The organism is Candidatus Binataceae bacterium (assembly GCA_035308025.1).
Lineage (GTDB): Bacteria > Desulfobacterota > Binatia > Binatales > Binataceae > JAJPHI01.
Map to the genome: position 1 here is coordinate 1 of DATGHL010000022.1, position 83,940 is coordinate 83,940.

General features: G+C 61.6%; 88 protein-coding genes and 4 pseudogenes. 47 read left to right on the forward strand and 45 right to left on the reverse strand.

What is annotated here, in order from left to right:
• Positions 1 to 626 (reverse strand): acyl-CoA dehydrogenase family protein (locus VKS22_06020; protein HLW70161.1); only part of this gene is annotated, 626 nt, incomplete at its 3' end.
• Positions 627 to 935: 309 nt separating this feature from the next.
• Between VKS22_06020 and VKS22_06025 the strand changes: the two genes are divergently transcribed.
• Both VKS22_06025 and VKS22_06030 read left to right on the forward strand, forming a co-directional pair.
• Positions 936 to 1,334 carry a thioesterase gene (locus VKS22_06025; GenBank protein HLW70162.1) on the forward strand — a complete coding sequence of 133 codons (399 nt, stop codon included), beginning with the start codon at positions 936 to 938 and terminating at the stop codon, positions 1,332 to 1,334.
• A 2-nt stretch (positions 1,335 to 1,336) separates the two neighbouring features.
• Positions 1,337 to 2,212, forward strand: a complete 876-nt coding sequence (locus VKS22_06030) for a MaoC family dehydratase (protein ID HLW70163.1) — start codon at positions 1,337 to 1,339, stop codon at positions 2,210 to 2,212.
• A 151-nt stretch (positions 2,213 to 2,363) separates the two neighbouring features.
• Here VKS22_06030 and VKS22_06035 read toward each other — a convergent pair whose 3' ends face one another.
• Positions 2,364 to 3,719: an aminopeptidase P N-terminal domain-containing protein gene (locus tag VKS22_06035; protein ID HLW70164.1), complete on the reverse strand. Its 1,356-nt coding sequence runs from the start codon at positions 3,717 to 3,719 to the stop codon at positions 2,364 to 2,366.
• Between the two features lie 120 nt (positions 3,720 to 3,839).
• Here VKS22_06035 and VKS22_06040 point away from each other — a divergent pair, with 120 nt between their 5' ends.
• A complete protein-coding gene (locus VKS22_06040; protein ID HLW70165.1) occupies positions 3,840 to 4,922 on the forward strand; it encodes a class I SAM-dependent methyltransferase in 1,083 nt (360 codons plus the stop codon).
• Between the two features lie 202 nt (positions 4,923 to 5,124).
• On the opposite strand, the gene VKS22_06045 is transcribed toward VKS22_06040, so the two are convergent.
• From VKS22_06045 to VKS22_06060, 4 genes are all read right to left on the reverse strand, one after another.
• On the reverse strand, positions 5,125 to 5,595 hold the full coding sequence (locus tag VKS22_06045; GenBank protein HLW70166.1) for a hypothetical protein: 471 nt from the start codon (positions 5,593 to 5,595) through the stop codon (positions 5,125 to 5,127).
• Between the two features lie 70 nt (positions 5,596 to 5,665).
• Complete coding sequence (locus tag VKS22_06050; protein ID HLW70167.1) at positions 5,666 to 6,364, reverse strand: cysteine hydrolase; 699 nt, start codon at positions 6,362 to 6,364, stop codon at positions 5,666 to 5,668.
• 60 nt (positions 6,365 to 6,424) lie between these two features.
• Positions 6,425 to 6,757 carry a cupin domain-containing protein gene (locus tag VKS22_06055; protein ID HLW70168.1) on the reverse strand — a complete coding sequence of 111 codons (333 nt, stop codon included), beginning with the start codon at positions 6,755 to 6,757 and terminating at the stop codon, positions 6,425 to 6,427.
• Between the two features lie 87 nt (positions 6,758 to 6,844).
• Positions 6,845 to 7,609, reverse strand: a complete 765-nt coding sequence (locus VKS22_06060) for an enoyl-CoA hydratase-related protein (protein HLW70169.1) — start codon at positions 7,607 to 7,609, stop codon at positions 6,845 to 6,847.
• A 310-nt stretch (positions 7,610 to 7,919) separates the two neighbouring features.
• Here VKS22_06060 and VKS22_06065 point away from each other — a divergent pair, with 310 nt between their 5' ends.
• The 3 genes from VKS22_06065 to VKS22_06075 all read left to right on the forward strand — a co-directional run bounded on the left by VKS22_06065 (position 7,920) and on the right by VKS22_06075 (position 11,555).
• Complete coding sequence (locus tag VKS22_06065) at positions 7,920 to 8,351, forward strand: cupin domain-containing protein (protein ID HLW70170.1); 432 nt, start codon at positions 7,920 to 7,922, stop codon at positions 8,349 to 8,351.
• Between the two features lie 145 nt (positions 8,352 to 8,496).
• Positions 8,497 to 9,510, forward strand: a complete 1,014-nt coding sequence (locus tag VKS22_06070) for a D-2-hydroxyacid dehydrogenase family protein (GenBank protein ID HLW70171.1) — start codon at positions 8,497 to 8,499, stop codon at positions 9,508 to 9,510.
• A gap of 218 nt (positions 9,511 to 9,728) precedes the next feature.
• Positions 9,729 to 11,555, forward strand: coding sequence for an NAD(P)/FAD-dependent oxidoreductase (locus VKS22_06075; GenBank protein HLW70172.1), 1,827 nt, complete (start codon positions 9,729 to 9,731; stop codon positions 11,553 to 11,555).
• A gap of 9 nt (positions 11,556 to 11,564) precedes the next feature.
• Here VKS22_06075 and VKS22_06080 read toward each other — a convergent pair whose 3' ends face one another.
• Together VKS22_06080 and VKS22_06085 are read right to left on the reverse strand one after the other, a co-directional pair.
• On the reverse strand, positions 11,565 to 12,221 hold the full coding sequence (locus VKS22_06080; GenBank protein ID HLW70173.1) for a MarC family protein: 657 nt from the start codon (positions 12,219 to 12,221) through the stop codon (positions 11,565 to 11,567).
• A 172-nt stretch (positions 12,222 to 12,393) separates the two neighbouring features.
• Positions 12,394 to 12,837, reverse strand: a complete 444-nt coding sequence (locus tag VKS22_06085; GenBank protein ID HLW70174.1) for a hypothetical protein — start codon at positions 12,835 to 12,837, stop codon at positions 12,394 to 12,396.
• Positions 12,838 to 13,649: 812 nt separating this feature from the next.
• On the opposite strand from VKS22_06085, the gene VKS22_06090 reads away from it, so the two are divergent.
• The 10 genes from VKS22_06090 to VKS22_06135 all read left to right on the forward strand — a co-directional run bounded on the left by VKS22_06090 (position 13,650) and on the right by VKS22_06135 (position 22,140).
• Positions 13,650 to 14,186: a DUF177 domain-containing protein gene (locus VKS22_06090; GenBank protein HLW70175.1), complete on the forward strand. Its 537-nt coding sequence runs from the start codon at positions 13,650 to 13,652 to the stop codon at positions 14,184 to 14,186.
• 44 nt (positions 14,187 to 14,230) lie between these two features.
• The gene (gene rpmF / locus VKS22_06095) at positions 14,231 to 14,410 is read left to right on the forward strand and encodes a 50S ribosomal protein L32 (protein ID HLW70176.1); all 180 of its coding nucleotides are present in this window, start codon (positions 14,231 to 14,233) and stop codon (positions 14,408 to 14,410) included.
• Positions 14,411 to 14,509: 99 nt separating this feature from the next.
• A complete protein-coding gene (gene plsX, locus VKS22_06100) occupies positions 14,510 to 15,790 on the forward strand; it encodes a phosphate acyltransferase PlsX (GenBank protein HLW70177.1) in 1,281 nt (426 codons plus the stop codon).
• A gap of 215 nt (positions 15,791 to 16,005) precedes the next feature.
• Positions 16,006 to 16,443, forward strand: coding sequence for a ferritin-like domain-containing protein (locus tag VKS22_06105; GenBank protein ID HLW70178.1), 438 nt, complete (start codon positions 16,006 to 16,008; stop codon positions 16,441 to 16,443).
• Between the two features lie 312 nt (positions 16,444 to 16,755).
• Entirely contained in the window at positions 16,756 to 17,700 is a 945-nt protein-coding gene (gene fabD / locus VKS22_06110; GenBank protein ID HLW70179.1) for an ACP S-malonyltransferase, read from the forward strand.
• A 10-nt stretch (positions 17,701 to 17,710) separates the two neighbouring features.
• Positions 17,711 to 19,207 (forward strand): amidohydrolase family protein, encoded by a 1,497-nt coding sequence (locus VKS22_06115; GenBank protein ID HLW70180.1) that lies wholly within the window; start codon positions 17,711 to 17,713, stop codon positions 19,205 to 19,207.
• 158 nt (positions 19,208 to 19,365) lie between these two features.
• A complete protein-coding gene (locus tag VKS22_06120; GenBank protein ID HLW70181.1) occupies positions 19,366 to 20,211 on the forward strand; it encodes a hypothetical protein in 846 nt (281 codons plus the stop codon).
• On the forward strand, positions 20,208 to 20,588 hold the full coding sequence (locus VKS22_06125) for a copper resistance protein CopC (GenBank protein ID HLW70182.1): 381 nt from the start codon (positions 20,208 to 20,210) through the stop codon (positions 20,586 to 20,588). The genes VKS22_06120 and VKS22_06125 overlap by 4 nt, the downstream gene beginning before the upstream one ends.
• Before the next feature lie 3 nt (positions 20,589 to 20,591).
• Entirely contained in the window at positions 20,592 to 21,452 is an 861-nt protein-coding gene (locus tag VKS22_06130; GenBank protein HLW70183.1) for a CopD family protein, read from the forward strand.
• Positions 21,453 to 21,507: 55 nt separating this feature from the next.
• Complete coding sequence (locus VKS22_06135) at positions 21,508 to 22,140, forward strand: SCO family protein (protein HLW70184.1); 633 nt, start codon at positions 21,508 to 21,510, stop codon at positions 22,138 to 22,140.
• 141 nt (positions 22,141 to 22,281) lie between these two features.
• Here VKS22_06135 and VKS22_06140 read toward each other — a convergent pair whose 3' ends face one another.
• From VKS22_06140 to frdA, 5 genes are all read right to left on the reverse strand, one after another.
• On the reverse strand, positions 22,282 to 23,334 hold the full coding sequence (locus VKS22_06140) for an LLM class flavin-dependent oxidoreductase (protein HLW70185.1): 1,053 nt from the start codon (positions 23,332 to 23,334) through the stop codon (positions 22,282 to 22,284).
• Between the two features lie 58 nt (positions 23,335 to 23,392).
• The gene (frdD, locus tag VKS22_06145; GenBank protein HLW70186.1) at positions 23,393 to 23,749 is read right to left on the reverse strand and encodes a fumarate reductase subunit FrdD; all 357 of its coding nucleotides are present in this window, start codon (positions 23,747 to 23,749) and stop codon (positions 23,393 to 23,395) included.
• Positions 23,750 to 24,160, reverse strand: coding sequence for a hypothetical protein (locus VKS22_06150; protein HLW70187.1), 411 nt, complete (start codon positions 24,158 to 24,160; stop codon positions 23,750 to 23,752).
• 5 nt (positions 24,161 to 24,165) lie between these two features.
• A complete protein-coding gene (gene sdhB, locus VKS22_06155) occupies positions 24,166 to 24,906 on the reverse strand; it encodes a succinate dehydrogenase iron-sulfur subunit (protein ID HLW70188.1) in 741 nt (246 codons plus the stop codon).
• A gap of 134 nt (positions 24,907 to 25,040) precedes the next feature.
• Complete coding sequence (gene frdA, locus VKS22_06160) at positions 25,041 to 26,792, reverse strand: fumarate reductase (quinol) flavoprotein subunit (protein ID HLW70189.1); 1,752 nt, start codon at positions 26,790 to 26,792, stop codon at positions 25,041 to 25,043.
• Between the two features lie 196 nt (positions 26,793 to 26,988).
• Here frdA and VKS22_06165 point away from each other — a divergent pair, with 196 nt between their 5' ends.
• From VKS22_06165 to VKS22_06175, 3 genes are all read left to right on the forward strand, one after another.
• Complete coding sequence (locus tag VKS22_06165) at positions 26,989 to 27,831, forward strand: cyclase family protein (GenBank protein HLW70190.1); 843 nt, start codon at positions 26,989 to 26,991, stop codon at positions 27,829 to 27,831.
• A gap of 505 nt (positions 27,832 to 28,336) precedes the next feature.
• On the forward strand, positions 28,337 to 29,209 hold the full coding sequence (locus tag VKS22_06170) for an IS1595 family transposase (protein HLW70191.1): 873 nt from the start codon (positions 28,337 to 28,339) through the stop codon (positions 29,207 to 29,209).
• A 274-nt stretch (positions 29,210 to 29,483) separates the two neighbouring features.
• Entirely contained in the window at positions 29,484 to 29,984 is a 501-nt protein-coding gene (locus VKS22_06175; protein HLW70192.1) for a hypothetical protein, read from the forward strand.
• A 315-nt stretch (positions 29,985 to 30,299) separates the two neighbouring features.
• On the opposite strand, the gene VKS22_06180 is transcribed toward VKS22_06175, so the two are convergent.
• The gene (locus VKS22_06180; protein ID HLW70193.1) at positions 30,300 to 30,830 is read right to left on the reverse strand and encodes a hypothetical protein; all 531 of its coding nucleotides are present in this window, start codon (positions 30,828 to 30,830) and stop codon (positions 30,300 to 30,302) included.
• A gap of 101 nt (positions 30,831 to 30,931) precedes the next feature.
• On the opposite strand from VKS22_06180, the gene VKS22_06185 reads away from it, so the two are divergent.
• Positions 30,932 to 31,249, forward strand: coding sequence for an FAD-binding protein (locus tag VKS22_06185; protein HLW70194.1), 318 nt, complete (start codon positions 30,932 to 30,934; stop codon positions 31,247 to 31,249).
• 156 nt (positions 31,250 to 31,405) lie between these two features.
• Here the strand turns inward: VKS22_06185 and VKS22_06190 are convergent, their stop codons facing one another.
• The 4 genes and pseudogenes from VKS22_06190 to VKS22_06205 all read right to left on the reverse strand — a co-directional run bounded on the left by VKS22_06190 (position 31,406) and on the right by VKS22_06205 (position 33,653).
• On the reverse strand, positions 31,406 to 32,494 hold the full coding sequence (locus VKS22_06190) for a HEAT repeat domain-containing protein (GenBank protein HLW70195.1): 1,089 nt from the start codon (positions 32,492 to 32,494) through the stop codon (positions 31,406 to 31,408).
• Positions 32,495 to 32,564: 70 nt separating this feature from the next.
• Positions 32,565 to 33,095 carry a protein-disulfide reductase DsbD domain-containing protein gene (locus tag VKS22_06195; protein ID HLW70196.1) on the reverse strand — a complete coding sequence of 177 codons (531 nt, stop codon included), beginning with the start codon at positions 33,093 to 33,095 and terminating at the stop codon, positions 32,565 to 32,567.
• A 3-nt stretch (positions 33,096 to 33,098) separates the two neighbouring features.
• Positions 33,099 to 33,353: pseudogene (locus VKS22_06200) on the reverse strand (redoxin domain-containing protein).
• 12 nt (positions 33,354 to 33,365) lie between these two features.
• On the reverse strand, positions 33,366 to 33,653 hold the full coding sequence (locus tag VKS22_06205) for a hypothetical protein (protein ID HLW70197.1): 288 nt from the start codon (positions 33,651 to 33,653) through the stop codon (positions 33,366 to 33,368).
• A 256-nt stretch (positions 33,654 to 33,909) separates the two neighbouring features.
• Here VKS22_06205 and VKS22_06210 point away from each other — a divergent pair, with 256 nt between their 5' ends.
• A complete protein-coding gene (locus VKS22_06210) occupies positions 33,910 to 34,275 on the forward strand; it encodes a hypothetical protein (GenBank protein ID HLW70198.1) in 366 nt (121 codons plus the stop codon).
• Positions 34,276 to 34,298: 23 nt separating this feature from the next.
• On the opposite strand, the gene VKS22_06215 is transcribed toward VKS22_06210, so the two are convergent.
• Entirely contained in the window at positions 34,299 to 34,757 is a 459-nt protein-coding gene (locus tag VKS22_06215) for a response regulator (GenBank protein HLW70199.1), read from the reverse strand.
• A gap of 394 nt (positions 34,758 to 35,151) precedes the next feature.
• Here VKS22_06215 and VKS22_06220 point away from each other — a divergent pair, with 394 nt between their 5' ends.
• On the forward strand, positions 35,152 to 35,613 hold the full coding sequence (locus tag VKS22_06220) for a hypothetical protein (protein ID HLW70200.1): 462 nt from the start codon (positions 35,152 to 35,154) through the stop codon (positions 35,611 to 35,613).
• A 15-nt stretch (positions 35,614 to 35,628) separates the two neighbouring features.
• Here VKS22_06220 and ilvA read toward each other — a convergent pair whose 3' ends face one another.
• The 6 genes from ilvA to VKS22_06250 all read right to left on the reverse strand — a co-directional run bounded on the left by ilvA (position 35,629) and on the right by VKS22_06250 (position 41,839).
• Positions 35,629 to 36,906: a threonine ammonia-lyase gene (gene ilvA / locus VKS22_06225; GenBank protein HLW70201.1), complete on the reverse strand. Its 1,278-nt coding sequence runs from the start codon at positions 36,904 to 36,906 to the stop codon at positions 35,629 to 35,631.
• A gap of 9 nt (positions 36,907 to 36,915) precedes the next feature.
• Positions 36,916 to 37,269, reverse strand: coding sequence for a hypothetical protein (locus VKS22_06230; protein ID HLW70202.1), 354 nt, complete (start codon positions 37,267 to 37,269; stop codon positions 36,916 to 36,918).
• On the reverse strand, positions 37,266 to 37,604 hold the full coding sequence (locus VKS22_06235) for a hypothetical protein (GenBank protein HLW70203.1): 339 nt from the start codon (positions 37,602 to 37,604) through the stop codon (positions 37,266 to 37,268). The genes VKS22_06230 and VKS22_06235 overlap by 4 nt, the downstream gene beginning before the upstream one ends.
• 194 nt (positions 37,605 to 37,798) lie before the next feature.
• A complete protein-coding gene (locus VKS22_06240) occupies positions 37,799 to 38,506 on the reverse strand; it encodes a Crp/Fnr family transcriptional regulator (GenBank protein ID HLW70204.1) in 708 nt (235 codons plus the stop codon).
• A 177-nt stretch (positions 38,507 to 38,683) separates the two neighbouring features.
• Positions 38,684 to 39,676: an endonuclease/exonuclease/phosphatase family protein gene (locus VKS22_06245; protein HLW70205.1), complete on the reverse strand. Its 993-nt coding sequence runs from the start codon at positions 39,674 to 39,676 to the stop codon at positions 38,684 to 38,686.
• Positions 39,677 to 39,742: 66 nt separating this feature from the next.
• Entirely contained in the window at positions 39,743 to 41,839 is a 2,097-nt protein-coding gene (locus VKS22_06250) for a thioredoxin domain-containing protein (GenBank protein ID HLW70206.1), read from the reverse strand.
• 190 nt (positions 41,840 to 42,029) lie between these two features.
• On the opposite strand from VKS22_06250, the gene VKS22_06255 reads away from it, so the two are divergent.
• Positions 42,030 to 43,754 carry a glycosyltransferase family 39 protein gene (locus tag VKS22_06255; protein ID HLW70207.1) on the forward strand — a complete coding sequence of 575 codons (1,725 nt, stop codon included), beginning with the start codon at positions 42,030 to 42,032 and terminating at the stop codon, positions 43,752 to 43,754.
• 32 nt (positions 43,755 to 43,786) lie between these two features.
• Here the strand turns inward: VKS22_06255 and VKS22_06260 are convergent, their stop codons facing one another.
• Genes VKS22_06260 through VKS22_06275 form a run of 4 tightly spaced genes read right to left on the reverse strand, consistent with a single transcriptional unit; the run spans position 43,787 to position 47,336 of the window.
• A complete protein-coding gene (locus tag VKS22_06260) occupies positions 43,787 to 45,019 on the reverse strand; it encodes an ABC transporter substrate-binding protein (GenBank protein HLW70208.1) in 1,233 nt (410 codons plus the stop codon).
• Between the two features lie 7 nt (positions 45,020 to 45,026).
• Positions 45,027 to 45,887 (reverse strand): MaoC/PaaZ C-terminal domain-containing protein, encoded by an 861-nt coding sequence (locus VKS22_06265; GenBank protein HLW70209.1) that lies wholly within the window; start codon positions 45,885 to 45,887, stop codon positions 45,027 to 45,029.
• 26 nt (positions 45,888 to 45,913) lie between these two features.
• Positions 45,914 to 47,095 (reverse strand): N-acetylglucosamine-6-phosphate deacetylase, encoded by a 1,182-nt coding sequence (gene nagA, locus VKS22_06270; protein ID HLW70210.1) that lies wholly within the window; start codon positions 47,093 to 47,095, stop codon positions 45,914 to 45,916.
• Positions 47,085 to 47,336 carry a hypothetical protein gene (locus tag VKS22_06275; GenBank protein HLW70211.1) on the reverse strand — a complete coding sequence of 84 codons (252 nt, stop codon included), beginning with the start codon at positions 47,334 to 47,336 and terminating at the stop codon, positions 47,085 to 47,087. The genes nagA and VKS22_06275 overlap by 11 nt, the downstream gene beginning before the upstream one ends.
• A 101-nt stretch (positions 47,337 to 47,437) precedes the next feature.
• On the opposite strand from VKS22_06275, the gene VKS22_06280 reads away from it, so the two are divergent.
• Positions 47,438 to 48,406 (forward strand): hypothetical protein, encoded by a 969-nt coding sequence (locus tag VKS22_06280; GenBank protein HLW70212.1) that lies wholly within the window; start codon positions 47,438 to 47,440, stop codon positions 48,404 to 48,406.
• Between the two features lie 8 nt (positions 48,407 to 48,414).
• Here the strand turns inward: VKS22_06280 and VKS22_06285 are convergent, their stop codons facing one another.
• Entirely contained in the window at positions 48,415 to 53,130 is a 4,716-nt protein-coding gene (locus tag VKS22_06285) for an NAD-glutamate dehydrogenase domain-containing protein (GenBank protein ID HLW70213.1), read from the reverse strand.
• Positions 53,131 to 53,219: 89 nt separating this feature from the next.
• On the opposite strand from VKS22_06285, the gene VKS22_06290 reads away from it, so the two are divergent.
• From VKS22_06290 to VKS22_06300, 3 genes are all read left to right on the forward strand, one after another.
• On the forward strand, positions 53,220 to 54,470 hold the full coding sequence (locus VKS22_06290; protein ID HLW70214.1) for a methyltransferase domain-containing protein: 1,251 nt from the start codon (positions 53,220 to 53,222) through the stop codon (positions 54,468 to 54,470).
• A gap of 70 nt (positions 54,471 to 54,540) precedes the next feature.
• On the forward strand, positions 54,541 to 54,792 hold the full coding sequence (locus VKS22_06295; protein ID HLW70215.1) for a hypothetical protein: 252 nt from the start codon (positions 54,541 to 54,543) through the stop codon (positions 54,790 to 54,792).
• Between the two features lie 319 nt (positions 54,793 to 55,111).
• The gene (locus tag VKS22_06300) at positions 55,112 to 55,549 is read left to right on the forward strand and encodes a hypothetical protein (GenBank protein HLW70216.1); all 438 of its coding nucleotides are present in this window, start codon (positions 55,112 to 55,114) and stop codon (positions 55,547 to 55,549) included.
• Positions 55,550 to 55,574: 25 nt separating this feature from the next.
• Here the strand turns inward: VKS22_06300 and VKS22_06305 are convergent, their stop codons facing one another.
• Positions 55,575 to 56,018, reverse strand: coding sequence for a Rieske 2Fe-2S domain-containing protein (locus VKS22_06305; GenBank protein HLW70217.1), 444 nt, complete (start codon positions 56,016 to 56,018; stop codon positions 55,575 to 55,577).
• 153 nt (positions 56,019 to 56,171) lie between these two features.
• On the opposite strand from VKS22_06305, the gene VKS22_06310 reads away from it, so the two are divergent.
• Positions 56,172 to 56,414: a hypothetical protein gene (locus tag VKS22_06310; GenBank protein ID HLW70218.1), complete on the forward strand. Its 243-nt coding sequence runs from the start codon at positions 56,172 to 56,174 to the stop codon at positions 56,412 to 56,414.
• Here the strand turns inward: VKS22_06310 and VKS22_06315 are convergent.
• From VKS22_06315 to VKS22_06325, 3 genes are read right to left on the reverse strand one after another with little or no spacing between them, the layout of a single operon-like run.
• Positions 56,402 to 56,674 (reverse strand): hypothetical protein, encoded by a 273-nt coding sequence (locus VKS22_06315; GenBank protein HLW70219.1) that lies wholly within the window; start codon positions 56,672 to 56,674, stop codon positions 56,402 to 56,404. The genes VKS22_06310 and VKS22_06315 overlap by 13 nt on opposite strands.
• A complete protein-coding gene (locus tag VKS22_06320) occupies positions 56,668 to 57,045 on the reverse strand; it encodes a hypothetical protein (protein ID HLW70220.1) in 378 nt (125 codons plus the stop codon). Before VKS22_06320 ends, VKS22_06315 begins: the two co-directional genes overlap by 7 nt.
• Positions 57,046 to 57,056: 11 nt before the next feature.
• A complete protein-coding gene (locus tag VKS22_06325; protein HLW70221.1) occupies positions 57,057 to 57,362 on the reverse strand; it encodes a DUF3467 domain-containing protein in 306 nt (101 codons plus the stop codon).
• A 192-nt stretch (positions 57,363 to 57,554) separates the two neighbouring features.
• Here VKS22_06325 and VKS22_06330 point away from each other — a divergent pair, with 192 nt between their 5' ends.
• Together VKS22_06330 and amrB are read left to right on the forward strand one after the other, a co-directional pair.
• Positions 57,555 to 58,412, forward strand: coding sequence for a DDE-type integrase/transposase/recombinase (locus VKS22_06330; protein HLW70222.1), 858 nt, complete (start codon positions 57,555 to 57,557; stop codon positions 58,410 to 58,412).
• A 109-nt stretch (positions 58,413 to 58,521) separates the two neighbouring features.
• Complete coding sequence (gene amrB, locus VKS22_06335; protein HLW70223.1) at positions 58,522 to 59,754, forward strand: AmmeMemoRadiSam system protein B; 1,233 nt, start codon at positions 58,522 to 58,524, stop codon at positions 59,752 to 59,754.
• 18 nt (positions 59,755 to 59,772) lie between these two features.
• On the opposite strand, the gene VKS22_06340 is transcribed toward amrB, so the two are convergent.
• Positions 59,773 to 60,489 (reverse strand): alpha/beta hydrolase, encoded by a 717-nt coding sequence (locus VKS22_06340; GenBank protein ID HLW70224.1) that lies wholly within the window; start codon positions 60,487 to 60,489, stop codon positions 59,773 to 59,775.
• A gap of 40 nt (positions 60,490 to 60,529) precedes the next feature.
• Complete coding sequence (locus VKS22_06345; GenBank protein HLW70225.1) at positions 60,530 to 61,768, reverse strand: CoA transferase; 1,239 nt, start codon at positions 61,766 to 61,768, stop codon at positions 60,530 to 60,532.
• 157 nt (positions 61,769 to 61,925) lie between these two features.
• On the opposite strand from VKS22_06345, the gene VKS22_06350 reads away from it, so the two are divergent.
• The 6 genes from VKS22_06350 (at position 61,926) to selD (ending at position 69,168) form a co-directional block, all read left to right on the forward strand.
• The gene (locus VKS22_06350; protein HLW70226.1) at positions 61,926 to 63,650 is read left to right on the forward strand and encodes an ABC transporter permease subunit; all 1,725 of its coding nucleotides are present in this window, start codon (positions 61,926 to 61,928) and stop codon (positions 63,648 to 63,650) included.
• Between the two features lie 39 nt (positions 63,651 to 63,689).
• Positions 63,690 to 64,448 (forward strand): ABC transporter ATP-binding protein, encoded by a 759-nt coding sequence (locus tag VKS22_06355; protein HLW70227.1) that lies wholly within the window; start codon positions 63,690 to 63,692, stop codon positions 64,446 to 64,448.
• Positions 64,448 to 64,939, forward strand: coding sequence for an AAA-associated domain-containing protein (locus VKS22_06360; GenBank protein HLW70228.1), 492 nt, complete (start codon positions 64,448 to 64,450; stop codon positions 64,937 to 64,939). Before VKS22_06355 ends, VKS22_06360 begins: the two co-directional genes overlap by 1 nt.
• A 31-nt stretch (positions 64,940 to 64,970) precedes the next feature.
• The gene (locus VKS22_06365; protein HLW70229.1) at positions 64,971 to 65,345 is read left to right on the forward strand and encodes a limonene-1,2-epoxide hydrolase family protein; all 375 of its coding nucleotides are present in this window, start codon (positions 64,971 to 64,973) and stop codon (positions 65,343 to 65,345) included.
• 741 nt (positions 65,346 to 66,086) lie between these two features.
• Entirely contained in the window at positions 66,087 to 68,015 is a 1,929-nt protein-coding gene (selB, locus tag VKS22_06370; GenBank protein HLW70230.1) for a selenocysteine-specific translation elongation factor, read from the forward strand.
• A 79-nt stretch (positions 68,016 to 68,094) separates the two neighbouring features.
• The gene (gene selD, locus VKS22_06375) at positions 68,095 to 69,168 is read left to right on the forward strand and encodes a selenide, water dikinase SelD (GenBank protein ID HLW70231.1); all 1,074 of its coding nucleotides are present in this window, start codon (positions 68,095 to 68,097) and stop codon (positions 69,166 to 69,168) included.
• Positions 69,169 to 69,190: 22 nt separating this feature from the next.
• On the opposite strand, the gene VKS22_06380 is transcribed toward selD, so the two are convergent.
• The 5 genes from VKS22_06380 to sppA form a co-directional block, all read right to left on the reverse strand.
• Positions 69,191 to 70,105, reverse strand: coding sequence for a Ku protein (locus VKS22_06380; protein ID HLW70232.1), 915 nt, complete (start codon positions 70,103 to 70,105; stop codon positions 69,191 to 69,193).
• A gap of 110 nt (positions 70,106 to 70,215) precedes the next feature.
• Positions 70,216 to 71,172 carry an alpha/beta hydrolase gene (locus VKS22_06385; protein HLW70233.1) on the reverse strand — a complete coding sequence of 319 codons (957 nt, stop codon included), beginning with the start codon at positions 71,170 to 71,172 and terminating at the stop codon, positions 70,216 to 70,218.
• 11 nt (positions 71,173 to 71,183) lie between these two features.
• A complete protein-coding gene (locus VKS22_06390) occupies positions 71,184 to 72,233 on the reverse strand; it encodes an NAD(P)-dependent alcohol dehydrogenase (GenBank protein HLW70234.1) in 1,050 nt (349 codons plus the stop codon).
• A gap of 42 nt (positions 72,234 to 72,275) precedes the next feature.
• Positions 72,276 to 72,692, reverse strand: a complete 417-nt coding sequence (locus VKS22_06395) for a DUF6306 domain-containing protein (GenBank protein ID HLW70235.1) — start codon at positions 72,690 to 72,692, stop codon at positions 72,276 to 72,278.
• A gap of 78 nt (positions 72,693 to 72,770) precedes the next feature.
• Positions 72,771 to 74,510 carry a signal peptide peptidase SppA gene (gene sppA, locus VKS22_06400; protein HLW70236.1) on the reverse strand — a complete coding sequence of 580 codons (1,740 nt, stop codon included), beginning with the start codon at positions 74,508 to 74,510 and terminating at the stop codon, positions 72,771 to 72,773.
• A gap of 286 nt (positions 74,511 to 74,796) precedes the next feature.
• Between sppA and VKS22_06405 the strand changes: the two genes are divergently transcribed.
• Positions 74,797 to 75,084 (forward strand): MFS transporter, encoded by a 288-nt coding sequence (locus VKS22_06405; GenBank protein HLW70237.1) that lies wholly within the window; start codon positions 74,797 to 74,799, stop codon positions 75,082 to 75,084.
• Positions 75,085 to 75,209: 125 nt separating this feature from the next.
• Positions 75,210 to 75,536, forward strand: coding sequence for a hypothetical protein (locus VKS22_06410; protein ID HLW70238.1), 327 nt, complete (start codon positions 75,210 to 75,212; stop codon positions 75,534 to 75,536).
• A 388-nt stretch (positions 75,537 to 75,924) separates the two neighbouring features.
• Here VKS22_06410 and VKS22_06415 read toward each other — a convergent pair whose 3' ends face one another.
• Positions 75,925 to 76,092 carry a hypothetical protein gene (locus VKS22_06415; protein HLW70239.1) on the reverse strand — a complete coding sequence of 56 codons (168 nt, stop codon included), beginning with the start codon at positions 76,090 to 76,092 and terminating at the stop codon, positions 75,925 to 75,927.
• A pseudogene (locus VKS22_06420) lies at positions 76,083 to 76,244 on the reverse strand (transposase). Before VKS22_06420 ends, VKS22_06415 begins: the two are co-directional and overlap by 10 nt.
• A 462-nt stretch (positions 76,245 to 76,706) precedes the next feature.
• On the opposite strand from VKS22_06420, the gene VKS22_06425 reads away from it, so the two are divergent.
• The 4 genes from VKS22_06425 to VKS22_06440 all read left to right on the forward strand — a co-directional run bounded on the left by VKS22_06425 (position 76,707) and on the right by VKS22_06440 (position 78,809).
• Complete coding sequence (locus tag VKS22_06425; protein ID HLW70240.1) at positions 76,707 to 76,985, forward strand: UPF0175 family protein; 279 nt, start codon at positions 76,707 to 76,709, stop codon at positions 76,983 to 76,985.
• Positions 76,982 to 77,461, forward strand: coding sequence for a DUF3368 domain-containing protein (locus VKS22_06430; GenBank protein ID HLW70241.1), 480 nt, complete (start codon positions 76,982 to 76,984; stop codon positions 77,459 to 77,461). Before VKS22_06425 ends, VKS22_06430 begins: the two co-directional genes overlap by 4 nt.
• Before the next feature lie 111 nt (positions 77,462 to 77,572).
• Positions 77,573 to 78,391 carry a Dam family site-specific DNA-(adenine-N6)-methyltransferase gene (locus tag VKS22_06435; GenBank protein ID HLW70242.1) on the forward strand — a complete coding sequence of 273 codons (819 nt, stop codon included), beginning with the start codon at positions 77,573 to 77,575 and terminating at the stop codon, positions 78,389 to 78,391.
• A gap of 4 nt (positions 78,392 to 78,395) precedes the next feature.
• Entirely contained in the window at positions 78,396 to 78,809 is a 414-nt protein-coding gene (locus tag VKS22_06440; GenBank protein HLW70243.1) for a PD-(D/E)XK nuclease superfamily protein, read from the forward strand.
• A gap of 508 nt (positions 78,810 to 79,317) precedes the next feature.
• Here the strand turns inward: VKS22_06440 and VKS22_06445 are convergent.
• Complete coding sequence (locus tag VKS22_06445; GenBank protein HLW70244.1) at positions 79,318 to 80,127, reverse strand: amidohydrolase family protein; 810 nt, start codon at positions 80,125 to 80,127, stop codon at positions 79,318 to 79,320.
• Here VKS22_06445 and VKS22_06450 point away from each other — a divergent pair.
• The 5 genes and pseudogenes from VKS22_06450 to VKS22_06470 all read left to right on the forward strand — a co-directional run bounded on the left by VKS22_06450 (position 80,048) and on the right by VKS22_06470 (position 83,399).
• Positions 80,048 to 80,887 carry an SDR family NAD(P)-dependent oxidoreductase gene (locus VKS22_06450; GenBank protein ID HLW70245.1) on the forward strand — a complete coding sequence of 280 codons (840 nt, stop codon included), beginning with the start codon at positions 80,048 to 80,050 and terminating at the stop codon, positions 80,885 to 80,887. The two genes, VKS22_06445 and VKS22_06450, sit on opposite strands and share 80 nt — an antisense overlap.
• Positions 80,884 to 81,051: a hypothetical protein gene (locus VKS22_06455; protein ID HLW70246.1), complete on the forward strand. Its 168-nt coding sequence runs from the start codon at positions 80,884 to 80,886 to the stop codon at positions 81,049 to 81,051. The genes VKS22_06450 and VKS22_06455 overlap by 4 nt, the downstream gene beginning before the upstream one ends.
• 265 nt (positions 81,052 to 81,316) lie before the next feature.
• Complete coding sequence (locus VKS22_06460; GenBank protein ID HLW70247.1) at positions 81,317 to 81,487, forward strand: hypothetical protein; 171 nt, start codon at positions 81,317 to 81,319, stop codon at positions 81,485 to 81,487.
• Between the two features lie 89 nt (positions 81,488 to 81,576).
• Positions 81,577 to 82,581, forward strand: a pseudogene (locus VKS22_06465) (IS110 family transposase).
• A 326-nt stretch (positions 82,582 to 82,907) separates the two neighbouring features.
• A pseudogene (locus VKS22_06470) lies at positions 82,908 to 83,399 on the forward strand (IS21 family transposase).
• A 173-nt stretch (positions 83,400 to 83,572) separates the two neighbouring features.
• Here VKS22_06470 and VKS22_06475 read toward each other — a convergent pair.
• Positions 83,573 to 83,940: nitroreductase family protein (locus VKS22_06475; GenBank protein HLW70248.1), on the reverse strand; the 368-nt coding region annotated here is incomplete at its 5' end.

Consider the following 83,940-nt stretch of genomic DNA (forward strand, 5'->3'; position numbering starts at 1 on the left):
GACGCCCGCATCCCCATCGTGTACCAATCGTCCTTGAAGGTGAGGCCCGGGGTCTCGCGGGGCGGGATAAAGAAAGTCAGGATCGTCGGACCCTCGGGCGCGTCCGCCCAGGTCGCCTCGGAGAAATAGTAGTCCAGCGCGATACTCTGGGTGCTGAAAATTTTCCGCCCATTGATCAGCCAGCCGCCGTTGACCCGATTCGCGGTGGTCCGCGGCCGCAGCACCAGCACCGAATTGTCCGGCTCCGAACCCGAGCCGCCGCAGATTAGCCGCTCCTTCGCGATCCGCCGGAGCTTCGCCTCAACGTTGGGCCGCTTGAATTTCCGCCACAGGTCGAGCAGCAGTCCGACCACGTTGAAGTGCATGTTGATCGCCAGCGCCGTCGGCCCGCAGCCCTGCGCCAGCCGCTCCTGCGCCTTGATCCGTTCAAGCATCGTCGCGCCCAGCCCGCCCAGCTCCTCCGGAATGATCAGCGTGGTGTAGCCGGTCTCGCGAATCCGCGCATAGTTCTCGAAGGGAAACGCCTCCTCGATGTCATATTTCGCCGAACGCGGCGCGAACTCGTCGGCCAGCATTCCCGCAAGGTCGAGAAATCGCTGCTCGCGCTCGGTATGGTGCTGATTCATCCGGCTACCCTCCGCCGCGGCCACCCGGGCCGCACTCCCGGAGCATAAGCGCAATCGCCCTGGTTTGACCAGATCTTGTCAAGGGTGAAACCTTGCACAACAACAGGGTCGGCCGCAGAAACTTGTGGAACTGTTTCACGTGAAACATTTTTCACCATCTCTTCGCCGCCAGGATGCTCCGATACTCCGCTGCCGCGGCTCTGGCGGTCGGTTAGCAAATTGTTCGCGTGAAACGTTCGGTGCATGATGTGCAAAAGCCGCGACAACGGAGCGGCGTACTGCCCGGGCGGTGAAAAAGAAGGTGAAAAAATGAGACCAGTACCAGCGGGGGCCAAAGGCACTTATGAATTTGTCGTCGGTGAGCAGGATCTCGCCGGGACCGTCGAGCCGACGCTGCCGCCGGTCCTGGCGACGGCCAAAATGAGCCTCGCGATGGAACTCGCGGCGATCAACGCGCTCAAGCCCTACCTCGAACCGGGCGAGATGTCGGTGGGCGTCACGGTCAGCGTCACGCATACCGCGGCGACGCCGGCCGGATGGAAAGTGCGGGCCGAGGCCGAAGTCACCGGCGGCGAGGGCCGCCGCGTCGAATACGTCGTGCGGGCCTTCGATGAGAAGGAAGAGATCGGCAACGGTACGCACACTCGCGCGGTGCTCGAACAGAGCAAGTTCGATCAGCGCTTCGACGCCAAGGTCAAAGGAAAGTAGCCATGACTGCTGAAATTTTTGCGCCCAACGAAGTCTACGTCGGCCGCGATTTCGGCGGCATTGAATGCGCGATCGACAACACAGTCATCGAAAACTTCATCGCCGCCACCGGCGACGACAATCCCGCGTATCGCGGCGATTCCCCGCTCGGCGGACCGCTGGCCCCGGCCCTGACGGTCCACTCGGCGGTCTTCCGCAATCGCGATTGGTACCTGCCGAACCTGTTCGGCAATCTCCACGCGCGGCAGGAGTGGCAGGGCTTTGCGCCGATTCGCCCCGGCGACCGCCTGCACACGCGCTCGGTGATAGTCGATCGCTATATCAAGCGCGACCGCGAGTACGTGGTCAACGAATGCCTCCTGCTCGACGAGCAGGGAAAGGTGATCCAGCGCAGTCGCACCCATCAGAGCTTTCTGCTGAATCAGGGCGGCGGCTTCGCCGTCGATCGCGAGCGCGAGAAATCCACAGCGCGCAGCTTCAATGTCGGCGAGCGTGGCGGCGAGCTGATCGAAACCCCCATGCGCACGATCTCGCAAGCGATGTGCATGGCCTTCTCCGGGCCGAGCCTCAACTATCACACCGACGCCGACGAGGCGCGCAAGCTCGGCTTTCCGGCGATCGTGGTGCAGGGCATGTGGTCGGTCTGCCTGATCGCCGAAATGATGACCCGGCGCTTCGGCCTCGGCTTCATGATCGGCGGGCGCTTCGACCTGCGGCTCGTCAATGTGCTGTGGGCGGAGGAAAGCTCGCGAGCGCGCGGACGAATTCTCGAGCGGCGGCCGGAAGGCTCGCGCACTCGCGCCGAAGTCGAGGTCTGGTCAGAGAAGAGCGACGGCACAAAGACGATCGTCGGGAGCGCAAGCGCACTAGAACTTTAGTCCCGCAAACCGGTACCGGCTTCGCTAGCGCGAAGCTGTCCGAGATCCTTGATTGGCCGCGCCTCGCAAACTCGGCCGCCCCCTGCGACTTCGTTCGCGTTACTCACTGCGCTCAGGATGACATCGTCGGTATCGCGAGCGCAATCGAACTCTAAGGGCGCGTCAGCGCTTCAATCGCGGCGATCGATTTCGGGATCGCGGCGGTCATCACTTCGTGGCCGTCCGGCGTCACCAGCACGTCGTCCTCGATCCGGATGCCGATGCCGCGGAACTCCTCCGGCGCACTATCGTCGTCGGGCGCGATATAGATGCCCGGTTCCGCGGTGAGAATCATGCCGGGTTCGAGCGTGCGGGATTCGCCGCCGACGCGATAGAGCCCGACGTCGTGAACGTCCATCCCCAGCCAGTGGCTCGTTCGATGCATGTAATAGCGGCGGAACGAATCCTTCTCGAGCGCCTCCCCGGGCGATTCCGTCAGCAGCCCGATATTGCACATACCCTCGACCAGCACGCCGACCGCCGCCTGATGCGCATCGTCGAACTTCACGCCGGGCTTGATTGCCGCGATCGCCTTTAGCTGCGCCGCGAGAACAATTTCGTAAAGGTCGCGCTGAAGCGGGGTGAAGGCGGCGCCTATCGGAAAGGTGCGCGTAACGTCGGAGGCGTAAAAGTCGTACTCGCAGCCGGCGTCGATCAGCAGCAGCTCGCCGGTGCGCATCGCGCGATCGTTATTGATGTAATGCAGCGTCGCCGCGTTAGGGCCCGAGGCGACGATCGAGGGATAGCTCGGGCCCGCGGCGCCGCGCTTGCGAAAGCTGTAGTTGACCAGCGCCTCGATCTCCCATTCCATCATGCCGCCGCGCGCCTCGTGCATCGCCGCTTCGTGCGCGGTATGGGAGATCGCGATCGCCCGGCGCATCGTGGCGAGCTCCTCGGGACGCTTGAACAGGCGCATCTCGTGGAGGATTTCGCGCGGGTCGAGGATCGCGTGCGGGCCCGTGCCGGTGCGCGGACGCATCGCGGCAGAGGCCTTGATCATCTCGAGCACATGGCTGTCGGCGGCGGGATTGAGCCCGAGCGGGAAGTAGATGCGTTCGGCGCGGTCGAGGAACCCCGGCAGCACCCGATTGAGGTCATCGATTACGTAGGCCTTGTCCGCGCCGTAATCGGCGACCGCGCCTTCGACTCCGGCGCGGCGTCCGGTCCAGGTTTCGCGCGTTTTGTCGCGAGGCCGGAGGAAGAGGATGAATTCGTCGGGCTGACCGGGCGCGAAGAGCGCGACCGCGTCGGGCTCGCTGAAGCCGGTCAGGTAGTAAAAATCGTTGTCCTGGCGATAGATGAACTCGACGTCGCCGGAGCGGATTGCAACCGGTGCGCTCGGCAGAATCGCGACTGCGCCGCCGAGCGCATTGAGGAAGCGCTTGCGGCGCCCCGCAAAAATCTCGCGGCCCGCGCTGGAGTTCAACTGCCCGTCGTTTTCGCCAATTTCCAAAGTACTGATTGACACTAGTCAATTATGGAGCGATTTCGCCCGCGGGTCGAGGCGATCGCGCGGATTACCAACTCGATTGACAGGTGATGCAAAGACAAGATAGGGCCTGTCTTAAACTGACCGGAGGTTGCGACTATGGCGACGGCATCTGCGCCTTTTGACCTCGAGAAAGCGAAAAAGACTGCGGAGCAGGTCTTCGGCTTGCTCGGCGGCGCGCTGGTCTCGGCGATGATTTATCTCGGCGACCGGATGGGGCTGTACTCAGCGCTCAACGGCGCGGGGCCGGTTACGAGCGTCGAGCTGGCGAAGAAAACCGGACTGCACGAGCGTTGGATTCGTGAATGGCTGGAGGGGCAGGCCGCCGCCGGGCTGATCGATTACAAGGGCGAGGGCCGCTTTGCGTTGAGTGCGGAAACCGCGATGGTGTTGGCAGACGAATCCAGCCCATTCTTTCTGGGCGGCGGTTTCGGCAGTCTGCCGCAGCAGATGGCGGTGCTCGAGCGGCTGCCGGAGGCGTTCAAGAGCGGCGTCGGCTTGAGTTACGACGCGCTCGGCGCGGAGGTGAACCGCGGCGTCGAACGGCTGCTGGCGCCGTGGTTCCGCACGCAACTGGTGCCGGTCGCAATCCCACGACTCGACGGCGTCGCGGCCAAACTAGCGACCGGAGCTAAGGTTGCCGATGTCGGCTGCGGCGCCGGCGTCGCGCTGATCGAGATGGCCAAGGCCTACCCGCGCTCGAAGTTTCACGGCTACGATATCGCGAAGATCCCGCTCGCCCGTGCCACCGCGAATGCCAAGCAGGCGGGAATCGCGAACGTGACCTTTCATGACGCCGGCGTCGATCCCCTGCCCTCGGATGCGAGCTGTGATTTCATCACGACCTTCGATTGCCTGCACGACATGACGCGACCCGACCTCGTGATTCGCGCGATCCGCTCGGCGATCAAGCCCGACGGCACCTGGCTTATCGCGGACGTCCATGGCCAGCCGACCTTCGAGCAAAATCTGTCGGACAACCCGCTCGCCGCTCTGATGTATGGCTTCTCGGTGCTCTGCTGCATGTCGTCGGCGCTGTCGGAACCGGGCGGTCTGGGTTTGGGGACGCTCGGATTTCCCGAGCCGGTAGCGCGCAAGATGACCGCGGAGGCGGGCTTCACGCGTTTCGTCGTGAAGGATTTCGAGAACCCGATCAATGCATATTACGAGGTGCGTCCTTAGTCTCGCGAGAGCGGATCGGGCGGGCCCAGAAGACCGGTACCGGCTTCGCTCCGCGAAGCTGCGTCCTTGTTTGTCCGCGCCTCGCAGACTCGGCCGCCCCCTCCGACTTCGCTCGCGTTGCTCACTTCGCTCAGGATGACACTAACGCTGGCTGGCGCGGCAACAGCGGGAACACTTTTGCAACGAGCTTCTTAGTCAGGCACTAAGGCGAGCCCGGATCATTCGGGCGCAGCAACGACGGGATTTTTGGCGGAGCCGCGGGGGCCTCGGCGCTGACGCGATGGAGCTTCCAGGTGCCCTGCTCGGCCGCTGACTGGCCCTTGCAGGAATAGCTGCCCTGACCGGTCTTTTGTTTCAGGCCGCCCTTGAAGCGACAGGTTGACCCATTGCCCATGTCGACCGACAGCATCAGGCTGTGGCCATCAAAAGTCCCGTCGGTGATTTTACCTTTGCGGTTCATCGCCAGACAGTTCTGCGTGCCGTAAGCGCAACTGTAAGTGCCGGCGACCTCGGCCTCATCCTGGGTCAAATCGAAGGTTATATTCTGGATCGCGTTGCAGCGTTCCTGCGCGCTAAGCCGGGTGCCGCAGCGGACTTTGCTGGTACCGGCCCAATGGCCGGCGGCGCTCGGCGACGCGATCGCTATGCGGGTCGCGAGAAGCAGCGGGAGCATCAGCAGACTTACGGTCAGAGATTTCCTCCGGGCTTTTGGATTCATAGAGAGATTTGAAATCCTCATTGCGTCACCCGCTTTTGTCGTCCGAGATCGCAGCGAGCCGTCCGATCGCCTGGTCGGTGCTCATCACGTCGCCGAAGAACATCGCGAAGGTGTTGAGTGCACCGGCGTGCTCCTCATCAGTCAATGCCGCGTTGGCGTCCGACAGCATGATGACTTTGTAGTCGAGCATCATCGCGTCGCGCGCAGTGGACTCGCAGCAGACATTTGTGGCCGTGCCGGCGATCAGCAGCGTATCGATAGCGCGGGCTCTGAGCTGCGCGTCGAGGTTCGATGAGCCGGGCACGAGGGCGCTGTACTTGATCTTTCTGACCCACATATCGCTTGCGAGCACCTCAAGACCCGGGAACAATTTGAAACCTTCCGAGGACTCGTCGAGCCCGGCAATCCGCTTCTGCTGGCGCTCCAGAGTCAGCATGCGCGTCGTGAAGTTGCGCCAATGCTGGGACGCGCCGGCCGCGGTCATCTGGACCCACACCACGACGCCGCCGGCCGCACGCATCGCCGCGGCCATGCGGTTGATGTTCGGCACGATCGCGCGCGCCATCGGCACCTCAAGCGGAAAGCCCGGCGCGCAATAATAGTTCTGCATGTCGATGACGACTAGTGCAGTGTGGGCTGCGTCGATCGTATCGTGGGCCAGCAGCTTGCCCATCCGGCTCACGACGCGCGCCTTCACTGACGCGGGTAAGACATAGTTGTGCATAGCTAACCCTGCAGTAGGGTAGGAACCGACGCCCGTCCAGCGGGAAAGCCGCGCTTCACATTATGTGAGTGGGATGAAGTCATACTCGCCGAAATGGATAACCAGGAAAGTCGCTGCGGTCTCGCCGCCGTTAGTAACCAGGTGAGGACGCTTGGGCAGCACTGAACGGGTTTCGCCCGGCGCGAGGCGCACCTCCTCCTTGGGGTCGCGCAGGAAGAGCCGGATCTGTCCCTCTAGAACGAGAAAGGTGTCCTGTGCGGCCGAGTGGCAGTGCCAAGGTATCTTCTGCATCGGGGTAATCGTGAACTCAGCGATTCGGAGCCCCGGACGGGAGGCATGGTGGATCCGCTTTTCTACGTCAAGAAGAGGGACCGCTTCCTTTGCGTCTTCCATAAGGTCGATCTCCTATCCTTTCCACCTCTCATACCGCGAAGCTCATCGTCGCGCCAGAAAGAATCGAGGCGCGGCAAGGTGCAGGGGTCATTGTCCTTTCCACACGGGTTTGCGTTTTTCCAGAAACGCGCGGACGCCTTCCTTGGCGTCCGCGCTGCTGCGCACGCGCATCCCGAGCTCGTCGAGATCCTTGTGCTCGACCTCAAAGGCGTGGCTCATGACGCGCGCGAGAGTCTGCTTCATCGCGCCGACGGAGAGGGGAGCGTTGCCCGCGATCTTCGCCGCCCATGCGGTCGCAGCGGAGTGAAGCTCGGCATCCGGGACGACCTTGTGCACCAGGCCCATCTCGCGCGCGCGGGCGGAATCGACCGGGTCGGCGAGGTAGAGGATCTCAGCGGCGTTGGCGGGCCCGACGATCTCGACGAATTTGCGGAAAATCCAGTAGGTCGGCAGATAGCCGATGCGCGCTGGTGTCATCCCGAGCCGTGCGCCCGCGCCTGCGATTCTTAGATCGCAGAACAGCGCGAGCACGAGTCCGCCGGTCAGCGCCTCGCCATGGACCTCCGCGATCGTCGGCACGGTCAATTGACCGAGCCGCTTGATCACCTGGTCGAAGGTGGTGCCGCCGGTGCCCAGTTGCTCGATATCGCGCAGGTCGAGGCCGGAGCAGAAGCCGCGCCCGGCGCCGCGGATAATCACTGCGCGCACTGCCTTATCTTCCTGCACAGTAGCGAGTGCGCCTTCGAGCGCCTCGAGCATCGCGCGATTCATCGCGTTACGCTTCTCGGGCCGATTGAGCGTCAGCGTGACGTGATTCTCGGATCGTTCAATCTGCAAGACTTCGTCAGGCATCTTTTATCCTCTTCGTTCGGCGCAGGGCTCTCTGCGAACCATCGCACGACCGCCGCAGATTGATCAATTGGCGACTTACGGTGCTTGGTGAATCGCATAATGAACATCGTGGCCCGCTGTCTCGCCCAAACGTCCCGTCCTCGACGTGAGGCCATTCTGTGGAATCAGGCATGACATCAAATCGGCGCGTTGGGGGCCAAGTTGGTTTTCGAGGACTTATGCTTTTCTCGGATTTTTGCTAAGGAGCGAAGATACGGAAAAGTTCACGGATAGTGCGACAAGCCGACCGCAAAAGCACGGGAGAACGCAGATGCCGAACAAGGATTTTGAAGTACGACAGTTGCTCAAGGCGTATCGCAAGGGGGTCATCTCGGAAGAGCTCTTTGCCCAGCAGATGGACCAGCTCGTGGAAAGCAAGGACGGAACGGCGGTTCCGAACGTCTTTTCCTATCGCGGCGACGGGGCCAAGATGGCGCAGCAAATGCTCGGCAGAACTCCACAATCCGAATCCATGGTCTTTACGCTTCCGCCGGGATTCGGCGGTGATCATGAGAACACTCATCGAGGGGACCAGCTCATCTATGTGATCGAGGGCAAAGCAACGTGCCGGGTCGCCGGCAAGGAGTGCGAGATCAAAGCGGGTGATTTTGTGACGATTCCCGCCGGCGCACCACATGCGCTGCGCACCGGCGCCGATCGGCTGTTCGCCCTGACGGTCTTCGCGCCGCCGGAAACACAGTGAAGAATCTCAGCCTGGCGGGACACGAGGCGCGCATTTGGCGCGAACCTCGCCATTCGGTCTGCCCGAAAGCACCGAGGCGCATCTTTGCGGCGCAGGATGATTAGCCGCTGGCGGAGCCTGAGAATTTGCGCCTCGAAACTAGCCCGTGAACCCGCTGCTCAAGATCGCGATCCTCGACGACTACGTCCAGATCGCACTTCAATCGGCCGATTGGTCGGTGCTTCAAGGTAAGGCGGATATCACCGTCTTCGATCGGCATCTGTCTGAGGACGAGGCGGCCTCGGTACTGCAGCCCTTCGATGTCCTCTGCACGGTCCGCGAACGGATGAGTTTGCCACGCAGTTTGTTCGCGCGCTTGCCCAATCTCAAGCTGGTCACCATCATCGGGATGTCCCTGCCCAATCTGGACATGGCGGCGGCAACCGAGCACGGCGTGATCGTCGCCCACTCCAACTTTTCCAACCCCATATATGCGGGCGTCCTCAATGCGACTCCAGAACTTACTTGGGGGCTGATGATCGCCGTCGTGCGCCATTTTGACCTCGCGAGCCGGCGGATGCGCGCCGGTGGATGGCAGAGCACAGTGGGAACGATCCTGGCAGGCCGCACGCTCGGGCTTCTCGGGCTGGGTCGCATCGGCAAGCGAATGGCCGCCTACGGCCAGGCTTTCGGGATGCCGGTGATCGCCTGGAGCCAGAATCTAACCGAGCAGGCTGCCGCGGCGGTCGGGGTGCGGCGTGTCGAGAAGGACGCGCTGTTCCGCCTTGCCGACGTGCTCTCGATCCACGTCCAGCTCAGCGAGCGTACCCGGGGCTTGGTCACGGCGCGCGAGCTCGCTCTGATGAAGCCTGAGGCCTATCTGATCAATACCTCGCGCGGGCCGATCGTGGTCGAGGCCGATCTGATCGCGGCACTGCGGACCGGCCGGATCGCCGGTGCCGGGCTCGACGTCTTCGATGTCGAGCCCCCTGCCGCTGATCATCCTTTCTACGCGATGGATAACGTCACCGTTACCCCGCACCTCGGCTACGTCACGCGCGAGACGCTGACTGCCTTTTACACCGATACGGTGGAGGCAGTGAGCGCCTTCGCTGATGGCGCCCCAATCCGGGTCGCGAACCTCGAAGCGTTGACGCACCCAAAGCAGCGAAGATCGTGACGAGAAGACGGGAAAGGTGATGCGCGCTTTTGACGCGCGTGGGCCGATTGATTGAGCTGACGAGGATAGAACCGCATAAACTCCTGCGGGCCATTTTTTTCTGCGCCACGCCTTAAAATCTTCGTGCAGTCGGCGCGTACGCAGCTGGTAACACGAGCGCCCGAAAAAATGCTACGGTCCCGCAGGCGAACTTTGATCAGCCGCGGAGGACTGACCTCATGAGTGAAGCAGTCACTGAACCCACACCCAGTCACATCCCAACCTCTGAAGAGCTCGGCTTCGACCCCGGGTTATTGCGGGAGCGATACGCCGCCGAACGCGCCAAGCGGCTGCGCGCCGACGGCAATAGCCAGTATCAGGAGATCACCGGGCAGTTCGAGCACTTCAACGTCGATCCGTACGTCAAGCCAGGCTTCACGCGCGACGCGCTGCACGAAGACCTCGAAGTGGTGATCATCGGCGGCGGCTTTGGCGCAATGCTGGCCGCAGTGCGGCTGCAAGAGGCCGGGCTCAACCACTTCCGCATCATCGAGAAAGCCGGGGATTTTGGCGGCACCTGGTACTGGAACCGCTATCCCGGCGCCCAGTGCGACGTCGAAGGCTACCTTTATCTGCCGCTGCTGGAAGAGACCGGCTACATTCCCAAGGAAAGGTACTCTTTCGCGCCGGAGATTTCTGCTCACGCTCAACGGATCGGCAAGCATTTCCATCTTTACGAGAAAGCCTGCTTCCAGACTAGGATCAAAGAGGCGCGCTGGGACGATGCGGTAAAACGCTGGACGGTTACGACCGATCGCGGCGATGAGTTCAAGACGCGCTTCGTGATCATGTCGAGCGGGCCGCTGAACAAGCCCAAGTTGCCCGGCATTGCGGGGATCGAGAAATTCAAGGGACATACCTTCCACACCAGTCGCTGGGACTACGACTATACCGGCGGCGACACCACCGGCGGCTTGCACAAACTCAAGGACAAGCGCGTCGGGATCATCGGGACCGGGGCCACCGCAATCCAGTGCATACCCCATCTGGGCGAACACGCGCAGCAGCTCTACGTCTTTCAGCGCACACCCTCCTCGGTCGACGAACGCAACAATACGCCGACCGATCCCGCATGGGCGAAAAAGCTCAAGCCCGGATGGCAGGAATATCGCAACCGCAACTTCACCGCCCTCCTCGATGGCATCGAGCTCGAGCACGATGAGGTCCGTGACAAGTGGACGAGCCCACTCAAGAAGCTCGGCGAGCTGATCTCAAACCGGCAGGACTCGAAGCTCTCTGCCGATGATCGGGCGGCGCTGGCCGAGATCGCCGACTTTCAGAAGATGAACGAGATTCGCGGCCGCGTCGCTTCGACAGTAAGTGATCCGGCAACGGCTGAGGCGCTCAAGCCCTGGTTCGGGCAATGGTGCAAACGGCCGACCTTCAACGACGACTATCTGCCGACCTTCAACCGCTCCAACGTCAAGCTGGTGGACACCGGCGGCAAGGGTATTGAGCGAGTGACTGAGACCGGCGTGGTGGTGGACGGCGTCGAGTATCCAGTGGACTGCCTGATCTTCGCTACGGGATTCGAGGTGGGCACGGCCTACACGCGGCGGGCCGAGTTCGCGATGTATGGCCGCGACGGTCTCGCGCTCGGCGACTATTGGGCGAACGGGATGCGCACCTATCACGGCTTCCTGAGTCACGGGTTTCCGAACTGCTTTCATATGGGGCTGACCCAGACTGGCCTGACCGCGAACTTCACCTACATGCTCAACAAGCAGGCCCATCACGTTGCCCAACTAATCACGCTGGTCAATCGGCGCAATGCGAAATCGATCGAGCCAACGCCCGAGGCCGAGGCCGAGTGGGTGCGGATCGTGAACAACCCCAACCCCATGACGAACTATCAAAGCGTCTGTACGCCGGGCTACTACAATGGCGAGGGCACGAGCGAGGGTGGCTTCCTCCAAGCGGTGTACCCCAATGGCGCGCTGGCCTTTTTCGACCTGCTCGCCCGTTGGCGCGAGCAAGGCGACTTCGAAGGTCTCGTCGTGAGGTGAGTTGAGCAGCTAGCCGACGGACCGGACGAGGACGCTGTAGCCGTTCCAGATAATTTCGATACCAATGCAGAGCAGGATGAAGGCCGACAGCCGCACCAACACATTGGTTCCGTCTTTACCCAGCCCTCCGACGGTCCTCTCGGCAAAGCGGTAGCATACGAATATGGTCGCGGCGATCGCGACCAGGCCCGCAGCGGCCGCACCGCCCAGTAGTGCAATCTCGGGTAGCGCCACTCGCGGCCGCTGGCTGCCAAGTGTGATAGCCACCGCGATCGACCCAGGGCCCACAGTAATCGGCATGGTAAGGGGATAAAACCCATCGCTCGAGATCACTGGCCGCTGCGCGGTCGGCTCGTCGTTGCCATAGTCTCCTGCCTGGAGCAGATTCCAGCCGGTGGCGGTGACGACGAGCCCGCCGGCGACACGCACGACCGGCAAGGTGATGCCAAAGAACTCCAGCACGTATGAGCCGGCGAACAGGGAGCCGAGCAGCAGGAAGAAGCTGTTGCGCGTGACCCGCAGCGCAAGTGCGTTGCGCTCTTTTTCGGTGCACAGTCGGGTCAAGCCCAGGAAGATTGGCGCGCCACCGATCGGGTTTACGATCGGGAACAACCCCGCGTAAACCAACAGAAACGTGTCAGCGACGCCGTTCACGGACTGTGTCATGCCGCATCAGTCCTCCGATTGGTCGTTAGTTTCGCTGCGATATTCCGCCATTTCAAAAATCCTCCGCACGCATTTCAAAAATCCTCCGCACGGACTGCACCAGTTTCCAAGACCTGAGATTCTGGCCGCAGCCCACCTGCGGCCGACAGCGCGCGTTGACAGAGATTGCGCGTCAGCGGACCAGCCGCGGCTGATCCTTTTGCAGGTCGCTCCAGATGATCAAACCGAGATCGACCACATACAGCGCGATGACCACATTGCCCAACTCAGCCGCGAGAACGCTAACCGGCATGAGCTGCACGACTCCCCACAGGAGGAACGCCATTCCGAGCATCAACCGTTTGACCAGTTCAAAGGGCCGCGGTCGAAGTATCGCCTGCAGCACGATGTAGGAAGACCCCGCGAGCAAGAGCGGGAGCGCCGAGAACGACGCATTATTGATCAGGGCCCAGCCGCGGAACGCCGTCGTGGCAAGATATGTCGGTAACGAGGTCAACAGCGGCGTGGCGCCCACACACAGAAGGACAACGCTGCTCAAAACCGCGAGAACTGCCAGCGAGCGCGCGAGCCAACGCAAAACCTCCTCGAGCGGCGCCCCCTCGCTCGCTCTCCTCATCGGGCTTGGATGGTCATCCGTCGCTTCAAACTGGACATCCTTTTCGTGGACAGATTTCCCCGCGTCACCATCGTTGACAGGAACGCCCGCTCGCTCCGTATCAAATCGCAAGGGACTCGTTGATTTACGCATCTTTGTCACTTTGCTGGTGTTGATTGATCACCTGTCGAGTTTGCCAAACCCCTTCCCGCGTGAGAATGGGTCACCGGATCAAAAGAGCGATCGCATCTTGCAAAATGAAAGAGTTGGTTTGCATCACGCAGCGCCAGCGATTGTACGAGACTCAATAAGAGCGCTTGGTTTGCGAAGAGATCGCTTCTGAAAGCGACCCTGCCGTCAGCTCAACGTCTCAACATTAAACGTCCGAAAATCGCCAATCAGGATCTGGCCTTACCGCTGCACGCCACGGTCGAGAGTTCCTGAGCAGTTCAAGTTGGCGCTCTTTCAGAAGAAAGAACATCCTACGCCCGCGCAAATCGCGGCGAACAAGCTCAAGTGGGGCATGGACCCAAACGCCTGGAGCGCAATGCTTGGCAGCGACATCCGGGTTCTGCAACCGCGTCTGCGAGGCGCGGCCAAGGTCAGCAGCCTAGGAGCCGTGTTCCGGTAAATCCGCGTGTGGCATTCCGGCTCCGCGACCCTTCGCGCGGGAGACCGCACGGCACGGTTGTCATGCGAAAAATTCCAGCAGTGATTCGTCCATCCGAGCCGTGTTGGACCGCTCGCCGTGACGTGGCATAATTTCCCGCAGCGCCAGTTTGAACCCGGCTGTTTTTTGTTCTCTTGGCGGAACCCGGTGAGATAGTGAAAGAATGAAACTGCGCGTCGATGACATAACTGCCGAAGCGCGCGAGCTCTCCTTCGCCGAGCCCGCGGCTGAAATTAACCGCGAGCTCCGTAGCGGCCCCATCGCCGAATATTTCCTGACGCAGCCCGTCGCGGTGGACATCAGCCACTATCGCGCCGGCGCCGAGGTCTTCCTCAGCGGCTCCATCGCCGCCGCTGCGCGCGCCAATTGCGCCCGCTGCGCCGAGGAGTTCACGGCGACCCGCGAGCGGCCCTTCCGCTACGTCCTGGCGCCGAAAGCGATCGCCTCTGACGATGACAAGGATTTGCGCGACGAAGACCTCGAATTCTCGCTTTACGACGGCGATCACATCGACCTCACGCCACTCGTGCGCGAGCAGGTGCTGCTTGCCCTCACCGAGCGCCCGCTCTGCCGCGAGGATTGCCGCGGGCTGTGTCCGCGATGCGGTATCAATCGCAACGAAGCAACCTGCAACTGCCGCTCAGAACCCGCCGATACGCGCCTGGCCGTGCTGCGCACGCTGAAAGTCGGGCGGGGATAGCCCTCGCATATCGAGTCAATAAAAACCAACGGAAGATTGGATAGATGCAAGCACCCAAACGTCGCACTTCGCACTCGAAACGCAACAAGCGCCGCGCCCATGACGCGCTGACGCCGGTAAACCCGCACGCCTGCGCGAGTTGCGGCGAACCTGTCATGCCTCATCGCGTCTGCCGTCATTGCGGCATCTACCGCGGCCGCGAAATGGCGCCGGTGGCTGAATAAATTCTCGCGCCGCGCCGCGCGCACTCCGCGCAACTGCAACGCTGGCGCAATTGAAATGAACGCGATGCTTTATTCGCGAAGATTCCCCCGAGGCCGCTCGTGAAAATCGCGCTCGACGCAATGGGCGGCGACCTCGGCCCGCAAGCCGTGATCGACGGCGCAATCGAGGCCGCCCGCGACCTCGCGATCACGGTAATCCTGGTCGGCGATCGCGACGCACTCCAGCACCAACTCGCCGGCCGCGATATATCCGGGCTCCCGCTGACCATCGAGCACGCCGCCGAAGTCGTGGCCATGGACGACGCGCCGCTCGAATCGGTCCTCACCAAAATCGAATCATCAATTCACGTCGGCCTCGAACTGCTCAAGCGCGGCGCCGCCGACGCCTTCGTCAGCGCGGGTAATTCGGGCGCCGTGATGACTGCGGCGATGGCGATCCTCGGCAACCTCGCGGGCGTCGATCGTCCGGCCATCGCCTCGGTCGTGCCGACCACCGCCGGACTCGCGCTGCTGATTGACGCCGGCGCCAATACTGAGGTCAAGCCGGTCAATCTGATGCAGTTCGGCGTAATGGGCAGCGTCTACTGGAAACACGTCGCGCAAGTGACGCAGCCGCGGGTCGCGCTGCTGGCCAACGGCGAAGAGCCTTCCAAGGGCACCGAACTCACGCGCGCCGCCGCCGGGATGCTAACCGCGATGGCGCCTCACCTGCACTACACCGGCTATGTCGAGGGCCGCGACATCAATCGCGCCAAAGCCGACGTCATCGTCACCGACGGTTTCACCGGCAACGTCGCGCTCAAGACCATGGAGGGCTTTGCCGCTTTTCTCCTCGGCAATCTGCGCGCGGTCTTTGAAGGCGGCCTCCTGCGGCAACTGGCCTATCTGCTGGTGCGCAAGAAATTGCGCGCGATTCGGCAACGGCTCGATCCGGCCGAATATGGCGGCGCGCCGCTGCTCGGCGTCAACGGCGTTGTGATCATCGCCCATGGCTCTTCGGACGCTCACGCCGTGCGCAACGCGATCCGCGCGGCGGCCAACGAAGCGCTGGTCCACAATGTCAACGCCGAAATCGCCACCCTCCTCACCCAGGCGCCGAATGCGCTCGCGCTCAAACCGGCCGCGGCTAACAAGGGTCTGCGTGGACTTTTCCTCAAGATGCGCGGGCGGCTCCATCGCACGCGCGAAAGCCATCCCGAGCGCAAGCCCGACGCCGCCGACACTGTCCCGGCTCTCGCCCATGATGCGGGCGCACAGCCGGCCGGCGGCTCCGGCTCATTGAACGGCTTTGCGATCAAGCATACTGATCACACCGCAGCGGATCCGGCCGGCACTCCGCTGGACCTCGAAGCCGACCCGCCGACTAAACCACCCCGCTAGGCGCTCGCCGCGGCGTTCCGCGCGTCAAGGGTGAAATCCTGCACTTCGCCCCCTTTCTCAGAAAGAAACCTGGGGACTGTCTCACGTGAAACATTTTGTTAAATCGATCATGCAAGAGCGTGACAGCAAAACGTGGGACTTTGCAGGCGGTGAAAAAAGTGTGATCCTGCAAAAGCGCGACAACGGAGCGCGATCCGTCCGAACGGTAAACAACGATGGAAAATCGGGGCGAAGAGATAATCGCGGTCTTGAACCAACTGGTCGAACTCGAACTCGCCGGTGCGGTTCGTTACACTCAGTACTCTCTGATGGTCTTCGGCCATGCCAGGATCCCGATCATGCACTGGATGCGACAGCAGGCGGCCGAGTCGCTGCTCCACGCGACCGAGGCCGGGGAGGAGGTCACCGCGCTGGGCGGACGCGTCTCGTTGGCGATCGCCGAACTGGCAGGGACGCACCACGCCTCGGTGGACGATATCCTGCAGGAGCTGGTGGTTCACGAGCGCCGCGGTATCGAGCTCTATCGCATGTTGTACAAGGTCAGTGAAGGATGGAGCGTCTCCCTCGAAGAATTTGCCCGCGGGAAAATTCGCGGCGAGGAAATCCATCTGGCGGAGATTGAGAAGATGCTCCGCCGGCGCGGCGACGCCTAGCCCCTGCACGCTGAGCCCGACGCAGACATCGGTCTGACGTGGCGGACCGGCTGTACTGAACGCGAACCTCCGCTCAGGAGACCTTTCGAGAATTTCGCCGCCACCAGCGCTTGCCCGAACAACGTTTCGCGTGAAACATTCTGCAAACCGACGTGCAAAAGCCGCGACAACGGCGCGCTGCCGGACGGTGAAAAAAACGTTCACGATCTCGGTGAGCTGTGCTACGAATCTCGGATCAGGATCGCCTTGCGGACTTGCCGAGAGCGGATACGGCCCTGTCAGGGCGCCGTCAGGTGACGGAGGGATCATCCGATGAAACTTGCGTTTCTTTTTCCCGGACAAGGCTCTCAGAAAGTCGGTATGGGCGCGGACCTGGTGCGGGACTTCGAACCGGCGCGCCGCGTCTTCGAGGAGGCCGACGAGGCCCTTGGCTTCAATTTGTCGCGGCTCTGCTTCGAGGGTCCCGATGACGAGTTGCGGCTCACGATCAACACTCAGCCCGCGATCCTCACCGCCGCGATTGCCGCGTTGCGGGTCTTCGAGCGCGACTGCGGAGTGACGCCGGAGCTGGCTGCCGGTCACAGCCTGGGGGAATACGGCGCCTTGGTCGCGGCCGGCACGCTGCGCTTTCGTGACGCGGTCAAAGCCGTGCGCGAGCGCGGCCGTCTGATGCAGGAGGCCTGTGCGGCCGGGCACGGTGCGATGGCGGCGCTGATCGGACTTGACGCCGCCGCGGTCAAGGCCATTTGTGATGAAGTTTCTGCGGCGCGCGAGGTCGCGGTTCCCGCCAACTTCAACACGCCGGATCAGATCGTGATTTCGGGACACGCCGCGCCCGTGCGCAAGGCCCTGGAACTGGCCAAGGCCCGCGGTGCTCGCGCTTCGGTCGAACTCAACGTCAGCGCGCCGTTTCATTCCCCACTGATGCTTCCGGCGCTTGAGGGCATGGCGCCGATCCTCGGACGCATCACGTTTCACAAGCTCAACTTCGGCGTGATTTCGAACCTCACCGCCCAGGTCAATCACGATCCGAATCAGGTCCTGAAACTGCTGCTCGAACAGATTGTCTCGCCCGTGCGATGGGAAGAATCGATGCGCACGATGGTCGGCGCCGGTGTCATCCGCGCCGTGGAGTTCGGTCCGGGCCGCGTGCTCGCCGGCCTGATGCGGAGAATCGATCGCAGCGTCACGGTCTATCCAGCCGAGGACACGCCTTCGCTGCGCGCCACGATGGCCGCGATCGCGCCCGGCACGTAGACTGTCGTCCATGAGAAAGAGTTCGCTTCCAGATTCACGCTCGGCGGAGATTCGCGCACGTGTCGGCCATCCGATTATCGATTCGGACGGCCATGTCGTTGAATTCGAACCCGCCCTGCTCGACTATATCCGCGACGTTGGCGGCGCCGGAATGCTCGAACGCTACAAGAGCGCCTTTGATACCGCCTTCTACTTCCGCTGGAACCACTTGACGCCGGCCGAGCGTCGCCACGCGCGCGCGCCGCGCCCGGTCTTCTGGCCCTATCCGGCCAAGAATACCTACGACCGCGCCACCGCGGCCTTACCCCGACTGATGTATCAGCGGCTCGACGAGATGGGCCTCGACTTCACCATCCTCAATCCCAGCCAGGGACTGTTCGCGCCGCACATCGAGGACGATGAGCTGCGCCAGGTCGTCTGCCGCGCCTTCAACAATTATCACGCCGAGATTTTTCGCGAGTATGCCGATCGTATCACGCCCGCGGCCTGTGTCCCGATGCATACCCCCGCGGAAGCGATCGCTGAGCTCGAGCACATGGCCGCACTCGGGCTCAAGGTTGCGATGATGGCGGCCTTTGTAAAACGTCCCATCCCGGCGCTGGCGCAACAGGCGCCCCACATGGCGCGACACCTCACCTGGATGGACAACCTCTGCCTTGACAGCGAATACGATTACGATCCGGTCTGGGCGAAATGCGTCGAGCTCAAGATCACTCCCTCGTTTCATTCGTTCGGACTCAACTGGGGAATGCGGACCTCGATCTCGAATTTCATGTACAACCAGATCGGCCATTTCGCTGCGGCCGCCGAGGGCATCTGCAAGGCGCTGTTTCTCGGTGGCGTGACGCGGCGTTTCCCGACGCTGAAATTTGCCTTCAAGGAGGGCGGCGTCGGCTGGGCGGTCAGTCTCTACTGTTCGCTGTATGAGCGCTGGCACAAACGCAATCTGCGCGCGCTCGACCAGGTCAATCCAAAAAATATCGATCGCGAGATGTTCCGCCGCCTCTGCCGCGAGTATGGCGACGGCTTCACCGCGGGCCGCCTCGACGGCGAGCTCTTCCTGTCGGAACTCGAAGGCGGGGGCGGCGGTGAGCCCTCGGAGTGGGACGAATGGCGCCATTGCGGGATTGAAACCGCGCAGGACGTCTACGATCGCTTCGTGCCCAATTTCTTTTTCGGCTGCGAGGGCGACGACCGCGTTACTGCGTGGGCCTTTGACGCCAAGCGGAATCCGCACGGCGCGCGGCTCAACGCGATCTACGGCTCTGATCTCGGTCACTACGACTTGCTCGATATGCGCGACGCCGCGACCGAGGCGTATGAAGGCGTCGAGCACGGGCTGATGAGTGAGGCCGATTTCCGCGATTTCGTCTTCACCAATCCGGTCAAGCTGCATTGCGGGATGAATCCGCATTTCTTTGACGGGACGGTGGTTGAAGACCAGGCGCGCAAGCTCATGGCCGATCTCAAGAGCACCGGTAACCGCCGGATCGACGCGCCGGCGTAAAGCCGGGTTGTAATGGCATAGCATTCGGGCCCATACAGCCATCTAACCATCGTGAAGCGGGTCCGACGCGTTAGGCCGGTATGCGAAGATTCGCTGTTATCCTGCTGCTAGCTTGCAGCGCCGGAGTTTATCCGCGCCTCGCCTTCGCGCACGGTGTATTGGGCGATTACATCTTTATCGAGCCAATCGTGACCCAAGACCCGACGCCTGCGAATGAACTGAATATTCTGCAGCCCACCTGGGCCAGAAGCAGCGATGCGAATACCTATTCGATTGCCTCATCGATTGAGAAAATACTGTGGATTGATCAGAATTTCATGCCGAGGGTAAGCGCTGGGGTGAGCAGTTCATGGAGCTATGTATCGCCTTATCATGGACCGAGCCTCAACGGATTCGGCGGTCTGACCGTGTTTGCCAAGTATGCGTTCTTCTATTCGCTTGAGCATGAGTTTTTGCTGTCGGGCGCAATCCAGTTACAGATACCAGTTGGCGACCAACATATACAAAGTGAGAATCACCCCAGTCTTGGACCGGTGCTGCTTTGGGAAAAGGCGTTGGCCGATCTGCCCAACTCGCCAGTAATCAAGTATCTCCGGCCTTTTGGCATCCAGAGCGACTTCGGGTATGTGCCGGCGTTGAGCGGCCATACGAGCCATCATATGTTTGCCGACGCAGTAATTGAGTACTCGCTCCCGTATTTGAGTAATAATGTCAAAGACCTAGGTCTGCCGCGACCTTTCAGAAACATGTTCTTGTTCAATGAGATTAATTACGACCAACTGATTACAGGGCGGGCAGGCGAGACTTTCCCAATCTTACTTGCGACGCCAGGCATCGCCTACGTTAACTATCATTACGAACTCGCGGTGGCGACCCAATTCGCTCTTAACCACGCCAGCCGCGCCGGCAATCATGCGGCGGTGCTCGGCTTGCTCGATATATTTTATGATTCGCTATTTCCGGCGATCGGCAACTGGACGATCAATAAGGGATTTGGCGAATGAAAGTGCTGATACGAAGGGCTTTGACGAGTTTGCTGATTGCGTTGGTCGCGATGACGGCTACGATTGCAGCGGCCCATTCATTCCCGGAAAAAGAGACACCGCCGGCCGGCGCCACGCTAAACGCGCCTCCCGCGGTGGTCTCGATCAAGTTTGACGCGCCGATTGAGCGTCTGTTTGCGCAACTCCAGGTGCTCGGCGCCGACGGGAAGAATGAGGTGACGGGGGGGCCGGAGGTTGCTCCCGATGGCTATACGCTGCGCGCCAAAATACCGGTGTTGAAGCCCGGCGACTACAAAGTCGAGTGGGCGGTAGTCTGTATCGACACGCATCATACGAATGGTTCATATGAGTTTACGGTCGGCGAGGGTGGGTCGTAGCCGGTGCGCGCAATCCTCGCGTGGCCCGTATTGACGGCGCAGCTCGTGATTTTCGGCACGGCGGTTTTCGCCCTCAGTCTTGCCGACGACGCCGGCGGCGAGCGCGATCGCTTACTCGCCAGCCTGATTGGCCTCTGGCGCATACTCGGATTGACGGCGATCCTGTTTTCGCCGCTGCTGTTCGTCAAGGTCGCCGCCGGGATGGCCGGGACAGATTGGTGGGGCGCCCTGCCCTTTGTGTTGCAGGTGTTGCGCCAGACGCACGCCGGCGCGGTCTGGAAATGGCGCCTGCCGCTCGTGATTCTGCTCGGGGTCCTCGCGTGGCTGCCGTTCGCACGAGCGCGTGCGGCGTTGCTCCTGCTCTTCACCTCAGCGGCGTTGCTGCTCTGCGAGAGCCTGACGAGTCACGCCATCGATGTCGGTGGCCTGACCGTCGCGATCGACTTCGTTCACCAGATGGCTGCGGCAGTATGGATTGGCGCGATTCTCGGCCTGCGGCTGGGGGCGATACGCGCGCGGCTTTCCGACGTTTGGGTTAACGCCACTGCGCCATGGGTCTCGCGGCTGGCCGAATGGACCGTTGCCACATTGATCGTCAGCGGCGTCTATACGGCCTACCACGCGTTGATGGGCAATCCGGCACTGTTGATTTATGCGGCGTACGGACGCGTGCTATTGTTCAAACTCGGCGCGGCGTCGATTGTACTTTTGATGGGAGCGTATAACCGCTTTGTGCTCATCCCACAGCTGGCGGCATCCGGTGCGCGCCGCGCACTACTGCGCAACGTTGCAGTGGAATCGATTTTGTTGTTGGGCGTTATCGGTATAACCGCACTGCTGGCGAACACTCCTCCAGCGCATTAGTTCAGCGGGTTCAAGTTAATCAATTCGTTTCGCTCGAGTTAAGGCGAATGTCTATATGAAGTTATGCGCGTCGCGAGAGATTCTGCTCGGCGTCTTCGTAGTTGCGCTTCTGATACTTTTGTCTGTAGTCAATTTCGGTTGTAACAGTAACGTTGAGAATCTTCCGGCATTCTCCGGGCGCAGCGCCGATTGTCTGCCTGATATCGTGTTGACCGACCAGAATAACCGCCCGGTTTCGCTGGCCGCGCTCAAAGGCAAGCCGGTATTCTTCGATTTTATCTATACGACTTGTCCGGGCCCGTGTCTGGTGCTGACCGCGCGGATGAAAGCGATCGCCGATCAACTTGGTCCGGTCCTTGGGACCAAAGCCTGGTTCGTCTCAGTTACTGTAGATCCCGAACACGACAGCGCCGCCGCACTGCACGCTTATGCCAAGGAACAGGGCGCCGACCGTCAAGGCTGGCTCTTTTTGACTGGGCCGCCGGCCGCGGTCGATCGTGTGATGGCGCACTTCAATTTGCATCGCGTACGCGAGGCCGATGGCACGATCGATCATGTGCTCGAGTTCTTTCTGGTGGGTCCCGATGGTCATCTGATGATCCAATATCTGGCGTCGGACACCAACCCGGCCAAGATCGCTGGCGACATTCAGGAGGTGATCGCGGGGAGGCAATTGGCGGCGCGTTAACGCCGCAGATGACTCAGCTAAACGGCAGGAAATGACCGGGATTCTTCGCCCTCGCCAGACTCAGCTCAGAATGACACCAAACAGCTCCTTCGGTGGCCAAGGATTACGGTATGAGTCTATACTACCTGAACTGAGTCTCGCCTATTTGAACTGAGGCATTACGTACTTGGCGAATTTTTCGAGCGAGCGAAGGGTTTCCTTGTGGGGAAAGCCGCCGAAGTTGACTTCGAAAATCGGATAGGTCAGTCCGAAACTTTTTTCGGCGCGCCGCAGCCGCTGAGTAATCCGCTCCGGCGTGCCGAACATCACGCAGTCGCCTTTATCCAGATCTTCATAGGTGGCATTGCCGAAGAGTTTGGAGAGGCCGCCCTTGTACTCTTTATAATCGGCCCCTTTGAATTCGTCCCGATCGAGCGCGCTGAAAAACTGCCAATACTTCATGAAATGATTGCCACCGAGCGCGAGCCCCTCCTCGTCGGAATCCGCGGCGTAGAGATGATAGACGCCGAGAACCTCGCGCGTTTTGGGATCGTGCCCGGCTTCGGCGAGCGCAGACCAATAGTATTTGAGCTTGCCTTGCAGGTCCTCGTGCTTCGGATAGGCGAAGGGCACGATCATCGGATTGAAGCCCTTGTGGCCGGCGAAGGTAAAACTTTCGGGCGTGACCGCGCAGGCGCTCCAGATGGGCGGATGGGGCTGCTGGACCGGCTTGGGCAGCGCGAGTACATCATTGACCTTGTAGTACTTGCCGTCGTAGGTGACGCGTTCTTGCGTCCAAGCCTGCAGGATGATTTCGACGGATTCGTGATAGCGACCGTGGCTTTCGTTCTCGTCGATATCGAACAGTTCGTATTCGGCCTTGAGCACGCCGCGTCCGATTCCCAGATCAAGCCGGCCGTCGCTGAGGACATCGAGCATCGCGTATTCTTCTGCGGTGCGAATCGGATTACTCAGTGGCAGCAGCGTCACGCCGGTGCCGAGGCGGATACGTTTGGTGCGCTGGGCGACGGCTGCGGCAAATACCGGCGGCGACGGAAACGCATAGCCGCCGACATAGTGCTCAGCGAAGAAGACCCCGTCGAAGCCTAATTCCTCCTCGCACTGAATCTGCTCGATCATCTCGCCGTAGTAATGGCTGGCGGATTTGTAGCGCTCGGGCGAGTAATCAGGAATGTAGAGCAGTCCGAACTTCATGCACCTACTCCTTGTCGAGGGCTACCCGGCGCGGGTGCCCGCGGCTGCGAAATTTTCCTTACGGCACGCAAACGAGCAGCACCATCGTAGCGATGGTGCCGAGCATAGCGCCGGCATAGCAGAGCGAGACGACCACGGTGTCGAGCCGGCGCACGTCGAGGGCATCGCAGATGGTGTCGCGCAGCCGATAAGCGGCGTGCCAGAAGGCGAAGATCAGGAGTATCGCGAGGTAGATGCGGGTGAGTGGATGCTCGAGCAGGGTCAACATACTCGCGCGGCTGGGAGTAGGTACGAGTCCGAGCGGCTCGGCGAAGCCGGTCAAAAAAATGTGGATGGGGAAAAAGAACGCGACCAGAAAGCCGCCGGTGCCGAAGAGCAGCCACGCGAGGGGGCGATTTGATCTGTGCGCGGACATCTAAATGAACCTCAGAGCGAAGAGCGCAACCACGAGTGAGGCGACGAACCACGCGCCATAGTTGGGGACGGCCGCGAAAAGATCAGGCATCACGGGGCCCAGCAGATGGCGGACGAAGACGCGCGGCACCAGCGCGAACCAGGTCACCGCGTGAAAGATGATCAAGACGAGCGCGATGGCGTTGAGGATCATCACGACCGGACAACTCATCCAGGCTTGAAAATGCGCGTACGCGGCCGTTCCGTGCTCGATCGCGCGAATCTGCAAGAGCATCACGACCGCGAAGTAGGCGACGAAGATGCAACTCGCTTCGCGCACCATGAAACGCAGGTAGGGCCAGCGATCGAAGTACCAATAGGGTGACATCTGCGGCCGATAGGCCTTGGGCTGGTAGGCGCTGTATTGAGGCATCGCAGTTACTTGTTTCCCCAGGGCATCAGCCAGGTCCTGAACCAATCGGCGGTCGCCGTGATTTTGTATTGCTGAATCGCGAGCGAGGGATCGACATGCTTGGGACAGACCACCGAGCACTCGCCGATGACCGTGCAATCCCAGATGCCGTCATGCTGCGAGAGCACGTCGGTGCGCTCGGCAGAGCCTTGGTCGCGCGAATCGAGGTTGTAGCGCTCAGCCAGCGCGAGCGCCGCGGGTCCGGTGAACGACGGATCGAGACCATAGACCGGACAGGCGGCATAGCAGAGCATGCAGTTGATACAAAGACTGAATTGCTTGAAGGCGTCGAGCTGCGCCGGAGTCTGGAGAAATTCGCGCTGGGGCTGAAAATCGTCTTTGCGCACGATCCAGGGGCGCACCTTCTGTAGCTTGCCGACGAAATCGTCCATCTCGATCACGAGGTCTTTGATCACCGGGAAATGATCGAGCGGGCCGATGCGCACCGGACCGGGGGCGAACTCCGTCAGCAGGGTCTCGCAGGTCAGCTTCGGCACGCCGTTGACCATCATGCCGCAACTGCCGCAGATCCCCATCCGGCACGACCAGCGGAAGGCGAGCGAGCCGTCGAGTTGATCCTTGATGTAATTGAGGCCGTCGAGCACCATCCAATCGCCGCGCAGGGGAACCTCAAAGCTCGCGTAAGAGGGTTCCGCGTCGCGCTCGGGATGAAAGCGCGCGACTTCGAGAATGATCGTATCGGACATAAGTTTCTAACGCACCTCGCAGACTCGTTTGCTCGGCTCCGCTCGCAGGGCCTCGCTTTGCCTAGCGTTTTCTAACGCACCTTGCAGATTCGTTTGCTCGGCTCCGCTCGCAGGGCCTCGCTTTGCATAGTGTTCTAGTGATCCCTTCCGTAGATCCGTTCGCCCGGCGGCCAGCGCGTGATCACCACCGGCAGGTACTCGATGCGGGGCGGCCCCTCGGCGTTGCGATGGACGACCGAGTGGGCGAGAAAGCGTTGATCGTCGCGCTTGGGGAAGTCGCGCCGCTGATGGGCGCCGCGCGACTCCTCGCGCTGGAGCGCGCTCTGCACGATGGTCTCGGCGACGTCGAGCATGAAGCCGAGTTCGAGCGCCTGCGTCAGTTGCGTATTGAAGGTGCGCGTATGATCGTCGAGCGTGAGGTTGCGCGCGCGCTCCTGCAACTCGCGCAATTTCTGCGCCGAGGCTTCGAGCGCGGCGCGCTCGCGATAGATGCCGCAGCCGCTCTCCATGGTCTTCTGCATCTCTTCGCGGATGGTGGCGATGCGCTCGGTGCCACCGTTGCGGCGTAGCAGGCTCTCCTCGAGCCGACGCTCCTCGTCGGCGGCCTGTGCCAGCAGATGATTGCGATTGCCCTCGCCCACCCCGGTTACATACTCGACCGCATTGCGTCCGGCACGCGCGCCAAAGACCAGAATCTCGCCCAGCGAGTTCGAGCCCAGTCGGTTGGCGCCGTTGATACTGACGCAGGCGGCCTCGCCCGCGGCGTAGAGACCCTTGAGCGGTGTAGCGCCCTCGATATCGGTGTGGACGCCGCCCATCATGTAGTGCTGCACTGGGCGGACGCGAATCGGTTCCTTGACCGGATCGAGATTTTCGTACTTGAGGCAGAGTTCGCGCACCATCGGCAGACGCGATTCGATCTTGTGTTCTCCCAGATGCCGCAGATCGAGATGCACGTAATCGCCATAGGGACCCTGGAAGGCGCGGCCCTTCTCGATCTCGCCGATGATCGCTTGCGACACGCGATCGCGCGGTCCCAACTCCATGCTGCGGAAGACCGGGGTCGGCGTCGGTTTGCCGAGGTCGTAATCCTGCAGGAAGCGGTAGTTGTCCTTGTTGAGCAGCCAGCCGCCTTCGGCGCGCGCCGCCTCGGTAATCAGGATGCCGGTGAAAGGCAGTCCGGTCGGATGGTACTGCACCATCTCCATGTCTTTGAGGGGCGCGCCCGCGCGATACGCCAGCGCCATGCCGTCACCCGTGCAGATATTCGCGTTGGTGCTGAAGGGAAAAACGCGACCGCATCCGCCGGTGCAGATGATCACCGCTTTGGCCATGATCGCGCGGACGCGGCCGGTGCGCAGCTCGATCGCAACCACCCCACGCGCCTTGCCGTCATCGACGAGGAGCATGGTCGCGAAGTGCTCGTCGTAACGGGTGATGGCGGTGTACTTGAGCGAGGTCTGGAAGAGCGTGTGGAGCAGATGGAAGCCGGTCTTGTCAGCGGCGAACCAGGTGCGCATCTTCTTCATGCCGCCGAAGGGCCGAACGGCGATTTTGCCGTTTGGCTCGCGGCTCCAGGGGCAGCCCCAGTGCTCGAGGCGCAAGAGTTCTTTGGGGATTTCGTTGCAAAAGTATTCGATCGCGTCCTGATCGCCGAGCCAGTCGCTGCCCGAGATGGTGTCGTAGCAGTGCTCGTCAATCGTGTCGTCGTCGCCGGCGACGCCGGCGGCGCCGCCCTCGGCCGAGACCGTATGGCTGCGCATCGGGTAAACTTTGGAGACCATCGCGATATCGGCGTGCGGATTCGCTTCCGCGATCGCGATCGCAGAGCGCAGTCCGGCGCCTCCACCGCCAATCAGCAAAATATCGTGCGAGGACGTTTCCACCGTGTTCTCCGGTTCGGCCGCAAACGCCGATCCGGCATTAAATACGCTAACCGCCGCCGCATCGCAATATCAGGCGAGCTTGAACCTTAAAAGATAGTAGTTAAGAGCGCGCGATCGACGGCGGCCCCATCGGCTAAGGGAAATTGTAGTGCGCGCCGGCAAGACCCGGGGGAATCGAAGGCGGCGGCATCAACAGATGAGCAAGATGAGCAAAGTGAGCAAACTGGTGGTCGCGAGCGTGGTTGTGGTTCTGGTCGCGGCCATGACAATCGGGAGAATTGCGAGCGCAGAGTCGGGTTCGGCGGGGCCGAGCGGATCGCTCAGCGATGCCTACAGAATTATCGCGTCGAAGCAGTTCGTCGATCTTACGCATTCCTTCAGCCCGTTGACGCCGGTGTGGAAAGGTTTTGGCCCGGCGAACTTTGCCGCGGCGGCCGATCCGATGTCCGGGCAGCCCTACACGATTGCGCAGGACGGCTTTCGCAGCAACTTCTACTCGATGGTGGGACAGTACGGCACGCATATCGATCCGCCCGCCCATTTCGATCCCAATGGCCGGACGCTCGACGAGATTCCGCTCAAGCAGATGATTCTGCCGCTGGTGGTATTTGACGAGACCCCGATGCTGACGCACGACTCGAATCACGCTTTGACCGTCGGCGATATCGCCGTGTGGGAGAAGCGCTATGGCCGGGTGCCGGCAGGATCATTCGCAGCGCTGCGCACCGACATGTCACGCGACTGGGATAAAAATCCGGCGCGCTTCAAGCGCCAACCCTTCCCCGCGTGGTCGCTCGATGCGATCAAATTTCTCTACGAGGATCGTGGGATTGTCGCGAACGGACATGAATCGATGGATACCGACGCGACACCCGAGCTCGCGTCGGAGAAGTGGCTGCTCACTCACGGTCATTGGCAAATCGAAGTAATGGCCAACCTCGATCAAGTGCCGGCGACCGGTGCGATTATCGTCGTGACCTGGCCGAAGCCGCGCGGGGGTCTGGGCTTTCCTGCACGCGCCTTCGCCATCCTGCCGTAGCCGGGCGAACACAGGCACGAGCGTCAGCCGAGCGACCGCCACTCGGCATGCGACGCGCACTGTCATCGGATGCGCCGTCGCGCCGATAAAATCGACCTGCGCGGACCATCCTGCAGCATCACCGCATTAGGCACGGCGCGGGCGGATAAAAGTAAGTTTTGCAGCTTTACACATCTCTCACTTATGCGAAATAACTCCTTCCCTGCCCCGCGCCTTGTGGCTATCGTCCAGTTTCAATGGAAGGCCAATGCGGTCGTCTATTCGTATGCTTACGGTCTGCACGACCACCGCAGAGCGCGGCGTGTCGCTATCCTCAATCGAACACTCCCCTTGTTGCGCCAGAAACCCATAACCCATAACCGATGACCATCCTTGTTGGCATTGTTGCCATTTTCGTCTCGCTCAGGTTAATCCGCGTAATCCGCACAAAGATCTCAGCGACCATTTTAAAACGGTAAGTCTAAAGGACTTGACTACAGATTCCATTGCTGCTAATCTTGTTTCCATGATGACCCTACGGCAGTTGATGGAAACCTTCCCGACGAGCGACGCTTACAAGCAATTCCTGATGGATCGGCGCTGGCCCGACGGGAAGGTCAAATGTGTGCGCTGCGGAAATGAAAAGGTCTATGCATCCAAGGTGCGGCCCTTCCATTGGCAGTGCCGAAACCACGGCCATCCCTATCGGTTTTCGGTTCTGGTCGGCACGGTTTTCGAGAACACAAACTACCCGCTCAAGACTTGGTTTGAAGTGCTCTGGCAGATGCTCAACTCCAAGAAAGGCGTCAGTGCCATGCAGATTCAACGGCAGATCGGATCGTCCTATCCGACGGCATGGTTTCTCTGCCATCGGCTCCGCGCCGGTATGCGCGATGATCAATTCAAGCAACTGATGGGGATCGTGGAAATTGACGAAACCGGCCTGGGCGGCAAGGACAAGAATCGCCACTGGGACAAGAAGCAGCACATTACTGGGCCAAGCGGAAAAACCACGGTCATCGGCGCGATTGCTCGCAAGGGCAATGTGGTCTGCCAAGTGATCGAGAACGCGGACGCTACGACGCTGAACAAATTCGTCCGTAAGACCGTCAGCGGTAACGTCGATCTGGTCGCGACGGATGAGAACAAGGGCTATGCCTACTTGGATGCGCTCGGCTTCCCGCACGAGACAGTTAGCCATAGCGCCGGTGAATACGTGCGCGGCAAGGTGCACACAAACTCGATTGAGGGCTTCTGGTCGCTCCTGAAGCGCGGGATCGTCGGCACCTACCACAATGTCAGCAAGAAGTATCTGCCGCTCTATCTTGCGGAGTTTCAGTATCGTTATAACAACCGAAAGAATCCCGACATTTTCGGCGAAGCCGTAGCAGGATGCTGAAGCGCCCGAACTGGCGGACGCTCCTGCATCATTCCAGAAAACCAACACAGTTGACGTTGCACTTGGTTCCGAGGGCAAGACGCCATGTCTAAAATCGGCGAAGCCAAAAAGAAGATCATCTTCTTCTATTGCTACACGTATAAGGACTACGAACTGAAAACCAGTCCCCACTTCCGAAGCCAGAAAGCGCGGTTCGCACGACGGCGTAAGAAGGAGCGGGAAGCGGCACGAACGACCACTTAGCAACATGATACGCCGACCAGGAATATGGTGGTTGCCATTTGCGGCAATCGTAGTTGCGTTCGTTTTTAGCATGTTCTCACCACGCCCATACGAAGCATACAAATCCGATACCGATAGAAACCAAGAACAGGGCTCCAGCGGCGAAGTATCGATCCTCGCCCACGAGCCAAGTAGCTCCCCATCCGCCACCGAAGCTAACGGCAACACCTACAATTACAACTATTATCCAGTCTCTGAGAGCCCGCCTATCTGGTTCCAAGTATTGTCCGCCCTCGCTTTGCTGGGATTCACCGGTGGATTGTGGCTCACTTCGCACCGGCAGTGGCGCGCGATCAACCGGCAGGCCGACGCTCTCGATAAGAGCTTGGTCACGAGTGAAAAGGCCGCCGAAGCAGCCCGCTTGGACTCTTCACATCAACCGGCCATACTTGATGGTGACAAAGATAACCCCGTTGGCCTTGATGCATCCGCTCTACCATATCCAAGAGCCAGTTTCCGTCGTGGAAATTACGCTGCGCAATTTGGGCAGTAGCCCAGCGGAGTTGCTCGAAATAGTAGGGGAAAGCGATAAATGCGATTGTCTGGCGGATATTCGGGAACCACAATGGCGCGCGCTCCTTGGCAGCCCCAGAACGATTCGCAGGCCAATTGTCGGTGTGGGCGAAGACTATGAGCCTATTCGCGTGATGGTCAATTGGACTAAAGACGATATGGATAGTGTCTTTGGTGGAGCTAGGCGCGTTGCCATTTATGGCATGGCCCGATATCGCAGCGGTTCTAAGAAACCCTATTACACTCGATTCTTCTACTGGTTCTCTCCCGTAAGCCTTCCCGAACTTCAGAGGGCTTATAGCGAAGAGTTGAACCAGCGCACATAGCCCAATGCCAAAGCGCCGGCCTGTCCGAGCCAGAATAGCAGACCGGACCTTGTAGTGAAGTCCTTTAGACTTACCCAAAAAAGACGGTTTGCTGGATTCGGACCGGCACCGTTTGTTGGATTTGTGGTGAATGGCATTATTTGCACTGTGGATGGATTGACACTGTCATTCACAAGCAAAGTAAAGAGTTCCCAAGCGCCGGCGTCGGCAATAGTCTGGTCTGTGTGGACCGGGCACGTTATATCATTGGGACCGCCAACGCCGCCCCCGCTTACCGCAGTTACATAGTTGCCGGTCAATGTCTTGAGGGCAAACTTCATCCCCGGGCCGATGGGTGGCGATCCCCCCTGCAAAACAAGTGTGAAGGTTTCCCAAGTGCTGGCAATAGTCCGGTTTGTGTTTAACGCCACAGCATTGTTTGTGCCAAGACCGCCGCCGTTGACGGCGGTCACCAAGTTCTTCCCGTTCGAAGTCAATATGTGACCGAATAGTGTCTGCATTAGAAACTCTCCTTGGAGCAGGATTTTTCCGCTCTCACTTGTAAGGCGTTCGTTTTGATGGAACAATTTATTCGATCACAACGAACAATTCAGATTAATACCTGACCCTAAACGTCGGACTATCTTCCGGCCGCGTCGTTCGCCGGTCGTCGAGCCGCGTCGTCGTCGATGCTGTCTTCGTGCCCAATGACCTACAGGTCGGGCAAACCGGCAAGGTCGTCGCGCGGGAGCTCTACGTGGCGGCCGGGATTTCCGGCGCGATCCAGCATCTCGCCGGCATGAAGGACTCCAAGACGATCGTCGCGATCAACAAGGATGAGAAAGCGCCGATCTTCAGCGTCGCCGACTTCGGCCTGGTCGCCGATCTCTTCAAGGCGGTTCCGGAGATGACCGAAGAAGTCAAAAAGCTAAAGCACTGAGCGAACACGGCCTTCCTCGCCCACCGCGCGACACTTGACTGTCTCAGTGGCCCAGTCTTACTGTTCAACTGTTGGACTTATGGATGCCGGCCGATGGACATTGTTACGGTAAATGAGGGTGCAGGGTGTCAACTGGCGGCGGGTTGCCGGCCTTTATCAAAAGGCCGGCGCGGGAATGCATTTGGCGTAATCCCCGGCGTTGTCGAGTTCCGCGTCGCACAGCGCCTTCGACGGATATCCGTCGCGCGCCCACCATTTTTGATCTGGCGCGTGGATATTCCCGGGTGGCGGCCGCACCAGCCACCAGGGCATCTGTAGCCGCTGCTCATCCTCGATGTAGTCTAAGGTCAAGGCCGGCGTTGGCCGACCGTTTCGCGCGATCAACTGTAGATCTTCTTGCGCCGAGACCACTACCCGCGGATCGCTATCATTCGCCAGTGTATGCAGGTAGCCGATGGCTTCCGGGGTACCGATATCCGCCAGGACGCCGGCCGCGAACGCACGCTTGTAGAACTCACGGCTGTCGGCCCATTTGATGGCGTCGGCTATTCCGGTATCCGGCGGAGCCCCGAGGAAACGCTGAATTTTCTGAATGTCGGCTCGCTCGCAGATAGGATCGAATAGTGGATTATTCCGATAGCCCTCCTGTTCGACTTGCTGCAGCGACTTGATCTGCCGCTCGTAGAACGGTCTGAACTTTGGCTGGCCGCTGAGGTTCGTGTAGTTACTGCCATCCCAATCGTAGATTACCGGCCAGCTCGAACTGCAAAACGCGCCTTGATAATCAGTCAACTGATCGTCGAAGACCAGGTAAAGCTGACCGTCGCCCGCGACGTTTTGAATAACGTCGTCGAGCTCGTCCGCGTCGCTGCCGCTAGAAGGGCTCTGGCGCGCTTCGAACCCTGACAGCTTGCGGTCGACGATGTACGCGGTCCCACATCCACCGCGGGCGCCACCATTGAGCGTTACAATCAGGGTAAGATTGCCACTGTGGCGCAGGTCAGCGAAGCGAAATTCGCAGACGTCCGAATCGCCTCCGCGGTCATCGCCGTTCACTTTCACCATAAAGGAGCGAATCGCAGTTGTCGCCGGCGGATGGTTGGCCAAATTGGGCGACGCGCTTGCTGCCCAGTTGTAGGATGAGAGGGGAGCAGGCGGCAGGTCTTGCGCCCGCGGCGCCGTGCAGAAGAATAAAACCAATAGAGTGGATATGATCAGTTTTGACCGAACTTCTCGCAGGCTCACAATCTGCGCGCGAATTGCTTCTGATCAAGCGATGGAGACTGATCCAGCGCGTCGCCGCGCTTCTCAGCGGCTAAGCCTTCGGCGCGGCGGGCGCCAACGGCGCGATTTTCAGGGGAATCTCGAAGGTCACCGACTGCGGAATCTTGCACTCATTGTCGTTGCACTCCTGAAATTCGAGGGTGCCGGCCAGTTTATAATCACCCGGCTTAAGCTGCTGCTTCAGTAGTATATTTCCGACCGCAGTAAACTTGCCCTCATAGACCGGAAAGGTCTGCCCCAAGGCCTCGAACTTGCGCATCATTGGGGGCGGAAATTTGAGCGACTGATTCTGCACCAGGTCGCCGCCAAAGGTCACTTTGGTCACAGTATATTCAGGCGGCAGCGGCGCGCCGTAGATATGCCATCCGGGTCCGACGTCGAAAGCTGCGCTGACGCCGAGTTGATGTCCGCTGTAGCTCTTGGCGTCCGAGACTGTGACTTTCGCGGTGACATCCTCTGCATGGAGCGTGACTGAGTTACTGCCGACGCCGAAGTCCGTGAGTAGAATCTCCGATGCGGTCGGACGCTCCTGATAGTCAGGTAGAAAGAGCTTGTCTTTCACTGTGCCGTCGGGCGCGATCAGATACTGACCCGGAAACGGGATGCCGTAAAAGCGTGTGACGTCCGGCGGCACGTTGATGTTGAGAATGCCGAATTTGCGGATTACCGTGCTGCCCTTGTCGGAGAGCATCGGATAGCTGATCTGGTAGGCGCTGGTGAAGCGGCTCAGCACGTCTTGCGAGTCGTAGGTGATCGACGCGACGTTGATCCCGTTACGCTTGAGGGCCGCCGATGATTCCTGCAGCTCGACGAGCTGCGAGCGGCAGTAGGGTCACCAATCGGCGCTGCGCAAAAAAACCAGCAGAAGCCCTTTCGGACCCATCAGGTCGTGCATCGACCGCGCCGCGCCATGCTGATCGGGTAGGCTGAAATCGGGAACCCTGTCGCCGATTTTCGGTCCGGTCTTGAGACCGTCATTCTGCGCGGCGACGAACGTGCTCCAGAGCCTGGGCTCGGGCTTTTGTCCGGCGCTCATCTGCTTGAGGACTTCGCGAAAGGCGTTCGACTTGGTGTCGGTATCCATCGTCGCGGTTTGGTCGCCCGAAGATGCTGTACTCATTGAAGCGCTCCCGGTTTGATCCGTCTGCGCGGCAAACGATTGCGGGTTGCCGAAGGTTGACGCTGCTAAAAATGCAGCCAGACCGACGCCGGCCAGCAGCCGCTTGCGTGGGCCCAACCCTTTTCCCACCAGCCCCTGTTTCGACTCTCTCAGCATCCGATTTTTATGGCATCAATCGCGCTGCCCTCGCAATCACCAAGCGCCGCGTCAATGCGGTTTTCCTTTTGAGCATCGCGGACGTGGAGTAAGAAGAGATTTGGCGTTCATTGCAGTTGGAGTAAACATGGACGATCTGCATTGGCGTTCCGCGTTCGAGCTAGCTGCGATGATCCGGCGGCGCGAGCTCAAGCCGAGCGAATTGATGACGGCGACGATCGCGCGCATCGAGCAGCTCAATCCGCGTCTCAACGCCTTCTGTGCGACCCGTTTCGACGAGGCGCTGGCCGAGGCGCGGAGGCTGGACGAGCGCCGCGGGCGCGGCGACGCGGACCACTCGCCGGCCGGCCTGCCGCTGGCGCGTCTACCGCTCGGCGCGGAGCGCCATCGGGATGATCTGGTGCCACAGGCGACCCATGCCTTCGAGCTCGCGCGCCCGTGGAATGATCACTGGCCGAAGCTTTAGCTACTGACGCGCTGCCATTGTGCTCAGTGCGTGGCGGCGACGCGCGCGGGCGTCTCACCCGGCGCCAACTTGCCGATTCGGACCAACTCCTCGCGTAGGCTCGCGCGGGAAAGCGGTTTGCACAGCACCGCCGCCGCCCCCATCTGGTAACTCTGCGCGATGTCGTGATCGTAGAGCGAACTGGTTATCACGAAGGCCGGCACCCCGGCACAGGCCTCGTTCGAGCGCGTTGCGGCCAGCACGGCGAAGCCGCCGTTTTTCGGCAGGCGCAAATCCACCAGAATCAGATCGGGGCGGTCGTGCTCGGTAAATTGCGCGATCAGGCCGACCGCCTCGTCGGCGGTTTCCGCGACGATCACCTCGCTGGCCTCGCCGAGCAACTGCTTGATAACGGTAAGCGCGATGAATGAATGCTCGGAGTTGTCTTCGACCAGGAATATCCGAACCCCAAGTTCAGGCATGAAGCGGTCTTCGTTATTCATTTGTCTCCGGTGAAGCTTCGTTCACGAGTTCCCGCGAAACTGCACTATCCATTTGTGATCGTGAAACCCTCGCCACTGAGCTCTTACTCAACAGCCGTGCCAAGAGGTTCGAATAGTTGCGGCTCGGGCGGCGCAGTCGGCATCCAGCGAACCCGAGCGTCGTAGTTCTGCCAATTTATGGAAAATCGAGCGAGTAAAGCTCACTAAAGCCTAGAATCAGACAAATTGGAAATATTGTAAAGCTTGGCGCGGAGGCGATTTCCCCGTGGCCTTTGCGACGGCGGGACAGGATACGATACAGAGCTCAAGCGCGATCGTTTCATTTTCGATACGCTCATTGCAGTCCAGATACGGGCGGCGGCCATTTTCGGACTATGCGAGGTGATCACACAGGATGACTTTGGAGTCTGAGGATAAGGTTGCTCACCCCGAGGCTTCGGCGACGGTTCCGGAAGCGGCAATCGAAACCACTGCACCGCCGAGCCCATCGCACGACGAGTTCGATCCGGTGCGCTGGGAATTACCGGTCATTTGCAAGGATTGCGGGCGGGATTTCATCGTGCCCTATCGGCACTTCAAGGCGGGCGTGGTGTTCCACTGTCCGCATTGCCACGGCTCGTTCGTGCCGCTGCTTAAGATGTATCACGCGGTCCGCGAGGTGTTCGAAACCTTCTACGCGCGGCGGCGGCTTGCGCGGGACGAATTCGCGCGGTCGGGGGGCGATCAGACGCGTTTCGAGCGCAAGCAGGCGAACGAGCTCGAGGATTTCCGCAAGGCGCTGGCCAAGCTAGCGCACGCGATGCGTCCGGCGGGCAAAATGGTGAAACCCAAAGGTTTCGGCGCCATGTTTACTTAGCTGCCGCTTGAATTATCACCTGGCCGCAACTTGGTAGCCATGATCGGCGAGCCGTTGACCGACGTCGCGGAGATGGTCGGGGCCGCGCGTCTCGAGTTCGAGGACGACGCGCGCCCCGCCGATCGCGATATCAGAATGGTCGCGATCGTGCTCGACAGCCCGCACGTTGGCGCCGCTCTCGCCGATCAGCGCCAGCAGCTTCTGCAGCTCGCCCGGGCGATCGTGCAGATCGATCTGGAGCCATGCGCGGCGGCCCGCCTTGACGAGGCCGTAGCCGATGATGCGATCGAGCAGATTAATGTCGATATTGCCGCCGCTCAGGACGATGACGACGCACTTGCCGCGTAATTCGCGCCCGAGCTTGAGCGCGCCCGCCAGCGCCGCGGCGCCGGCGCCCTCGGTGAGGAGCTTGAGCCTTTCGAGCAGAAGCAGCACGGCTTCGCCGATCTCAAAATCATCGACCGCGACGACCTGCGCAACGCGTTCGCGAATGAGTGCGAAGGGCAGTTTGCCGATCCGGCCGGTCGCGAGACCGTCGGCGATGGTATCGACCTGCCGCCCGATCGACGCGGCCGCGCCTGCAGCGAGACTCGCGCTGAGCTGCGGCGACCCCGAAGCCTCGACTCCGATCACCTCGGTTTGCGGAGCGCGCACGGCGAGCGCGGCGACGATTCCCGCGATCAGGCCGCCGCCGCCGACGGGCACCATCACGACGTCGGGAGTTACCTCGTCAGCGATCTCAAGACCGATCGTGCCCTGACCTGCGATCACCTCGGCGTCGTCGTACGCATCGATAAAGGTTGCACCGGTGCTCGCGCGGAGCGCTGCGGCCGCCTCGCGCGCCGCCTGATAGTCGGCGCCGGCCAGCATGACTTGTTGGCCGTATCCGCGGGTCGCGTCGATCTTCGCGATCGCCGCGCTCTGGGGCATCACGATCGTGGCGCGCGCGCCGGCGCGGGTCGCCGCATAGGCGATCGCCTGACCGTGGTTGCCTGCCGACGCTGTAATCAGCCCGCGCGCAGTATCCTGAGGGTCGAGTGTGACGATCCGGTTATAAGCGCCGCGGATTTTGAACGAGCCGGTTTTCTGCAGGTTCTCCGGCTTGAGATAGACCTTGGCGTCGAGCAGGCGGTCGAACGTCGCGCTGCGCGCCAGTGGCGTTGGCGTGAGAATTCCCCGCAGCCGCTCCCGCGCCCGTTCGATCGCGGCGAAATTAAACTCCGCAGCGCCCGCCGATTTCGCGGCGATCTCCGGTTCCTTCTCTGGGTCTTGGCCGGTGCCGGGGGCTGTCACTTAACGTCGCTAGCTATGCTGACGATGCGCGGTGAACTGGCGCGGCGTGACGGCGCCGAAGCCGCCGCCGGCGAAATCGACCTGGCGGCAGGCGCCGCTCGCGTAATCGAGGTCCAGCAGCAGGTAGCGAATTGGCCGCTTTTTCAGCGCGGCGATCAACCCGGCGATGCTCGCACGATCGTCCAGGGCGATCGCCGCGACCTCGGCCACTTCGAGACGGCTCGCGGCGAGAAAACGGCGGGCGGCTTCCTCGCTGGAAAAGGCGAGCGCGCCGGCCCACGATTGATCCTTTTCCTGAAACGCGATGATCGCCCCTTGGGCGTCCACCAGGAAATTCAGCTCCGCGCAATCGAGCGCGTTCACGCCGCTTCGACCTTCAGCTCGCCGCGGCGAATCGCGGCGGCGCGCTCGCGCACAAGGGCCGGATAGGTGTAGTAATGCTCGCCGCTCAGATGCAGGAAAGAATCCGCGTCAACGTCTTCGAGTTCGAGCGCCTCGATTTGGCTTTCGGCGGCAGCGCGGCTGGGTGCGCGCAAGATGAGTTCGTAGAGCGTCCGTCCCTGCGCCGACTGGAAGTCTTCGCGCGGCGGCAGCGCCGCGGAGTCGAGCCTGCCAGCGTGATAGTTGTCGAGGATGAAGCGCAGCGCCTTGAGCTCATGGCGCAGGAGGTCGATGGCTTTCAGCGGGCGGTGATTCATGCTGCCCTCGATCTTATCGCCGCTCCACCCGCATTCCAACCGCCGCCCTATCAAGCAACTTGAGAGCGACCACTTAATACCTACGGAATACGCGCGACCTATTCCCAGTGAGCACCTGCGACCCGGCTTTGAGGTGCTGGCGGATTTCGTCGTGTAGCGTCCCGCCTGCCGTATGACGAAGTTCGCCGCCGAGTCTAGTGCGTGCCGGAATCGGACTCGTCGCCGTTGGCCGTATGGCGCTGCGCGAGAAAACGCTCGAGGCGGTCGCGTCGCACGATGAACTGGCGGCCGTCGCGAACGATCAGACGTTCGCGCTCAAAGCTGCTGAGATACTCGGTGACCCGCGGCCGTGAAGCGCCCACCAGTTCGGCCAGATTTTGATGCGTCGCGGGCACCGTCAGGCGCACGCCCCGGCCGTCGGTAACGCCGAAATTGTCGCTGAGTTCCAGGAGGATCAGCGCCACGCGCTCCTCGAGCGTGCAGCTCATGAAATTCGCGCAGCGCAACTGCACCAAATCCCACCGTCCCGAGTAACTGGCGGCCATGTGTTTGAAGTCCGCAGAGGCAATGCCTAGAGCGATCTCGACGAAGAGCGCCAAAGTGACGGCGCCAATCTGACAGTCAGTCACTGCTTCGCAACGGAAGTTATATCTGATCCCGGCGGCCGCGGGCGGAACCCCCGGGATCATGCCCGGCGCAACCATGATGACCAGCGTGCGATCGCCCTTGCGATTGCGGCAAGTGATGCGTGCGATTCCCGAGAGCAAGATGTAGGCAGATTCGGGCGACTTCTTCCTATCGAAAATGATCCCGCGGCTCTTTACCCGGGTCAGCACGAGCGCATCGGCAAGGCGGTTCAGCCGGCGCGAGGTGAGCCAGGAAATATTCCTAAGTCCTTGCAATCTTCGGATTCCTGACATTCGCGTCGTTGGCATTGCCTCAATTTAGCAGAACCGCCGAAATATCCTTCTGATCTTCGCTGCACTTAGTTCTCCATATAACCGAATCGGCTTGGCCGCGCGATCGCGACAGGCATAGCGTGAGAGCTGCGGAAATAATCTCCAGCTAGTAATATGCGGTTACTCCGCAAGAGAGAGCTTACGAAACTGCGGCGAGACTAGCGCGACCTCGCACATGATAAAGTCGTGATCGGAGACGCGGCGGCGGAGAAATGACGCGCTTGCCGCGACCGCACGCGCGGAGTGCGGCAGCGGCGCGAGTCCGCGCACCGCGATCCAGTCCAGATTCGGCCGGAGCCATCGGGGGATCGCCCGAAAGAAGGTGAAAGTCCGCTTGTCACGCGCGTTCGCGCCATCGACCTCAAATTCAGCCTGCGCGAGGCGGGCGAAGAGCGTTTCCCATCGGCGCGGATCGGATAGCCGGCGCGGCTCGCGCAAAAGCTTGAGCATGCCGGCGCCGACGGCGCGCGCATTATGAAGCGCGATCGTCGTTGTATTCAGGTCGCCGCCGATGATTGCCGGACCTCCATCGGGAATCTGCGCGAGATATTCACGCATCTGCCATTCGCGGCCCGGGGGATCCCACCGGCTGTTGAGATGGACCACGCCCAGCGTGATGGGACGGCCGTTGAAGCTCGCGCGGGCAATAACTCCCGCCGGTCCACCAGCCATCCGCGTGAGCCGCGGATGGAGAAAGCGGTTGGGAATTGGCGCTGCGCGGACCTCCTCGAGGGGCTGGCTGCAGAGAATGGCATTGCCCTTCAAGGCGGTCGGTTCGCCGTCGGCTCTCTTCACGCCGAACTGCGGGAGGAACGCGAGACTCATCTTGAGGGCGGCAGCGAGCTCGGCCGCGAATTCCCGCCATGCCGATCGACGATGGCGCCAGTCGGCCTCGCACAACAGAATCACCTCGGCGCCGGCCAGCGGAGCGCGTTGCAAACACTTGATAATGCCGTCGAGCCGGGCGCCGCCGCGCGCGTTGAAGGCAACAACCTTGATCGAATCCCTCTTGATCGAATCTTCGCGCCGCGGCGTTGCGCGATTCACAATGATCGGGGCGAAGCGATGCGCCCGCCCTCGCCGCTGAGAGACCTCGTCAAGCCGGCTGTCCATTGATTCTCTAACGCAGCTCCCAGGAGTGGCGGAGGCTCGGGGGGTCAGCCCGGCCTGACGCTTCGCCTAGGACTTTCCCTGGTCGCGCAGCGCCTGCAGCAACTCTTCGAGCTTGGTCATCGGCGCCGAGCAGGCGTGATTGCGGCATAGGTAGGCCGTGAGCCGCCCTTCGATCTGGCGCTTGCCGCGCAGCGCTTCGGGCACCATCGCAGCGTCAGTCGCGTCGGGCGCGATCGCGTAGAGCGCGAGATCCGGGACGTGGATTTTGCCGAGCGCCTTGAGCCAGCCAGCGAATTCGGGCGAAGCGCGATCGCCGACCAAAGCTATTTCGGTGGGGCCGTTCTCATAAAGGTCCACCGCTTCGAGCATGTGCGCGAAGGCAAATGGTTGCTTCTCCATCATCGGCGCAAACAGGCAGAGCGTCAGGTCGGCGGCTTTCATGTAGCGCTCGTCGCCGGTATAGGCGTGCAAACGCAGCAACGCCATCACGGCGGCGCTGTTCCCCGATGGCGTCGAGCCGTCAAACGCCTGCTTGGAGCGCGCGATCAGCCGTTCATGATCGTCCGAGGTAAAGAAGAATCCGCCCGCCTCGCGATCCTCGAAACGCTCGAGCATCACCGCGGCCAGAGTCTGCGCGTGAGCGAGATAGCGCGGGTCGAGCGAGGCCTCATAAGTATCAATCATCGCGCCGGTGAGCAGCGCATAATCTTCGAGGTAGGCGTTGAAGCGCGCGACGCCGTCCGTGCAGGAGCGTCGCAGCGCGTGGCCATCCCAGAGGCGGCTCATCGCGAAGTCCGCTGCACGCTGCGCCGCCACCAGATAGCGCTGCTCGCCGAGTGCGCGATAGCCCTGCGCCAACGCGCTGATCATCATGCCGTTCCAGGCCGCGAGAATCTTGTCGTCGCGCCCCGGATGAACGCGCTGCTCGCGCGCGGCAAATAGTTTTTCCCGCGCCGCGGCAAGCTTCGCAGTCATCGTGGCTTCGTCCATTCGAAACATCTTTGCCGCTGATGAGACATCGATCGTGCGATGCAGAATGTTACTCGACTCGAAGTTGCCCTCGGCGGTGACGTCGAAGTAGCGCGCGGCGATCGTCGCCAGCTCCTCGCCCAGCACGGCGTGAAATTCCGCCGGCGTCCAGACGAAGAATTTGCCCTCTTCACCCTCGCTATCGGCGTCTTGACTCGCATAGAAGCCGCCCTCTGGGCTGGTCATCTCGCGGATCACATAGTCGAGCGTCTCGCGCGCGACCTGCGCGAATGCCGGCTCGTCAAGCGCTCGCGCGGCGTCCAGATAAAGCCGCCCCAGCAGCGCGTTGTCGTAGAGCATCTTTTCGAAGTGCGGCACGAGCCAATGATCATCGACGCTGTAGCGATGGAAGCCGCCGCCAAGCTGATCATAGATGCCGCCCCTGGCCATCTTGGTCAGCGTATGGCGAATCATCTCGGCATAGTTGGCGGCGCGGCTGCGGGCGAAAGCGCGCAGGAAAATTGCAAAAACGAAGGTGTTGGGAAATTTCGGCGCGCCGCCGATTCCGCCGTGTTCACTGTCGTAATGCTGCGTCAACGCCCGCGCCGCCTCGATCATCAGACCCGGCTTGATCGCGCCGCCACCCTCCGGCACGGCCATCGCGGTGAGCGCTTTCGCGAGCCGCTCGACATTGCTGCGGATGTCGTCGGGTTTGTTGTGATAAGCGTTGGTGATCGCGGCGAGAACGCGTGCAAAGCCCGGCATCCCCTGGCGATCCTCCGGCGGAAAGTAGGTGCCGCCGTAAAACGGCCGGGTCTCCGGCGTCAAAAAGACCGTCAACGGCCATCCGCCGCGGCCGGTCAGCAACTGCACGGCGTCCATGTAGATCTGATCGAGGTCCGGACGCTCCTCGCGATCGACCTTAATCGCAACGAAGTTGTCGTTCATCGCGCGCGCGATAGCCTCGTTCTCGAACGACTCCCGCTCCATCACGTGACACCAGTGGCAGGCTGAATAGCCGATCGAAAGCAGGATCGGCTTGCCCTCCTCGCGCGCGCGGGTGAGCGCCTCCTCGCCCCAGGGATACCAATCCACCGGATTGTGAGCGTGCTGACGCAGGTAAGGACTCTGCTCTTTGATTAAGCGATTGGGCTTGCGCCCAGCGGCCTCGCCCGAACTATGCCCCGAACTCATAGGGTTATTATCCTCGATCCGCCGGGCTGCGGCCGGCATGGATCAGTCAGACTAACGGGCGTCGAGGGTTGCGGCTACCGTCGCGCGGCGATGTGCAGGCGCTTGCCCGCGTCAATTCGTATTGCAACCCTTGCGGTCGATGGTAAAGGCCAGATTGGAGGGCGATTCGCGCGCGGGGAGCGCCGAGCCGATGCCGGCGCGAGACTCCGCGTGGCGCGATGCGGCGCCGATCGTAATCGCCTTGGCCGCGATTCTCTTCTTCGCGCGTCTGGGGACGCGCGCGCTGTGGGCGTCCGAGTTCCGCTGGGCCGAGATCGCCCGCGAGATGCTCGTCACACACAACTATTTTTGGCCGACGCTTAACGGTCACGTCTATTATGACAAGCCGCTCGGCTCCTATTGGTTGGTCATAGCCGCAACCTGGCTGACCGGCGGGATGAACGAAGCGGCCGCGCGCATTCCGTGCGCGGTTGCGGGCTTGATCGCGGTCGCACTCGTGATTCTGCTGACCCGCCGCCTCTACGACTTGCGCACCGGTGTATTCGCCGCCGCCGTTCTCGCCACGAGCTTCAGTTTCGTATTTTTTTCTCGCCACGCTTCCGCCGACGTCGAGACCGTCGCCGGCGAGCTCGCAGCACTAACGCTTTTTTTGCGCTATCAGCATCGCCCCATCGGATGGTGGATCCTCGCGCTCTGGATCATTATGGCGCTGACCTCTCTGACCAAGGGCTTGCTCGGCTTTGTCCTGCCGCTTTTGGTGATCGGCGTTTACTCATCCTTCGCCGACGGCTGGAACTCGTTCACTGGAGGAATGCTGCTCGGCTCATTGTCCGACCGCATTGGCTACGCGCTGGAGCGCCATCGATGGTTCTTCAACTGGCGTACGCCGATCGCAATTGCGGTTGCCGCCAGCATCTACTACTGGCCGTTCGCCATCTCGCACGAGCAAACCGGCTCGGCCAAAGGGCTGGCGATGGTCTATCGCGAGAACGTCGTGCGTTATTTCGCCCCGTTCGATCACGTCGGGCCAATCTACCTGTATACCTACGTAATCTTCGCGCTGATGGCGCCGTGGTCGGTGTATTTGCCCGCGGCGCTCGCGCACGCGCATCGAGCGAATCAGGAAGCCCGCACTGAGCGGGATAGAGATCGCTTCGTGCTGAGTTTTTTCTGGGCAACGTTCATTTTTTTTACCCTCGCGGGTTCGCGGCGCAGTTATTATCTGCTCCCGATATTGCCCGCCGCCGCGATACTCGTGGCGCGATTACTCGCCGAACCGCTCGACCGGTTAAGCCGGACCGCGCGGATCTTGCTCAAACTTGGTTTCGCCGCGATCGTTATCGCGGTGACTGTTTCGAGCCTTGCCTTTCTTCCACCGCGGCTCTTCATGCCGGATCCCTACGCCTTGCTGCCGAATGCACCCGAGCGCGGGGTTTTGGCGGTGTATTGGATTGGCTCCGCGCTCGCGCTCTGCTGGGCGCTGCGCCGCTTGACCTCGGCCCGGGTCTTTTTCGCCACGGCGACCGTCGCGTGGCTCTTCATGTTTTATTTTTTCGTTTTCGCGATGCCTGCGGGCGACGCCTGGCGCGGCGAGAAACCCTTCGCCTATCGGATCCGCGACCTGATTGGTGCGGACACGGCCGCGCTCGCTTTCTATCGGGTGGGCGGTCCCGTCTATTACCTCGATCTGCCGCACTCGGTGCCGACCTATGAATCGCGACGCGAACTGGATCAGTCGATCAATACAGGCGCGACGCGATGGGTCGTCGTGCGGCAACGCGATCTCCAAATACTCGACGTCCCGGCCGCCGTCGTCGCGCGTGAAGCCGTGTTTCCGTGGGACTCCAAGGAGCATCGCCTCAATGCGATGGTCCTCGTGCGGGTCGGTGCGCCGCCCGCTCAAGAGTCGCCGTGAACGCCTCCGACAGGATCAACCTTCGCCCAAGGTCAAAAGGAGCGCGGCGGCGGGTTCGTCTCGTCAGGAATTTTCTCGCGCCGGCTAAGTCTGAATAAATCCGCCGCGCCAAGGATCATCCGCCACGCGCTCGGGAATTCGAGGTTGCCGCCCTCGGCTTGCGGCTCTGGGTCGATAATCTGTTTGCGCCCCTCGTGCCATTGTACGAGCAGCATCTGGTGGCCGATTTGGCGGCCTGTTTCGCGATCGATAGCGAAATCGCCGAAAAAGGTTGTAGTTCGCAGGTCGGCGAAGGCGGCGCGCAATTGAACTTGATCAAGCGAATCGCAGGCGCGGACCGCCGCCAGAGTGATTAGCCCGGCAGCGTAAATCTGCGCTGCGGGATAATCGCAAGTGCTGCCCGCCGCGAGGATTCTGCGCGAAAATTCGGCCGGTCGCGGCCCCAGCTCCGGCACGATGTTGAAATCGCGCTCCCATTGGCTCGGACCAACGATACCTTCGGCGTCGTCGCCGAGGTCCTGGCGGAAGCGCTCGACGCCCGCAGCAACACATCCGAGCACCGGAACTTTGAGCTCACGGGCGGACGCCACACGCATCATCGCGAGGTCGTAGTCATAACCTCCGGCGCTCACGAAAGCGTTGATCCGGTTGCGGCGGATTGCGCGCGACAGGCTCGCGGGCGTGTGCTCAGGGCGGAAGGTGCCCGCGTATTTCATGCGCAGCCGGACGCCGTGCAGCCAGGCGCGTCGGGTCTTGGCGGCGCGTTCGAGGCCGGCGCTAATCGCCCCGGCGAAAGGGGTGGGGGCGGTCGCGACGGCCAGCCGCTTGCGCCAGAACTTGAGCGTGGCGAGTAGATCTATCAGGCCGGTCATATACGCGCTGGCCGGGGTGAGAACGCTCACGAGCATCCGGACGTTATGGGCGTGAAGCTGATCGGCTGCGCCGCCGTGATTGATCATCAGGCGACCCGCCTCCTCGCACAATGGCGCGGCGACGCGCGTCAGCCCGCTTGAGTAGGGGCCGAAGATCAGGTCGCAAGGGCGACCGAAACACAGTTCGCGATAGATTTCGCGCGCGCGATCAATCCGGCTGGCGTCGTCGAGACAGCGCAGGGCGACATCATAATGCTGCCCGCGGACGATGACGCCGCCGGCTTCGTTCGCGTCAGCGACGAACAGGCGCAGGGCCCTCTCGCCTTGACGCCCCATCGCGGCGTATTTGCCCGTCAACGAAAGCGAGAGGCCGAGGGTGAGCTGGCGCGTCATCGGCTTCTCAAGGGGAGCGGATTTCTGCGCGGCCGTCGCGCATCACGACGATGCCGCCGGCGTTGGCGGTCTCGAAGGAAAAGCGCCGGTGTTCGCCGCCTTCGTCAGCGGACCAAATCGAAGTAGTGAGCGAATCGCCCGGGAAGATTGGACGGGCAAAGCGCACGGCGAGCTGTTTCAGGCGAAGCGGGTCGCCGCCGCAGAGCGTGTCAGTCACGGCGCGAGCCGCGAAGGCCATCGCGCACAGGCCGTGAACGATAATGCCCGGCAGGCCCGCCATGTTGGCGACATTGTCGTCAACATGTATAGGATTGCGATCGCCCGAGGCTTCCGCGTAGCGAAAAGTCTGATCGAGAGCAATCGTTTCGGTGACCTCCCATAAGGATGCGCCGCGCGCGACTGCGTCGTTCGGAACATGCAACTCGGATCCGGCCGCCGGAGCGCGCCGACCTCGGATCAAAACGGTGAAGCGGATGCGGCTGACGGCTTGGTCGTGCTGGTTCGACGCGCGCAGCTCGAGCGTCAGCGATTCACCGCCGCTGACCGACGCGATCGCGGCGATGCGCGCTGCGGGAAAAATCCGATCCCCCGGACGGATCGGCGCGAGCAACTCCATCTCCTGCGCAGTATGCAGCAGGCGGAGCAGGTCGGCGCGGAGCTCGGGATCAGTCAGCGCGGTAATGAGCGGAAGCCAGGTGACCACCACCGGGTACAGCGGTGGCGCGACGATGCCGCCGGGGACGTCGGCATCGAAGTAACGCGGATTATCATCGCTGCAGGCGCGCGCGTAGTTTTGAATCGAAGCGAGCGTCACGTCGGCCGGCGCGCTGGAATATGCTTTGCCGAGGCAGGCGCGATTCAGAGGCATTGCGGGTTCCTGGCGGTAACCGCGGATCAGTCGATTTCGTGACCGTCGACAAAGACCGCTTTCAAATTTAGCGCGCGGTCGAGCAGGATCAAATCAGCGCGTTTGCCCAGCGCGACCGCGCCGCGATCGGCCAACCCGAGGACTCGCGCCGGACCCTCGGCGGCCATCTGAGCATAGCCGAAGGGATCGAGACCGCCGCCGAAAACGGGATCGTTTACGGTGAGCCGCAGCCCCTCGAGCATCGTGACGACGCCGCCCGCCAGCGCGCCGTCGGGGAAACGCGCCGCGCCTTCTCGGACTTGTACCCGGCGCGAAGCGTCGCCAAACATCGGTAGCTCAGCGTCGGGCTGCACACCGGCCAGCGCGACGCAGTCGCTGGCGACGAGGGTTTGCCCGACCGTCCGAGCCGCTCGCACTAACGCAAACATCGCCGGATGAATATGCACGCGGTCCGGAATAATCGCGGCGGCTGCCGGCGAGGGTGTCAGCGCCGCACCAACGATACCCGGCTCGCGATGATGCAGCGGGCGCATCGCGTTGAAGAGATGCGTAAACATGCGGGCGCCGACGGCGACGGCCGCCAACGCCTCATCGCAGGTCGCGTCGCTGTGACCCAGTGAGACGGTAACGCCCCGCGCGACAAATTGCCGAATCGCGCCAAGCGCGCCGTCAAGTTCCGGCGCAAGGGTTATCAGCCGGAGAGTTTTGAGCGCGAGCATCCGGGCGAGCGCCTCGCCATGCGGCAGGCGCTGCAGCGGCGGATGTGCGCCGAGATGGCGAGGTGAAATAAACGGTCCTTCAAGATGCATCCCGAGGATCGTCGCGCCGCTCAGCTTGCGAGCGTCGGACGGGCTTTGCGCAGCTTCGCGCTGACGCGTCATCGCCGCGGCGATCATAGCGTCGCAGCGCTCGATCGTCTCCAGCGGCGCGGTGATAACGGTCGGCAGCCAGCTTGTCGTGCCCTCGCGCGCGAGTGCGTATGAGAGCCTGAGAACGTCCTCGATCGAAGCTGACATGACGTCGATTCCGTAAGCGCCGTTGACCTGCAGATCGATGAAGCCCGGCAGAACCACATCGTCGAGCGGCGCATGCCGCTCGCATATCGCAGTTACGGTTTCGCCAAAGACGACTGTGCGAGACTGCCCGGAGGAGTCGAGATGCCCGCTGAGCTGGTGCAGGTCGGCGACAGCGCGCCCGCTAGTTGGCACGGAATTTTTCGCGCAGCAGGCGCGCAAAACGCGGCAGGTAGATCAGGTCGAAGGTGTCGTCCTTGCCGGGAAACATCGCGACCGCGGCGCCCTTGAGCCCGCGCACGTGTTCCCACGCTTCCTCGAGGGTCATCGTGTCGTCCTGCGCGATCGTCGCGAAGACCAGATCGACCAGAAAGCGCAGCCTGCGGATCTGCTTGTTTTCGTGCGCTACGCGCGCGGCCAAATTCTCGTCAGCCATCGAGGCGGAACTATAGCGCGATCGCGCCCAGCTGTCGCGAGGCGCGGTCATGCGACGCGCAGCTTGTGTTCAAATCGGCGCAATGGCAGGCTCGTTCGATTGTGACGCAACCTCGCCTCAAGAGCAGTTTCATCTATCTCGGCAACGCCGTGAATGACCTGCGCGGCAACTGGCTTACACTCGCGATCGGACTGGCGCCGCTGGCCTTGCTTGCTGCGGTCTGCCTGTTGCCCGACGCGCTCAATCTGCAGCATCTGCTCGCCGATCGCTTTACGCCGGGGACGCGTCACGTCGCGTGGCTTCCGATCCAGGAGCCCTACGCGCCTTCGCTCGCGGATACCGCGCCGCTCTTCCCGCCATGGGCCATCTCGCTGTTCCACCTGATGGTTCTGATCCTGGCCTTCGCCGGCGAGCTGGTGGTGCTATGCGCGGTGCGCCGGATGCGCTCCGGAGCGCTCCAGGAGCCAGTCGCGACCGCAGTGATCGCGATCTGGCAGGATTCGGTGAAGCTGCTGCCCGCCTTCTTCTGGGTGGTGATTTTGCATCTGGCCGTGCCGTTTGTCGCCCTGTTCATCCTGCGCATCTACGTGGTTGGCGACGCCTGGCTGGCGCTTCTGCTCTATCTGCTCGACGTCGTTTTGATCGTGCTTGCGCCGACGCTCTACCTCTGGCTCTACTTCGCGGAATACGCGCTGGCCTTCGATGGCAAGCACAGTTTCCACGCGCTGTTGTTCAGCCGGGATCTGATGCGCAAGCGCTTCTTCCGGGTCGCAACGAGGGTCGTCGTATTTCTCGCGGTCTGGTCGGGCTACGACTCATGGGCGGCGGCGGTCTTCTTCGTCGTCAGTCTGATCCTCGGACCGGTCGGCGTGCTCACCGGATATTTCTGGGCCGTGATTTTTCTGGTTGAATTCGCGGCGGTCGCTACAACCTACGTGACGATGGCCTTCTTTGTGGCGGCGAGTGCGCGGCTCTATCAGGACCTGGTGGGCGACCGCGCGGAGCAGGTCGTCCCAGTGCAGCCCTTACCGGCGCCAGCGCCGCTCGCCAGCGTCGACGCGCAAGCTTAGGCTCGGACTCAGGCCAGATTCGCCAGTCGGGCGATCGCGCGCACGGTCACCTGAATCGGCGCCAGGCTTAACGCGGGCATCGCGCGCAAGTCCCGCATCAGGCGATCAACCTCGAGCTCGCTGCGTCGGCGTCCATTCGCGGGCGGCGGCGCGCCATTACCGCCGGTGCGAAGCCGTGCGCGGCAGAGCTGGATCCGCGCCCAGGCTAGCTCCGCGCGCAAATCACTCGCGGCGCGCCGCTCCCACCTGTCCCGATGACGCAGCCCGTCAATCGCGCCTTCGAGCGTCGCGAAATCAAACTGCTCGCTCATACCGAAATAGACCCGCGCAATTTCCGCCGCGTCGCCGACCCCGGCAAAACTTAAATCGAGAATGTTGAGCAGATGATTGGCGAAACCCAGCCGCGCCAGTTCAAGCGCCAGCGCTTCCTGTTGCACCGACGCGCGTAACTCGCGATAGGTGCGCTCGAAGCGTTCGCGCTCGACGCCGGTGAGTGCGTCCTCGAGATGCTGCAGCAGATCGGCGAAGGCGGGTTTGAAACGCTCCACGATCGCGCCGAGGCTTTCGCTTGACGCCCGTTCCGCACGGGTAATCGACCAGGCGCAGGCGCGCCGCGCGGTCTCGCCCAACGCCAGGAAGGTTTCGACTTCCGCGGTTGCCTCCATCCCCGCCGCATCCCGATGGACCTGGTCAGCACGAGCGCGCAGATCGATCACGTCTGCGGCGATAAGCCAAGCTAGCACCGCCGCGAAAGTTTCCAGATCGAAGTCAAGCTGCAGATTGAAGACAAAGGCCGAACCCATCAGATCCACCAATTCGTTGGCGACGCGGGTCGCGATCAACTCGCGCCGCAAACCGTGATTGGGCAGGTCGGCCGCGAATTCATTGGCGATGGCCCCCGGGAAGTAGGGCCGCAAGTAGCGCTCGACCAGATATGGGTCTTCGGCGAGTTCGCTTGACGTCAACACCGACGCGAGGTCGATCTTGCTCACCGCCGTCAGTTCGGCGAATTCCGGCCGCGTGAAGCCCGGCGCGCCCGGCTGCGAGCGCATCTCCGGACGCACTAACGCGCGCTGGGCAAGCACGCTGGCATGCTCAGCGATGGCCGCCGGATCGCTCCGGCCGCGCGCTTGCTCGAGGCTCAGCAGCAGCGCCTGATCGCGATTGTCGCGCAACACGCTCGCGGCGACTTCTTCGGCCGCGGCCGCGAGCAGGCGATTGCGCTTGCCCTCGCTCAAGGCGCCGCGTGCGACCACCGGCTGCAGCAGAATCTTGAGGTTGACCTCGTGATCGGACATATCGACGCCCGCGGAGTTATCGATCGCGTCGGTGTTGATCCGGCCGCCCGCGGCTGCGTATTCGATACGCGCTTTTTGCGTGAAGCCGAGGTTCCCGCCTTCGACCGCGATTTTGCAGTGCAGTTCCCCAGCCGTCACGCGGCAGGAGTCGTTGGCATGGTCGCCGACCGCGGCATCGCTCTCGCTCTGCGCCTTGACGTAAGTCCCGATGCCGCCGTTGTACAAAAGATCAACCGGAGCGCGCAGGATAGTCTGGACCAGGCTGTCGGCATCAAGCTCGGCGCTGGCGCAGCCGAGCGCCAACTGCGCAGCCGGACTGAGTTGGATGCGCTTTTGTCCGCGCCGGAAAACCCCGCCGCCGTCGCTGATCAGGGTGGGATCGTAATCCGACCACTGCGAACTCGGCTGTTCGTACAGGCGCTTGCGCTCGGCGTAGCTTTTCACCGGATCGGGATTCGGATCGATGAAGATATGGCGATGATCGAAGGCGGCGATCAGCTTGAGATTGTCGGATTGCAACATCCCGTTGCCGAAGACATCGCCCGACATGTCGCCAATGCCCACCACCGTCACGGGCGCCCCGCGCAGCAGGTCGCGGCCCAGCTCGCGCAGATGGCGCTTGGCGGATTCCCAGGCGCCGCGCGCCGTGATTCCGAGCCGCTTGTGGTCGTAGCCATGTTCGCCACCCGAGGCGAAGGCGTCGCCGAGCCAGAAGCCGCGAGCCTCCGCGAGCCCGTTGGCGATGTCTGAAAACGCTGCCGTGCCCTTGTCGGCGGCGACGACCAGGTAGGCGCCGTCGTCGTCCCGCACGCGCACGCCGGCCGGATGAACCACGCGGCCCTCGACGACGTTGTCGGTCAGTTCGAGCATCGCGTTGATCAGCGTCGAGTAGGCGTCAACCACTGCGGCGCGATCAGGTGCGCGGCCCGGCCGGCTCTTGACGATGAACCCGCCCTTGGCGCCGGTCGGCACAATGATCGCGTTCTTGACCGTCTGGGTCTTCATCAGGTCGAGAATTTCCGTGCGATAGTCGTCGAAGCGATCGCTGTAGCGAATCCCGCCGCGCGCGATTGTGCCGCCGCGCAAATGACATCCGGCCATCGCCGGCGAGTCGACGTGGATTTCGTACAACGGGGCCGTATCCGGCAAGCCCGGGATTTTTGCGCTCGCAAACTTGAGCGCGATATAGGGCGCCGGCGCGTCGCTGAAATAGTTGCTGCGCGTGGTCGCCTCCACCATCGCGAGGACGGTGCGGGCAAAGCGATCGTCGCCGATATTCTCAACCCCGGCCAGCTCGGCGAAGTAATTCTCGCGCAACTCTTCGAGTGCACCAGCAAGCGCCTCCTGTCCGGGATCGAAGCGCGCGCGAAAAAGCTTAACCAGAATGCGCGCGAGCTGCGGACAGAGCAAAAACGGCCGGCGCGTGGCCGGACGCGCCGGCGCCAGGCGCATCTGGAAGGCCGCAGCCAGGTAGGCGCGGATCAAGGCCGTTTCGCGCCACTCAAGGCCCGCGCTGAGGGTCAGCGCGTTGAGCGGATCGTCCTCCGCCCGGCCTGTGCGCACCGCTACCAGGGCGTCGGCGAGCAGCGCCGCGCCCGGCGTCCGTTCGAGTGGTTCACCGTCAAGCGTGCGGACACGAAAAGCCTGCACATAAGCCGGCTGCGGCTGCGTGCCGGAGTGCAAATGGAACTCGTGCGCTTCTTCGGAAATCACCGAGATGCCGAAGTTCTGCAGCACCGGCACCAGTTCCGACAGGATTGGCGCCTCGCCGAACTCATAGAGGCGCAGCTCGCTGGTCTGCTGATCGGCGCCGCCGGCGGCGGCGCCGATCAGCACGCTGAAGCGGCCTTCGCCGCCCAGCCGTTCGACCTGATCGATATCGTCGGCCGCCAGCTCCGGCGGCGTGCTGGCGCGGTACTGCACCGTGAAGGCGGGCGTCCAGCGCGCGAACAGCTCGCGCCCTCGCGCCGTCCCGAACTGCCCGCTCAGGCGCTCTTGCAGCAAATCTTCCCAGCTTCGCGCCAGGCGCACGATCTCCTCGCTCAGCTCCTCCTCCACTGCGGGGGGCGGCGGCGTCGCCGCAAAGCAGAAATGCAGGCGCGCCGTGTAGCTCTCGCCGAGCGCAAGGTGGTAATAGACCAGCCGCCCTCCGAGCTGCGCCGCCAGCGCCGCCTGGATCCGCTCGCGGACTTCCGCCGAAAACCGATCACGCGGCATTATCACCAATGCGATCACCACGCCGCGCACCGCGTCGCTCGCCAGCCGCAGGCGCACCTCGGCCTCGTTCTCGACGTCAAGAATCACGTGCAACTGCCGGCGCAATTCGTCGATCCGCGCGCGAAACAGTTCCTGCTTGGGAAAGCCGTTAAAGGCCGCCACCAGCGCCTTGTAATCGTGCGTTCCTGCCGCGACGCCCTCCGCCTCGATCAACTCGCGCAGCTTCGCCCGCAGCACCGGGATGTGCTCGGCTTCCTCGGTCAGGGCCTTCGAGGTGAAGAGTCCCAGAAAACGATCAAAACCGATGGCACGGCCCGCCGCGTCGCAGCGCCGGATCGTGATATCGTCCATCAGCGCGCGTCGATGAACTTCCGACTCGGCGCGCGTTTTGCCGACGATCAGCGCCGGATGATCGAAGAGCAGGCGGCGCAAGCCATCGTCGAGGTCGTCGAGTGGCTTGGGCGAGGCGAAACGTGAATTGGACTCGTCGCGCATGATCCCGAGACCCGTCCCGGCCTCGGTCACGATACTCGGGCGACCCTCGTACGGCTCAACCCGGTAGCGGCGATAACCGAGAAAGACGAAGCCGCTCTGCACCAGCCAGCGCAGAAAATCGCGAACTTCGACCAGCCCGCGCGCCGCCGCCGTCTCCTCGCAAATCTGCAGGGCGCGCGCGGTCATCGCCGGAAAGTCTTCCGTTGCGCGGTGCACCTGATTAAGCACGCGGGTCAGATCGGCCTCGATACTGCGGCAGGCGTCGGGGGTCGCGTTGAGCTCGATCTCCGCGTGAGTAAACGACTCGGCGCGTTCCGCCGAGCTGCCCTGCTCGAATGACACGACCGCACCGTCGCTTTCCCGACTGACGTTAAAACGCGGATGCAGCAGCGTCCGCAGCGGCAGACCGCGCCCCCGGAAATATTCCCGAATGCTGTCCACAATGAACGGGCAATCGGGCATCACGGTTTCCACCGCGACCAGCCCGTCGTGCTCGGCAACCGCCGCTGCGCGCACCTTAACCGCTTCTTCGCGCCGCCGGAAAAACTCGAAGCCTTGCTCGGCGAGCACCAGGCGATCCGCCGCTGGAAAGTCCGTGGCCAGCTCGGCCGGAAGTCGCGCGAACATCCGCTCGCGGAAGATCTTTGCGCGCCGCGCCTGATCGGTCTCTTCGACTGAGGCAAGCGCAGGTGAAGGACTGGGTTCGAATGCCACTGGGTTCACCGTCTGACTGATTATGCTCGCAAGAACGGACGGCTCGAGCCGACCCGTCAACTGCCCAGTATATAATGACGCTACCGGCTATGAAGCGATTCGAAATCAGCGCGATGACCCTCGGTCCTTACGGCCTCGGCCATCTCGATGGCAAGATCGTGATGACGCCGAATGTCGCGCCGGGGGATCTGGTCGAAGCGGCGATAACCGACGACCGTCGCGACTACGCCCTCGCGGGCGCGCCGCGGGTAATTCATCCCGGCCCCGACCGGCGTGAGCCGCCCTGCATCTACTTACCGCGTTGCGGCGGCTGCGACTGGCAGCAGATCATCTATGCCGCCCAGATTCGCCTCAAGGCCGAGCTGCTCGCCGCCGAGTTTCGCCGCGCCTTCGCGATCGATCTCGATCCGCGGGAACTGGTCCTTCCGGCGCCGGCCGAATTCGCTTATCGCGCCCGCGTCAGGCTGATGGTCGGACGCGACGGCGCGCTGGGCTTTCATGAGCTGCAGAGCAATCACCTCGTTCCGGTCGAGCGCTGTCTGGTCGCTGCCGCGGAACTCGAAGCCGCCGCTGTGCTCACTCGCGTCCTCGCCCCGCGCTGCACCGAGATTGAGATTGTCGCCGGTGATGCCGGGCAGGTTCTGATCGTGCATCTCTCCCAGCCACCCGCCGGCAGTGCGTTAGCCGCCGTCCGCGCGATCTTCGCGTCAGACCGGGCAGTCGCGGGCGTTATCCTTCGCAGCAAGGCTCGGCGGGATCTGGCCGGCGAGGTAACCGTCACACTGACGCCACAGCCGGGATGCGAAATTCGCGCAGCCGCCGATTGCTTCAGCCAGGTTAATCACGCACAGAATCAGCGGCTGGTCGCAGCCGTGATGGAGTTGGGGCAGATCACCGAGGCGACCTCGGTGCTCGACCTCTTTTGCGGCGCGGGCAATTTCAGCCTGCCCGCAGCGCGCCGCGGCGCCACGGTGACCGGCGTTGATGCCGACGCCAACGCGATCGCCGCGGCCCGCGACAACGCTGCGCGCATGAATTTGCGCCGCACACAGTTCATCGCGATGCCGGCGCGGGAGACCGCGCGGTTCCTCGAACGCGCCAGATATCGGCCCGAATTAGTGATCCTCGATCCACCGCGCACCGGCGCCGCCCAGCTAATGGAGACGGTCGCGCGCCTCAAGGCGGCCCAGGTGCTTTACGTCTCATGCGACCCCTCAACACTGCTCCGCGATCTTGGCCGGCTCGCCGCCGCCGGCTACCGCCTTGGCCGCGTTCGCGCTTTCGATTTCTTTCCGCAGACCCATCACCTTGAAGCGGTCGCCGAGATGCTATTGACTTAGGTTCAAGGCGCTCCGTAATCTAGCCCAGGGTGGTTCTAACGCCTCCCCGCCAGAGGTCTGCACCAAAGCGATGCCCAAGCAGGAAAAGGAAAAGCTGGCCCGTCCGAAGATTACGATCATTCCGGGCCGCGGCGTGGCACAGACGATCAATTACCTGCTCGAAGATCGCGACGATCTCGAATGGATCATCGCGGTCGGACGCACCAAGAATGGCGAGCTTTTTTTCTACGATACGGGCGGCGACATCGTCGAGGATCTGGGTACGCTCGAGTACCTCAAGGCCCGTATCGTGCGCGCTCATTTCGGCGACGAGTACGAGTAAGTTCCGCCCGACACGCATCGCGTCGAAACTTCTCTTCTTTTCAATTCTGATCAGCTTCGCGCTAATCCTTGACCTCGCCGGCGCGCGCGCTAATCAGATTCAGACCCTGCCGTCGCAGCAAAACCTGCCCGCGCCACCGCCGCCTGTATCAGCGCCGCCGATTAGTAATCAGAACCAGCGTCAGGAAGAGACGATTCCGCCAGTCATCAAGCCCAATCAGGGTCAGGAATCTACCCTTCCGCCGACGTCGCCCGGCGCCCAGGGCAGCACGCACGAGATTCCGCTGCCCGAAGTCTTTCGCGGATGCTGGCACGGGACGGTGCCGAGAGTAGATTCGATCGTCCCAATCGATCCGCTGGCCGGCCGCACCATCTGGCTCACCAAGGCCTATACGCTCTGTTACAAGCAGGCCGGCGCCAATGGCCAGTGGGTGCTGACCTACGCCGAGGGCGCGGTCGCCAATCGGAGCGAGGTCAGCGATCAGCGCCAGGCGATCAAAGTGAAATCGGTGAAGGGCGCAGATCGCGCCGAGATTACCGCCTATCTGCACTTCCGCGCGCCGACGATGGGTCTGTTTGGCCCTACCGGCCGCATGAACACGCTGGACGAACTCTCGCATCTGCACTGTTACGTGATGCCCGATCAGCAGGTGATGGACGTGCAAGCCGCCGTCTTCATCGAGCAGAACGGCCGCCCCTCCGTCAATCTCACCTGGCACACGCGCTTTTATCGCACGACCGCCGCCGACGCACACTGATGCGCTCCGCCGATTCAGTCCGTGCTCATTCGTCGTCCAATTCATAGTCCATCGGATTGGCGTAAATCACGCCATCCTCGACGCTGAGTTCGATTCGATAGAGAAACTTGCCGCAGGCGCCGCGCGGCCCGGAGATGCATTCGCCGGTATCGGGCTGGTAATAGGCGTTGTGGGTCTGGCACATCAGGTAGCGGCCGCGCTCGGCGAAGAACTGATTGTCCACCCAATCCATCGCCATCGGGATGTGACGGCACTGGTTGACGTAGGCGTGGAAATGGCCGTGATAATTGATCACGAAGCACTCCTCGTCAGCGCCGCGAATCGGCATCAGAAATTTCATCGAGTGGCCGGGCTTTACTTCCGCGGCGAGTCCTACCCGATAGCGGATCGATTCAGCCGTCGGCGTCGCGCGAACCTGATCGCGATGCGGGTTGGCGAGCGCGGCCCGGCGGCGCGATTTATCCGACATACGGCATCAGTATTTCCGTCATTGCGCGGACAGTCTAGCGGCGAGCCGCGGAGCCTTCCCGCGATAGTTGACGGCTGGGCAGTGGGTCAGTTTGAAATCTGGCGCTCTTGATTCCGCCGTGCGCCGCCGCTCCGGCTATGCGATAATAGTCGCATGGAGACCCGCAAGAAGCGTCCGCGCGATCCGGTCCAACTTGCCAAGCTCATCGGTGACATAGCTACGGGTCAAGTCGAGGACCGCGAGCAGGACAGCCGGAATCCCGCCGCCGTCGCGCTTGGGAAGCTTGGCGGAGCGAAAGGCGGGAAAGCGCGAGCCGAAAAGCTGACTAAAGAACGTAAATCGGAGATTGCCAGAAAGGCGGCAAAAACGCGCTGGAAGTCTTCTCAGTCTGGATAATGCCCATTTTCTCTCAGAAGTCTTTCGTAATCATCGAAATACAAGCGGCATTGAGCGATACCCTCGGCGTCAGAATATTTTATGAAAATCTGTCGAGCGATGTAGTCGTGCGATAACTCGCCACTGCCGCGCCGAATGCCGAATCGTCCGATTTTTTTCCCGTTGGCACTGATTGTTGCGACTTTATGCTTACGATTTTTTGGCCTGAACTCGGCCTTAAGCTTGCGTGCGATTGTCTCCGCATCGCTTGCTGTCAGCATCGCCGGACATGCTTCTTGAGCACGACCAATTGCTTTTTAAGCTCCGCCCCTAAGGCAGTTTCATCCGCTATCCAATCGTCAAAAGCGTCCAGGATTTCGATTTCGAGCGCTTGACGCGCATCCTGCTTCGTAATGCCTGAGATCGCGATATTCGCCTCATCGAAACTGGCGATATAACCGAAGCCGGCGCGCTTGTACTGAAATCTTATCGGTTGCAGCAGGACATAACCGCCGTCCTCTAAACTCTCGATTATGCCCTCTGAGAGCGCGGGCTCTTCCCAGACATTCTGTGTGCTTGTTCCAACGCGGAGCGAATTGGAAGCGCCCGGTACAGTAAAGCTCGGTATGGTAAATAACGTTGCTGCTGCCATGTGGCCGTCCCCTAGTGTGTCTGCGTCGTCTGAAACTGTGCTAGTTGCCCTTGGACCAATTGCAACAGCTCTACCATTCTTTGAGGTGTTATAGCTATCCTAATAATCGGTTTGGCCTTTACGCCTTCACGTTTGAGTTTCTCAATTTGTTCTGGCGTCGGGGCCACCGTGCTAATAAATGGAGGCTCGACAACACCAAAAGTTAGAAAAAATTCACTTGGCGTCTGCTGTATGAGGAACACGTTCGAAAACGCGATCGGCATTCCACGTGATTCGTCCCAGTTCACTTGGACTTCGAGTGGTGGTGAATCGGGCATCATATCCTCTTTGGTTCTGGAACGGATAGCACCGTCGCAGCTGTTATTATCCGTTCTATTTTTTTGGGGGTCAATATTGTAAAGCTAGCCAAAAAGTGATAATTTGGCGGGTTTTCTTCATTTTGTTGCTAGAGCTTTGATATGGCCCTCATTGACCTGACATTACCTAGCCGGTCAAGCATAATGGTCAGTATGAACAAGCTGACCACGGAACGTCGCGCGGCAATTATTGGCATGATGATAGAGGGCGTGTTCATCCGCGCGATCACGCGCATGACGGGCGTGAGCAAGAACACTGTCGCCAAGTTGCTCGCGGATGCTGGTAACGCCTGTCTCGATTATCAGGATCGAGCGCTCCGCAATCTGCCGTGCAAGCGCATCCAAGCTGACGAAATCTGGTCTTTCGTTTACAGCAAGCAGAAGAACGTCCCGGAGGAGAAGCGCGGTCAGTTTGGTTATGGCGACGTTTGGACGTGGACGGCGATTGATGCGGATTCCAAGCTGATCGTTAGCTGGTATCTCGGACGGCGCGACGGCGACGCGGCCTATTCGTTTATGACCGATCTGGCGAGCAGGCTCAGCAATCGCGTCCAGCTAACCACAGATGGCCACCATGCCTATCTGAACGCCGTCGATGAAGCCTTTGACCGGCAGATCGATTACGCCATGCTGGTCAAACAATACGGGACTGCGCCGGAAGCCGAGAAGCGTTACAGCCCGCCGATTTGTTTAGGAGCAGATCCGCAGGCGATACGTGGACGCCCCGACCCGGAGCATATCTCGACCAGCTACGTCGAACGGCAGAATCTTTCGATGCGGATGGGAATGCGCCGGTTCACGCGTTTAACGAACGCTTTCAGCAAAAAGCTCGAAAACCATATGCGCGCGCTTTCGATCTACTTCATGCATTACAATTTTGTGCGCTTCCATCAGACGTTGCGCGTTACGCCCGCGATGCAAGCTGGCGTAACCGAGAAGCTTTGGGACTTGAGCGATATCGTGCGGATCGTGGACGATTGGGAAGCCGCGCAGAAAGAAAATTCAAACTGACCCACTACCGACCGCGGCGACGGTTTGCCCCGCATCGGATGGGACCGTAGAGTCGGAGCGACTTCGCGAAAAATCGAGGGCTGCGCATTTCGGAGGGGTGCTAATTTCGATGGATAAACCCAGGATTCGGCCGGTCGAAGCAGTGCCCATCGAGCAAGAGGGCCAGACCTACGTCATGCTGCGCGACCCCGCGGGCATCGCGCCGGCGCCCATCGCGATCGGCACGGGCGCCTATTTTCTCGTGACACTCTTTGACGGAGCCAATACGCTGCTCGACCTTCAGGCCGCCTTCACGCGCCGCTTTGGCGATCTTCTCCCCTCGGAACATCTAAACAGCCTGATCGAAGCGCTCGACCAAGGCTATTTTCTCGACTCGCCGCGCTATGCCGATCGCGTGCGCGAGATTCACGAGGAGTTCGCCCGTGCGCCGCAGCGCCCCGCCGCGTTGGCCGGTCTCGCCTACGAGAACGATCCGACCCGGCTCCGCGCCGAGATCGCGAGCTACTTTCAGCGTCCCGGCGCACCCGGAGAAATCCCGCCGCCGCGCGCCGACGGTGCGGCGCTGAGCGGCTTGATCTCGCCGCATATCGATCCGCGGCGCGGCGGCGCCGCATACGCTCACGCCTACGGCGAACTGCTGACGCGCGAGCGTCCCGAACTGGTGATCATCCTCGGAACCTCCCATTATGGTATGGGCGCGCAGCTCTTCACCGCCACGCGCAAGGACTACGCGACGCCGCTCGGCGCGGTCGCGACCGATCGCGCCTTCGTCGACCGCCTCGCCGCGCGTTATACTCAAGGTGGTTTGTTCGCTCAGGAAATTCTCCATCGCAACGAGCACTCGATCGAATTTCAGGCCCTGTTTCTGGCTTGGGCGCTGGGCACAGCGGGTTACAAAATCGTCCCGATCCTGGTCGGCTCGTTTCACGAAATGGTCGGAGCCGGCGAAAGCCCGGCTCTCGACGAGCGCGTGCGCGGTTTTATCGACGCGCTCCGCGCGGAACTCGCCGCCGAAGCGCGGCGCGTGTTGATTATTGCCGGGGTGGATTTCGCGCACGTCGGCAGAAAGTTCGGCGACCAGTTCAAGGCCGACGATAAAATCGCTGAGTGGGTAAAGAGCGCAGACCTCGCGCTCATCGAGAATATCAAACGCGGCGATCCGGACGGCTTCTTCGCCGACGTCGCCAAGGATCGCGACGCGCGCAAGATTTGCGGCCTCTCGCCGATGTACACGCAGCTTGAACTACTGCGCGGGCATCAGGCGCGCCTGCTGATGCACGACATCGCGATGGAGCCGCAGACCGAATCAGCAGTTTCGTTCGCGAGCCTCGCGATCGATTAATCCGGCGGCGCGCGCGCCTCAGCTCGAGTGTCGTTTGAGAAACTCCCGCACGCGCTTCACCGCTGCGGGCGCACTCGTGGCGCTCTTCCACGACTTAACTACCTCGATACTCGGATTAAGCCGCGCGATCTCGTCGGAAATCGGCGCGGGATGATAGAGATCGTCGCCGCACAACAGGAGCATCGGGGTTGTACACGAGCGCACAAAATCCTGCGACACGGAAAAAACGAAATCGCCGCCGTACATGGTTTCGCGGAAGGCCGCAAAATCGCCGTCACTGATCCGGCGCGGAGCCGGCAGTTTGCCCGCCCAATTGTCAAACATCTCGCGAAACGCCGCGCGATTCTCGTGCAATCCGATCGGATTTTGCAGCACCGCGGCACTGATCCGCGACGGTGCCGCTTTGATCAGACCCAGGCAATAGGACGACCCGATGCAGCCGCCCATGATATGGCTGCGATCGATCTTCAGATGGTCGAGCAGCGCCAGATGATCGGCCGCGTAGGTATGCCAGCCATCGGCGGCGGTTACCGGACCCTGAGAACGGCCGGCGTTGCGCTGATCCATCGCTATGACGCGAAAGTCGGCGGCAAACTCTTTCGTCGGATCGAACGGACTGCGATGCCAGAACTCGATCGCCGAACCCATCCCGCCCGGTGCGAAGAGCAGGATGGGATACCCACTGCCGAATTCCTCGTAGTAGAGCGAAACCTCGCCGTGTGTGAACGTTGGCATCGTCGCCTCCTCTAATTAACGCCAGCGAAAACAATCGCGATCAATATTTGCCCTCGATCAGTACATTTGCCGCGCGCAGTTCCTCGATCTCCTGTTCGCTGCGGCCGAGCAGATCGCGCAGCACTTCGCGGTTGTGTTGGCCGAGCGTCGCGGCTTCGAGCGGCAGATCCTTGGGGAACTCCGAAAAGCGCAGCGGCATCCCGGGAATCTCGAACTTGCCGACGAAGCGATCCTCGATCGTCCGCACGGTGCCGCGCGCACGATGATGCGGATGGCTGATAGTCTCCTCGATCGAGAGCACCGGGGCTGCGGGTACGGCATTTTTCTGCATGTGGGCAACGGCGCTATCGCGATCCGGAAAAGTGGCGAGCCAATCCTCGATCATTTTGATCAGCTCAGCACGATTCGCCAGGCGGCCCGGATCGGTGCCGAATTTCGCGTCATCGACGAGCTCGGGCCGGTTCATCGCCTTGCACAAATCCTTCCAGTGATGGAGGAAGGCCATGATGACGACCCATCCGCCGTTGGCCTTAAAGACTCCCGCCGGCGCGATGTAATTGAGATGGGGACCCTGGCGCGACGGTTTGAGCTGGCCATTGCTCCCGCTGTACTGATGCACGCTGACTTCGTGACAGTGGTAGTAGACGTCGAGCAGACCGACATCGAGATGCTGCCCGCGCCCGGTGCGATCGCGATGGCGCAACGCGGCGAGGATCGCCAGCGCCCCGTGCACGCCGGTGTTCACGTCGCCGACTGCGACCAGCGGAATGTAGGGTGTGCCGCCGGCCTCGCCGATCATCGAAGTGACGCCCGAGTAGGCCTGCGCGATGAAGTCGTATCCGGGCAGCTTCGCCAGCGGACCGGTCTGCCCCAGTGCGGAGATCGAGCACAGTATGATGTCCTTGCGCATCTCGCGGAGGCGGTCATAACCGAGGCCCATTTCGGCCATCGTGCCGGGTTTGAAGTTCTCGACCACCACATCGACTTTGGGGACGAGCGCGGTGACGATTGCCATCCCGCGCGGATCACGGATATTCAGGCAAACGCTCTTTTTGCCAAGGTTCTGCTGGATGTAATAGAGGCTGCGATCGTTGCCGCGCAGCTTCGACATGCCGCGCACGAAGTCGCCATTCGGCGCCGCTTCAATCTTAATCACCTCGGCGCCCATCTCGGCCAGCATCCGCGTGCAACTTGGACCCGCGAGCGCGCGGGATAAATCCAGCGCCCGGATTCCGCTCAAAACATGCTCCATCGCACCAGCCATCGGCAGCACCTCCATTTAGTGACGGGTATCCTCGCAAAGCCTCTGGCACTCGCACAAGCCGGAGCGCGTGGTGGCGCGAGTTAACCATACCGTAACCAATGCGGTTCCAACCGGGTATCGCGACGGGCTATTCTGGCCCTCTTTCCGGAGCGGACAATGCCCGGATCGGACGATGGCAAATTCGCGGAGCATGACGCAGCGCCTCTTTGGCGCGGCCTTTTCGTTTGTCGCGCTCGCGGCGGTGATCGCGCTTTTTTTCACCTATCGGCGTTACCAGCCGGCGCCGCATCCGCCGCGCCTGAGTGTCGATGCGCGCGAGCTTCCTTACTATGCGTTCTGCTCCTTTTACCGCATGTTGGCCGCCTATCTGATTGCGTTGGTCTTCTCGCTGATTTATGGAATCGCGGCGGCGCACAGTCGCGCCCGCGAGCGCGTCATGATTCCGATTATCGATATTGCGCAATCGGTGCCGGTGGTCGGATTTTTCCCGGCCGCAATCTTTTTCTTCGTTGCGCTGGCCCCCGGGCGTCTCGGCGTCGAGATCGCGGCCATTTTCCTGATTTTCACCAGCATGGCCTGGAACATGGTGCTTGGCGTCTTCGAGTCGGTGCGCACGATTCCCAACGACTCGATGGAAGCGCTGGGCGCATTTGGCGCGAATTCATGGCTAAAACTCCGGCGACTGCTGCTGCCCGCATGCGTTCCCAAGCTGGTCTACAACTCGATCCTCTCCTGGGTCGCGGGCTGGTACTACCTGATTGCCTGCGAAATTATCACCGCCGGACCCACCTCGTACCGTCTACCCGGCCTCGGCAGCTATCTGATTACCGCGGCGGACAAGGGACGTTCGGGGGAGATCGTGGCCGGGCTGCTCGCACTACTGGCGATCATTGTCACGATGGACCTGCTGATGTGGCAGCCGCTCTCGGTGTGGGCAGAAAAATTCCGCTACGAATTTGCTGCGAGTCCCGAGCCGATGCGCTCGCTCGGGGGGCTGGATGCGGTTTCTGCGATTGGGCCGGCGCTGGTGCGCGCGGTACGCCTCAGCTTCACCCCGGTGATCCGCGCTCTGCGGAGCGCGCTCAGCGCAACCGCGCCGTTTAATCTCGCGGCTCATCCGGCAATTGTGCGTGCGGGCCGGCTCGTGCGACTGATGGTGATGGCAGGCTTCGCTTTTCTCTTGGTCTACGGGGTGATCGCGGGGGCGATCGCGCTGGTGCGAACGCTTTCGGCGCCGTGGCCTGCGATCGCGGCGCAGATTCCGGCGGCGACCCTGGCTTCGACGATTCGTCTGACGATCGCCTATCTGATTTCACTGGGCTGGACGATTCCATGCGCGATTTATGCGAGCGAAAATCAACGTTTCGCTCGTGCTATTGCGCCGATTGCGGAGATTATCGGTTCAGTGCCGGCGACGGCGCTGTTTCCGCTGATCGTATTGATTGTGATTCGGTATACCGGCGGCATGAACCTCGCCTCTATCCTGCTGATTCTCACCGGGATGCAGTGGTATCTGCTGTTCAACCTGTTGGGCGGCGTCAATCAGATTCCCGCCGATCTCAAGGAAGCCGTGCGCTCGATGGGCCTCAGCCGCATCGCCCGCTGGCGCAAGCTCACACTGCCGGCGATTGCACCCTCGCTGCTGACCGGCAGCATCACCGCATGGGGCGGCGGGTGGAATGCGCTGATCCTTTCGGAATACTTTCCCTATCGGGGCGTTACCCACAAAGTCTTTGGCCTGGGCGCGATGCTCGATGTTGCAACTTACGAGAAGTACAACGGACAGATGATTTTGCTGACGCTGCTCTCGATGATTTTGGTCGTGATAGTGTTAAATCGGCTGGTCTGGCGCCGGCTATACGATCTGGCGACCGAACGCTATCGAATCGATTACTGAATGGGCAAAACCGATGCGTGACGCGGATCTCCCCGACCCATGGCTCTGCTCGAGCTCAAGCATATCGCGAAGAGTTTCGCGCACGGCAAAGGCAGTCTGCCGGTGCTCGAAGATATCTCTTTCACCATTGATGAAGGACAGTTCGTCGCGGTCGTGGGGCCTTCCGGGTGCGGCAAATCGACGATGTTGCGCATCGTCAACGGGCTAATGCCGGCGACCTCGGGACAGGTGCTGTACCAGGGGCGGCAGGTTGACGGGATCAATCTGGAGTGCGCGCTGGTGTTCCAGTCGTTTGCGCTGCTGCCGTGGCTGTCGGTCAAGGCCAACGTCGAGTTGGGCCTGGAGGCGCGGGGCGTGCCGCTGGCCGAGCGTGAAAAACGCGCCGGGGCGTACATCAATAAGGTCGGTCTCGGCGGCTTTGAAGAGGCCTACCCGCGTGAGCTCTCGGGCGGCATGAAACAGCGGGTGGGGCTGGCGCGGGCGTTGGCGGTGGGGCCGCGCCTGCTGCTGATGGACGAGCCGTTCTCGGCGCTCGATGCGCTTACTGCGATCACCTTGCGCGAGGAGTTGCTCGACCTGTGGCAATCCCGCGACATGCCGGTGCATACGATCATGATGGTTACGCATACGATCGAAGAAGCGGTCGAGCTGGCCGATCGCATCCTGGTGCTGTCGGCCCATCCGGGACGCCTGGTCGCGGATCTGCCGGTGACGCTGGCGCGGCCGCGCGATCGGCGACGGGAGGAGTTCAATACGCTGACCGACAAGGTCTTCTCGCTGATCGAGGAGCGTTCCTGATGGCGTCGGCTGCGGGTATCAACCCGATTCCCGATATCCCGCTGACGTGGATCTTCGGGCTGCTCGAGACGCTCGAGGATCGGGGCGGCCGCGACGACGGCTACAAGATCGCGCGCGATCTTCAGTTCAAGTTTGGCGATCTGCTCAAGGTGATGAAGGCGGCGGAGATTCTGGGCCTGGTCGCAACACCCGCCGGCGACGTCGAGCTCGAGCCGCTGGGCCGCCAGTTCCTGGCCAGCGACATGAACGGGCGCAAGCTGATCATCCGCCAACAGCTCAAGCAGCACAGCCTCTTCAGTTATCTGGTGCGGCTGCTGCATGGCCAGGAGGATCGCGCGCTGAGTAAAGAGGTCGTGCTCCAACATCTGGCGATGCTGCTGCCGAATGAGCCGCCGGAAAAAATGTTCACGACGATCGTCAACTGGGGGCGTTTCGCCGAGCTTTTCGGCTATAACAAGGATGAAGACCGCTTCTATCTCGATCAGGATTAGAGCGGCGCAACCCGAGACGGAGAAAAGGAAAATGGCATCTGAAGCTGAAGCAATCGTCAGTGAATTCTGCAAAGCGTGGGCGCGGCTGAATATCGATCAGATCATGGATTTTTTTACTGACGACGCGACCTATCACAACATCCCGCTGCCGGTGGCGACCGGCAAGCCCGCGATCCGCAAAACGATCGAGGGGCTGATGAAGGGCACGACCTGGGTCGAGTTCAAGATTCTGCATACCGCGACGGTCGGTGGTGTGGTCCTGAACGAGCGCGTCGACTCCTTCGAGGTCAAGGGCAAGCGCATGTCCTTGCCGGTGGCGGGAGTCTTCGAGACTACGGCGAACGGCAAGATCAAGGCGTGGCGCGACTACTTCGACATGAAGATGTTTACCGATCAGATGAAGTAGGGGCCTTGTCTAATCCCGGTTTCTGAAGAATTTGAGATTCCTCCCGCGCGAGATAGCGCTTCCCACACGGCTTGCCGGCAGCGCCGCGTTTTGTTGATGCGCGCGCGGGAATGACAAGAGCGGCTTGGGACTAGTAAAAGCGGCAAGGTGATTCTGAGGGAGTCGGTGGTGAGAAGATCCGGGATTTTTCGCTGCGCTCAGAATGACAAAGTAGGTCGGTGCAGTTGGAAGTAGCGAGGTTTTGTTGAAAAGTCCGCGACTGAGGATAGAAGAATCAGGGAGTTTCTTCGCTTCGCCGGGCTCAGAGTTGATACTGCTACTCTTGGCCGCGAGTCCAGCTTAGATTGGGATTATCATTGGTACCCGGCGGGCGCTGGAAAATACGAACTAGCGATCGGTTATGCGTCGGGCCCTGACGTCGCCAACCTCATGATCTATTGGCAGGATGCGCCGCGAAAGTTCAGATCCCAAGGATTCGGCGCCGCCGGAACCGCCGGTACAGTGTGGTATGAGGGTACGCAACCCGCTGACTTCAGCGGCGACGGCAGAATGGAATTAGTCGTGATGGCTCCGGTTGGGCGAATCTCTCCTCTGCGAACGAAATTCATTCCAGACGGCGAGTGGCCTGAGGTCTATCGGCTACGCGACTGGTGACGCGTAAGTTTGTCCCGTCGATAAAACGCGCCATCGATCCGCTCGCCGAGGGATTTTTTCAACAACCTAACACTGCTGAGCCAGAGTATGCGACCTCAGATTGTTCATGCCGTGATTGGCACGGCGGGCCATATCGACCATGGCAAGACCGCGCTGATCAAGGCGCTGACGGGTCACGACACCGACCGGCTCAAGGAGGAAAAAGAGCGCGGCATCTCGATCGATCTCGGCTTCGCGTACTTCACGCTGGCCGACGGCGCGCAGGCAGGTGTGATCGATGTGCCCGGACACGAACGCTTCATCCGCAACATGCTCGCCGGCGCGCATGGGATCGACTTGGTGCTGTTCACGGTCGCGGCCGACGACGGGATCATGCCGCAGAGCGAAGAGCATCTCGACATCCTGCATCTGCTGGGCGTCTCGCGCGGGATCTTCGTGATCACCAAGGCCGATCTCGCCGATGAAGCGCGGCTCCGCGAGGTGCGCGAGGAGATCGAAATTCTCGCCGATGGCACCTGCCTCGAAGGCTCGCCGATTATTCCGATCGCGGCCTTAAAAGGACGAGGCATCGACGAGCTGCGCGGGGAGATTGAGCGGCAACTCGACGGCTTTCAGGCGCGCCGCGCGACCGGCCTGTTCCGCCTCCCGCTCGATCGCGCCTTTGTGATGAAGGGTCACGGCGTAGTCGTTACCGGCACGGCGATGGGCGCGGAGGTGCGGCTGGGCCAGAAGCTGCGGCTGCTGCCGCTGGGCGGCGAGGTGCGCGTGCGTGCGCTCCAGATACATGGCGAAACAGTGGAGAGCGCCGGGCTCAGTCAGCGCGTGGCGCTTAACCTGAGCGGCGCGGAGAAGCTTGAGCTCAAGCGCGGCGACGTCCTCGCTGACGAGCGCCTCGAACTGGCGACCAGCCGTCTCGACGCGCGGCTCGAAGTGCGTCCGGCGGCGAAGCGCGCGCTCAAGCACAATCAGCGGGTGCGGTTCTATATTGGCGCGGCCGAGACGATCGGCCGTGTGATCGTGCTCGGCGAGGCGACGGAGATCGCGCCCAAGCGCTCAGCGCTGGTGCAGCTGGTGCTGGACGAGCCGGTCGTCGCGCTGGCCGGCGATCGCTTCGTCGTCCGCGACGAAACCAACGTGCGCACGATTGGCGGCGGCGTGGTGCTCAACCCGTTGGGCAGACGCTCGCGGCGGCCGCTCGAAGCCTATCTCAACAATCTGAATGCGCTGGGTAGGGGGCGGGACGCCGCCGCTGTCGAGGCGATGCTCAATTTGCAGGAACGGCTCGCGCTGACCGCGCCGATCCTCGCGCAGCTATTCGACGCGCCGGTCGCGGAGCTCACGGAGACGCTCAAGGATGCGCGCTTCATCCGCCTCTCGCTCGGCGATGAAGAGGGTTTCACGACCGCGGTCAAATGGAACGAGATCAAACGCGCAGCGCTGGAGGCGCTGACTCGCCATCATCGCGACGAGCCGCTAGCACCAGGCCTCGAGATGGAAGCGCTGCGCACGCAACTACCTTACGAAGTCGCGCCGCGCGCCTTTCGGGCGCTGCTCGAACGGCTCGCGCGCGAAACTGATCTCGTGCGCGAGGAGAGCGTCGTGCGGCTCAAGTCGCATAAGGTGCAGCTCGGGGGCGATACGGGCGAGCTCGGCGTGCGGGTTGAACGGATTCTGCGCGAGGCGGGCTATCAACCGCCGGATTTGAAGCAACTCGCCGAAACTTTGCAGATGCCGGCGTCGGCGATGGCGCGCTTGCGCGCGGTGCTGGGCGCGATCGAGCGCGAGGGACGCGTGATCAAGATCGCGACCGACTTCTATATGGCGCGCGAGCCCTTCGAGTCGGCGCAGGCCAAACTACTCGAACGGCTGAAGCGCGACGGCGAGATCAGCGCGGCGACCTATCGCGACGTGCTGGACGCGTCGCGCAAATTCGCGATTTTGCTGCTCGATCATTTCGACCACAGCGGCGTGACGACGCGCGTCGGCGATCTGCGCAAGCTGCGCCATCGGGAGTAGCTGCACATAGGCCGCTTGTGGGCTGCGGCACGCGGCGCGTTGAGCCGCCACAAGTTTCGGCGATAGACTTGCGCTCAGCATGAGCAAGGAGCAGGACAACAACGCGACGCGCGGCGAGCTGATCCGCCTGACGGCGCGCTGCAAGGCGGCGGGTTGAGCCGGCAAGCTGGGTCCGGCGGACCTCGAAGCGGCACTCGCGCGGCTTGACCTCGGGAGCCATCCCGATTTGCTCGTCGGTATTACGACCGGCGACGACGCCGGAGTGTTCCGTCTGCGCGACGATCTGGCGCTCGTCAACACGGTCGATTTTTTCACGCCGGTGGTGGACGATCCCTTCACCTACGGGCAAATCTCGGCAGCCAACGCGCTCTCCGACATCTATGCGATGGGCGGGAAGCCGCTAACCGCGCTGAATATCGTCTGTTGGCCGCAGAGCGGATTGCCGGGCGAGATGCTGCGGGAAATCCTGCGCGGCGGCGCCGCGAAGACGCGCGAGGCCGGGGCGGTCGTGGTCGGCGGCCACAGCGTCGCCGATGATGAGGTGAAGTTCGGCATGGCGGTGACCGGCGTAATCAATCCGCGCCGGATTATCCGCAACGTCGGCGCGCAGGTTGGCGACGCGCTGATCCTGAGCAAGCCGCTCGGCACCGGAATCCTGATGACCGCCTTCAAGCGTGATCGTCTGGCGCGCGAGTATTACGACGCCGCGGTGCGCTCGATGATCGAGCTCAATGCCGCGGCAGCGGCGGCGATGCTCAACTACGAAGTTCATGCCGCCACCGACGTGACCGGCTTCGGCCTCGCCGGTCACGGCTTCAAAATGGCCGATGGCAGTGGCGTGACGCTGCGGATCGAGGAGACCGATCTGCCGATCATGGCGGGTGCGATCGAGTTATGCCGCGAGGGGATGGTGCCTGGAGGGGGTACGCGCAATCGCGAATTCTATGGCCGGCACGTCAAGATTTCCGACGAGGTCGCGGACGAAGTCGGCGCGCTGGTGTTTGATCCGCAGACTTCCGGCGGGCTGCTGATCGCGCTGGCGGGCCGCGACGCGCTCGCCCTGCTGAGCGATCTGCATCGGGAGGGCGTCATGGACGCGGCGATTATCGGCGAGGTGGCGCCGCGCGGCGACTACGCGATCGAGGTGATGTAGGGGCTCGGCGTTCCCGCTAGCGTTATTTTTTGCTGGCGGTGCGGCGGCGCGCGCCGGCGGTCGCCGCGCGAGCGCGCGGATGAGCACGACCACCGGCGCTCGCCACCTGCTTTTCGCTGACTTCCGCCTCGTCCGCAGGGGCAGCCTCGTTCGCAGGCGCCGCGCCGCGCTTTTCCAACGACGCCTTCAAGGCCGCCATCAGATCGATCACTTGGCCGCGACGCGGCTCCGGCGCGCTCGCGGTGACCTCCTCGCCGGCGACTTTGCGTTGCGCCGCTTCGACCACCCGCTCGCGATAGTTGTCGGCATACTTGCCCGGCTCGAAGTTCTTCTCGGTCAGCTCGTCAATCAGCCGCTTGGCAAGCGTCAGCTCTGCTGCTTTGGGCGCCTCGTTAGCCGCCTGATCAACGTCCTCGACTGATCGGACCTCGTCCGCATAGTAGATGGTATGGAGCATCAAGCCCTTACCGCTCGGCCGAATCATCACGAGATGTTCCTTGCCGCGCATCGTGTAACGACCGAGCGCGACGCGGCCGGTTTCCGCCATCGCGTCGGTGAGCAGGCGATAGGCCTTGGCCGCGAGCGGCTCGGCACCGAGATAGTAGGCCTCCTCGAAGTAGACCGGATCGACCTTGGCGATCGGCAGGAATTCCGTAATTTCGATGGCGTGGTCATTGCGCGCCTCCATCGCCTTCAACTCTTCATCGGTGAAGGTGACGTAGCGGCCCTTTTCGACCTCGAAGCCGCGCACGAGCTCGCTGCGTTCGATAATCGCGTCGTCGACCGGGCAGTAAATCTTTTGCTGGATGCGGCTTAAGTCTTTGGCATGCAGCAGATTGAAGCTTACCGACTTCGAGCGCGTCGCGGAGAAGAGCTTGACTGGAATCGAAACCAGTCCGAATGAGATGTTGCCGTTGCCGACAGGCCGTGATGCCATAAGTGACGCAGCCTCCAACCAGTCTATCGTGCACGCCAGGGCGGTAGCGGACAAGCCCGATCAAGCGGCCCGTTGGAGCAGCGCCAAGGCGCCTTAGGCATCACGGCGAACTAAGCCACGGTAGCGAGAAAATCGAGCAGCGCCTTGTTGGTCTCGGCTGGGCGCTCGGCCTGGACCCAATGTCCCGCGCCGTCGATTATCACCTTGCCGCGCAGATTGGGGACCCACTTGTCCATCTCGTTCATCCAGAGGCCGCCGGCAAATGAGAGCACGAGGTCTTTGGCGCCGGTGATAAAAAACGCCTGCTGTTCGATCTTCGCGTTTTCGAGTTGCGGGGTAATCTCGACGTTGCGATCGATATTGCGATACCAGTTGATCGGCCCGCGAAAGCCGCTCCGTTCGTATTGCGCGACGTAGTAATCGAGGTCTTCGGCGGTGAGCCACGATGGCAGCGTCGGCGGATCGATCATGCCGTCGAGCAGTTTGGCGGAAGCCGGCTTGGGCGTCGTCCATAAGCCCGGGGGCGCCTCGCCGCAGATGGCGTAGTACATCATGCGCAGCGATTTGCGCACGTCGGCTTCGAGCTCGGCCTCGGCGACCCCCGGTTTCTGAAAGTAAACCATGTACCAGAACTGATCCCCGAACGTCTCTTGCCGGGTGAAGGTGTGAGCCTTCCAGCGCGTGTAGGGCACGCTCATGCCGACGACGGCGCGCACTCGTTCACGATGCAGCAAGGCAGTATGCCAGGCGACTGGCGCACCCCAATCGTGACCGACGACGATAAAGCGTTCGTGACCGAGTGCGGTGGCGAGGCCGGCGACATCGTTGCTCAGCTCGACAATGTTGTAGGCTTCGATCGCTTCGGGCCGATCGCTGCCGCCATAGCCGCGCTGATCCGGCACGGCCACCTGATAGCCGGCCGTGACGAGCGGATCGATCTGATGACGCCAGAGATACCAGCATTGCGGAAAGCCATGCAGGAGAATCACCAGCGGCCCCTTGCCCTCGACGACGGTGCGCAGCGTGACGCCGTTGGTTTTGATCATCTCGAAATTGCGTGGTTTCACGGTGTGGCTCCCTAAAACGTGATCAGCGGCTTGATAATGCCGTCGAGTTTTTTGTCCATGGTCTCGAAGGCGTGTTCGAGTTGATCGAACTTGAAGGTGTGGGTCGTCATTTTAGTGGGATCGAGGCGGCCGCTTCGCAGAATCCGCAGCATCCGCTCCATCCGCAGACGCCCGCCCGGGCAGAGCAGCGTGCGAATCGTCTTCTCGGCCATGCCGACGCCCCATTCGAGCCGCGGGATATTCACGAAGTCGCCCTTGCCGTGATAGCCGGCATTCGAGATGGTACCGCCGGGCTTGGTTACTTTGATCGCATTGGCGAAGGGCTCATTGCCGCCGAGCGCCTCGATTGCCGCGTCGACGCCCGCGCCGCCGGTCAGCTCAAGAATGCGCGCGACGACATCTTCACGCGTGTGATCGACGATAACATCCGCGCCATATTGACGCGCCAGCTCCTGGCGTTTCGGCACGGAATCGACGCCGATAATCAGGCCCGCGCCGCGCAGGCGCGCGCCGGCGATCGCCATCAGGCCGACCGAGCCCAGCGCGAAGACCGCGACTGCGCCGCCGATCGGAATGTCGCCGTTCTCGGCGGCCTTGAAGCCGGTGGTCATCATGTCGCAGCAGTAGACCGCGGCTTCGTCGCTGACTCCAGTTGGGATAATCGCCATGTTCGCGTCGGCGTCATTGACGTGGAAATACTCGGCGAAAGTGCCGTCCTTGGTATTAGCGAATTTCCATCCGCCGAGGGCCGCGCCGGATTGTGAGGGATAGCCGGCCTGCGCCGCCGGATCGCCCCAATCCGGTGTGATCGCGCCGACGACGACGCGATCGCCCGGCTTGAAATGCGTGATCGCAGCGCCGACCTCGTGCACGAGGCCGACCGCTTCATGCCCGAGCGTGAGATTTTCGCGCGGGCCGATCGCGCCGTGCACAGTATGCGCGTCGGAGGTGCAGATGAGCGCGCGCGTCGCCTTGATAATCGCGTCGTTGGGACCGGGCTTGGGGATCGGCTTGTCGGCGAAGCCCACGCGCCCGATACCCTGCATCACGAATGCCTTCATTCGATTACCTCGCGTGGATAACCAGCGGTAGCAGATTGCTCGTTATAGTTTTCCTTCGGCCAGGGCCTTGTCCAGCGCGCCGATATTGGTTTCGTGGCCGTCCGCCATGACGCGCAGAAACGCCTGCAGCGGCTCATCTTTAAGCGCCGGCAACTGCTCGACGATCTTGCGAATGACCCAGCGCTGGCCGCGGTTGAGAAGTTCGAGCCGGCCCTTGAAGTCCGGCACGGCGCGAACCTTCTCGACAAAGTCGCCGGTCTTGTTCGAGGCGGTCCCGCCGAGTCGCCGGACGTGCGCGGCCAGCTCGCCGGCATAGTAGCCTTCGTCGTGGCCGACCTTTTTCAGCATCTCGCGCAAGTCCAGTGACTGCGCCTGATCGGTCAATTCGTGCAAGATGCGCCCGCCCGCGCGTTCGGCCTCGCCCAACACGTTGAGGAACTCTTCGAGCTGCTTTTCCATAGTCAATTACCTCCGCATGCCCTTACATTATCACGACCGCCATCGAGGTATGAGCGGATGCGCTCGGGCGGCCCGCAGTTACATCACCGGTCTGATCGGACAATAGGCCTGGCCATAGGCGCCCTGGCGCGCGAGCGCCTCGCGCACCGATTCGATCAATGGTTCGAGCCCATGCGGCGGCCGCCACGAGGCGGTCCCGAAGATATGACCACTCAGGAGGCGTCCGAACCAGCTCACCTGCGCGGGCAGTTCGACGATCCGCACCGGCTCATGCGGGTCGAGGTTGGCGAGGGTCTTGGCCGCGGCCAAGGCGGCGTCGAAATCGCCGAGATGGTCGATGAGCTTGACGTCGAGCGCCTGCGCTCCGGTCCAGACCCGGCCCTGGGCGACCGCGTCAACCTGGTCCACGGTCAGATGCCGCTGTTGGGCGACGAGCTTGACGAAGTAGCTATAGGTGTCGCCGAGCAGTTGATCGTGGAAAAGCTTCGCTTGCGCGGGTGTGAAGTCAGTGAAGGAGTCGAACATCTCCGCATTTGCCCCGTGGGAGATCGCGTCGGTGTCGATTCCGAGCGCGGCTGCGGCGCCGCTCACGTCGAATTTGCCGCCGAGCACGCCGATCGAGCCGGTCAATGTTCCGGGGTCGGCAAAAATCTGCGCCGCCGGGGTCGAGACCCAGAAACCGCCCGACGCGGCGAGACCGGCCATACTGACGACCACCGGCTTTTCCGTGGCGCAGAGCTCAACCGCCCGCCGGATCAGCTCTGACGCTATAACCGAACCGCCGGGCGAGTCGATGCGGAAAACCACGGCGCGCACTGCATCATCTTCACGCGCCGCCTTGAAGGCTGCGATCATGTCGTCGGAGCCCATCGAGCTCGAGCCGGGCGAGAGAATCGGATCATAGTCGCTCTCGCCGCGCGCGATCGCGCCGAGGCCGTAGATCACCGCGATCTTGTTGCGCATCCGCAGCGCCGCGCGCTGCGGTCCGACGTAGTCGGTGGCGTTGATCATTTCGTGATGCTCGCCGCGGTACGACTCGATCCGATCATCGAACTCGTCTTCGTATTCGAGCCGGTCGAGCAGCTTCGATTTGACGCCGTCGGCCGCGGTCAGCGGCGCGAATTCGATCAGTGCGCGCAACGCGGCGGGATCGAGCCGGCGATGACTCGCGGTTTGGTTGACGATTTGCCCGAAGAGACTGCCCGCCAGCGCTTCATCCTCCTCGCGCTGCGCCGGGGTGAAATCCTTTTCGGTGAAGATATTGCCGGCGCTTTTGTATTTGCCGATCGCATCGAAGACCGGTTTGACCTTGATGTTATCCAGCAAATTGCGCGCGAACAGCTCGCGGATGCTGACCCCGAGGATGTTGAGTTCGCCTTGCGGCATCATCGAAACTTCGTCGGCGTCGCTGGCCACGAGGTAGGGCAGATTGCCGAAGCCGCCTTCGCCCGCGGTCTCCATGTAGGCGGAGATCCATTTGCCGTGCGCGCGGAAGCCGTCAATCAAACCGTTGAGCTCCTGCGCCTGCGCCAGCTCCATGTCCGGATCGAAAACCTTGATCGCGAGACCGACGATGCGCGGGTCTTCCGCCGCGCTGCGCAGCGCCCGCCGGACGACGTTAAGCCCGAGGCCATTGGCGCGGGTTCGACCAAAGGGCGAGCCGTCGGCGCGCTCGCTCAGCGGGCCGTCAAGCTCCAGCTGCAGCACCGAGCCTGGGCGGTAGCGATGCGCGATATAACGACTCACGCCGACGATCAGAAACACAACAGCGACGAGGATCGCGCTGCGCACAAGCCATCTGAGAAGTCTCCTGAACATGCTAATCTCCCAGCAAATTTCCGCGCCCGTTCGCCGATATGCTCTGCGATGGCATGAAAGCTCCGGCTGAAAGCCGACTCCCTAGCCAACCATATCGGTTGCGTTCGAGCCAACTACGATTTTGCACGGGGCGAAGACCCGGGCCGATTTGATGAGTGGGGCTGATTTGCGCCATCGCGCCCCGCCGACCGCTGCGGCGCCGCTGCTCAACGAACAACCGCTCGGCGCGCTCCACTACCGGATCGTCGGATTGTGCTTTGCGGCCTAGGTCTTCGATTTTTATGATTTGATTCTCTACTCGTTTCTGCTCATGCCGATCGCGCGCGACCTGCACCTGAGCAATACGCAGTCGTCGCTGGCGCTCGGTCTATCACTGGCGATGACCGCGCTGGGAGGGGTCGCGTTCGGTTTCGCCGGCGATCGCTTCGGCCGCAAGCCGGTCATTATCGCGACCGTCCTCATCTATGGAGTCGGCACTACGTTGTGCGGATGGTCGCACTCGTTGAGCAGCCTGCTGCTGTATCGCGGGTTCACGGCGCTCGGGATCGGCGGCGAATCGCCGGGCAAAGTCTGATCGCCGAGAGTATGCCGCCGCTATCTCGCGCCCGCTACGCTGGCTATGTTCAGGTCGGCGCCCCGCTCGGGGTGCTGCTGGCGGCGCTCTTCGGCGGCTATTATTCATCGCGCTAGGGAGAGATCATGTGGGCGATTCTCGCGGTCCTTTGTTGGGTCGTTTACGACGTGGCCGTCATCATTATAATCGCAGGAAAAATCTCTGATTCCCGATGGTGGTTGCTGGTTGCGGGAGGGATTGCGCTGATCTTGTTCACGGGTATATCGGCAGTGTTGGATTTTTTGGCTCAGCGCAAATTGGAATCTCAGGTGGGTTTACTTAGGACAGAACTAGATCGCGCACAGAGCAATCTGGCGGGCAGGATGGATGCACTCGCCTTGTTCGGCGGGGAGACCTTTCGGCAACTCAGAACATTAACGCAAACGGGCGACGATCCGGCGGCGGTCATTTGAGGCCGCGAAGGCTCAGATCGAAGAGTTGCGCGCCAGAGTTGAAGCGCGCGAACAACGCGAATGGCCGCTCCTATCAGTAGATCAAGAAGCCCTAATCATTAGACCGCTGCGACGAACTGGATTTAGGAAGTTGGGCAGCGGACCATATCAATCCAATGTTCGGAGTTTCCAGATTCTTTCTATTTGGCGGAGCAACTGATCGCCGTCTTCAATAAGGCAGGCTGGAAGCAATCGAAAGAATCATCGCCCGATCAGGTCTGGGCTGAGATATACCCCGGCATCGCAGTACGCGCGCCTGCGGGCCACCCTGACGCCGATCTTATTGCAAGGACGCTAGCGGAAATCATCGGCTCTGATTTTGGTTTTCCGGCAAAACGTGGAAAGCGCCCTACCGGCTTTTTTCAACTTTGCGTATGTCGTTCAGATTCAGATTGGGCGAAAGCCCAGTCAGCGGAAGCTGTCGTGAAAGCGGTAACCGCAATTCCAATTGAATCGGCTCGCTGGCGTCTGTGGGCTTGCTCTGAAGCGCCCGCCAGTTGCCGTGCTTCAGCAGCATCCTACCGCTTCCTCGAAGATGTCCGGGTTCTTGCGGTTGTTGTGGCGGAACTGAAACTCCGCGAGGTAGAGCGGGAGATACTTCCGGCTGACGTGGTGGTATGTGCCGATGATGCCACGCTTGAGCAACGCCCAGAACGATTCGATGCTATTGAGAGTAGCGCGACCGGATTCGCGTTTTGGGTAGTGGATCAGGGACCAGGCATGGCGCCAGTGGAGGAATGACCTAGGCAAACCGTACCGGGATAGGATACGGCGATTTTGCCCGGTAGCAGCTCTCCGGCAGCGCTATCCGGGTCCTTCGCAGCCGAAGAAGGACGCGAAATTGTGCCATTTTCAGCTTGTTAGCCCAATTTGGCCAAGATAGGAGACTCGTTGGTGGAGCAGAAGGGATTTGAACCCCCAAGAAAGTCCAGAAAATCTTAGGTTTTTCCGCCCGAAATGTGCCCCGAAATGGCCGTTTCGGTACAGTTTGCCCCACGTGGGGCAAACTCGATAAGGCTCTGCCAGTCGGCTTTGAGCCGTGGTCACGGCGCCATCCGCGAGCGTATGATACGTATGATACTTCTCTGGGCGCTGCGCCCGGTCGCATCGAGACCAAACGAGGTAAGTCCTGTGGCTGAGAAGGATTTTCACGTAAGCCTACCCCAAGAGGTGGTCGGTGGCTTTGGCTGGAACGAATCGGAAGTGCCCAGCCGCGTACGCGAGGCGCTCGTAATGGAGCTGTTACGGCTCGACAGGCTTTCGGAGGCGCAAGCCGCAGCCATTTTGGGACTCGCACGCTGGGAGCTTCTCGAAGTGATGGGGCGTTACGACGTACCGGCCGTTCGAATGAGCACAGAGGAACTCGATCGCGAGCTCGCCACCGAGGTCAAGCGTAGCGGCGCCGCATGATCGTCTCCGATGCCGGCCCAATCATTATCTTCGCCCGCATCGGTCGGCTTTCCCTTCTCCACGAGGTTGCCGGCTCCCTGCTAATCCCCGACGCTGTCTACGACGAGATTGTCCTAAAGAAAGGCGGTATGCCGGGCGCGGCCGAGGTGGCTCAAGCCGCGTGGATTCAGAAAGTCTCTGTCGCAGATCGTTCAATTGTTGATGGCCTGCCGAACGTTTTGCATGAAGGAGAGCGCGAAGCGATCGCCCTTGCCAAGGAGCGAGGCGCGCAATTGCTGGTTGACGAAATTCGTGCCCGACGCGTCGCCATTGACTGGGGAATCGACGTGATCGGGACGCTGCGCATCCTCGCCGAAGCGAAACGGTTGGGACTCGTCGATGCGGTTCGCCCGATCATCGCGGAGATGCAATCGAGTGGATACCGGTTCGACCGTGTTTTGGTCCGACGCTTCCTTGAGCGAATCGGCGAGGGGTAACCTGAATCGTTTTTCGCATCGAGGGCCGTCCACAGACGTTCAGCACGCCGGCAAATCATGAGGCGCCAACTCTCGCCTCTGACCCTGCGCTAGGGTAAAGGTGAAGGCGCGATGGCGGCGGTTGCGGATCTGCGGGAACAGACGATTCCAGTTCGACCTCCTCTCAAATGGGCAGGCGGCAAACGGTGGCTCGTTCCCCACCTGGCCGAACTATGGACGGCGCACCAGCACAGCCGTCTAGTCGAGCCCTTCTGCGGTGGTCTGGCCGTCGCCCTGAGCTTGCGTCCCAAGCGCGCGCTTCTGAACGACATCAACCCACACGCGGTGCATTTCTATTCGTGGCTGAAGCGCGGCCTCGAAGTAGATGACAGGCTCGAATTCGCCAACCGCGAGGCTCTCTTTTACGAGCACCGGAGCCGTTTCAACCAGCTCATTTCCAATGGCGGAGCCGCGTCCGCCGAAGCGGCGGCGCTCTTCTACTACCTGAACCGCACCTGTTACAACGGCCTGTGCCGCTTCAATTCGAGCGGCCAGTTCAACGTCCCATTTGGTCGATACAAACGCATCAACTATAGGCGCGATTTCAGCAGCTACCGCTGCATCCTTGGCAACTGGCAATTCTCGACCGGGGACTTTGAACAGGTCTCGGTCGAGCCCGACGACTTCCTCTATGCTGATCCTCCGTACGACGTGGAATTCCGGTCGTATTCGAAGGAGGGTTTCAGTTGGGACGACCAGGTTCGGCTGGCGGAGTGGTTGTCAAAGCATCGGGGGCCGACCATCCTGTCGAATCAGGCCACCGATCGGATCCTCCGACTGTACGCAAAGCTTGGGTTCAAGCTCCGCATGATTGACGCACCGCGCATGATCAACTGCACCGGAGACAGATCGCCCGCGAAGGAAGTGCTCGCGACCCGCGGTCTCGATTAAAGGGTTGGGGCGAAATACAAATACTGGAGCCGTTCTTGAAAGCATGGTGCTACCAGCGCTGAAACGCGGCGGCTACTCATACCGCAAGCAGGTGCTTGTAGGCTCGCGCCCAGGCGGTGGACGGCACAAAGTGGATATAGCCGCCGAGAAGTCGGACGACGAGTTCCTAATCTCGATGAAATGGCAGCAGAGTTCGGGCACCGCCGAACAAAAGGTCCCTTTTGAGATCATCTGCCTCGCCGAAGCTATCAGGGAAACTCCGAGCTACAAACGCGGCTACGTGGTTCTTGGCGGACCCGGCTGGACGCTCAGGGCGTACTACGTAGAGAAAATCCAAAAGCATCTCGTCGGCAGTGAAGCCGTCAAGGTACTTTCGCTTGAGACCTTCGTTGCGTTAGCCAATGAGGGCAAGCTCTGAACCGGCCGAGCGCAGAGACCATCAGCTTGGAAACAGAGATCGAAGCGAAACGGTCGGAGATAGCCAACAAGATGCGCGCGCTGGCCCGAAGACTTGAGTCCGGTGACGATTCGGAACTCCTTGCATGGGTCGTTCCGAGCGCTCTCGCATGCGCTCATCGACCACTCAGGCACCACCCCAGATATCGCGGAAGCGGTCAACCAATTCCCGGTAGCGTAAAGTCGTTAATCGCGGACTGGGTAGAGCAGATTCGGATGGAAGGAACCGCAAGCATCGTCAACTTCATGCACGACCGAGATCTTCGATGCTATCGCGAAATCGATTTCCATGGTTTGGACCTCTGTCAACGCCGGCTGAAAGTTGACCCACCCTGGCGCTGCTTGATCAGGGGGGCGACAGGGGAACTTCCCCCGCGTCGCTCCTTCTAATGTATGCTGTTAAGAGAGAGGCCGAAGTGAGAGTCGGCAGCTTTCGAACAACGGCGAAGGTACGGCTTAGCAGATATCGCTCAGTCGACCGTCGTAAGCGCCCCCGAGCTATAGACGATCTCGCCTGCCGTCATTGTCATCACGCTCTCAGTGCCTGGAAGCTGGCCCACCGGCACGGTGAAGATGTCCTGCGACAGGACCGCGAGATCCGCAAGCTTCCCGGGTGCAATCATGCCCTTCTCATTCTCCTGAAACTCCGCGAAAGCGGAGCCGCGCGTATAGGCTTCGACTGCCTGCTCGATTGTGATTGCCTCAGACGGGCGTGCCGGGTGCATCACGGCGAACATCAGGTTCAGGTACGGATTCAACGGACCGTCGGAGCCGAGCGCGAATGGAATACCTGCCTCAATCAGCGATCGCGCGGGCGAGTAGTCGAACTGATCTCCATAGCGTTCTGCAAAGATGTCCCTGAACGCGAAGTGGCTCGGGTTTTGGACGATGATCACGCCGAAGTCGCGCGCGCGGGGAATCAGATCGGGAAGCAGGCCGTCGCCATGTTCGATCCTGACCCGCCGGGGCTTCCAATCAACGTGTCTGGTTTGCGATTCCATCGCGTTCAGAAACGACTCGGCGGTTCTGTCGCCGACTGCATGGACGAGCAGTTGATCATCATCTTCAATCGACTCGCGGAGCATCGCCCGCATTTCTTGTTCGGGAAGATAGAACTGTCCTGACCATCCCGCGCGATCGCGATATTCCCCTCGCAAAGCGGCTCGCCGTTCGAGCGGTGTCCCGTCAAGCAGCCATTTGGTGCCGCTGAAAGTAACTCCCGAAGCCGGCTCCGATTGCTTCGGCAGATCGCGCCCGTCGCTAACAGTCCCGGAAGTCAGCGCCGGTGGGCGGGAATCGAATCACGCGGATGCGAATCGGCAGCTTCGCGCGGTTAAGCGCCGCCACGTAACGGCTGGCCGGGAGGAGGGACATGATCTGCAACGAAGTAATGCCGAAGCGGACCGCCTGTTCCGCGAGCTGTTGCGCGCTGCTGATAACGTCCGTTTCCGATGCCGTCTGTGCCAGCTTGCGCCACGGCCCCCATTGCGCGTAGCCAAAGTCGTGGCGCGACGACGGGAGCGTCTTGAGGAGCTGGCCACGAAGCTACGATCCAGGCATGAAACGAACGTTGACATTCTCGTCGCCGACCTAACCAACGCCACGGACCTGCGCCAAGTCGAGCAACGTGTTGCGGGGGACGACGCGCTCCGAATGCTCGTCAATAACGCGGGTTTCGGCGCCTACATGCCGTTCGTGCAATTAGACCCATCCCGGGCGGAGGAGCAGATTAAACTGCAAATCGTCGCGCCAACGCGGCTCACGCGCGCGGCGTTGCCCGGCATGATCGCGCGCAAGCAGGGCACGATCATCAATGTCTCCTCCCTACTGGCTTTCAGCGGGTCGCTTCCTTCTCCACCTCTGCCGGCGCGCGCTACCTACGCGGCGACCAAGGCTTTCCTCAACACCTTCACCGAGCTCCTGCACAGCGAGCTCGCAGGGACCGGCGTGCGCGTGCAGGTGCTCTGCCCGGGACCGTGCGCACGGAGTTCCACTGGATTCAGGGCATCGACCCCGACCGCTCGCCGGTTGCGCCGATGAGCGCGGAGGATGTGGTCCAGGCCGCGCTTGCCGCTTTGAAGGCTGGCGAGCTCATCTGCGTCCCCGGGGTCGAAGATTCCAAGGTCATCACCGAGTATCAGCAAGCACGGACGCGCGTGGCCCAGAGTGGAATGCCTAACAAACTCGCATCACGCTATCGGTGAGCGACCGCGCGAAGTGCCGAGGCGGAGCTTCACACCCAGGCAGTCATCCCGGCGCTACGCCAAATAGCGCATAAAAGTCCGCGCCATTTAATTCCCAAAGTGACAGCTCGCTGTCACTTTCCCAATTATTTGGCGTACAAGTTTCCCTGCTATTGGCGTACTTGAAACCGCCGCGGCCGGGATGTCCTAAGCGCTGTTGAATTTTGAGTGGCGGCAAACCTTGCCCGATCGAAGGATCGGGTTGGGAAAGAGGAGGAATGCCGCCATGAGGAAGAATGGCAATAAAGGGAAGTGGGAGCAAAGCGGGACGCCGCGGCAGCTGAGGTTGCCGTTGCGGGAGTTGGCGCGCGAGGCGCTGTGGGACACAGTCGTGATCTCGGGACTGGCGTTTGTCGAAGATGCGTTGGAGGCGGTGTTGCCGCCGATGCAAAACTGATGGGATGGACCGCTCCCCGCTGGATAACGGCCTCAGAGGGCCACGATGGTAGCTTCGACCATCGACGACAGAGCGAGGAGGGTCCGAAGATGAAAGTTACTACGCTGGGGATCGATCTGGCAAAGAACGTGTTCCGCCTTCACGGCTGCGATCTGAACGGGAAGGCGGTGCTGCGCAAACAACTCGCGCGGCCGCAGTTGCTGCGCTTCGTTGCCAACCTGCCGCGGTGCCTGGTAGCGATGGAGGCGTGCGCGAGCGCGCATTATTGGGCACGCGAGATCGAGAAGCTCGGTCATGAAGTGCGACTCATCGGTCCCAGGTTCGTAAAGCCCTACGTCAAAGCCAACAAGAACGACGCCAGTGACGCCGAGGCGATCTGCGAAGCTGCCAGCCGACCATCGATGCGCTTCGTCGCGGTCAAGAGTGCTGCCCAGCAAGATGTGCAAGCGGTTCATCGAGTGCGTCAGCAGCTCGTGAAGGCACGTACCGCGTTGGTGAATCAGGTGCGTGGTTTGCTGGCGGAATACGGCATCGTGATCACGCAAGGTGTTGCTCACTTGCGCCGTGCTTTGCCCCTCATCCTTGAAGACCACGATAACAGGCTCAGCGGAGTGATGCGCGAACTGCTCGGAGAGAGCGGCGAGCGGCTCAAGTTCATCGAGGAGCGGCTGCACCAATACGATTTACAGATCCAACGGCTCTTTCGCCACGATGAACGCTGCCACCGGCTAGCCGAAGTGGAAGGCGTGGGGCCGCTGATCGCGACCGCATTGGTGGCTGCGGTGGGCAACGCGAGTGAGTTCAGAAGCGGGCGTGAGCTCGCTGCTTATCTCGGATTGGTCCCCCGCCATCGCGCCAGCGGTGGCCGCACGGTCCTCCTCGGGATCAGCAAGCGGGGCGCTCGCTATCTGCGCACGCTGCTGGTTCACGGTGCGCGATCGGCCATGCGAACGATTGAAAGACGGCGTACCGCGCGCGGTGTCTGGGCCGGCCGTCTCAAGCTCCGGCGCGGAAGCAACGTGGCGGCGGTGGCACTGGCGAATAAGAATGCGCGAGTGCTGTGGGCGCTGCTCACAAAGGGTGAGAGTTATCGACCAACGCCAGCCCGAGGTTGCGCAGGCTGTAGCGGAGAGCTGATGGCGAACCGGTCGGACCGGCACTTTCTCAAACCTGATAGGTGGGTCAGGCCCGCGAGGCCGTAAAACTGATCAGGCGAAAGTGCGCGGATTTCCATCTGGGCCCGGGGCACACCAAGGTCGCCCCACTAAGAGGCCGGATATATGACTGCAACCGACACATTGCTCACCAGACTCTACGAACAGTGTTGCGCTGGGGAGCGGTCCATATATGACCCATCCCGGCGTGGGCTGCTCCGAACGGGAGGGTCCCACGCTGGTGGCGGAGGAAGCGGTGGAGATCCCTGACGGCGTTCATCGCCACGCTGGGCTGGAGCGCGACTTTCGTCGAGTTCGTGACCGATGAACGGCTGGAGACGCTGCTCGGTTGCCACGAGCGCGCGTTCTACTACTTCGGCGGGATCCCGCGCGAGGTGCTTTACGACAACATGCGCACGGTGGTGACCGATCGGGATCGATACGGGCCGGGGCTGCATCGCTGCAACCGCACTTTCCTCGACTTCGCGCGTCACTACGGCTCCTTGCCGCGGTTCTGGCAGCCGTATCGAGCCAAGACCAACGCCCGCCTGCACGCGACCACCGGTGAGGTGCCGCTGATGCGCCTCGAGTTGGAGCGCGAGCGTCTGCAGCCGATGCCAAGTCCGTGGCCCGGACTGATTCAGCCTGCTCGCTCAAAACGTCCGATACCGACGCCGCACGGCTATCAGCACTCGCTGCAGGTGTACGAGGAACTAATCTCAGCGGAGGTCAGATCAGCATTCAACATCAGCGCGTAGTGGAGCTGTGCAACGAACTCCGGCTTCGCGGCATCGCCGCGGAGTACACGCGCTGGCGCAGAAGGCGGCCGAGAAGCAGACAAGCGCAGGGCTGGCCTGCTACAGAAGCCCGCGAAGCATTCCGCCAGCTGATCGCGCGGAAATTCGTTCCGGGTTTGAAAGGCGGGCCGTCGTTACTTTTGATTTAGAACCCGGCATGAGTCCCATTCGTTCCAGTAAGTGCGATCGGGAGCGGGCAGGCGCTTCGCGGGTTTGAAGTCCGCGCCTCTGAAGTACGCGATCGGAAGCAGCGCGACCTGGCTCACGCCGTCAGGAATTCCCAACAGCTTGCTGACTTCTCGCGCATAGACAAGATGGAGAGTGGTCCAAGCGGAACCAAGACCCCGCGCACGCAACGCCAACATCAGTGACCAGGTCGCAGGCAGGATAGACCCATACATTGACGCCTGCGCAGCAAGCCCCTCGTTCTCCATCCGCCCCTCAATACACGGAATTACAAAAACAGGGACCTCGTGAAGATGTGTGGTGAGGTGGACCGACG

Bases quoted from the DNA above. Each gene is read 5' to 3' on its own strand.
- VKS22_06025 (HLW70162.1), top strand. From the start codon at position 936: ATGAGACCAGTACCAGCGGGGGCCAAAGGCACTTATGAATTTGTCGTC.
- VKS22_06030 (HLW70163.1), top strand. From the start codon at position 1,337: ATGACTGCTGAAATTTTTGCGCCCAACGAAGTCTACGTCGGCCGCGAT.
- VKS22_06040 (HLW70165.1), top strand. From the start codon at position 3,840: ATGGCGACGGCATCTGCGCCTTTTGACCTCGAGAAAGCGAAAAAGACT.
- VKS22_06045 (HLW70166.1), bottom strand. From the start codon at position 5,595: ATGCTCCCGCTGCTTCTCGCGACCCGCATAGCGATCGCGTCGCCGAGC.
- VKS22_06050 (HLW70167.1), bottom strand. From the start codon at position 6,364: ATGCACAACTATGTCTTACCCGCGTCAGTGAAGGCGCGCGTCGTGAGC.
- VKS22_06055 (HLW70168.1), bottom strand. From the start codon at position 6,757: ATGGAAGACGCAAAGGAAGCGGTCCCTCTTCTTGACGTAGAAAAGCGG.
- VKS22_06060 (HLW70169.1), bottom strand. From the start codon at position 7,609: ATGCCTGACGAAGTCTTGCAGATTGAACGATCCGAGAATCACGTCACG.
- VKS22_06065 (HLW70170.1), top strand. From the start codon at position 7,920: ATGCCGAACAAGGATTTTGAAGTACGACAGTTGCTCAAGGCGTATCGC.
- VKS22_06075 (HLW70172.1), top strand. From the start codon at position 9,729: ATGAGTGAAGCAGTCACTGAACCCACACCCAGTCACATCCCAACCTCT.
- VKS22_06080 (HLW70173.1), bottom strand. From the start codon at position 12,221: ATGACACAGTCCGTGAACGGCGTCGCTGACACGTTTCTGTTGGTTTAC.
- VKS22_06085 (HLW70174.1), bottom strand. From the start codon at position 12,837: ATGAGGAGAGCGAGCGAGGGGGCGCCGCTCGAGGAGGTTTTGCGTTGG.
- VKS22_06090 (HLW70175.1), top strand. From the start codon at position 13,650: ATGAAACTGCGCGTCGATGACATAACTGCCGAAGCGCGCGAGCTCTCC.
- rpmF (HLW70176.1), top strand. From the start codon at position 14,231: ATGCAAGCACCCAAACGTCGCACTTCGCACTCGAAACGCAACAAGCGC.
- VKS22_06105 (HLW70178.1), top strand. From the start codon at position 16,006: ATGGAAAATCGGGGCGAAGAGATAATCGCGGTCTTGAACCAACTGGTC.
- fabD (HLW70179.1), top strand. From the start codon at position 16,756: ATGAAACTTGCGTTTCTTTTTCCCGGACAAGGCTCTCAGAAAGTCGGT.
- VKS22_06115 (HLW70180.1), top strand. From the start codon at position 17,711: ATGAGAAAGAGTTCGCTTCCAGATTCACGCTCGGCGGAGATTCGCGCA.
- VKS22_06125 (HLW70182.1), top strand. From the start codon at position 20,208: ATGAAAGTGCTGATACGAAGGGCTTTGACGAGTTTGCTGATTGCGTTG.
- VKS22_06135 (HLW70184.1), top strand. From the start codon at position 21,508: ATGAAGTTATGCGCGTCGCGAGAGATTCTGCTCGGCGTCTTCGTAGTT.
- VKS22_06140 (HLW70185.1), bottom strand. From the start codon at position 23,334: ATGAAGTTCGGACTGCTCTACATTCCTGATTACTCGCCCGAGCGCTAC.
- frdD (HLW70186.1), bottom strand. From the start codon at position 23,749: ATGTCCGCGCACAGATCAAATCGCCCCCTCGCGTGGCTGCTCTTCGGC.
- VKS22_06150 (HLW70187.1), bottom strand. From the start codon at position 24,160: ATGCCTCAATACAGCGCCTACCAGCCCAAGGCCTATCGGCCGCAGATG.
- sdhB (HLW70188.1), bottom strand. From the start codon at position 24,906: ATGTCCGATACGATCATTCTCGAAGTCGCGCGCTTTCATCCCGAGCGC.
- VKS22_06165 (HLW70190.1), top strand. From the start codon at position 26,989: ATGAGCAAGATGAGCAAAGTGAGCAAACTGGTGGTCGCGAGCGTGGTT.
- VKS22_06170 (HLW70191.1), top strand. From the start codon at position 28,337: ATGATGACCCTACGGCAGTTGATGGAAACCTTCCCGACGAGCGACGCT.
- VKS22_06180 (HLW70193.1), bottom strand. From the start codon at position 30,830: ATGCAGACACTATTCGGTCACATATTGACTTCGAACGGGAAGAACTTG.
- VKS22_06205 (HLW70197.1), bottom strand. From the start codon at position 33,653: ATGAGTACAGCATCTTCGGGCGACCAAACCGCGACGATGGATACCGAC.
- VKS22_06215 (HLW70199.1), bottom strand. From the start codon at position 34,757: ATGAATAACGAAGACCGCTTCATGCCTGAACTTGGGGTTCGGATATTC.
- VKS22_06220 (HLW70200.1), top strand. From the start codon at position 35,152: ATGACTTTGGAGTCTGAGGATAAGGTTGCTCACCCCGAGGCTTCGGCG.
- VKS22_06235 (HLW70203.1), bottom strand. From the start codon at position 37,604: ATGAATCACCGCCCGCTGAAAGCCATCGACCTCCTGCGCCATGAGCTC.
- VKS22_06245 (HLW70205.1), bottom strand. From the start codon at position 39,676: ATGGACAGCCGGCTTGACGAGGTCTCTCAGCGGCGAGGGCGGGCGCAT.
- VKS22_06250 (HLW70206.1), bottom strand. From the start codon at position 41,839: ATGAGTTCGGGGCATAGTTCGGGCGAGGCCGCTGGGCGCAAGCCCAAT.
- VKS22_06255 (HLW70207.1), top strand. From the start codon at position 42,030: ATGCCGGCGCGAGACTCCGCGTGGCGCGATGCGGCGCCGATCGTAATC.
- VKS22_06260 (HLW70208.1), bottom strand. From the start codon at position 45,019: ATGACGCGCCAGCTCACCCTCGGCCTCTCGCTTTCGTTGACGGGCAAA.
- VKS22_06265 (HLW70209.1), bottom strand. From the start codon at position 45,887: ATGCCTCTGAATCGCGCCTGCCTCGGCAAAGCATATTCCAGCGCGCCG.
- VKS22_06275 (HLW70211.1), bottom strand. From the start codon at position 47,336: ATGGCTGACGAGAATTTGGCCGCGCGCGTAGCGCACGAAAACAAGCAG.
- VKS22_06290 (HLW70214.1), top strand. From the start codon at position 53,220: ATGAAGCGATTCGAAATCAGCGCGATGACCCTCGGTCCTTACGGCCTC.
- VKS22_06295 (HLW70215.1), top strand. From the start codon at position 54,541: ATGCCCAAGCAGGAAAAGGAAAAGCTGGCCCGTCCGAAGATTACGATC.
- VKS22_06305 (HLW70217.1), bottom strand. From the start codon at position 56,018: ATGTCGGATAAATCGCGCCGCCGGGCCGCGCTCGCCAACCCGCATCGC.
- VKS22_06310 (HLW70218.1), top strand. From the start codon at position 56,172: ATGGAGACCCGCAAGAAGCGTCCGCGCGATCCGGTCCAACTTGCCAAG.
- VKS22_06315 (HLW70219.1), bottom strand. From the start codon at position 56,674: ATGCTGACAGCAAGCGATGCGGAGACAATCGCACGCAAGCTTAAGGCC.
- VKS22_06320 (HLW70220.1), bottom strand. From the start codon at position 57,045: ATGGCAGCAGCAACGTTATTTACCATACCGAGCTTTACTGTACCGGGC.
- VKS22_06325 (HLW70221.1), bottom strand. From the start codon at position 57,362: ATGCCCGATTCACCACCACTCGAAGTCCAAGTGAACTGGGACGAATCA.
- VKS22_06330 (HLW70222.1), top strand. From the start codon at position 57,555: ATGAACAAGCTGACCACGGAACGTCGCGCGGCAATTATTGGCATGATG.
- amrB (HLW70223.1), top strand. From the start codon at position 58,522: ATGGATAAACCCAGGATTCGGCCGGTCGAAGCAGTGCCCATCGAGCAA.
- VKS22_06340 (HLW70224.1), bottom strand. From the start codon at position 60,489: ATGCCAACGTTCACACACGGCGAGGTTTCGCTCTACTACGAGGAATTC.
- VKS22_06345 (HLW70225.1), bottom strand. From the start codon at position 61,768: ATGGAGGTGCTGCCGATGGCTGGTGCGATGGAGCATGTTTTGAGCGGA.
- VKS22_06350 (HLW70226.1), top strand. From the start codon at position 61,926: ATGGCAAATTCGCGGAGCATGACGCAGCGCCTCTTTGGCGCGGCCTTT.
- VKS22_06355 (HLW70227.1), top strand. From the start codon at position 63,690: ATGGCTCTGCTCGAGCTCAAGCATATCGCGAAGAGTTTCGCGCACGGC.
- VKS22_06360 (HLW70228.1), top strand. From the start codon at position 64,448: ATGGCGTCGGCTGCGGGTATCAACCCGATTCCCGATATCCCGCTGACG.
- VKS22_06365 (HLW70229.1), top strand. From the start codon at position 64,971: ATGGCATCTGAAGCTGAAGCAATCGTCAGTGAATTCTGCAAAGCGTGG.
- selB (HLW70230.1), top strand. From the start codon at position 66,087: ATGCGACCTCAGATTGTTCATGCCGTGATTGGCACGGCGGGCCATATC.
- VKS22_06380 (HLW70232.1), bottom strand. From the start codon at position 70,105: ATGGCATCACGGCCTGTCGGCAACGGCAACATCTCATTCGGACTGGTT.
- VKS22_06390 (HLW70234.1), bottom strand. From the start codon at position 72,233: ATGAAGGCATTCGTGATGCAGGGTATCGGGCGCGTGGGCTTCGCCGAC.
- VKS22_06395 (HLW70235.1), bottom strand. From the start codon at position 72,692: ATGGAAAAGCAGCTCGAAGAGTTCCTCAACGTGTTGGGCGAGGCCGAA.
- sppA (HLW70236.1), bottom strand. From the start codon at position 74,510: ATGTTCAGGAGACTTCTCAGATGGCTTGTGCGCAGCGCGATCCTCGTC.
- VKS22_06410 (HLW70238.1), top strand. From the start codon at position 75,210: ATGTGGGCGATTCTCGCGGTCCTTTGTTGGGTCGTTTACGACGTGGCC.
- VKS22_06415 (HLW70239.1), bottom strand. From the start codon at position 76,092: ATGCTGCTGAAGCACGGCAACTGGCGGGCGCTTCAGAGCAAGCCCACA.
- VKS22_06430 (HLW70241.1), top strand. From the start codon at position 76,982: ATGATCGTCTCCGATGCCGGCCCAATCATTATCTTCGCCCGCATCGGT.
- VKS22_06435 (HLW70242.1), top strand. From the start codon at position 77,573: ATGGCGGCGGTTGCGGATCTGCGGGAACAGACGATTCCAGTTCGACCT.
- VKS22_06455 (HLW70246.1), top strand. From the start codon at position 80,884: ATGAGCGCGGAGGATGTGGTCCAGGCCGCGCTTGCCGCTTTGAAGGCT.
- VKS22_06460 (HLW70247.1), top strand. From the start codon at position 81,317: ATGAGGAAGAATGGCAATAAAGGGAAGTGGGAGCAAAGCGGGACGCCG.